This window comes from Streptomyces natalensis ATCC 27448, assembly GCF_000935125.1.
Lineage (GTDB): Bacteria > Actinomycetota > Actinomycetes > Streptomycetales > Streptomycetaceae > Streptomyces > Streptomyces natalensis.
This window is the reverse complement of record NZ_JRKI01000003.1, coordinates 398,871-513,940: the sequence shown is the minus strand read 5'-3', so window position 1 is coordinate 513,940 and position 115,070 is coordinate 398,871. Positions and strand designations below refer to the sequence as shown.

Below are 115,070 nucleotides of genomic sequence, written 5' to 3'. Positions count from 1 at the left end.
CCAGGTCGATGCCGACCGCACGTGCCATGTCAATTCCTCCAGCTGACTTGAGTGGAACAGGCTCAAGAGTGCAACACACAGAAAAACCTGTCAACAGAGCTGAGTCGGCCCCACTCAACTTTTATTCGGCCCTTATCCTCACCAGGGCGTTCATAAGGACGACGGGGCGGCGGGAACGGTTGCGCGGGCCCCCGGAGGGAGCATCTGAGGCATGCCTGCGCGATACAGATCACCGGCCGCGCGGCTTCATGAGGCCCGGGAGAATGGGTAACCTCAGCCGCAGACCAAAAAAGTTACTGCTTAGTAGTTCCGCTTGGAGCCCTGCTTGGCAGTCCCGCTCAGTTCTCCCAACTCTTCCGCTCGCGCAGGTCCGAGGAGCCCCCAATGCAACTCGCCGCGATCATCGTGTCGCTGGTCCTCATCGCGGTAGGCGTCGCGCTGTTCGGCCGCGCCATCTGGCAGATCTACCGCTTCATGCGGCTCGGCCAGTCCGTACCCGCCGGCACCCGGACCGACGACCCCGCCCGGCGCACGGTCACGGTGGCCAAGGAATTCGTCGGCCACACCCGGATGAACCGCTGGGGTGTCGTCGGCGTCGCGCACTGGTTCGTGGCGGTGGGCTTCCTCTCCCTGCTGCTGACGATCGTCAACGCCATCGGCCAGCTCTTCAAGGCCGACTGGCTGATCCCGTTCATCGGCGACTGGGTGCCGTGGGAGATGTGGGTCGAGGGCATGGGCACCCTCACGACCGTGGGCATCGTCGTCCTGATCGCCATCCGCCAGATGAGCCGTCCGGGCAAGGCGGGCCGCAAGTCCCGCTTCGCGGGCTCCAACACCGGCCAGGCGTACTTCGTCGAGGGCGTCATCCTCATCGTCGGCATCTGCATCGTCACGCTGCACGCCCTGGAAGGTGCCCAGCACGGCGTCGACCACTACGAGGCCGCCTACTTCGCCACGTACCCGCTCGTCGCCGCCTTCAAGGGCATGAGCGTCGCCACCCTCCAGAACCTCACCTACCTCTTCGCGGGGATCAAGATCGCGACGTCCTTCATCTGGATGATCACGGTCGCGCTGAAGACGGACATGGGTGTCGCCTGGCACCGCTTCCTGGCCTTCCCCAACATCTGGTTCAAGCGCGAGGCGGACGGCGATGTGGCGCTCGGCGCGCTCCAGCCGATGACCTCCGCCGGCAAGCCGATCGACTTCGAGGACCCGGGCGAGGACGACCAGTTCGGCGTCTCCCAGATCGAGCACTTCTCCTGGAAGGGCCTGCTCGACTTCTCCACCTGCACCGAGTGCGGCCGCTGCCAGTCGCAGTGCCCCGCCTGGAACACCGGCAAGCCGCTCTCCCCCAAGCTGCTGATCATGGCGCTGCGCGACCACGCGCACGCCAAGGCCCCGTACCTTCTGGCGGGCGGCGGCAAGGACGCCGAGGGCAATGAGACGGCCACCGAGGAGCAGTTGAAGGACGTCCCGGCGTCCGCCCTCGCCGAGGCCGAGCGCCCGCTGATCGGCACCCTCGAAGAGAACGGCGTCATCGACCCCGACGTCCTGTGGTCCTGCACCTCCTGCGGCGCCTGTGTCGAGCAGTGCCCGGTCGACATCGAGCACGTCGACCACATCGTCGACATGCGCCGCTACCAGGTCATGATCGAGTCCAGCTTCCCCAGCGAGGCGGGCACGATGCTCAAGAACCTGGAGAAGAAGGGCAACCCCTGGGGCCTGGCCAAGAAGCAGCGCCTCGCCTGGACCAAGGAGGTCGACTTCGAGGTCCCGGTCGTCGGCAAGGACGTCGAGGACCTCACCGAGGTCGACTACCTCTACTGGGTCGGCTGCGCCGGCGCCCTGGAGGACCGCGCCAAGAAGACCACCAAGGCCTTCGCGGAGCTGCTGCACATCGCCGGCGTCAAGTTCGCCATCATGGGCGGCGACGAGAAGTGCACCGGTGACTCGCCGCGCCGCCTGGGCAACGAGTTCCTCTTCCAGCAGCTGGGCACCGAGAACGTCGCTTCGCTCAACGCGGCATTCGGCGAGGACGACGAGGACGAGTCGACCAAGAAGCCGAAGTCGTCGAAGAAGATCGTCGCCACCTGCCCGCACTGCTTCAACACCATCGCGAACGAGTACCCGCAGCTCGGCGGCGAGTACGAGGTCATCCACCACACCCAGCTGCTCCAGCACCTGGTGGACGAGGGCAAGCTCATCCCCGTCACCCCGGTCGAGGGTCTGATCACCTACCACGACCCCTGCTACCTCGGCCGCCACAACAAGGTCTACACGCCCCCGCGCGAGATCATCGCCAAGGTGCCGGGCCTGCGGAACGAGGAGATGCACCGCCACAAGGAGCGCGGCTTCTGCTGCGGCGCCGGCGGCGCCCGGATGTGGATGGAAGAGCGCATCGGCAAGCGCATCAACAACGAGCGCGTCGACGAGGCCCTGTCCCTCAACCCCGACATCGTCTCGACGGCCTGCCCGTTCTGCCTGGTCATGCTGACGGACTCGGTCAACGGCAAGAAGAACGACGGCAAGGCCAAGGAGTCCATCCAGGTCGTCGACGTGGCCCAGCTGCTGCTGGACTCCGTCAAGACCCCGCTCGACCCGACGGACGACGCGGAGTCGGCGGACGCCCCCGAGCCGGAGCCGGCGAAGTAACGCCGCTTCCGTTTCCTGGCCTGCGGCCGGTCCCGTTCACCAAGGGGCCGGCCGTTGGCGTTTGTGACCGTTGGCGTTTCCGTCCGTAGACCGTTCCCGGCCGTCTCGGGCCACGGAACCCGTACGGCCCCCTTGCCCTCTAGCCGGGCGTCATGCTTACGCACCACACGCCGCGCCGCTCCCGTGCCGTCCTGGCCACGGCCTTCTCGCTCCTGGCCGCGCTCCTCTCCGGATGCGCCGACGCCGCCCCCGCCTCCCCGCCGAAGGCCGCCGCCGATGGCCTGCTGCCCTTCGTCGGCGTCCTCACCAGCGACAACGACCACTGGTGCACGGCGAGCGTCATCGACAGCCCGAGCCGCAATCTCCTCGCCACCGCCGCCCACTGCGTCTACTTCCAGAAGGAGGACAAGGCGGACGGCTACGAGCCCGGGCCGTTCAAGGGCGACCTCCGCTTCGCCCCCGGGTTCTCAGGGGCCGGCTCCGGCCGCTCCCCTTACGGGACGTGGAAGGTCACCGCCCTCCATGTCAACAGCCTGTGGACGAAGGACAACGACGACCAGGGCGACTACGCCTTCCTGACCGTCGCCCCCGACAAACACGGCCGCCGCATCCAGGACGTCGTCGGTGCCGCGGCCCCCGACTGGTCCTCGTCACCGCGCCGCCGCGTCACCGTCGTCGGCTACCCCAACGAGGACCACAACCCCCGCAACCGCCCCACCTCCTGCACCACCCGCACCCGCCGCGACCCCGACGAGCCGTACATGATCCGTATGGAATGCCCCGGCTTCTGGCCCGGCACCAGCGGCGGCCCCTGGCTCGCGAACCACCGCGACGCCTCCCGCCCCGGCCGTCTCATCGGCGTCCTGAGCGGCGGCAACACCGACCACGAGTCGGTGGCGGTGCTCTTCGACCACCGGGCGCGGACCCTGTACGAGCGAGCGGTACGGGGGCGGGGCGGCAGCCCGGTACGGGGCTGAGCAGCCCGGCACCAGGGCCGAGGAGCGCCTGCCGCCAGCCCCCTGGCCTCGCCTCAGCCGTCGTCCCCCTGCACCCGCCCGTGCTGATGCATGTCATGCCACCCGTCCCCGTGCAGATGCGCGCTGCGCCGCACGCCCTCCCCCGCGAAACCGGCCTTGGTGGCCACCCGGCAGGACGCCTCGTTACGGTCCGAGTGCACCAACTCCAGCCGGTGGAACCCGACCTCGTCCAGCGCCCAGTCGGCCAGCGTGGTGAGGGCGCGCGGGGCGACGCCCTTTCCCCGGGCGTGCGGCAGCACCCAGTACGCACACTCGGCGAGCCCCCGCTGAAGATCCATCCACCGCAACGCCACCCGCCCCAGGGCCTCGCCCCCGACGGCCGCCGTCACCACCCACTCGGCCGCCCGCTCCTCCCGCCAGCCCCGCCCAAAGGACGCGATCCGCTCCCGCGCCTCCTCCAGCGACGCCACGTGCCGCGAATGCCAACGGTGAATCTCCGGATCCGCATAGGCCCGCTGCACCATGGCGGCGTCGTCCCCGCCCCACGGCCGCAACACCAACTCACCGTCCGTCGAAGCCAACGAGGGCTGAACGGCGGCGGAGAGACTCCCCGCAGGTATGACGGGCGCAAACGTGAAACTCATGATCGGCATCCTCGCTGCCCCGCACCCTCGGCGCCAGACGAATTGCGGCCCCTACGCGGGCGGTTACGTCACCTTGCGCGTACCTGCCGACCCGCGCACCCGGCACGGTTTCGCCCGCCCACCCGCCACCTGACATCATCGCCCGCATGGCTGAACGCATGACCGCCGCATGTGACGGCGCCTCGAAGGGAAACCCCGGCCCCGCGGGCTGGGCCTGGGTCATCGGCGACGACGAGGGCACGGCGGCCCGCTGGGAGGCCGGCCCCCTGGGGACCGCGACCAACAACGTCGCGGAGCTCACCGCGCTGGAGCGTCTGCTGGCGGCCACCGATCCGGCCGTTCCGATGGAGATCCGGATGGACTCGCAGTACGCGATGAAGGCGGTCACCACCTGGCTGCCCGGCTGGAAGCGCAAGGGCTGGAAGACCGCGGCGGGCAAGCCGGTCGCCAACCAGGACCTGGTGATGCGTATCGACGAGCTGCTCGCGGGACGCTCGGTGGAATTCCGGTACGTACCCGCGCACCAGGTGGACGGCGACCCGCTCAACGACTTCGCCGACCGCGCCGCGAGCCGGGCCGCCACCGCCCAGGAGCCGGCCGGCAGCGACCTGGGCTCCCCGGAGCCGCCGGCCTCACCCACCGTCCCCAGGCCCGCAGGCACCGGCCGCCGCACCGGCGCTTCGCGCACCGGGTCCGCGTCGCCCGCGGCCGGACGGAGCACCTCGCGTACGTCCGCACGGACCCTGAAGGCCAAGTTCCCGGGACGCTGCCGGTGCGGCCGCTCATACGCGGCGGGCGAGCCCATCGCCAAGAACGCCGACGGCTGGGGGCATCCGGCGTGCCGGGGCGCGGCGGACACGGCGGGGGCAGCGGACGCCAAGTAGCCTGCACAGGCTTCCAAACTATCCAGTTGGTTTCTCCTCGGCTAGGCTCGACTCATGGCCGCCACCCCCAAAGCCCAAGAGACGCGCAACAAGCTCCTGGAAGCCGCGCACGCGGAGTTCTCCGAGCTCGGCCTGGCCGGTGCCCGCGTGGACCGGATCGCCGAACGCTCCGGAGTGAACAAGCAGCGGATCTACGCCTACTTCGGCAACAAGGAGGCGCTGTTCTCGGCCGTACTGGCCCGCGCCTACGCCCATCTCGCCGAGCGCGTCCCGCTGCCCACCACGGAGGACGGCCTGCGCGCCTACATCGGCGAGGTTTTCGACTACCACCGCACCTCCGGGGACCTCGTGCGACTGCTGGCCTGGGAGGGCCTGCACTACCGCGACCGCCCGATCCCCGACGAGAAGGACCGCGAGACCTATTACGCGGGCAAGGCCGCCGCGCTCAGCACCGCCCTCGGCATCGACGACCCCGCCGCGGCGGCCCGCGTCCTGATCTCCCTCATCGGGCTGGCGTCATGGCCGTTCATCGTGCCGCAGCAGCGCCGACTGATGCTCGGCCCGGAGGCCGACAGCGAAGCGGGCTGGGCGCTGCTGCGCACCAGCGTCGTGACGCATGGCGAGACCATCATCGACAGCGCGGTGGGCGGGACTGGTTGACGCCGCGAGTACGCGGCCACAGGGGCACAGAGGTCGCCGGGGTCCGGCGAAAAACCAACTAGATGGTTGCATGACGGTCCGGCTCCCGCTACCGTCGTCCCATCAGGCTGATCCCAGCCACCCTCACCTCATCGCGAAACCCCAACTCGCCTGCTCTCAGGGTGACTTGGCGCAGCCTCGACCGCTGCCGCGACGCCCCGAAGGAGCCCCCATGGCCCTGCTCACCCGCGCCCCGAAAACCGCCCCCGCCGCCGCTCCCCCGCAAGCCCCCGCCCCGCCCCGCGCCTCCCCCCATCTGGTCCTGGTCGCCGCCCTGTTGAGCTTCTTCGTGATCTCGCTCGACGGATCCGTGGTCAACGTCGCCCTGCCGGCCATCTCGCACAGCCTGCGCGGCGGGATGGCCGATCTGCAGTGGATCGTGGACGGGTACACCCTGATGTTCGCGGCCCTGATGCTCTCGGCCGGCACCCTCTCGGACCGGATCGGTGCCGCCCGCGCCTACGCCCTCGGCCTGGCCGGTTTCACCCTCGCCTCCGCCGCCTGCGGCCTCGCGCCCGAGCTCGGCACCCTGATCGTCTCCCGCATGGTGCAGGGGGGCGCCGCCGCGCTGATGGTCCCCGCCTCTCTGGCGCTGATCCGGCAGACGTACTCCGACCCCGGCAAACGGGCCCGCGCGATAGCCATCTGGACGGCGGCCGGTTCGGTCGCGGTGGCCGTCGGCCCGGTGGCCGGCGGGCTGCTCACCAGTGGACTGAGCTGGCGCGCCATCTTCTTCGTGAACCTTCCCATCGGCGCCGTGGGCCTCGCCCTGCTCAGCCGTCTCCCCCGTTCCCCGCGCCGTCAGGTGCCCCTCGACCTCCTCGGCCAGCTCTCCGTCGTCATCGCGCTGACCGCCCTCACGTACGCCGTCATCGAGGGCGGCCGCGACGGATTCGCCACCCCGGGCGTCCTGCTCACCCTGGCGGTCGCGGCGGTGTCCATGACGGTCTTCCTGGTCACCCAGTCCCGCCGCAGCGCGCCGATGGTGCCGCTGAGCCTTTTCACCTCCCGTACGGTGCTGGTCTGCCTGTCCGCGGGATTCGCCCTCAACGCGGTCTTCTACGGCGCGATCTTCATGCTCGGCATGTACTTCCAGCAGGCCCGCGGCGTCTCGGCGGTCGGCGCGGGCGCGATGTTCATCCCGATGTGCGCGCTGATCTCCGTGGTCAACATGGCGGGGGTCAGGCTCGCGGCCCGCACCGGCGCCCGGCTCCCGATGACACTGGGTCAGCTGATCATGGGCGCCGGCGCCCTGCTGATGCTCACGGTGAACGCCGGTACGTCCCTCCTGGTCCCGGTGCTGTTGCTCATCCCGATCGGCCTGGGCGGCGGGCTCGCCGTACCGTCGCTGACCGCCGCCCTCCTGGAGAGCGTCCCCGCCGAACGCGCCGGCACGGCGGCCGCCGTCCTCAACACCAGCCGCCAGGTGGGCAGTTGCCTCGCGGTGGCGACCTTCGGTGCGCTGATCGCGGACCGGTCCGCCTTCCAGAGCGGGATGACGACCAGTTTCCTCATCTGCGGCGGCATGATGCTGACGACGACGGTGGCAACGGCCCTGCTGCTGCCGCGCCGTACGGCAAGGTAGGCCCGGCGGCCCTCAACCCGCCCCCGGTCGCCCCACCGGCATCCGACAGCGACATCGGATCCCTTCGCCCCGGCACAATCCGGTTGCCCCCAACTCCCGCCGCCCCAACCATGACCGTATGGACACGGACACCCCCCACACCGCCGCGCCCCCGCCCCTCCGCATCCGCCCCGCCCGGCCCGCCGACGCCTCCGCGATAGCCGCCGTCCACGCGGAGTCCCGGCGCGCCACCATGCCCTACCTCCCGCCGCGGAAACGCACCCACGACGAGATCACCCGCTGGATCCGCGAGATCGTGCTGCCGCAGTCCCACACCCTGGTGGCGGCCCGCGGCCCGGAGATCCTCGGCTACGCGTGCGTACGGGGCGACCTCCTCGACCACCTCTACCTCAGCCCGGACTGCCGCCGTACCGGCATCGGCACCCGTCTCCTCACCGAAGCGCAGCGGCTGAGCCCCGACGGCCTGACCCTGCACGTCTTCCAACTCAACACCGACGCCCGCGCGTTCTACGCCCACCACGGCTTCACGGTCATCGCCACCGGCGACGGCAGCGACAACATGGAGAACCTCCCGGAACTCACCCTGCGCTGGACGCCGGCCGGGGGCGACGACGGCGACGACGGCAACTGACCCGGCGGAGGCGACCACCCCGTAGGGGACCCCCGCCCCTCCCTCAGGGTTTCCCCCGACCTCTTCCCCTAAGGGATGTCACAGCTCAGCAGCAAACCCCCGCCCACTCTCTGGCCCGGCCACCTAATCGTCACGGACCAGGTACTTTCGAAGACGTGGCTGGATTCAGGATGGGTCGAGGACGAGATCCCCGCACCGCGCAGGACGGACAGCAGGCGCACCAGGGGCAACAGGCTCCGTACGGACAGCAAGGACCGTACGGCCGCCCCACCGCGCCCCCGCACGGGCAGTGGCAGGCGTCACAGCCGTACGGGGCGGCGCAGCAGGGCGGGCAGGGCGAGCCGGAGTACTTCGGCGACGGCGGCTACGACCCCCGGCAGGCGGCCAATGCGCCGTACTCCCAGGACAACAGCCCCGGCGGCACCCGCCAGTTCAGCATCGGCGAGGCCCCGGACGCCTACGGCCGGTCCCAGGGCTCGTACGACGACGGTGCCGGCCCCGACGACCAGTACGGCGACGGCGGCACCTACCGCGCCGGCCAGGCCACCGCGCCGCCGGCCGGCCCGCGGCTGCACTGGAAGCAGCTGCTGCCCGGCATCGTGCTGCGCCCGACGCCCACCTTCTGGCAGATGCGCGACCACACGGTCTGGGGACCGGCGCTGACCGTCACCTTCCTCTACGGTCTGCTCGCCGTCTTCGGCTTCGACAAGGCCCGCGAGGATGTGCTCAACGCCACACTCGCCAACAGCATCCCCTGGGTCCTGATCACCGCCGCGATGTTCATCGTCGGCAGCCTGATCCTGGGCGCGGTGACCCACACCATGGCCCGGCAGCTCGGCGGCGACGGCGCCTGGGCGCCGACCATAGGCCTGTCGATGCTGATCATGACGATCCCGGACGCACCCCGCCTGCTGTTCGCGATGTTCCTCGGCGGCGACAGCCCCTTCGTCCAGGTCCTGGGCTGGCTGACCTGGCTCGCGACCGGTTTCCTGCTCACCTCGATGGTCAGCAAGTCGCACGACCTGCCGTGGCCCAAGGCGCTCGGCGCCTCCGCCATCCAGCTGGTCGCCGTGCTGGGCCTGGTGAAGCTCGGCACGCTGTAACCCGCGCCTGTCCGGCCTTCCCTTACGGCCTCTCGCGCGAAAGGCCGCACCCCGAGGGCCCGCTACGAAGCTCCGTAGCGGGCCCTCGGCCTACGCTGTGGCACGCCTGGCCCGGGGGCACACCTCGCCCGGACACACCCGGCCCCGGACCTACCCGTCCGCGTACCGACCGCGCACCTTCCGCCCCTCAGGCGAACCGCTGGCCCGCCGACCCCCCACACGCCCGCAGCCGCAGCGGCTCCTTCGCGCCGTCCAGGGTCAGGCACAGCGAGGGCGCCGCGGCCGGCCGGACCGTCCCGCCACCGTCCCGGACGAACTGCTGGTTGGCCGCGCCCGAGCAGTCCCACAGCACCAGCGCGGCCCCCGGGTCGTAGCGCCCGCCCGGCACATCCAGGCACCGGTCCTGGGTCAGCCCCACGTGCAGCGACTTCTGCCCGGCGGCCGGGTCGTACCACCAGCTCTGGTTGCGCTGCCCGTTGCAGTCCCAGCCGCCGACCGCCGTCCCGTTACGGCTCGATGCACCGGTCGCGTCCACACAGCTGCCCGTCCCGGCGTTCTTCAGCGGTTGGTAGGCGTCGTCCCAGGCCAGCGGATACAGCGTCGGCCGCCCGCTGCTCCCCGGGTCGGCGCAGGACGCCTCCCGCAGGCCCGTCGCCGAGGCGGCCGTGTACAGCTGGGTCAGACACGAGGCGAAGGCACCGTGCCCGCGCACATTCGGGTGGAAGGACTGCCGTACCGAATTCGCGTCCGGCGGGAAGGGATTGGAGATGTTGACCCATAGCCCGCGGGCCCAGGGATCCTCCATGCACACCTCGTGCCCGTGGAAAAGCCGCGAGGCATCGAGATAGACCGCCCCGCTGTCGTGCGCGGCCTTCCGCATCCCCTTCTCGAACGCGGGCACCGCGGCATTACGCCCCCACCCGGCATCCGACGTATATCCCGTGCACCCCCCGGGCAGCTTCCCCGGGAAATGCGGATTGTCCTCGACATCCGGCCCGATCGGGCTCGGATACGACATGACCACGAGCCGGTAGTCGCCGTCCGCATATCCCGCGTCCCGCATCACGGTCCGCAGATCGCTCACCGTCTGCTCGACCTTCGGCACCAGCCCGTCGACCCGCGCCTGCCAGCCAGGTTCGTATTTCGGCTCGCAGGTCCCCTGGAGCAGGAACCACCGCTCGACGCAGTCCGTCATCACCGGCCCGAACTGGAGATCGTCATTGGCCCCGGCGACCAGCAGCACCATCTTCAGCCGGGTATTACGTGCCTTGATCGCCAGCGCATCGCTCTGCACCAGCTCATCCGGATACTGTTTGGTGCCGCCGATCCGGATATTGCCGCTGTAGGCGCCGGAGCAGGCGACGTTGTACGTCACGTCCGCGGCGATTCCGGTCCGGTGAATCGCGGAATCCGGCGACCGGTGGCACCAGTTGTTCGGCCCGTCGGTTCCCGGTTCGTACGTGCCGACGCCCTCACCCGAAATCTCGCTGTCCCCCAGCGAGATCAACGAGGTCTTCCGCTCACCGACCGGCCGCTCCGCCGCGTCGCCGTACAGCGCGGTGGCCTCCGCGGCCCGGATCTTCTCCAGTTCGGGCGGCAGCGGCTTCCCGGCCACGGCCCGCGCCTGGGCCCCCGGCGCGGCAAGGACCGGCGTGGCCCCGCCGACCCCGGCCACGACCAGCGCACCTGCGGCGATCCCCACACCGAGCCGCCACCACCGCCGTAATCCCGCCGGCCGCGCGACTTCCGCCCGTCCCTGCTTGCCCGACCACCGCGGCCTGCGCTGCCGTCTCGACGTTCCCGCATGCACCATTGGGCCTCCCCTCCGGTCTGCTGTTACCGCCGGTTTTTACTCGGAGGTAGACACCGGTGGAACACCCGGAACGGAATTGGCCGGAAGATGCGCAGACGAACGCAGGGGCGGCCGCCCCACCTGTCAACTCACTGACAAACAACAAACCTCAGCGCGCGCCCGCGAGCGCCTTTCACGCGTCGAGAACCTGGTTTTCCCGGCGTACGACGGGCGGCTCGACGCTCCACGGGAAATTGATCCAGTCATCCGTGCGCTTCCACACGTATTCACACTTCACCAGCGACTGCGACTTCTCGTAGATCACGGCGCTACGGACCTCGGCCACGGTCCCCTGGCAGAAGTCGTGCACCAGCTTCAGCGTCTTACCGGTGTCCGCCACATCGTCGGCGATCAGGACCTTCTTCTCCGAGAAGTCGATCGCATTCGGCACCGGCGCGAGCATGACCGGCATCTCCAGCGTGGTGCCCACCCCGGTGTAGAACTCCACATTCACCAGGTGGATGTTCTTGCAGTCCAGCGCGTACGCCAGACCGCCCGCGACAAAGACACCGCCGCGAGCGATCGACAGCACGATGTCGGGCTCGTACCCGTCGTCCGCGATCGTCTGCGCCAGGTCGCGGATCGCCCCGCCGAACCGCTCGTAGGTCAGGTTCTCCCGTACACCGCTCACGTAAATCTCTCAGACCTTCTGTCGCCCGCGTCCACCGCCGGCGTCGCCATCCACTGCCGTCATCCGTACGTCTCGCCCGTACGTCTTGCCCGTACGGATCCCCCGTACGTCTCCGACCCTACGGATCTTCCGTCCGCCGAAGCTCAGATCTGCGAACGGTGAAAGTTCTTGAAGGACCGGGACGGCGTCGGACCGCGCTGCCCCTGGTAGCGGGAGCCGTACCGCTCACTGCCGTACGGGTGCTCGGCCGGCGAGGTCAGCCGGAACATGCACAGCTGCCCGATCTTCATGCCCGGCCACAGCTTGATCGGCAACGTGGCCACATTGCTCAGCTCAAGGGTCACATGCCCGCTGAAGCCGGGGTCGATGAAACCGGCCGTCGAATGCGTCAGCAGCCCCAGCCGCCCCAGGGAGCTCTTGCCTTCGAGCCTGGAGGCAATGTCGTCCGGCAGGCTGATGACCTCGTACGTCGAGGCCAGCACGAACTCGCCGGGGTGCAGGATGAACGCCTCCTCCCCCTCCGGAACGACCTCCCGGGTCAGATCGGGCTGCTCAACGGCGGGGTCGATATGCGGGTAGCGGTGATTCTCGAACACCCGGAAGTAGCGGTCGAGGCGCACATCGATACTGGACGGCTGCACCATCGACTCGTCATAGGGGTCGATGCACACCCGACCAGCTTTGATCTCGGCCCGGATGTCCTTGTCTGAGAGAAGCACGCACACGAGGATACGCGCCCGCATCACCCCCACCGCACGGCGAGGGCCCGGCCCCCTGGGGGACCGGGCCCGTTCCTCTCATCCAGCTCCTGCTACTTCTACAGCCACTCCCCCGGCTCTGCTCGTACCACTCGCCCGGCTCTTCCGGGCCTCTCCCGCTCTGCTCTGCCCTGCCTGCTCTGCTCGCTGCCGTCTGCTCCGCCGGCTACCGCTTGGCGTACCCGACGGGCACCGACTGCCGCAGCCGAGCACAGCGCGGGCACCGCAGAAGCCGTCCCGGACCGAGCCGCTCGGTGGTCTGCATGGGGAAAGAAGCGGTGCTGAACACGTGGCCCTCGGCACAACGTACGACGGTGCGCTCCATCAAGTCCCTCTCCCAACTGCGTGGACAACAAAAGCCACATTAGGGGATGAACTGGGCGCCACCACACGCGGCACTCCGAGCCCCAACCGTACGCCCCAACTCCCGCACCCCGCAGCCGCATCCCGCCCCGACGACCGTGTCCCACACCACTCCGCCACGCCCCTCCGAAGACCCTCCCCCGGGGCTCCCCTTGCGCGCTCCCCACGCCCCGGAAAGGCCAAATGCACCGACGGGGAGCGATGGGGTAGAGTGTGCGACGATGCTTCGCTCTGAATCCGAGCGAATCACGCGGGTGTAGTTTAATGGTAGAACATGAGCTTCCCAAGCTCAGAGCGCGGGTTCGATTCCCGTCACCCGCTCCATACGAAAGCCCCAGGTCAGTGGCCTGGGGCTTGTTTGTTGCCTGGACCGCTTCGGGGCCGCGTGCCGTTCGCGTGCCACAACGTACCGATCAGTGCACCGCGTTGACGGTGGCGGCCCCTTGCCCGTCGACCTGATCAACCGCCATCTCGAATCGCGAGACGTAACCCGGCCGACCATCGGCTGCGGCAAGACGGCACGAGAGGCGCAATAGAGTCGAACCCACGGCGAAACGCCTTGAATTCCTTCCGTGTTGTGGCATCGGGGTACGGCAGGAGGGCCGCCTGTGTGAGCCAGCCACGTGCCAGCGCACCGAAGCGGCACCGACCGGCGCGGCATAGCCTTGGCGGATGGGATGGGGATCACTGTTGAGCACGCTATTGGGGGCACTGATCGGCGTCCTGTCGACGCTGGCCGCCGACTGGTCGAGGGCGAATCGGACCCGCCGGGACAACGACCAGAGCGTCAGACGTCAGCTCTATGCCGACTACCTCGCCGCGCTCGCCCAGACCAGGAACCTCCTCCGGCTCGCGGCGCGCTCCCGCAGTGCCTCCCTTGAGGAGAGGGCCCGTAAAGCCGTGGAGGCGTTCCGGGACGGAAATGCCTACGAACTGCGATACCAGATCGCCCTCGTAGCCCCCACAGCCGTGGTCGAGGCATCCACCACGGCCTTTCGCGCTTTGCGGGACCTGCGCGACCTGATCGAAGAAGGCACCACCCATACAGAGCAGAACTACCTCGACCTCCGAGATCACTGGGAAGACCGTTTCGCGGAACTCCGCACCACAATGCGAAGTGACCTCAACGGGGCAGGAGATTAGGGAATGGCCCCGTTACTTGGGCGCGCAGACCGCTGCCGTGGCATCCACCGGTGAGCAGCTTCACCGACAAGACCAGGGCGTTGGTGTCCCAGGCGGCCTCGCGCACTGCAAGCAGAGCCGCACTGCCCCTAGGACCACCGGGTAGCCCGCTTCTCCCCTCCACCGGTCGAGCAGCACGCATGGACCGAGCCGTCCGGACACGGCCCGGTCGGCCAGTACACGGCGGCCGGATGGCGCGAGCGAACCGGAATGACGGTCCTCCCGGCCCCCGAGACGCACACCCCCACCCCTTGTGAGCAAAGACAGGCCCGGCCTGGCTGCACCTGCGCCGGGTTGTGTCGAGTTTCTTGGGCGAAAAAAGGCCGAGGCGGCCTCGTTCCGGATCCAGCCGCGCAGGACCTCGGGATGCACGCTCAGCTCGGCAGCCAGCTGCTTGATCACCGGCTTCGGCCCGGTGGTGCGGTACACCTCCCGCACCAGACGCTCCCGCGACTCCAGCGGATACGTTCTCGGGGCAGCCACGGTCAAAGGTCCGCTCATGAGTCCCGTCTGACCTGCTGACGCCTCGCGCCGCATCTCGGGGAATCTCAGGCCGCGTCAGCGGTGGGACAGCTGCGCCAGCACCCCGCGGAACAGCTCCGAGTTGGAGAGCAGCATGAAGCCGGCGATGCCAAACAGCCACGCAGTGTTCTCCTGCGCGTTCTCCCGAAGCCAGCGGTCGAGGCCCCGCAGGACCGGCAGCACGGCGTGTTCGGCGATCAAGCGGAGGAACGTCGCGAGGAGCGCCGGAGCGATCATCACCAGGCAGTACAGCGCGAGGAGGCCGACCCGCAGGCCCCAGGCACGGTCCCCGCGGCCGAGGATGTCGATGGCCGCGATGTAGGGGAACATCGTGGCGATTTCCAGGGCGACGGCGACGAGCGCGACGGCAACCACGCCCCGCATCGTTGCGGACTCGCCGACCGCGGACGCCCGCCAGCGGGTCAGTCGGCCCTCGCCGGAGGTGGGGCGCCGCAGGAAGCCGTACCAGACGGCCAGCAGGATGAGCGCCACCCCGGCCACCGCCATAGCGGTGTCGCCGACCGGCGAGTCCAGGGCCGAGCGTAGCGGGTCCCGCACCGCCGACAACGCGCCCATCAGCACGACGCCGCACAGCAGGTGCCCGGCACCGACGAGCACCAGATACCAGAAGACGTTCACGATCCGCAGCCCGCGCGGAGTCAGGAGGAACCAGATCGGGATCGCCAGTGTGGAGACGCTCATGGTGTCGAGCAGGGCTAAGGGCAGGATCCGGCCGAGTACGTCCACTTGGTACGTGCCTTCCGCTGTTGCATGAACGGTATACGGAACGACGAGCGCCCCACGGTCGAGTGAGCCGGGGCGGAGGGGGCCGACGGGTTATCAGCCACGATCAGCGGCTCGGGCGGGCGGCTTTGTCCCACCGGGGCCGGGAGTCAGGCGACCCCCGGAAGCCAGTCCGTTCTGCGGCGAGTCGCGAAGGCGACGCCGGTCAGGACTCCGGCGCTGCCCGTGCGCAGGTCGCACGAGAGCTTGAAGTTGCCCGAACCCGGATAGTGGAGCCCTCCACCGCGGGCCCGGATCTCGTGCAGGCCCAGCTGGCGTACATGCCGGTCGACAAGGGCAGTCGCCCGCTCGCCGTGGCCTGCCCCGGACAGCGAGGTGAGCCCGGCCAGGAACCCCGCGCGTCCCCGGAACAACCCGCTCTGCACCATGAGTTCGGGTCCCAGAGCCCGCATCAGGTCCGGTATCGATGCGTGTGACGGTTGCCAGGAGCCGTCCTGCGTGAGCTCGGCGAGGACGAGCGCGCTGCCGCACGATCCCACTTCGAGGTATCCGAGGGTCCGCCGTTCCGCCTCGTTGAACTGCAGGGACCCGTCCACGCAGCGGACGTACGCGGCGAACTCGAGCTCCAGCAGTTCCTGCGCGAGGCGCAGGGCCGAGCCGTCGCCGACGAGCCTGCCGTACCGGTGGACCGCGAGGGCCACGCCGGCAACACCGTGCATCAGCCCGTACTGCGACACATCACGGGATCCGGCCTTGCGCAGCCGGATGGCGAACCGGTCCGCCCGCTCCGCAAGTTCTGCACCCATCTCCTCGGCAAGCGAGACCGGTACCAAGGGGGGCCGAGGCACGTCCCGATCCGCAACACCCGGCGGCCTCGCCGCACCCGACATCTCCGCCACCGCCAGGTAGATGCCGGCGAGGCCGCTGAACAGGCTCAGCCCGCACGATGCGCGGTCCCGTGCGAGGGCGGCGTCCACCAGCCACTGGGCGTGTTCGGTTCGCCCAGCCCTCCAGAGCGTGTACCCGGCGCCCAATCCGCTGTCGTAGAGCCCGCATTCGAGCCGCCCTGCGGAGGCGCGGCCCTGCGTCACGATCCAGTTGGTGATCCGCTCGTTGAGGCCCTCCAGCTCCAGTGCGGTGACGAACTCGCGACAGTCCGCTCCGTCGGAGGACGGCTGTATGCCGAGGTCTTCGGTGCCCAGCAGAGCCCACAGCACACCTGCCGCCCCCGTGGCGAGTGACACGGGCGACAGGGCGAACCCGGTGTGGTCGCAGGGGAAGAGGCGGTCGGGCCGGTGATCGTCCATCACGGACTTCAGGCCGGCCACGATGCGGGCGGCCCACGCCTCGAACCCGAGGGCCTCCTCGACGTGGCTGGAGGAAGCGGAGCCGGCCGGGCGACCGTCGTGGGGATGCGCAGCGGCCGGTGTTGGGTCGATACCCGCGATCCGGTCTGCCCAGCTCCGAGACAGGCCGAACCTGCTGCGGGCGACCTCGGTGAGCTGGCGCAGCTTTGTGCCGTCCATGCGGGCGAGGTGGGTGAGCGGCAGGTAGCAGGAGAGCTCCAGCATGCCCAGCGCGTACTCGTCGGCGTCCCGGCCGCTCCTGGCCGGATCGCTGAACCCCGGTGCGCCGGGGAACGGACGTGCTTCCGTCTCGGGCAGACACGCCTCCAGGTCGAGGAGCCGGACGTCGAGCTCGGGCGTCACCATCACATTGCCGGGGTGGATGTCCCCGAAGATGTACCCCCGCTTCCACAGGGCTCCGAGTACCTTGCGCAGCCGTACCAGCATCACCTCGACCTTCTCCCGGTAGTCCTGGACCTCCTCCGGAGCGGGCGGGGCGAAGGGGTCGGAGCGCAGCAGGAAGGGCTGGTGGGCGGCGCACCACTCCTGGAGCGTGGCGCCCTGGACGTACTCCATCGCGGTGAACAGGTGGGACTGCCAGGTGAACTGGTCGTACGCCTCAGGCACCTCCGGCAGGTCGGCGAACCTGCGCATCGCCTCGTACTCGCGAACGGCCCGCCGGACGGCGTCGCCTCCCACGAGGTCGTAACCGGCGTGGGGGCGTGCCTCCTTCAGGACGACTTGTCGGTCGTCGTCCAGGTTGGTGGCCAGGTAGACGCCGCCGCTGTTGGAGAAGTGAAGTGTCTTGTCGACCCGGTACGGCGGCAGCGGCCCCTCGGCCGTCGGTCGGCGCGCCTTGAACGCGTCGGGTACGACGACGAACGGTGGTGCCGCGAACGGAACCGATCTCCGGTCGGGCACCAGGCGCCCGTCGGGGTCCTCCAGCGCGAAAGCAACCTTTCCGACGGCGTCACGGCAGTACCGGCGGGTGTAGGCGCCGTACCTGGCATGCACGACGGTGTCGTCGAGCTGCAGGTCGGACAGGATCCGCGGCCCTCTTGCATCCCGCAGTGACTCGGTCAGCTCGCGGGCCAGCGCGACCGACAGGTCCTCGTCGGCCGGGTAGAGGACGATGCCCTTCCCGCTGACGGGCCGGGGTGCGTACTTGGCGTTGACCAGCCACGCATACTCGTACCGGGCCAGGAATTTGAATCGGACCCGGCGCGAGAAACAGAAACCGGAGACCTTCTCGAGTAGAGCCGGGAATGACTCGGGCGTGACCGCGATGTGGAGCTTCCACCCCTGTTTGCCAAGGGGTTCCTGCCCAGGGCTGCAGACGGTCCAGATGCCGTGGCGCGTGTACTGCCAGCCATCGGCGTACGCGACGGATGCCGGCCCCCGTCGTATTCTGCGAAACCGTGGATCGTCGGGAGGGCACCGCCACCGGGCGATGTCCTCGTAGAAGTCGGGGTCGGCAAAGGTGTGGAAGAAGTGGTCCATGCCCGGTTCCCTCGTGTGGTCGGCCGCTGTGCGCGGTGGTCGGTTACTGTGCGCGCTCGCCCTGCCCGGAGAGTCGGTCACCGCTGTTCGGCGGGGACCGGGCCCACCGGCACAGCTTCGGCCGCCGCTTCGAACACGCCGATTGCGTCCCACAGCGGCGCCGTCACATCCGCCTCGGCATCGACGCTCCGGCTCTTGCCCTTGTGCGGAGCGACCAAGTGGAAATTGGGCACGCTCGCGATCCGCGCCAGTACGTCGGCAACGATCGGGTTGTCCGCCACGCCCGGCGGGAACGAGGGGGCGATGACGACGGGGGCCCGGGTCCCGAGTGCAGCCAAGAAGAATGGCGAGGTTCCCGAACCGGCCGCAAGCCCGGAAAGGAAGGCCACGGAGGCGGGGTAGACGACAATGCCGTCGTACCCGATGGCAATCTCGGTGTGGACCGGCCGCAGACCGTCCCCCGTGTCCCAGGAGTTGGGCACGACCGGTGTCTTGGTCAGCGCGGTGAGGGCGGGCGAACTAACGAACTGCTTGGCGCTGTCGGTGAGCCCGACCGTCACCGAGTAGTGCGGCCGGTTCGCTGACAGCCAATTGAGCCAGAAGGGCAGGTGCGCCGTGGAGAGCGTACCGGTGGAGATGACGAACAGGCCTGCCTTTCGCGATCTGGCCGTCTCACTCTTGTCGAACTGGGTCATCGGTTCACGATCCTTCCCCCTGGCTGCATTTCGGCTCACCGCACCGTTCGCCCCGGCCCGCTCACTGCCTTCGGTCGTCGTCCCGGCGTCGCGAGTTGATGCCGAGGTCGTCGCGGAGCTCGCCCACGATGCCCCGGGACTTCTTCCGATCGGCGGACCTGAAGGACTCGGCCAGGTCAATGACGCCGATGATCAACAGCAGAACACCGAGCGGCCCTCCTTTGAACCATTGATACTTAAGGTCCCAGAAGAAAATTGCCAGGATGGCTCCGGCGCAGATAAGGGCAATTCCAAGAATCCTTTTGAAGTTCACAATTCCCTCGATTTGATCTCTTATTTTCGACGGTCAGACCATCGTAGGCAGAGCCGCGACGAAAGGGGGGAACTTCCGGCTGCAACAGCACCGGAATGATCGATATCAAGCCAACTGCCGTCCGCCAAGGGCGAGGGCGAAAATCGCCCGGCTCAGCTGGCCGGAATCCTCGGTCACCAGGAAATGCCCGCCCGGCAGGAACGTGATCTCCACCCGCTCCCCGACTTCCGTCCACCGTTCGAGCTCATGAGCGGAAACCAGAGGGTCGCCGGCACCGCCGAACACATGAATTGGCACGGCGAGCCGGCTTTTCTGTGGGACATGACGGTACGAGCTGCACAATTCAGTGTCGTCACGCACCAGCCCCAGGAAGGGGGCCAGCCAGTCGGGGTGGTCCAGCAGCCACGCCGGGATCCCGCCGATGCCGTGCAGCCGCCGGATCAGCGCCTCGTCATCGCACTCCGCCGTCAAGTCGTGCCATGGCATATGTGGCGCCCTGAAGGCGGCCACCGCCAGTGCCCTGGGTCTCGGGCCGCCGTTCTCCTCGAAGTGCCGCGCGAGGAGATAAGCCAGCAGACCTCCCATGCTGTGCCCGAACAGCACGTAGTCGTCGGCCAGTTGCTCCTCCAACTCCGCCACGAGGGCCGGAATCAGCTGTTCGGTGCGGCGGTGGCGCCGTCGTCTGTCAGCGTTGCGGGCGCCCGGCAGGACGACCGGGAGCACGTCAACGCCCTCCGGGGCCTGCTCCACCCAGGGCCGGAACACGGAGGGGTTGCCACCGGCGTGGTGAAGGCACACCAACTGCGTCGTACGATTGGTCATCGGCCTCCTCCTTCGTGCACCAAGTCGCTGCGGACCGCGGCGGTGAGGTCACTCGTGACAGCCGGCTCGCGACCGAGCACGTCCAGCAGATGGCCGGTCAGCGACGCGACGGTCGGGTGGTCGAACACCAGCGTCTGCCGTAGTCCGCACTCCAGCGTCAGCTGCAGGTTTCGCCGCAGCTGGATCGCGGTGAGCGAGTCCAGTCCTCCGGCGAAGAAGTCCCCGTCGTCCGGGAGCCCTGGGCCCGTGCCCAGCACGCTCGCCACATGCTCTCGGACGCAGTCCCGCAGGAGCTCGCGCCGACGAGGTGCCGAAGCCGCATCGAACGTGGCACGGAACGACATCCGGGAGTCCCGCTCACCGCGCCGCGCACCACCCGGCATGTCCGCGAGGAAGCCCCTGGTCGCGGGCAGGTTCCGGTCCGCGAAGCGCTCCCAGTCGGCCGGCAGTACGGCGATCGTGCCGCCCGGATGGCGGTGTCGGGTCGTCAGCAGCTCGGCGAGCAGCGCCAGGCCGTCCCGCTTCGGGACGACGCCCTCACCCCGGCGCTCCAGTGCAACGTCCAGGCCCGCCCGGGCGCTCATGCCCACCTCGGCCCACGAGCCCCACTGGATGGCCAGGGCCGGCAGGCCCTGCTCCTGCCGGAACGCGGCAAGGCCGTCGAGGAATGCGTTCGCGGCCGCATAGTTCGCCTGGCCAGGGGTTCCCAGCAGGGACGAGACAGAGGAGAACAGGACGAAGAAGTCCAGCGGACACTCCGCCGTCGCGGTGTGCAGGTTCCACGCACCACGTGCCTTGGGCGCCATGACCCGCTCGAAGCGCTCCGGCGACTGCAGCAGCAGGACACCGTCGTCGAGCACCCCGGCAAGGTGCAGTACACCGGCCAGGGGCGGGAAGCGAGGATCGTCGGCGACCCGGCCGACCATCTGCGCAAGCCGTTCGGCGTCGGCCACATCGACCGCGTATACCTCCAGTGTCACTCCCTGGGCACGGAGTTCGGCGATCGTCCGTTCCGCGGCCGCGTCCGGCGGTGTCCGCCCCATCAGCACCGCATACCGGGCGCCCGCGCCGCAGAGCAGCCGTACGGTCTCCAGCCCGAGCCCGCCGAGCCCGCCGGTGATCAGGTATGTGGCGTCCCCACGCACCCCGACTGTGCTCTCGCCCGGCGCCGCGTGCACGGAGGCACGGCTCAGCCGTGCCGTGTACCGCTGAGTGCCCCGGTAACCGATCCGGTGGTCGTCGGCCGGTTCTCCCGCCGCGGCGAGCGCGGCCAGTTCGGCGTAGAGCACGGCCGCCTGCCCACCGGGCTCCGCGCCAGGGTCGAGATCGACCTGGGTGAACCGTAATTCTGGATGCTCGGCGGCCACCACCCTCCCCAGCCCGCACATTCCGGCCTGCGCAGGGCTGGTGACGCCCCGGCCCTCGATAGCCTGCGCGCCGCGCGTCGCCAGGCAGAGGCGGGGAGGACGCCGGTCCATGCCCCCGACGCGCTGGACGAGTCGCAGCAGGCGCTGTCCCAGAGCCAGGGCTGCGCGGCCGGCATCGCCTTCCCCGTTCCCGGTCGCCGGGATTGCCGCTGTCACGTCGTATCCGGCGTAGGGGTGCCTTCCGACTGGCACCGTCCCGCCCGACGCGTCATCGTCGTCGCGCACCTCGCAGGCCACTCCATTCGAGCGGGCCGACTCGGCCACCCGGCGCGCCAGGTCACGGGCGCCCTCGTCGCCGGCGAGCAGCAGCCACCGACCGCCGCCTGCCGACACGGCCGGCGTACCAGCCGCCGCCCAGCGCGTCTCGTACAGCCATTCCTGCCGTCCCTCCGGCCGCGGCGGGAGCATCGCCGCCCGATCCGCGCGCTTGAGCGCGACCCCGGTCATGGCCAGGATCAGGCCACCGTCCGGGGCGTACAGGTCCACGTCGGCGCGTAGCGTCTCCGGGTCCTCCCCCCTCGCGGGACGCAACCGTGCGTGGCACCATGCCTGCGCCGCCGCATGCCGCTCGACCCGGATGAACTCGACGCCGAGCGGCACGTAGGTCCTGCGCCCGAGCTTCTCCGGGTACGTGACGGTGAGCGCGAGGTAGCAGGCCTCCAGCAGGACCGGGTGCACGCGGTGGCCGGCGGCCTCGGCGCGCAGCCCGGGTCCGAGAGAGATCCGCGACAGCGCCGTCTCTCCGTCCTGCCACAGCCGCTCCGTAACCTGGAAGAGCGGTCCCAGGTCGATATCGCGTTCCCGTTCCCGCCGGTAGATCTCGTCCGGCTCCAGCTCGTCGCCGGCGAACGCCTCGCGCAGCGCTGACAGCGGCTCAGGGGCGAGCGGCGGCCGCACCGGTGCACCTGCCGGCGCCAGGCGTCCCGAGGCATGCAAGGTCCAGGAAGCGGGCACCGCCGGTCCGTCGGCAGCCGGATCGCCGGTCCCTTCGTCTTCCGGCAGCGGCCGGGAGTACACCTCGAAGTCGTACTCCGCGTCGTCCGGTCTCAGCACGACTTGCATCCGACGCAGACTCCGGTCGTCCGGGAAGGCCATCGCCCGCTGGATCGAGAAGTCGCGGAGCTCGGCCGGCACCGAGCCGTACGCCTCCCTCGCGGCGCTGAACGCGAGTTCCTGATAGGCGACTCCGGGCAGCACGACCGACTGGAACACGCGGTGGTCGCGCAGCCATGGAGTGGTGGGCACGCCCACCGTGGAGTCGAACCGGATGCCGTCGCCGCCGGCAAGGTCGAGCCGCCTGCCCAGCAGCGGGTGGCCGGCGGACCGGCCGGCCGGAACGGCAGCAGGCGGCGGCGCGTCGATCCAGTGGCGTTCGCGCTGCCACGGGGAGGCCGGCAAGGCCACGCGGCGGTGGCCGCCGCCGAAGAAAGCGGACCAGTCGAGCTGCGCCCCGGCCAGATACAGGGCACGGGCCGCTTCAAGCAACTGGTCCCGGGGGCGGTCCGGCCTCAGGCTCGGTACCAGCACCGGGCCGCTTCCCCCTTGCTCATCGCGTTCCTCGAGGAGCTGCAACAGGGTCGGTTTCGGCGAGATCTCCAGCAGGGCGCAGGGGCCCAGGGCCTCGAGCGCCGTGCTGGCGTCGTGGAACCGTACCGGCCGATTGATCTGGCCGACCCAGTAGCTCCAGTGCGCGATCTCCCGGCCAGCGGGTTCGCCCGTCACCGTCGACACGATGGGGATGCGCGGCGGGTGGTACTGGACCGAGCGCGCCACCGCCTGGAAATCCGCCAGCATCGGCTCCATCAGGGGGGAGTGCGAGGCGATCGAGATGTCCAGCACTCGGTGGCGGATACCCTGGGCGGCCAACTCGTCGCAGATCCGCCGTATGTGGCTCGTCCGGCCGGAGATGACCGTCGAGAACGGGCCGTTGACCGCCGCGATCGCGGTGTCCCCGGTCAGCAGCTTCGCGACCGTGGTCTCGCCGGCCGCCACCGCGACCATCGTCCCGGCCTCGGTGCGCTTCTGCATCAGCTCTCCGCGAGCGTGCACCAGCGTCAGGGCGTCCTCCAGCGACAGGACACCGGCCACACAGGCAGCGGCATACTCACCATGGCTGTGCCCCAGCAGGACGCCGGGTTCGACTCCCCACGACCGCCAGGTCTCGGCGAGGGCGTATTCGACGGCGAACAGCACCGGCTGGGCGTATCGCGTCTCACCGATGGGGGACGGCTCGGAGGGCCCAGGGAACAGCACGGACAGCAGCGGTCGTTCGAGCCGGCCGCGCAGCAGCTCATCGCACCGGTCCAGGGCGGCGCGGAAGGCCGGCACACGGTCGTAGAGCTCACGTCCCATGCCTGCGTACTGCGGCCCCTGTCCGGGGAAGAGAAACGCCACATTCCCCGGCCGCCGTGCGAAGGGCGACGGCTGCCGCGGGGAGGTGGCGACGGCAGCGCGCAACTGCTCGCGCGCCTCCTCCGCGGAGCCCGCGACGACGGCGCGCCGGTGCGCGAAGTGCCGACGCCCCGTCGCAGCGGTGAAGCAGATGTCGCTGAAGACGGGGCGGGACGGCGCTGCTAGGAGGTCCAGATAGCGGTCGGTCAGCTCGCCGAGGGCGGCATCGCTGCGGGCGCTCAAGAGAAGTACGGACCGGTGATCCACCCGCTCAGGCGCCGGCCGGTCACTGATCGCGCGGTCATGGCCGTCCGTCGGCACGCGGGAGGGCGCTGCGGCATCCGTGCCGTGACGGTTCTCCGTCGGACTGCCGCCGGATGCCGGGTGCGGCGGCTCCTGGAGGATCACGTGACAGTTCGTCCCGCCCACCCCCAGCGAGGTGACGCCGGCCGTCCTCGGGCCACCGGCGGAGTCCCACGGGACCGTCTTGGTGTTCACCCGGAACGGGGAGCCCGCAAAGTCGATCTCCTCGTTGGCTTCGCGGAAGTGCAGGCTCGGCACCAGGGTCCCGCGCTCGACGCAGAGCACCGCCTTGATCAGCCCGGCAATGCCCGCCGCCTCGTCCAAGTGCCCCGTGCTGGACTTCACGGAGCCCAGCGCGCAGTGTCCAGGCCCCGGTCGGCGTCGTGCGGTCGACGCGGTGGCGAAAGCCTCGGACAGCGCGGCCACTTCGATGGGGTCGCCCAGTGCGGTGCCCGACCCGTGCGCCTCGACGTAGCCGATGTCTGCCGGGTCGACGCCCGCAGCCTCCAGCGCGGCCCGTACGACATCGGCCTGCCCGCCGGCGCTCGGCGCGGTGAAGCTGACCTTCGCATTGCCGTCGTTATTGACCGCCGATCCCTTGATCACGGCAATGATCCGGTCGCGGTCCGCCACCGCATCCTCCAGACGCTTGAGAGCGACGACGCCACAGCCGTTGCCGAAGAGCGTGCCGGAGGCGTCCGCGTCGAAAGCGCGGGTGTGCCCATCGCGGGAGAGGATCATGCCTTCCTCATGGAGGTAGCCGGCTTCCTGGGGAACAACAATGTGCACACCGCCCGCCAGGGCCATGCCGCTCTCACCGTCGATCAGGCTCCGGCACGCCAGGTGCACGGCCACCAGCGACGTGGAACACGCCGACTGGACCGTTATGCCGGGCCCCCGCAGGTTCAGGGCGTGGGACACCCTGGTGGCCAGGTAGTTGCCGTCATTGCCGAGCTTGAGCTGGAACTGCTCCAGGTCGGACTCGGTCAGCGCCTTCCCGTGTCCGTAGCCGAAATGCGGTGCCAGGTTGTTGAGCAGGTACGTGCTCAACCCCGCCCCCGCGAAGACCCCCACGTCCGAGGCTCCGGTGCCGCCGGGGGCGTACCCGGCGTTCTCAAGAGCCTCCCATGCGCACTCCAGGAAGACCCGCTGCTGGGGATCCAGCAGGTCTGCCTCCTTAGGGCTGAGGCCGAAGAACGCGGCATCGAACCGGTCGATGTCCGGCAGCACGGCGCCCGCCGTCACGAAGTCGGGGTGCGCAGCCAAGCTGCTGTCGCGCTGTCCCCCAGCGCCGCCCGGCAGGGGCCGAACGGTCTCCACACCGTCGACGAGGTTCCGCCAGTACGTCTCGATATCAGGTGCCCCGGGGAACCTCCCGGCCATCCCGATGATCGCGACGTCTCCGCCGCCGCTCCGCCGCGGCGCGGCCAGACGCCCCGGGTCCGCCGGCGGCGGACCGGGGGAGGCGCCCGCCTCGCCGTGACCACCTGGCTCCGTCCCGGAGCGGTCCAGATATGCGGCGAAGTCCCTGATGGTCGGGTAACGCAGCAGGTCGACCATGGGGATGTCCCGGTCCAGACGCGTGGCGAGTTCCTGCCGGACCTGCACCAGCAGCAGGGAGGTGCCGCCAAGGTCGAAGAAGCGGTCTTCGATGGACAGTTCGTCCAGTCTCAGCGCCGACCGCCAGACGTCCACGAGCAGTTGCTCGGTCGCGGTCACCGCGGTCAGCACCGCCGTGGGTGCCAGCCGCTCGAAGGTGTCCGGTGGCTGCAGCCGTCCGCGGTCCGTCTTGCCGCTGGATGTGAGCGGCAGCGCGGGGAGCAGGCGGTACGCCTCCGGCAGCAGCAACGGTGGGAGACTCGCGGCCAGGAATTCATGGAGCACCCGTCCAGCAGTGCCCGTGTCCAGCTCCGCGCCGGGCACCACGTGGGCGACCAGGCGTCGCTGCCCGTCGATGTCATGCGCGACCACCGCCGCGTCTCCGACCGACGGGTGAGTGAGCAGCAGGGACTCGACCTCGCCGGTCTCGATCCGTACGCCGTGCACCTTCACCTGGGTGTCGATCCGGCCCAGCAGCTCCAGCGTCCCGTCGGTGCCGCGGCGGGCCAAATCCCCGGTGCGGTACATCCGGCCGCTGCCGTGAGGGTTGGGCACGAACCGCTCGGCCGTGAGTTCCGGCTGCGCCAGGTACCCCGGCGACACTCCGGCTCCCGCGACGCATAGCTCGCCCTCGGTGCCGTCGGGCACCTCGCGCAGCCGGTCGTCGACGATATGGACCTGTACGCCGTCGATCGGCCGGCCGATCGGTGCGACGGACGGCCAGTCCGCCGGGTCGCCGTCCAGCGTGCAGGACGTGGCGTCCTGGAACTCGGTCGCTCCGTAGTGGTTGTGCAGACGAGCCTGCGTACGGCGGAACAGGTCCCTGACCGGGGGGCTGATGCGCAGCAGCTCCCCGGTGGTGACGACCTCGCGCAGGCCCAGCTCGACCGGCTCCTGAGCGACCGCTCGGGCGAGGTGCTCCATGAGCGTGACCGGCAGAAAGACCCGCTCGATCCGCTCGTCCCGGAGGAAGGCGGCCAGCGCGAACGGGTTACGCCGCACCTCGTCGTCGGCAAGCACGAGGGTGCCGCCGAAGCAGAGGGTCGAGAAGATCTCGTGGAAGGAGAAGTCGAAACTGACCGCGCAGACCTGGGCGGTCCGCAGCCGGCAGCTGCCGGGCCGCACCCGGTCGTGCCAGGTCAGCAGGTTCACCAGGGCGGCATGGGTCATCACGGCGCCCTTGGGAACTCCGGTGGATCCGGAGGTGAAGATCGCGTAGGCCGCTGCGGCAGGGGTGACGGCCGCCATCAGGCCGGCGGCGCCGTCCTGGACCGGCTGCTCCGGTTCATCGGACGGCGCCGGACGGCACCCCTCGGTGAGCCGGAGCAGCCGGGCGGCCGTGACGGACGACTCTGAGAGCCCGTCCGTCACGACCACGTCGATGCCCGCCGTGCCGATCACGTGGCGGACCCGCTCCGCCGGGTCGGCGCGGTCTATCGGCACATAGGCCGCACCGGTCCGCAGCACGCCGAGTATCGTCGCCACGGCCTCCGGTGTGCGCGCCATACGGACGCCGACAAAAGCGCCCTCGCCCACACCGGCGCGGCGCAGCACGGCGGCGGCGCGTGCGGCCATGGCGTCCAAGGCGCGGTAGCTCACCCGGCGGGAGCCGTGGACCACGGCAACGGAGTCCGCCCGGTCACCGCGGCCGTGCCGCTCGACCATTTCGTGCACGGTGCCTGGGGTCCGCTCGGCGGATCGCGGGGCGTGAGCAGAGTGGTTCGGCATCGTTCCTCTTCAGACCAGCGGTTCATAGGTGATGGAGGGGAAGTAGTCCTCCCTGGTGCCGTCACGGCGGATGTCCCAGGTCGCGCAGTGCAGGGAGCCGCCGTACTCGAAGACGTTGCGGAACGGCACGGTGAGCACCTCGAACCCCTGGTCGGCCAGCAGATCCTGGAGCGACTTCTCCTGCTCCTCGCAGATCACCGTGCTCGGGGAGAGGCTGAGCACGTTCATCGACAGCCACTTCGAGGACTGGCAGTAAGGGGGCATCTCGTCGTTCGTCAGTACCGGCTCCGGTGCCTGGATCAGCTCCCAGCCGTTGTCCGTGAACATCGACAGCTCGTCCTGGCTGATCGGCCGGTCGGGATTGGCGAGGATCAGGCCCGGTCGCAGCGGTACGAAGGTGCAGTCGATGTGCGAGGGGAAGTAGTCCAGGGGGAAGTGCACGGGGTGGACCCGGAAGCCCTTGGGCTCCAGGGTGCGTTTCAGCCAGCGGATGCCCGCGCGGTTGGTGGTCATCGACTCCTGGACGAGGATGTCGCGGCCGAAACGGCTCATGTCGGCCGCGTCGAAGACAACTTCAGTCTGGCCGACGCAGAACTCCGAGGCGTGCATCCGCCGATGGCGCTCCTCTATCGGCCACTCCCAGAAGTCCTGCCGGTACATGGCGTCGGACATCGTCGGCTTGGGAGCAACCGTCCACCCGACTCTGGGGTCCGCCTCCCAGTACTCGTACACCAGGTGCCGGTAGGGCTCGTACTCGAAGTAGCGCGCGCGGCGCGACATCGTCGCCTCGACAATCTCATTGCCGAGTGTGATCAGGACGTCCCGGGGGCACACCGCGCAGTACTGGTTCTCCACATCGAAGTGGGGGGTGCGCAAGGGCCTGCTGAAGTCGTGCGGGCCCGGACGGCGGACGGTTACGGCGCGGGATTCGAGCAGCCTGGCCAGGCCGTTGAGCTCCTCGTTCGCCCGTGCTACGGCCTCGGCCGACTTCCGTCCGGTGGGGAACTGGGCTCCCTTGTGGCGCCTGACCTGGGGTCTGTTGCCCGGCTCAGTCGGTTCGAAGCAGGCGCCGTCCGCGGACCCGACGACTACTTCTCTCAGGGTGTCCCACTCGTTCCAGGCGTTCACCAGCGGTATGCCGGCGGTCGCAGTCATGGCAGCCCTCCTGTTGTTGTTCCGAGCGTCTGATGGTTCGGGGATGTGCGCGTGGTTCGCGGGCGTCAGCCCGGCAGCCGGAGGAACCGGTGCTCCGCCCTGTCCTGGAGCAGCCCGCGCATACAGGGCACATAGACCGACTTCGCCGGGGCGACCAGGTCCACGCCGCGCACCCCGTCGACACCGCACAGGCCCTCGACGAGTCGGGGCAGGCTCGCCGTGTCGAACCACTGCTCCAAGAGCATCCGCCGGAGCGCGTCCGGGGTGTTGTCCACCTGCTTGCCGGTGAGCGGGGAGACGACAGCTGCGTTCGGAGTGCAGAACTCCACGTCCCGCAGGATTCGGGCGAACTCCTGCGGCTCGGGGACCGCGTAGGGGCAGTGCTCGGCCCGGTCGACCGTTTCCATGACGGAGACCCCGAACTTGTGGAACAGCGGGCCGAGCACCTCCGGCTCAGTACTCCGCACACTCACCGCTCCCAGGCCGCCACCCAGGTCGACCGAGAGCCATGCGGACTTCTCGTACCTGCGGAGCGCCTCGATCAGCTGGTGTGCGTCTCCCCTCGACGACGCGAGGAACACAAGTGTGGATCCGCTGCGGTGCAGACGGTTCGCGGCGATCTGCCGGGAGTTGATCTCCCAGATCAGCCGGAAGCACGTCTCCTCTGTGATCGCACCCGCGGCCAGCAGCGCCGGCAGGCAGCCCGCGCTCAGGCCGCCGTATGCGGTCCAGCGGCCGGCCTCCTGCTCCAGCCGTCGGACCACCGCCACTGCAAGCAGCGCCTCGTGCACCGTGGAGGGCAGACCGGTGCTGCCTTCGTCCCGGTCTATGCCATCGGGATGGAACCGGCAGATCCGTGCGGCGAATTCGAGGTGGTCATCGCGCCGGTCGAGAACGGCGGCCAGTGCGGGCTCAGTCAGCGGCACCAGCCCAGGGAAGACGAGGGCCCGGTCAGACGCCATCAAGGACTCCACCGATCTGGGGCCGCAGACGGCAGAACGGGTCCAGCTTCATGGACTTCACCACGAAATCGGAGGGCTCCAGCACCACATAGGAGTCCAGTTCCAGTGCGTCAAGGTAGTCGAGCACGCCACGCCAGTCGAGGACGGTCGTGTACTGCTCCTTCGTCAGCTTCCAGACCTCCTCCCCACTGGTGTACGGCCGGCAGTCGTTGATGCTGACCAACGGGACGGTCGTGTTGCCGTAGGGATCCTTGAACGTCCACTCCTTGGTGAACGTCTCCTGCACGTCGCCCATCAGATCGCAGTGGCCCGGGAAACTGTAAGGAATCACCTTGAACAGGGCACCGGCGCGCATCAGTGCCGGCTTCATCGCGTCCATGTCCGACTTGCGGCAGGCGGCGATGAACTGGTTGCTCGACACCACGACCGACATGTGGAGCAGGGAGTCCAGGCCCTCGGCGCGCAAGGCATCGAACACCTTGACGTGATCGCCGTTGTAAAAGAAGACGCTGCGGTAGTCGGTGTGGTCGAAGGCTTCGATCTCGATCGCCGCCATGGTGTTGGACATGCGCACCATGTCCTCCAGGGACACCCAGCCCACCGCTCCGGCCGCGCTGAGGTACCCCAGGCTGATACCCGTGACACAGACGGGTTGCACGTCACGCCGACGTACCTCCTCCCGGTAACCGGCAACGCCCATGATGTTGATCAGCGGGCGTCGGAAGCGGGGGTCGTTCGCCTCTTCCTCCGTGCCGTCGCGCAGGATGGCGCGGAAGTCCATCGAGAGCGTGTCGCTGGCGAGGTCCAGCAGGATCCGCATCGCCTTCGACTCCAGACAACGCTTGCGCATCTCCGTGTCGAGGAAGACCTGGGACGGAAAGATATAGGCGCCGGTGTCGGTCACAGCGAGAACCCGTCGTCGACGACAACGACTTCGCCGTTCACCGCGGAGAAGTCAGGAGCTGTGAGCTGTCGGATGACCGAGGCCACCCGCCGAGGCTGCAGCAGCCGCTCCAGGTAGTCGGGGCCGCCCATGATCTCCTCGACCGCTTCCCGGGGGACGGTGTCCAGCAGCCCGGTGTCCCGGATCGGGCCGGGCGAGACGGTCGTGAACCGAAGCCCGAGCTTGCCCCACTCGCGGGCAAATCCTCGTGTCAGCGCCTCGATGGCCGCCTTGCTGGTGATGTATCCGATCGCCCCCACGATGTAGCGCTTGGTGAGGATCGACGACACATTCACCACAGTGCCGCCACCCGTCGCGGCCATCGCCTGCGCGCAGACCGCGTTGACCTGGTACGCACCGAAGACATTGGCGTCGATGACCGACTTGAACCGCTCCGCGTTGGAAACGGTGGCCACGGCGGCGTGATTGGTGACAGCGCAGTTCACGACCACGTCACACGGGGCGATGTTCCCGAGCAGCCGGCGCACACTCGTGGCCCGGGGGTTGGGATCCGGCAGGGTCAGCTGGTGGACGACCGGCGTCCCTCCGTGCTCGGTCACCGCGGCGGCCGTCTCCTCGGCCGCGTCACGCCGCCCGTGGTAGGTCAGATGCACCCGTTCCGCCAGCGGTGCGAACTCGCATGCCACCGCGCGCCCCAGACCACTCGTTCCGCCGACTACCAGAACGTTCCGGTATGCCGGCGATTCCGTTTCACTCATCGTCCTTCTCCGCTCACACGGTCCGCGATCTCGCGGATATCGATACGCCGCGCCATGGCCAAGGCGTGCTCTGCCAGCCGGCCGCTGTCCAGGCGCCGGCCGACGCGAGGCTGGTAGTGCGGATAGGGCCGCGCATACTCTTCCCTGGTGAGGCCCGACTTGACGGCCGGCACAGCGCCGCGTGACGTCTGGAAGTAGTCGCGACATACCGCTTCGAACGACAGGTTGTCGCTGAGCGCGAGACTCATCGTGGCGTCGTTGTGGATCCCCGAAGTGAACTCGACGCGCCGGCAGTTCATGACGTCGAAGAGGTAGTCGACCAGGAGCGCGGCCGCCTCGATACCGATCCCCGTTCCCCACAGCCGCTGTTCACCCGTCGCACCGCCGACCTCGTACACGCCCTCCCCGAGCCGCCACCAGTGCATGAGCCCCACTACTGTTCCCCGGGTGTCCGTGACCAGTGCGGCACGCCGCCCATCGGCTTCGACGGCGGCATACCGGTCGTGCCGGATCAGCGTGCTGGACGTACCTCGGAGCAGTTCCTCGCACTCCGTCCCACCCAGCCACTGAGCCACTGTTCCCAACTCGGCCTCGGAGAGCGGATGCAGTTCGCACAGCAGACCTTTCATGGGGTTCCGCTACGCGCCCTGCAGCTGCTCGTACAAGCCCTTGAGCGTACTGACGCCCTCGACCTCCAGGTCATAGACCTTGTCCCCGTAGAGCGGGAGCAACGCCGACACGAAGCGCAGGGTGTCCATCGACTCAAGGCCATACGCGCTCTCGCTGCCGAATACGACGGTGTCGCCATCCGGGTGGATATCGCCCACCCGGTCCTTGAACAACGAGACGAAAACCTCACACAGCTTTTCCATGGATCACTCCACACTGATGTCGTACGGCAGCTTGAAACACATCGAGCCCCACAGGAATCCGGCGCCGATGGCCCCGAGCACGATGAGGTCCCCTTGTCTGGCCCGGCCGTCGAGGGCCAGCTTGTGCAGGGCGGTGAGCGGCGAGGCGGCGCCGGTGTTGCCGAGGGTGTCGGCGGTGACGGCCACGCGGTCCAGGTCCGCGCCCACCGTGCGCGCTATGAGTCGCACCATCATGGCGCTGGCCTGGTGCAGCGCGAACCCACTGATGTCCGGCACCTCGGCTCCGGCGGCAGCCAGGGTCTCGGCAATGGACTTGGGAAGCCTGGTAGGGGCCTCCCGCAGCACGACCCGGCCGTCCATCTGCAGGTAGTGACTGTGCAGTTCACGTCCGATCACGGCGCGCTCGTGGCACAGCTGCGAAGGTGATGCCATGTGGACAGCGTCGGAAAAGGTGTTGCCGAGGTCGTAGCTGAGCAGCCCCGCAGACGGCTCGGTCTTGCTGAACACCGCGGCCGCAGCGGCATCACCGAAGAAGATGCGGGTGGTCCGGTCGTCCGGGCCGGTGACTCGGGAGATCCCCTCGGCGCAGACGACGAGGGCATTCTCCAACCCTGGCTCCTGCAGAAGGCACGAGGCGGTGTAGATCGCGTACACGGAGGACGCGCACGCATGCTGGGTGATGTCCACAATCCGCGGACTGGCGATACCCAACCGGTCCGCGATGATGACTCCGAGTGAGGGCATGAGCCAGTCGGGGGTCGTACTCGCCACGACGAGGACGTCCACGTCCCTGGCCTCGATCCCGGCGAGCGCAAGAGCCTTGCCGGCCGACTCGATCGCCAGGTCGGTGACGTTGTCGTTGTCGCCGAGAAACCGGCGCTCTCGGATACCGGTCTTCTCCTCGATCCACTCCGGTGTGGTGTCCAGCCCCTCGCACAGTTCGGCGTTCGTGACGACCCGGTCGGGCAGAGCCAAGCTGACACTCCGCGGGTGGACCGGGGTCAGTCCCCATCTGGGCACAGCGGCCCCCTCTCGAATCTGGTCACACATCGGTCCGGGCGGGCCGGCTGCTGTCGGCTTCCCGGCAGCAGCCGGCCCGCACCGTTGTCAGCAGCCGTCGCTGGACGTACTCGCGGGCAGCTCCACGCCGTCGGCGACGATCTCGGTGCCCTGCAGCTCCATCACGTTGGTGAGGTCCATGGTGTTTTCCTCCTTTCGGGCATCGTGGTGAGTGGAAACAACCGCCGTTGCCGGCGGTGGCTCAGGAGCGGGGTGCGATTCCCCGCGTCAAACCGCCCATGACGTGCCGTCATGGGCCGCCGTAAGGTCCTCAAGGGTCTTTTTCCGGACGCGGCGGAGCAGTTCCTGGCGTTCCGTTGCGCACCGCCGCTCCTCGACCGGGAAGGCGGCGAGGTCGGCGCGGCAGACGACCGCCGGCCAGTACCGGCCGTCGATGAAGAAGCGGTCGCGCAGGACGCCCTCCACCTCGAAGGCGGTGCACGTTGTGAGGTAGTCGAGCAGCACCTCGTTGTAGGTGGCGACCAGCAGTTCCACGCGCTTGGCCTCACTGGCACGCAGCAGGAGGGACATCGCCTGCCTGATCGAGAGCTCGACCAGCCGGGGTGTCCACGCTGCGTCGTCGCACGAGGTGACGCTCAGCTTGAAGAATCCGGGGGTCTGGCCTGGTGACCAGGTCACCGCGCCCACCACCCGGGACGAAACCCGGACCACGAGGTGCGACAAGCGCTCGTCCTGTACGAAGCGCCGCCGCTCTGCGGAGGTACGCCAGACCGGACCCTCCGTGGACACGTAGGAGAACGGCTGGGAAATGGCCCTGTCGAGCATCTCCTCATCCGTCACGGAAACCACGGGAATGAATTCTGCATCCGCTTTCACAGCATCATAGATTTCATTTCCAGGCATTCCGCCTCCACGTTTCTAATAAAGCACCCGACGGCGACCGGATGTTTTATCGGCTGAATTCGTGAATCAATCTACGAGCGGCCCCGAGAAGCGTCAACGTTTCTTCGTTCGCATCTCGAACGGTTCATTGTTCGATTGACGCCGACCGCCTGGCGCGGAATCCCGGGCCGTCACCCGACGCGGGACTCCCGCTCCGGGCCCGCCTCCCCGTCGAGAGCATCGGCCCGCCGCTCAAGGGCCTCGGCACACTCTGTCCAGGCCGCGGCGTTGTCACGGATCAACTGCGCCACCGCCCCGGCCCAGTGCGCCGGCACCCGGCTGACGGCCTGCCCCAGCTCGGTCCGCTCCGCGGGGTTCTGGTCCAGCCATCGGAGCAGGGCGCGCCCCGCCTCACTGAACCGCAGAGAGGGGTCGTTGCGCAGGTTGCGCAGGGTGACGGCACGGTCGACGCTCCGGGCCCGGTGCGTCCCGACACCCGTACGCACCGGCGCTACCACCCTCGAACGAGCCGGTGCGGCAGCCCGTTCCGCCTCCGCTGCGGCGGGCACCATCGCTGCGCGCTGTTTCGCCGGCAGCGGGTCCCGGCCCGACCGCAGCCGCTCACGGACGTCGTGCGCCGTCGACGAAGACACTCCGGCCGCCCGCGCGATCTCCCGGAGGGACAACTCCGGGTGCCCGACGAGCAGTTCACTTGCGAGTAAGCGGCCCGTCGCACTGTTCAGCGGGCGGGCCCGGCCGTCGCTCCCCACGCGGCTGTTCGACTGCTGGTTCTGATCAGTCGAACGGCTGCGGATGGCCCCACCGTCGTCCCGGACAGGCCGGTGACCTTGCCGATTCTGCGGTCCGACAACTGGGGACGTGCGGTCAGGATCCGGGCCGCAGCAGCCGTGCGGTCGGCGAGCGTCAGGGGCAGGCCGTGCGAGGCGTTCATCGTGACGGCCAGGACAAAGGCGTCGTCCTCATCACCGTCGTAGAAGCGAGCCGCGATCTCCGTGTGCCCAAGGAGCCGCGCTGCGCGCAGCCGGTGGGCGCCATCGATCACCCGCATAGTCCCACGGTGCACGGTGATCGGTGGCAACCCGGTCCCCAGCTCCGCCAGCGCGCGGGCGTGGTCCTCGTCCTCACCGTCGAGCCGCGGCGAATCACCGGTCCGCACCGCGTCGACCGATACCTTCACGACATCGCTGTTCACGCGTCCCCCTTGTGATCAATGCATATCTGGCACCGATCAAAACAGCGGGACGATCTCCCGGCGATACACATAGCGAGGGACCCTCGTCAACTTTTGGACTACAACCGCTCGTCCCTTTCTACGACTCCCGCCTCGATCGCGGCGCATTGCCCGCGAAAAGGGAACAATTTGGCGTCCGTCGACCGCTATTCCCACGTTCTCGCGAAGAATTTCTTCACCGGGGAGCGACATGACAAACGCCGAGCCGTACCTGAACAGCCGGCTCGCTGCGAGGAGCGCACGCATACATGCCATTGACGACCTGGGATACGGACGGCAGTTCACCACCGACCTGTCAGCCGGGGAGGAGGATCTGGTTGTCCTTGACGGCAAGCGCGGCCTCCACGCGGCTGCGCAGTCCCAGCTTGGCGAGCAGGCGACTGACGTGCGTCTTCACCGTGTTCTCGGACACCATGAGCTGCTGCGCGATACGCGCGTTGGGTAGCCCTTGGCTGATGCAGGCGAGTACCTGACGCTCACGGGGCGTCAGCAGGTCCGACAAGCGCTCCTCGGAAACCAGCGCCCTCGCCCCGGCTCGCCCGCCGACCGCTCGGGAGAGCGGGCGGATGATGGTCGGGTCGATGAAGCCTTTCCCGGCAGCGATGAGCCGCACCGCATGGTGCAGTTCCCCGGCCGTCGCGGTCGTCGGGAGAAGTCCGACGGCACCCGCCTCCAGGGCCCGCAGGAGCTTGGCGTCGAACCCCGGCGGAGTGAGCAATAGGACATCGGCCAGGGTGCGCGTCATTTCCCAGATGGTGATCGGATCCGCGAATTCGGCGCTGCCCCCGTCCATCACCACGACGTCGGGCCGACACAGCAGCCCGAGCCGCACCATCTGGTCGCGGGTGGCGGCCTGTGCCACTACGGTCATGTCGTCCGCGGCCTGCAGGATCTGTGCGATCCCTGTGCGCATGAGCCCTTCGGTATGCGCGACCAGCAGTGAGTTCTTCATCCCCCGCTACCCCCCCATCAGCCCCCATCGAACTTCCGCTCGATATCAGAACGACCCTAGCGGCAGCCGATTTTGTTAGCTTTTTACCTATCGCGGTGAGGGAAACAACTGTGAAATACCTCCGAAAGGGCGGCGAGGTAGCGTGGTCACACACGTCCGGCGAAAGCTCCCACGAGGAGGATGGGCAACGCAGCGGACACTCGGCTTCGAGGTGCCCTTGCCGGCAGATCTCCAGCGGCCCAGTGCGCGCCTGGTCGTTCCCGTGCCGGCCGCGTCCCCGGCCGCCCGGTTCGCCTGCAGCACGTACTCAACGGCGATCGTGACTCCTCCAGGTAGCCGCGCATCTCCAGGCGTCCCTGCCGTCAGCGCGTCCCGCAACGGCGGCACGTACCCGTACTCGCACCCGCGCAACCGCTCGTGGCGTCGTCGACCAGTCTGAGCCACACCCCGAACACCCGGTCCAGAGCTGCCTCGGAGTCCTCCTCTTGTGCCCTTTCCCAGGCGAAGAGCCGCGACAGTCCCTGAAAACAGAAGCGCGCCGGTGCGCCCGGAATGCTGGGGCAGACCTCCAGCAGCTGCGCGTCCACCAGCTGCTCCATCAGGTCCTCGGCATGGCCCAGGTCCACATCGAGCAGGGCCGCTCCCACCCAGACGTCGAAGTACGGCAACGTGAGCAGGCCCAGGCAGCGGTACATCTGGGCAGCCGCACGCGGCAGTTCCCGGTAGCTGAGCCAGAGCCCGGCGCGCACCCCGACGTGGCCCGAGCTCAGCAGATCCAGCCGACACCGGCGGTCCTCCAGGCGCGTCACCAGTTGGGAAAGCGAACGGTGCGGCTTGGCTGCGAGCCGGACCCCGGCGACCCTCAGGGCCAACGGCAACCGGTCGCACAACATGACGAGGCGCCGCGCCATCTCGGTCTCCGCGGCTATGCGTTCCGTACCGATGGTCGCCCCCAGCATCGTGACGGCCTCGTCCTGGCTCAGTGGCTTGAGGCCGACCTGCACCACGGCGTAGTCCCCAGCCAAATAGTCGAGGGGATTCCGGCTGGTGATCAGGACGCAGGACTCTCCCTGGCCCGGCAGCAACGGCAGGATTTGGGCGAGCGACCGCACGTTGTCCAGCACAATCAGCACACGTCTGCCGTCCAGCACCGTGCGGTACAGCGCTGCCCTCTCCTGCCGATCGGCGGGGATCTGAGAGCTGGGCACGCCGAGCACGCGCAGACACCGGTCCAGGGCGCTCATCGGGGAGACGGGCTCCTCGTGCTCGTGGAAGCCTCGCATGTCGACGAATAGCTGCCCGTCGGGGAAGTGCGCCGCAACGCGGTTGGCCCAGTGCACGGCGAGGGCGGTCTTGCCCACCCCGCCCACACCGAAGAGGGCCGCGATGGCCGGCGACTGCCTCATGGGTTGGTGCAGCAACCGGTCCAGGGCTGCGATCTCAGCCACCCGGCCGGTGAACGAGGCCGAAGACAGCGGCAGCTCGGCCGGCACCGCGGCCACCGGCACCGGCGCCGTACGCGCTGCGGGCGGCAGCTCGCCCTGCTCGGCCCCGCCCGACTCCTGCAGGATGCGATGGTGAAGCTCCTGCAGCGCGGCCCCTGGCTCGATCCCGAGCTCCTCCACCAACACCTTGCGGCCCTCGCGGTATGTTTCCAGCGCGTCGGCGCGTCTGCCCAGCCAACGCTGGCCCTCCATGAGCTGGAGGCGACTGTGCTCCCGCAGTGGGTACTTCTTGACGAGCTCGGTGAGCCGGGAGACCAAGGGCCGGTACCGGCCGAGCTGCAGCTGCAGCTCGGCACAATCCTCGTTCACGTCGAGCCACAGCTCCGTCAGTCCGGCGGCGAAATCCTTGATACGGCCGCCGGACAGACCGTCGAGGACCGTGCCGGACCACATGGCCAGGACCCGCTCGAACTCCCCTACCGCGTCCACGGTTCGCCCGTCGTCCACCAGCTCGCGGGCCCGCGCCAGCAGCGCCTCCACCTCGTGGAGATCGATCCGGTGCCCCCCGGGGTGCAGGGCGTAGCCGTTGTGCACGGTCTCGATGAGCGCCTCGGCGCCAGCAGCGTCCCGGAAGATGCGCCGCAGCGCGGTGATGCATATGGCGATCTGGTTACGGGCGGTGGCGGGTGGCGCCCCCTGCCACACCGCATCGGTCAGCGCCGCCACGGAGACCGGGTGGCCCGCCGAGAGCAACAGCATCGCGAGGACCGTACGCTGCCGCGTCCCGCCAATCCTGATCTGTTCCCCGTCCACCTCTGCCGTCAGCGGCCCCAGCACCTTGAAAGATACGGAATGTAACAGGAGTCCCCCTACTTCCGGGCGGGCGTCCCAGATCCCGCCACGCGCCTGCCACGTAACGGCCATAAGACTCTCTTGCCCCGCAAGTCACACGGTCACCAATTAGCCGAGTGGTCGGGATCGCTTTCACATGAACAGGCCACCCCTGACACCCATTCCCTGAGCCGCACAACCGCAGCGTAGAACGCTAATGATCACTTCGGACGCCTCATTCGGCACAAAGAGGCCGCAATTCAACACTTGCGGCCCACCGCCCGCGGCCGCCTTATGGAGAACTGCAGGTCAGGTGGGCTTCGACCAGGGCTTCTCGGCAACCCGACACCGGAGCCGACTCACTAACAACTTATCGCCATACGGCAGTAATTGGCTGGATACAGCTGTCCTGGGCTGATCCGGGACGCCGGCGGGTGGAATACCGGCCGCTATCGGTGGCCGGCGAACCGGCGGAGATTCCACGGCGGGCCGGAACCGTACGCTTCAGCGACTGAGACCAGCAGCGCTTCGCGCCACGCTTCCGCTCACCACGCACATACATGCAGGCAGTCCGCCCACGTCAGGCATGTCTGTTCTGTAGGTCGGGATCGCACCAAGCCTGCGAAAGCCCCCTGTTTCCCAAGCTCAGAGCGCGGGTTCGATTCCCGTCACGCGCTCCAAAGACGCAGGCCCGGCTCGGGGGAACAACCACCATGCTGCGCCTCTGTGTTGTCCAGTTCGCTCCCCGCCTCCTTCTGACGCTCACGATCTGAGTGTTGATAGATCAGCGCCGCCTTCGGGGTGGCCCCGAATCGCGTGGCCATCGTGTGGCCGGTGTGACGAAGGCCGTGGAAGCCGAAGTGGAGGAAGGCCGGCAGGACGACGTACCGCTTGCCCGCTTCCGATGTGGTGTCGCCCACTGGAGGCGAGCAAGCGCCCCGCGTCTCGGCGGGGCAGGCGAGGGCCTTCTATGCAGTGCGGCGTGCGGGTGGGTGCTCCAGGATGCGCAGACGGTCGAGGGGGACCTCACGGAGAACGATACGGCTGTTGACTTCGCGCACGCCGTGGTGCTCCTTGAGACGGTCGACGATTTCTTCGAGTTCGGCAGGTTCCCGGCAGCCGATGGTGAGTTCGTAGTCGTATTCGCCGGTGGTGTGGGCGGCTGCCATGACGTGAGGCAACCCCACGAGACCGTCTTCGAACTGGCGCCGGCTCATCCCTTCCCGCAGCTTGATGTTGGTCAGGGCACGCAATGTCTGGCCGAGGGTGTTGCGGTCGACATCGATCGTGTAGGCGCGGATGAGGCCGGAGCGCCGCAGGCGGCGGACACGTTCGGCGGCGGCATTGGCACTGAGGCGGACAGCATGCCCGAGTTCCTGGTAGGTGGCGCGGCTGTCGCAGGCCAGGAGGTGGAGCAGGGCCCGGTCGGTCGCATCCAAGGAGGTCGGCTGCGGTATCTGCGGTGTCATCCGGGTATCGCTTCTCTTTCCGCACGCGAAACGGGCATACGGCGGGAACATCCGTGCCAATCTCGGACTGTCGCGTGACAGGGTCATAGTCGTGATCATCATGCTTTTACGCGTCGCACTGGCCCCGCTACTCGTGTTGCTCACCACGGTGGTGCAACGGCGGTGGGGCCATGCAGTGGGTGGCCGCTTGACCGGTCTGCCCTTGACCTCGGGCCCCATCGTGGTGGTGATGCTGGCCGAGCACGGCAATGGCTTTGCCGCCCGGACCTCGGCGGGGATGCTGCTGGGTCTGGTGTCCGGGTGCGGATTCTGCCTGGCCTACGCGGCCACCGCCCGCCGCTGGGGTTGGGCGGTGTCGCTCATGACCGGTCTGGCCACCTTCGCGGCCTGCACCCTGCTGCTGTGGGTGGTTCGCCTCCCGGCCATCGCCGGTGGCCCACTGGTCCTACTCTGCCTGTCGGCCATGCTGCACTGGTGGCCGAAGGGCACCTCTCAACACACTGCCGTCGGCGCGTGGTGGGATGTCCCGCTGCGCATGGCCTGCGCCGGCATCGTCGTCCTGGCCATCACGGCCGCTTCCGATGTCCTGGGTCCCCGGTTGTCCGGGTTGCTCGCACCGCTCCAGGTGATCGCGGCCATCATGGCGGTCTTCACCCACCGCGCCGAAGGAGGAGTGGCCGCCGCGTACTTCCTGCGCGGAGTGGTGCAAGGCTCCTTCGCGTTCGCCGGCTTCTTCCTGGTCCTGGCGCTGGCACTGCCGGAATGGGGCGCCACTCCCGTCTTGCTGCTGGCGTGCAGCGTTGCCCTCCACATACAGGTGCTCGTTGCGAAGGCCGGTACTGGCGGTCGCCGACCGGTCGGCAAGGCCGGGGCCCCCGAGCGCGGCGATCCGCAGGCGGCCCCGGCATCATTGCCGGACGACTCCCTTCAAGAACCGTGCAGGGAACTTGAGTTGGCGGTGGCGAACCAGGGGCGCGTCTCGAAGGAAGCGGGCTGAAGGTGGTCGTACCAGGTGGCATGTTCGTCGAAGCGGGCGAAGAACGGTTTACCCACCCGCTCCGGATCGCGGGCCTGCAGGAATCGGCAGACGAAGACCTTCTCGTTTCCGACGGTGGCGGTGCCGTCGATGCAGACCTTGCCGGGAGCGGCCGACATCACCGGGCCTCGGGCGGTCCGCTCCAGGCCGGACACAGTGCGGACGGCTGTCTGGTAGACCTCCAGCGCCCGCGCCAGGGGGATCTCGAAGTACCCGCGTGCCCCGGTGTCGCGTTCGACGAACATGTAGTAGGGCACCACTCCCATGCCCACCATGGTGCGCCACATGTCCGACCACGCCTCGGGCCAGTCGTTGACGAAGCGGATGATGGGTGCCTGCGCCCGGATCACCGCTCCGGTCGACTGGATACGGGCGATGGCGTCGCGTACCGCGTCGGTGGCCAGTTCCTGGGCGTGGCTGAAGTGCGCCATGACGGCGACGTGCCGGCCGGCCTGGACGCAGCGTTCGAACAGCCGGAGAAGGTCGTCGCTGTCTTTGTCCGTAGTGAACCGGTAGGGCCAGTAGGACAGGGCTTTCGTCCCGAACCGGATGTTGCGTATGTGGTCCATGTCCGGGCTCAGCAGGGGGTCGATATAGGGCACCAGTCGGTCCGTCGACATGATCATCGAGTCACCGCCGGTGATGAGCACGTCAGATACCTCGCGGTGCGCCCCAAGATACTGAAGGGCCCTTTCCGGACCATCGACGGACTGTTTGAGCTCCGAGATTCCGACGAATTGAGCCCACCGGAAGCAGTACCCGCAGTATGAGTGGCACGTCTGCCCCTGGGCGGGGAAGACGAGGACAGTTTCGCGATATTTATGCTGAAGCCCATGGAATGGCTCGTCATCTTCTACGGGGATATTGTTCGAAAGCTGATCACCTGGGTGAGGGTTCAACTTCGTCCGCACTTCGTTTACCGCGGCAGCCATCTCTTCCCGGGATGCCTGGTTTTCCATGAGCTTCGCGATGAACTCGAAGTCGTCGCTCGGCAGCATGTCGCGATGCGGGAAAGTCATACGGAAGATGGGGTCATCAGGAATGTTTGACCAGTCAATTAACTCGTCAATGACATAGTTGTTCACCTTGAAGGGGAGGACCGCGCTGACCACTGCTATATCACGCTTCAAGGTCGCGTCGAGTCCTGCCAACTGCGGAAGCCTGGAAAGGCGCTGACCTGGCACGGCTCGCATCCTGGGGGCCTGGCCGGGACGTCGGCGATCGGGGCCCTCGCTCCGGTTTTCGGCGATGGTCTCCATGACTCTCCTCGTCATCGTTCCGAAATTCACTGTGCGGCATTGCAGAAAGTTTCGCATGCGCGTTTTGCGCTGCCTGCAAACGTAGGTGGCCGTGTTGCACGCAGCAAGGCATATAAGGAAATCAGCCAACCTGTTCCGTGCGGTAAGCAAGGCGACTGAACACCGGACGGGATTTGCACAAGCGCCGACTTCCCGCACACATGAGGTTCGGGCTTCACCCGCCGCGACATTCCCGAGCCCGGGAGTGGTGATCAACACATTTCTGCAGCCGGAGCGGTGGCGGAAAAGCGATTCCATACACCGACGCCTCTTGACATGCCCACACGACACAGCCCGCGTCGAATATGGGCATACGCACTATTCGCGGTTCTGATACGTGAAGAGTAATTGCTCGGACGTTTATCCGCTTTCGCCGCAGAGCCGGCTCAGCTGAGAGGAGCAGGTGGGCACCGCCGCCCCCACCGGGGACAATCCGCAAAACCAGGGACCGGTTCGCATTAAGGGCGCCCTCACCAGCCGACCGGCAGGCCGGTATCCATCCGAGAGACAGATCAGGAACGGTGGTGGGCGCCCACGACCGCCTCCACCGCGTCGCCGAGACGGGTGAGAGAAGCAGCGATCCACGGCAGGTTCTCGGGTTCTTCCACGGCGAGCGCCCGCTCGCATTCCCGCCGGGTCGTGCCGTACAGGAGGCTGGTGGCGAGCCGAAGAGTCAACGCGGTGTCGGGTTCGCCGAAGGCCCTGCCGGGCAGGGTGGCGACGCCGTACCGGTCGAGCAGGGTCGCGGCCAAGTCGGTGCCCGTGAGGATGCCCTGGCTGCGGAGAAATTCGCACCGACGGGCGAAGTCGGGGTAGAGGTAGAAGCCGGCCTGCGGGGGCCGACACAGCGCTCCGGCAGCGGTCAACCGCGCGTGCACGGCGGTGGCGACTCGAGCGTGCAGGCGGCGGGAGGCCGCGATGCGAGCGGTGATCTCCGGCGGATCGCCCAAGACGTGGTCGGCCACGGCCTGCATGGGAGCTGCCAGGCTGGACCAGATCTCGCTGGCCACCCCGATCAGTTCCTCGTGCACACGCCGGCCCCATCCGCCCAGGGGGGTGCGCGCGTAGCCGATCCGCCAACCGCCGAGGGCAAGGGACTTGCTGAGACCCGTGGTGACGACCGTTCGTTCGGGAAGGTAGCGGGCCGGACTGGGTGCGGCGCCGCGGTGGCACAGTTCGGAGTAGATCTCGTCGCTGATGACCGCCAGTCCGTGGCGGTCGGCGATCGCACAGACAGCCTCGACCTGCTCGGGCGGCGCGACAGTGCCGGTGGGGTTGTCCGGGACCGTGAGGATGAGCACACCGGGACGGGCACCGGACGACGAGGATCGCCGCAGGGCCTGCGTCAGGCGCTCGGGGTCGGGGACACCACCGGCCTCGGAAGACACCGGCACCCAGATCACGCGCCGGCCGAGCAAAGCGGATTGGGCCGCGTAGGAGACCCAGGCGGGGCACGGCAGCACCACGTCGCCCTCGACCGCGGCCAGCAAGGCGAACAACAGGGGCTTACTCCCAGGGGCGAACAGAATCTGCTCCGGCTCCGTGGCCAGTCCACGGCGGGTGAACCACCCCGCGGCGGCGGCGCGGGCCTGCGGCGCACCGGCCACCGGGCCATAGCCGTTGTGCCGACCGGCGTCGGCGAGCACCTCGATCAGCTCCGGGGCGACCGGCAACCCCGCCTCCCCGAAGCCGAGATGGAGAACATCTTCCCCCTCATTCAGACGGGCTCGTACCGCCTCATCCAGGGCCAGTGTCGCGGAATGCGCGGTCATGGCAGACACTCCCTTCACGGCCCAGCGTCAAGCTGGGACTCGGCAAACCTCCCGCCCCCTGGTGACCGGCACCGCCCAGGGCAGTACGCCTCCCAGGGTGCCCGAATGCGTAGCATCAGCGACAGCGCGAGATGGCGAAACTCAGCGTAAGGAGAACTGATGCTGGATCTGAGACGGCTGGAGATCCTGGAGAGGTTCGCCAACCGGGGCACCATCACAGCCACCGCGGCGGACTTGGGTTACTCCCCATCAGCGGTCTCCCAGCAACTGGCCACGCTGGAACGGGAGGTCGGCATCGCCTTGGTCGAGCGCACCGCCCAGCGCGCGAGCCTGACCGACGCGGGGCGTGAGCTGGCCGAACACGCAGCGCGCATCCTTGCCGCCACCGAGACCGCTCAGAGCCGTATGCGTGCACGCACCGGAGCCATCAGCGGCCGGGTGACCATCAGCTGTATCCCCGCCCTGGCCCCCTTCCTGGCACCTCGCCTGGCGACACTGCAACGCCAACACCCCGAGCTGACCGTCGTCGCCCACGAGACCGGTTCAACCACCGCCGCCAGCGGCGTCCTCGATCGCCGCTACGACCTCGCCGTCATCGACGACTGGTCCGCCGCCCCACCCCCGGCGGGCAACGGTCTGGCCGTACACCACCTGCGCCGCGAAGAGATCGTCCTGGCCGTCCCGGCAGACCACCCACTCGCCCGGAACCCGGTGCCCGTCACCGCCGCACGCCTCCGGGAGGCCGTCCACAGCCATACCTGGCTGTGTGCCCCCGTCGGCCGGCTCTCCCGTACCGCAGGAGACCAGCGCCTGGCCGCCGTCAACGCCACGCCCGGCCGACGCTGGGAGTTCGAAGGGCTGCATGTCCTGGCCGCGCTCGTCGCCACCGGTGCCGGGTCGGCCTTCCTGCCCACCGGCATCGTCCATGACCAGCCCGGCGTCACCGGTCTGCATCTTGCTCCGCGCATGCATCGCGACATCCTGGCGCTGAACCGCACCACCACCCGAGAAGACCCCGCGATCACCACCTGCCTCGGCGCGGCCCGCGAAGCCATCCGCAGAGCGCCGGCCGGCCGTGTCGACCCATCAGCTGAGCCTCGGCGTTGACTGCACCGACCAGTTCAGTGAACAGCGGTCAACCGCCGGAGCCACCCCTTGCAAGCGGGTCGTCCTGACCCTGGAGCCTCGGCCCGCGGCGGGGCGGCCCGCCCTCGACGATGGCGGCCATGCCGTCGAGCAGGGGTTCCAGGCCGAACGCGAACAGTTCGTCGAGGCGCAGGTCGTAGCCGTTCTTCTTGAAGGCCCCGACCACCTTGGTGAACACCGGATACCGGGCCGAGGTGACGATCGCGTGCATGGCAGGGGCCTGACGGTCCATCCACTGTTCCTCGGTCAGGCCGGTGGCGGCTTCCGCGTGGGCCTCCTGTTCGAGGTTGACGGCGAGGCCCTGAATGTAGCTGTAGAGGAGGATGTGCAGGTCGAGCGTGGTCTTCGGATCCAGGCAGTGACCGTCCAGGGCACTGAACGCCCATTCGGCGTGGACCATCAGATTGGGCAGCATCAAGGGGCGGGTGAGCGGGCTGAGCTGCGCCAGCCATGGGTGGCTGCGGAAGACCGCCCACAGGGTGTGCGCGCCGAGTTCCAGACGGGCCCGCCAGCCGGCGGGGGTCTTGGCGGGGTAGGCCCCCTCCCCGAAGGCGGCATCGGCCATCAGCAGCACCAGGTCGTCCTTGCCGGTGACGTACCGGTAGGGGGACATGGCCGCCACGCCCAGCCGGGCGGCGACACCGCGCATGGTCAGTGCGGCCAGCCCCTCGGCGTCCGCGATCTCGATGGCGGCCCGGACGATCCGGTCACGGGTCAGCTCGTGATCGGGGAGGGCGGTGCCGCGGGCGGCGGGGGCGCGTCGCTTCGGCGGTACGGGGGCGGGGGCCGCGGCCACGACGGTGCCGGCGCGGGGGCGGGCCTCCACGAGCCCCTCGCGGCCCAGGGTGGTCAGCGCCTTGGTCGCGGTGGCGAGGGCGACGCCCCATTCCCTGGAGATCTGACGGGTGGAGGGGACCCGGTCACCCGGGGCGAGTTCGCCCTCCGCGATCCGCCGCCGGATCTCGGCGGCGATGCGCAGGTAGGGCGGATCTGACGGATCTGGCGCATCTGTTTCCACGGCCATGGCCTGGTTCTGCCTCCATCCGTCCGTTCCCGGCGTTGTCCGCCCGGCTCTGGCTCTGACTCTTTTCCCGATGCTGCTTTTCTCGGGTTCTTCGCTGCTTCTCGGGGTTCTTCTCGGGATTTTCTCGGGGATTTCTCGGGGATTTCTCGGGGGTTCCTCCGGCCCCTCGGGCCTGCACGAGCTGTACTAGTGCAGAGGCTAGCAGCAGCAACACCACGGACGACACCCCTGAACTAGTACAGGCCGTACCACTAGGGCTAGTTGGGCAGCCAGCGACTTCAGTTGGCAGCACTGCGCGTACGTCGTACATTCAGTCGCGTACACCGTACGAAGGGGGCTTCCCATGCAGACCGTACTCATCTCCGGCGGCGGCATCGCCGGATCCGCGCTTGCCCATCTGCTGAGCCGTCGCGGCTTCGCGCCCACCGTCGTCGAGCGCGCGCCCGGCCTGCGTCGGGGCGGGCAGGCCGTGGACATCCGCGGTGTCGCGCTCGACGTCGTCGCCCGGATGGGGCTGCTGGAGCAGGCGCAGCAGGTCCGTACCCGGATGCGGGGGATGTCGCTGCTCGACGCCGACGGCAACGAGATCGAGCGGTCCACCGAGGCGACCTACAGCAGCGGGCGGCTGGACAGCGACGACATCGAGCTGCTGCGCGAGGACCTGGTGCAGCTGCTGTACGAGCGCACCCGCGACGATGCGGAGTATGTGTTCGGGGACGGCATCACGGCGCTCGAACAGGATGAGCGCGAGGCACGGGTGCACTTCGCGCACGAGGCCCCCCGCACCTTCGACCTGGTGGTGGGGGCCGACGGCCTGCATTCCGCCGTGCGGCGGTTGGCGTTCGGGCCGGAAGAGCCGGAAGAGGACGTCACCCATCACCTGGGCAGCTATCTGTCGGTCTTCAGCGCGGACAACTTCCTCGGACTGGACAACTGGCAGGTCTGGCTCAGGGACGGTGAAGCCGGCTTCGGCATCATGCCCGTACGCGACAACACCGAGCTGAGGATCGCCTTCGGCTTCCACTCGGAGCCGCTCGACGGCGACCACCGCGACACCGAGTGGCTGCGGCAGACCGTCGCCGAGCGGCTCGCGTCCCTGCGCTGGGAGGCGACGAGACTGACGAAGGCGGCAGGGGAGGCACCCGACTTCTTCTGCGAGGCGATGGCCCAGATCCGGATGGAACGCTGGTCGCACGGCCGGGCCGTGCTGCTCGGGGACGCCGGATACTGCGCGTCCCCGCTGTCCGGCCAGGGGACCAGCCTGGCCCTGGTCGGCGCCCACGTACTGGCCGACGCCCTCGGCCGGGGCGACGGCGACCACCGCGCGGCATTCGCCCAATACGAGGACCGCATGCGGCCCTTCGTCACCCTCAACCAGGCGCTGGCGACGGAGAACCCCGGCGGCCCGGCCTCCGAGGAATCCGTCACGCGGGCCAAGAACGCCCTCGCACTCGACGACTGATCCGGGAATCCGCGAACGCCCGCGGCACGCACCTCCGTTCGTCCTACGGACAGGCGGCGGCGAGGAGGGCTTCCGTCCCCCCCCCCGGCTCGGCCGGCAGACGAATCCGTGCGCGCCGAGTACGGCGGCACGGTCCGGCGGTCCCGGCGGGGGACCGCCGGACCGGACCCGCCGGACCGGACCTACCGCCCCCTCCCCTCCCCCCCTCCCCTCCCCCATACGGCGGAGGCGGATCGTCGGCGCGGCCGAGGCGGGCGGCGGGCGGTGCCGGAAGGCTCGTCACCATGACCTTTCGGACCAGCCCGACCCGCCATCACGCAACCGCCCCGACTCCCGCCCCGCGAGGGCGCATGGGCGCCACGCTCCGGACGATCACCCTCGCCGCCTGCGTCCCGTACCTCTCCCTCAAGATCGCCTGGCTCGCGGGCAGCCGCATCGGCATCCCCGAAGGCAGCGCGCTCCGCAAGGACGGCACCTTCCTGACGGCGATCAACGCGCTCACCCTGCTGATGGACGCCGCGGTGATCGTGCTGTCGTTCCTGCTCACCCGGCCCTGGGGGCGGAAGGTGCCGGCCTGGCTGCTGGCGGTGCCGATGTGGTGCGCATCGGGGCTGCTGGCGCCGATCGTCGTGGCGTTCCCCGTCCAGATGCTGGCCGCCGCCTCCCACGGCCACACTGCGGTGACCGACGACGGCTCCGATGCGCTCCTCGCTCCCTGGGTGTGGAGCGTCGTCTACGGCGGCTTCATCGTGCAGGCCCTGACGCTGGTCACCCTCTTCGTGCGGTACGCCAGGGAGCGCTGGGGGCATCTGTGGCGTGGCCGTACCGGGGAGCTGCCGCCCTCGCCGACCCGGTCCGCGCGCCGGTTGACCGCGGGTGCGGCGAGCGCGCTGATCCTGTTCGCGGGCGCGATGCATCTGGTGTGGGCGGCCGGCGGAACCTTCGGACTGACCCCCGCGCGGGTCGCCGCACAGGACTTCAACTCCCGTGTGAACGACGCCTCGTACGTCCTGTTCGCCGCGCTCGCCCTCACCGGAATCCTGCTCCTCGGCTACGGCCGCGGGCGCCGGCTCCCCATACGGCTACCGCTGGCCGCCGCCTGGACCGGCGCCGGCGCCCTGGCCGGCTGGGGCGGCTGGCTGACACTGGTCACGCTGGGCCTGGCCCCCGGCGACCCCAAGCTGCCCGCGCCGCTGATGAGCCTGACCTACTCTGTCCAGATGATCGCCGGATTGATGGTGGCCGTCGCCGGGGCCCACTTCTTCACCGAGCGCGAGTCCGAGGCGGGCGCAGCACCGGAGCGAGCGTGAGACGCCATGCCCCGGGACCCCCTGAGCTTTCTCACCGCCTGGTACACCGGCCAGTGCGACGGTGACTGGGAGCACGAGTACGGCATCCGCATCGAGACGCTGGACAATCCCGGCTGGTCGGTTGAGCTCGATCTCGAGGAGACCGGACTCCACGGAGCCACCCTCGACCGCACCGAGATCGCCGAGGGGGACTCCTGGATTCAGTCGTGGTCGGACGGCTCGGTCTTCCACCTCCGCTGCGGACCCGCCGACCTTGGCGCCGCGGTGGAGCGGTTCCGGGACTTCGCGGCCCTGCACGGCCAGGAGGGACGGACATCCTGACGGCCGCCGCGACGGCGTCGTGGCGGCCGGTCAGACGCAGGTCAGTTGCAGGCCAGTTGCCGGTTCAGATGTCGGTCAGACGCCGGTTCAGATGCCGCTCGAAGAACCGCAGCGAACTCTCCACTTCGAACGACGGCACATCCCCGTGCTTGCCGGGTTGGCGTGCAGCGTCTTCTCCGTCGAGGCCAAGGCGTCGAACAGCGCCAGGCCCTGGTCCCGCGGAACCAACTGGTCGTCCCACTGGACCAGGAACTGCACCGGCACGGTGATCCGCGCGGCGTCCTCGGCCAGCCCGTGCACACCGAGCAGGCCCAGCACCGCCGCGCGGATCCGGGGCTCTGCGGCGATGAGCGGGATGCCGAGCCCGCAGCCCATCGACATACCGCAGTACCCCACCGGTCCGACGCCGACCTGGTCGAGGCGCTGGACCGCGGTCAGGACGGTTTGCCAGTCCGCGACGGCCTGACCGGCCAGATAGCTGTGCATGCCGGCGACCAGCGCGCCCGGATTCTCACCGGCGGCCATACCGGCCCGCATCCCGGCCGCGATCCGGCCGAACTCCTCGTTCTGGGGCCGGTCGCCGTGATGAGGCGCATCGATCGCCACGACCGCGAACCCCTCGGCGGCGTAGCGGCGCGCGCGGGACACGGTGTGGGGGGCCGTCTTGTGCTGCCTGCCGCCGTGGCCCAGCAGAATCAGGGGACGCGTACCGACGGCGCCTTCCGGCGTCCACAGCACGCCGGGGATCTCGTCGAGGGTGAAGAACTGCTCGGTGACGCCATCCGATGACGTCCGGGAGGTGAAGCGCATCAGCGTTTCAAGCCTTTCGGGAATGCCTTGTTCGGGCGCTCCCTAGGCCATGCAAGGGAGGGAGCTCCGACCTGTCACGGTGCTGTTGATCGGTCTCACCTCCTCGAATACGCAGTGCTGCACGGCGGCGCCGAAGCTACCACGGAGATCATCACCCGCACTCCGTCGCCGCCCCGGAGAGCCACCACGCGCCGCTGGTCAGCCCATGCTCTTCGCACCGTCCAGGCTTTCGCGGATGATGTCGGCATGGCCGGAGTGCTGGGCGGTCTCGGAGATGATGTGCATCAGCACCCGGCGGGCCGACCACCGCTCGCCGGGCTCGAACCACGGCGCCTTCGGCAACGGCCGGGAGGCGTCGAGATCGGGCAGGGTGGCGACCAACTCGTCGGTCCGGCGTGCCACTTCGGCGTAGTTGTCCAGCACACCCGCCAACGTGTCACCGGGCAGCATGCGGAAGTCGTCGGCCCGACGAGCCCAGTCGGCCTCGGTCATGGTGGTGAAGTCGCCCATCGAGGCCGGGCCTTCCAGGATGAAGTCGACCCACTTCCGTTCCACCGTGGTGACGTGCTTGACCAGGCCGCCCAGGCACAGCTCACTGGCGGTGGTGCGCAGGCCCGCCTGCTCGTCGGTGAGGTCGCGGGTGGTGAAGCCCAGCATGTGGCGGTGCTTGGCCAGCATCGCCAACAGGTCCGCGCGCTCACCGGTGGCTGCCGACGCGAGGGCCGGATTGTGGGTGGTCGGCTCAGTGGAGGTCATGGTGTCGGCCTTTCTTGGTCCTGTTCCGCGATACGGACCAAGTTAGGGACCATGTAGGTCAGGTTCTGGCCTAAACGTCGGCGACTTCGCGTTCGATGCCGATGAGATCGCGCCTCTCTGCACCCCGCGAAGGGATGCCTTCGGCAGCTCGGCGGACTGGGAGACGCACTTTCTGCGAGGTACGCCCCCACCACCCCCCATTCCCGGTCTCCGTCAGGTCGTGATGCTCACCGCCCCACACGCCCCCACACTCACCTTCTCCTCCCACGCGATCCGATGGAAGTGGAGCGGCCGGAACATGTCCTCAGGGGTGGGGAAGGCCGGCACCGGGGCCTCGGTCTTGCCCGCTTTGACCTTGTTGACGGCCGCGGCGTTGTGGCCGATCGCCTCCACGCGCGGGCGGCGCAGGGCCTCGTAGGCGGCGAACGCCTCGGCCGGCGTGGGCAGATCGCGCAGGCAGCGGGCCAGTTCGACGGCGCTCTCCATGGCGAGCGAGGCGCCCTGCCCGGAGCTGGAGGACGGGGCGTGCACCGAGTCTCCGACCAGCACCATCCGGCCGCGGTACCAGTGCGGTACGGACGGCATGCGCTCCATCGGGCCGACCACCATCAGCTCGTCGGGGCCGGTGTGCCGCAGCAGCCGCTCGCCCGGGACATGGCCGGCGTACAGCTCACGCAGCCGGCTCAGCCATTCGGCGTTGGGTATGCGCGCCAGGTCGGCCGGGCTCGGCGGGGTGTCCGTGGGCAGTCCGGCGAACCAGATCATCCGCCCGTCCGGGCCCCGCCAGTAGCCCATGAAGGCGCGGCCGAACGCGAAGTACATCGTGCCCGGTTCGGCCCCGGCGTCGCTGCCCACCGTCGCGTGGCCGCCGAAGCTCAGTACGCCGCCGTACTCAGGGACGGGCGCATGCCGGTCGATCACGGTACGGACGGTGGAGCGGATGCCGTCGGCGCCGATGAGTATGTCGGCGGTCGCGGAGGTGTTGTCGGCGAAGTGGGCGGTCACTCCGTCCGGTGTCTCCTCGGCGGTGACCAGCCGTTTCCCGTACGCGAACCGGATGCCCGCGGCGACCGCATGATCGGTCAGCGCCCGGAACAGCCGGTCGCGCGGCAGCGTCAGCGTGGCGGGCAGTTCCGGGAAACCGCCGAAGCCGGTGAGACGGTTGCCGGCGCCGTCCGCCATCACCACGCCGGGCACCGGCTGCCCGATGGCCTGCACCGCCGCGTCGGCGCCGACCGTCGCCAGTGCCGCCTGACCGTTCGGCGCCAGGCCCAGCCAGGCCCCCACGCCGTCCGCCGCGGTGGGATACGCCTCGTAGACCGTCGCCTCGATGCCCGCCTTGCGCAGCGCGAGCGCCATCACCGGGCCGGCCACACCGCCCCCGATGACCAGTGCCGTCCGTACGCCGGAGCCGTGGCCGCGGTTGTCGTTCATAGCCCCTCCTGTCATAGCCCCTCCCGTGGGTCACACACATGCGGATGTGGATGCGTCTGGATGTGGAGGCGTCGTTGGGACGCCCCGGTAATAGTTGCAAAGAAACTAGTATCAGTGCAACTAGTTTGGGGCTGACTACGATGCCGCTATGAGCGCCGCCGCCTCCTCCGCCTCCTCCGCCGCTTCCGTAAAAAGCTCGCCGCTCGGCCTGACCGTGTTGACGTTGCTGCACCACCGGCCGCTGCATCCGTACGGCATCCAGCAACTGCTCAAGCAGTGGGGCAAGGAACAGGTCGTCAACGTCGGTCAGCGGGCCGGGCTGTACCGCACCATCGAGCGGCTGGAGGCCGGCGGGCTGATCGCCGTGCGGCAGACGGAGCGCGACCAGCAGTACCCCGAGAGGACCGTCTACGAGGTCACCGATGAGGGCCGGGAGGTCACCCGCGAGTGGCTGGAGCAGATGCTGGCGGTGCCGAAGGCGGAGTTCCCCGTGTTCCCGGCGGCGCTGTCGAACATGCTCATGCTCAGCCCGGACGAGGTGGCGCCGATCCTGGAACGGCGGGCGGCGCGACTCGCCGCCCAGCGCGCCAACCTGGAGCGCCAGTCCGCCGAAGCCCCGGCCGGACTGCCGCGCATCACGCTGATCGAGAACGAGTACCTGCTCACCGTCCTCGACGCCGAGGAGCGCTGGCTGCAAGGGGTGATCGGCGAACTGCGGGACGGCAGCCTGACCTGGTCCCCGGAGATGCTCGCGGCGTTCCAGGAGGGGGCGTCCGGGTCAGGTGGGGAAGAGACCTGACCTGATCCGGACGCCGTTCTGACGTGTCCCGCGTCCTGATTGCCGCGCTCAGAGCGATGGCGCGAAGACACTCCTCACCTACGGCCGCGATCCGGCCGTCGAAGTCACACTGAGAGCCCTGCGGTCGCCGCCCCCGACCCCGTACAGATCGGCCTCAGCCACGCCGTCGAGCCCATTCGTCAGACCCGCAGGTGCATCGCTTCCGGCTGAACGGATACCCGGGGTCCGGTCGGGGCCGGGGTCCGGTCGGGGCCAGGCATGAACGAAGCCGGGGCGGGGTCGGGACTCGCTGTCCACAGGGTGTGGATGGCGGTGGGCCAGGCCGCCGGGGTCCGGGTAACGGTGTTACAGCTGGTCGCCCCAGCCGCTCTGGATCATGGTCTGGAACGCCCAGGTACCGTCCCGCCGGATCAGGATGTCGGCGTAGCGAAGGTGCTGGGTGCGGCCCCCGGTCGTCATGGCCGAGTCGGTGAAGACCACCGCCATGGAGGGCGAGAGGAAGACGGGCGTGCGCGTGGACTCGAAGGCGATGTCCTCGCTGCCGTCTCCCATCACCTGCGTCATCGTCGCGATGAACTGCTCGCGGTCCCACTGCGCGGAGCGGCCGTTGCCGGCCGCGTCATCGCTCACGAGGTTGAGGGGGAACACCGCCATATCGGCCATGCGCGCGACGTTGCGCCGGGCGCTGTGGGCGTCGTAGGCGGCGAACCAGCGGTCCAGATCGGCGCGTTCCTCGGCGGTCGGGGTGTAGCCGGTGTCGGGCAGAGGGGGGAGGGTCACTCGGGCTCCTTGTGGTGGTGGGCCGTTGTTCGCGGGCTCCGGCGGTGCGGGAGGAGGAAGGTACAGCCCGTGGGGCGAGTCTAGTCAAACTTGAATAGTGCGCGGGACGGCACCAAGAGGCGGGCGCCCTTCGTCGTTGCCAGTGGTCCCCGAGCAGGCCCGCCTCCTGTGCGAGCAATGCGGCCTGGACGTGGTTCGCCGTCGTGGGGGTGACGGGGCGGCCCGCCCCCGCCCACCTCGCCGTCCGTGAGCAACGGCACACATACTGCCCGGTAACTTTCGGCCCCCGCGCGCCTAGAGTGTGGGCCGGATGGCCGCCGCGGACGCCCCCGCGGGCCGCACCCCTCGATCCGACCAGGGAGACTGCATGCGCTCTCCGAAGGACTTCTTCCGCCCCTTGGCCGTCGGTGCGCCGACGCCGGTGCGGGAAGTGCCGTTCCGACCCTCCCGGATGATCCACTTCTTCGACCCGGGCAACGCGAAGATGGCGGCCAAGGTGCCGTCCATCGCCCCCACCGTGGACGTGCTGCTCGGCAATCTGGAGGACGCCGTCGCCGCCGACCGCAAGGAGGCGGCCCGGGCGGGCCTGGTGGAGATCGCCAAGGCCACGGACTTCGGCGACACCCAGCTGTGGACGCGGATCAACAGCCTGGATTCGCCCTGGGCGCTGGACGATCTGCTGACGCTGGTCACCGAGATCGGCGACAAACTCGATGTGATCATGGTGCCGAAGGTGGAGGGCGCCGAGGACATCCACTACGTCGACCGGCTGCTCGCCCAGCTGGAGGCGAAGGCCGGTGTCCAGCGGCCGATCCTCGTCCACGCCATCCTGGAGACCGCCACCGGCGTCGCCAACGTCGAGGAGATCGCCGGGGCCAGCCCGCGGATGCAGGGCATCTCGCTCGGCCCGGCCGACCTCGCCGCCAGCCGCCGGATGAAGACCACCCGCGTCGGCGGCGGTCACCCCGGCTATCTCGTACGGGAGGACCCGCACGGCCCGGACGGCACCGCGCCGCGCGCCACCTTCCAGCAGGACCTGTGGCACTACACCCTGGCCCGGATGGTCGACGCCTGTGCGGCGCACGGCATCCTGCCGTACTACGGCCCCTTCGGGGACATCAAGGACACCACCGCCTGCGAGGACCAGTTCCGCAACGCCTTCCTGCTGGGCTGCGTCGGGGCCTGGAGCCTGCACCCGGTGCAGATCGGCATCGCCAAGAAGGTCTTCTCGCCGGAACCGGCCGAGGTCGCCTGGGCCCGTAAGGTCATCGACGCCATGGGCGACGGCACCGGCGCGGTGATGATCGACGGCAAGATGCAGGACGACGCCACGTACAAGCAGTGCCAGGTGGTCATCGGGCTCGCCGATGCGCTGGCCGCCCGCGACCCCGAGCTGCGCGACGCCTACGCGGCCGCCGAGCCCCGGTAGAACGAGGAGTAGGAACGCCATGTCCGACGCGACCCTGCGGCCGCGCCGCTCCGTCCTGTACATGCCGGGCGCCAACGAGCGCGCCCTGGAGAAGGCCAAGTCCCTTCCCGCCGATGCACTGATCCTCGATCTGGAGGACGCCGTCGCCCCCGACGCCAAGGCCGAGGCCCGCGAGCGGGTCGCGGCCGCCGCGGCCTCGAAGGAGTACGGCCACCGCGAGGTGACCATCCGGGTCAACGGGCCGGGCACCGCCTGGCACGCCGACGACCTGCGGGCCGCCGCCGAGGCCGGCCCGGACGCGGTCGTGGTGCCCAAGGTGGACTCCGCCGCGACCGTACGGGAGGTGGAACGGGCGCTGGAGGCGGCCGGCGCCCCGGACCACACGGCGATCTGGGCGATGGTCGAGACCCCGCGGGCCATGCTGGACGCCCGTGCGGTGGCCGCCGCCAGCGAACGGCTCACCGTCCTGGTGATGGGCACCAACGACCTGGCCAAGGAACTGCACGCCGAACACGTCCCGGGCCGGGCGCCGCTGCTGACCGGGCTGTCGCTGGCACTGCTGGGCGCCCGGGACGCCGGCAAGGCGATCCTGGACGGCGTCTACAACGACGTGAAGGACCTGGCGGGCTTCGAGGCCGAATGCGTTCAGGCGCGGCAGTTCGGCTTCGACGGCAAAACCCTGATCCACCCCGGGCAGGTCGCCCCGTGCAACGAGGTCTTCGCACCGTCGGACGCACAGATCGCGCACGCCCGGAAGGTCATCGACGCCTTCGAACTGGCCACCCGTGAGGGACGCGGGGTGGTCACCGTCGACGGCCGGATGATCGAGAACCTGCATGTCGAGGACGCCCGCCGGATCCTGGCGCTGGCGGAGGCCATCGCGGGCCGCTGAGGTCCCTGCCGGGACAACACACCTAGGACGCCGCGGGGCGGAGGGTGAACGCACCCTCCGCCCCCGCGTCGTCCGGGCCCCCTGCCGCGCCGCACGGCCGGAAGCCTTCGGCCATCTCGTCGAAGAGCGCCCGCAGCCACTGCCGGTCCGCGGACGAGGCGTGCCGCAGCCGCATCCGCCGGGCCTGGAGCGGGACGATCCGCAGCGCGTGGAGGCGGCCGGTGTCCGGGTCCAGCGTGGCGAGGTAGAGCGGGCGCAGATCGTCGCGGTAGCGCTCGAAGCCGGTGATGCCCTCGTAGTCGTCGATGAAATCGCCGCACCCGTGGAGGATCAGCTTGCCCCGGTAGAGCTCCAGCGGGCGGGGGTGGTGCGAGGAGTGCCCGTGGACGACGTCCACACCGCCGTTGACGAGCGCATGGGCGAAGGCGATCTGCTCCCGGGAGACCTCATAGCCCCAGTTGGACCCCCAGTGGACCGAGGCCACCGCCACATCGCCCGGCCACTTCGCCCGCCGCACCCGCTCGATCACCTCGGCCGCGGCGACGTCCGTCGGCCCGGCGGCGAAGGCCACCCCGCCGCGCCGTGCGGTCGCGGCCCAGGTCCGCGGGATCCCGCTCGACGGCATCCCGAACGAGAAGACCAGCACCCGGCGCCCGCCGTCGAGTGGCACGATCCCCGGCCGCGTCGCCGCCTCGGCGTCCCCGCCCGCCCCCGCCGTCCGCAGCCCCCCGCCCGCCAGGGTGGCGAGGGTCTCCGCCAGCCCGTCGGGTCCGAAGTCCAGGACGTGGTTGTTGGCCAGGACGCACACATCGGGACGGCCCGCGGCCAGAGCCGGGAGGTTCGCCGGATGCATCCGGTAGTGGATCCCCCGCCCCGGCGCGTAGGTGTCGTGCCGCGTGATGCTGGTCTCCAGATTGATCACCCACGCCCCGGGCGCGACCGCATCGAGCACCGCCCGCGCCTCGCCCCACGGCCAGGAGAAGCCGACGGGACGGGGAATGGGCCCGTTGGCCTCCTCCGCCAGCTCGACATACACCCGGGCGTCGCGGACGTACCCCTCCCGCAGCGCCGGATCCCCCGGATGCGGAAGGATCTGGTCGACGCCGCGCCCGAGCATCACATCGCCGCACAGGGACAACGTGACCGAACCGTCGTCCATTTCTCCAGGTTACGGCGCGTCCTTGGGATTACGGCGCGGTGGAACCGGTCGGCCGGGTACGGGCCTTGAGGACCTGGGCCCCCACCGCCAGGGTCACGCCGAGCAGCAGGACGTAGAAGACCCCGATCTTGCGCAGATCGTCGAGGAAGAACCAGACGGAGGTCAGGGCGGTGAACCAGAACGCCACCAGCGCGAAGCCGCCCGTGCGGTCGTCCCGCCAGCCGGCGGCGAGGCACAGGGCGGCGACGAGGGCCAGGACCAGGGCGACCACGACGTAGTGGGTGTCCCAGCCGACATAGCCGCGGGAGAGTTCGGACCAGGCCGCGACGGCCTCGGCGACCGGGCCCCAGGCCACGGCGCAGGCGAGCCGGGCGGACCACAGCAGCGCCAGCGCCCCGGCCACGGCGGCGAGCAGGGCGACCTGGTGGAAGCGGCCGACCTCGATCATGTCCGTACGGGAGATCGCCAGGGAGAGGACGCAGCCGAGGACGGCGACGCCTCCTTCGGCGGTGGGGCGCAGGACGACCTTGGCCAGGCGGCGGGAGGGAGGGGGCGCGGGCGGGGAGACCGGGGAGGGCGCCGCCGGCGAGGGGGACGCGGGTTCGACGGTGGTCGGCGTCCGTACCGGGGCGGGAGCGGCCGCCTCGGTTGCGCCCCCGGTGGCGGCCTCGTCCAGGGCCGCCCTCATGGCGGACGCATCCGCGAACCGGTCCTCGCGCGACTTGTGCAGCGCCGTGCCGATCAGCGCGTCCAGGGCGGGCGGCAGCTCCGGGCGCAGGCGGGAGGGCGGCAGCGGTTCGGCGGCCAGATGCTGGTGCATGACGACGAAGGGCGAGTCACCGGTGTACGGGGGCCGGCCGGTCAGCAGCTCGTAGAGCAGGCAGCCCACCGCGTACAGATCCGTGCGGTGGTCGGTCTCCTGGCCGTTGATCTGCTCGGGGGCGAGGTAGGCGGGGGTGCCGACGGCCACGCCGGTCCCGGTCAGCCGGGTGGCCATCTCGCTCAGCGCCTTGGCGATGCCGAAGTCGACGACCTTGACCGCGCCCGTGGCGGTCAGCATCACATTGCCGGGCTTGATGTCGCGGTGCACGATGGCGTGCTTGTGGCTGTGCTCCAGGGCCTCCAGCACCTGCCCGGCGATCTCGACGGCCTGCGCCACGGGCATCGCCCCGTCGCGCAGCACCTGGCTCAGGGTGCGGCCCTCGACGTACTCCATCACCAGATACGGCTCGACGGCGCCGTCGGCGCGGTCCTCGCCCACATCGTGCACGGTGGCCACACCGGGGTGGTTGAGCGCGGCCGCGGCGTGCGCCTCGCGCTGGAAGCGGGAGCGGAACTCCGGTTGCAGCGCCAGCTCGGCGGAGAGGGTCTTCACGGCGACGGTGCGGCGCAGCCGGTGGTCGACCGCCCGGTGGACCGTGCCCATTCCCCCCTGCCCGAGCTGCTCCACCAGCTCGTAGCGCTCCCCCAATATGCGGTGCTCCACCCGATGCCTCCACGGCCGTCTACGCCAACTGGACGGAAGACGTTCGGGACGGAGAACGGGTTCCTGTGAAAAATCTCCGCGCAGCGCGCATCCATCGCCCCGCCCCAAGCGTCTCATCAGCATGCGGCACCCTCATGTGTCCGCACTGCATGTGACCGCACTGCATGTGACCTCGCTGCAGGGGTATTTGGAGTAATCGATTGAAAATCGGCATTAAGGGCATTCGTCGCGCGACCGCGGTGGCCGTCGCCGCGTCCGCCGTCCTCTCGGCCGGGGCCTTCGCCGCTCCGGCGCAGGCCACCACGGCCGCGGCGCCCACGATCACCGCCGCGGGCGGGTTCGTGATGAACAACGGCACGGGCAAGAGCCTTTACACCAAGGCTGCGGACACCCGGCGCTCGACCGGCTCCACCACCAAGATCATGACTGCGCGGGTGGTGCTCGCGCAGAAGAACCTCGACCTGGATTCCAAGGTCACGGTCCAGAAGGCGTACAGCGACTACATCGTCGACAACGACTGGGCCTCGTCGGCGAAGCTGATCGTCGGCGACAAGGTGACCGTCCGTCAGCTGCTGTACGGGCTGATGCTCCCGTCCGGCTGCGACGCGGCCTATGCGCTGGCCGACAAGTTCGGCACCGGCAGCACGCGTGACGCCCGGGTGAAGTCGTTCATCGGCCAGATGAACTCCACCGCCAAGAGCCTGGGCCTGACGAACACCCACTTCGACTCGTTCGACGGCATAGGGAAGGGTGCGAACTACTCGACGCCGCGCGACCTGACGAAGCTGGCCGGCAGCGCGATGAAGTACTCCACCTTCCGTACGGTCGTGAAGACGAAGTCGACCACGCAGAAGGTCACCACCAGCAACGGTGGCTACCGCAACATGGAGTGGACCAACACCAACGGTCTGCTCGGCAGCTACTCCGGCACCATCGGCGTCAAGACCGGCTCCGGTCCCGAGGCCAAGTACTGCCTGGTCTTCGCCGCCACCCGCAACGGCAAGACCGTCATCGGCACGGTCCTCGCCGACTCCTCGGTGGCCGCCCGCACGGCGTCCGCCAAGAAGCTGATGGACTACGGCTTCAAGGCGTAGCCCCCGGCGCAACTGCAACGACGGGGCCCGCTCGCGACCAGTGGTCGCGGGCGGGCCCCGCTGCGTGCCCCGGCCCGCGCCGCCGCACTCACTCCCCGATCTCGACCAGCGCCAGCGTGATGTTGTCCGGGCCGCCCGCCTCGATGGCCGCCTTCCACAGTTCGAAGGCGGCTTTGCCGTTGTTGCCGCCGTGGGCCTGGAGCAGTTCGTCGAGCGCTTCCTCCGGTACCGGGTCGGTCAGGCCGTCGGTGCAGGCCAGGTAGCGGTCGGTCAGGGACAGGGGGGTGGGGGTGATGTGCGGGGTGACGGGGGTGAAGGTGGTGGCGCCGCCCAGGGACTGGGTGATCAGGGAGGTGGTGCGGCGGCCGGGGGCGAGCGGCGGGCTGTCGTCCACGCTCAGTTGGTGCAGGCCGGTGGGGGTGGCGCTGAGGACCTTGCTGTCGCCCACGTTGAAGGCGAGGACGGTCTCGGGCAGGACGAGGACCCCGGCGACGGTGGTGCCCATGGTGGTGAGGGCCGGGTTGCGCTCGGCGGCCGCATAGACCGCCTCGTTGCAGACGTGCAGGGCATGGCGCAGCGCGTCCTCGGAGTTCAGCGTGGCGCCCAGGACCGAGAGTTGACGCACCGTCAGCTCGCTGGCCACCTCGCCGCCGGGCTGGCCGCCCATCCCGTCGGCGACCGCGATGACCAGCGGGTGGACGAGGGGGAAGACCAGGGTCTGGGGGTTCTCGGTGACCGTGCCGCACAGCGTCCAGGGGCCGGCGACCAGGCTGTCCTCGTTGTGGTCGCGGATCAGTCCGGTGTGGCTGAGGGCGGTCACCGTCACATAGCGCATCGCCGCATCGCCGCCCCTCACCCTTCCGCACCCCGCGCCCCGCCGCCGAGGCTGTGCCGCTGCATCATCCGGGAGACGTCCTTGCCGGTGACGATGCCGACCAGATGCCCCGCGTCGACGACGAGGATCCGCATCCCGGTGCGCAGGCTGACCCGGTCGAGGGCCTCGGCCAGTTGGTCGTCCGGTGCGGCGACGGCGCACTGGGAGAGCGGGACCGCCACCTCGCGCACGCGCAGGGAGGCGCGGGCGTCCGCCGGGACCCCGGCCAGCCGGCGGATCTGCACGATGCCGCTGGGGCGCCCCTCGAAGTCGATCAGCGGCACCGCGGAGTGGCGGGAGTGCACGGCCACCTCGTCGATGAACTGCTGGATGGTGAGCCAGTCGGCGCCGGTCGCCACGGGGGCGGTCATCGCCTCGCCGACCTGTATGCCGCGCAGCGCGGAGTGGAGGCCGGCCTGCCGGCGTTCGGCGCCGGCGACGACCGCGACGAACAGGCCGAGGAAGACGATCCACAGGCCGACCGGCGCCCCGCGCAGCAGGAGCACCCAGCCGGCGCCCGCCATCAGCACCCCGGTGACCTGGCCGCCCCGGGAGGCGGTCAGATCGGCGCGGTCCCGGTCCTTCATGCGCCACCACAGCAGCGCCTGGAGCACCCGGCCGCCGTCGAGCGGTACGGCCGGCAGGAGGTTGAACAGGCCGAGGAAGAGATTGGCCCAGCCGAGCCAGAGCAGGACGACGGCGGGGATCTCGGCCCAGCCGCCCAGGACGTGCAGTCCGATGCCCGCGCCCAGGGCGGCGCCGCCGAGGACGAGGCTGGTGAGCGGCCCGACGATGGCCACGAGGAAGGCCGCCGCGGCGGTCTTGGGCCGCCCCATCCGGGTCATCCCGCCCAGCGCCCACAGCGTCACGTCCTCGACCGAGATCTGCTGGCGCCGGGCGGTGGCGGCGTGTGCCGTCTCGTGCAGCACCAGGCTGCCCATGAGCAGGGCGGCGCCCGCGACACCGGCCACCGCGTAGACGACGGCCGGGCGCCCGGGGGTCCACACGGGCAGGGTGCGGCGGCCGAGCCCGTACGCGAAGAGGACCACCAGCAGCGGCACGCTCCAGTGCATCCGCAGCGGCACCCCGACCACCTGTCCGAGCCGGATCGAGCCGCCCAGCGACCCGCCCGACGGGCCGCCCGCGGAACCGCCCGCGGCACCGCCGGTCCGGCCGTCCGCCGAGCCCTTCGCCGAGCCGTTCATCGCCGCCTCCCGCACACCCTTTCAGTGCAATTGTCCTCCTTGGGAGGAGGTGGGGACACGGGGCCGACGGGGCGGCCTTTTCGCTGGTCACGGACGGTGGGGCCGCCCACCACGGGTTTCCTTTATGCCCGTTTTACCCTGGATGTACGTGCGTGCCCGCGCGGAGGTGCGGCGCTACCGGATACGGGAGGTGCGTGATGAGCCGGAGCCATCACTTCCACATGGATCAGCTGGGCCATTCGATCACCGTGAACGTCGGGCCCTGCCGGGACGGCGAGATAGAACTGCTGGTCAACGGCAAGGTGGTCGCCTACCGCAAGGAACACAGCCGGGGGATGAACGTCCTTTGCGGCGAACTGCCCGGCGAGCCGAGCCACCCGTTCCGGGTGCTGGTGCGCGAACCGCATCTGGTGCCGTCGACCCCCCGGTGCACGCTGGAGCTGGACGGGATCGAGCAGCCGATGCCGGAGCGGCTGGTGATCTGAACCGGGACGCCCCCGGGCGGCGCGGCGCGGCGTTAGCCAGGTGTTAGCGGATCAACAGCCCAGGCCGCCAGCCTTGTGGACACGGAAGCGGGACACCGGACCGCACGTCTGACGCCATCAGGGGGACGCCATGTCGCACCACACCACGCTGCACCGCGGACGCAAGACCGCCGCCGCCACGCTGATCGCCGTCGTCGCCGCGGCCGCGCTCACCGCCTGCGACGCGAAGGACGGCAAGGACAGCAAGGCCGGTGCCGCCGCCGCACCGTCCGCCGCCGCCTCCCCGGCCGACGCCTCGTCCTCCCAGGAGTCGGCCGGGCAGGGCCAGGGCGCCCCGGCCGGTCCCGCGAAGACCGCGCGGACCGCGGCGGCGAAGCACACCTCCCCCGCGGGCTCCCCCGCCGGTCCGGCCTCCGGCGCCCGCTGCACCACCGACGTCCTGAAGACCGGCTGGGGCGCCGACGGCGGCGGCCGCCCGGACATGAACTCCGACCAGCAGCAGACCGCCACCGTCTGGCTGAAGAACATCGGCGGCCGCACCTGCACCCTCGGCGGCTTCCCTGGCGTCCGGATCACCGGCACCGACGGCACCGCCTGGGACCTGCCCCGCTCCGCCAAGAAGCCGGTCGCCGTACGGCTGAAGCCGGGCGCGCACACCTCGTTCACCCTCACGCTGCTCCCCTCGACCAGCGCCGGCGACAGGAAGATCGCGCCGAGCGTGGTGACCGTCACGCCGCCCGACGAGAAGAAGCACTTCCAGCTCAAGTGGCCCTACGGCGGCGCCCTCCTGGACCAGAGCGGCGCCACCCACCCGGGCACCTACGTCAATCCGGTCAACGCGGGCTGAGCACCGGCCGCGTTCCTCGCCGTGTGACGTCCCCGTACGCAGAGAGCCGTACGCAGGAAGCCGCACACAGAAGGCCGTACGAGGGACGAGGAACGAGGAAAGGCATGGCGATCGGCGTTTTCCCGGCGATCGTCGGCGTGATTCTCTGGCTGGCCACCCGGCAGGTGGAGACGCCGGTCGTCGCACTGCACAAGTGAGGTCCGGGCACACACAGGCCCGGCGGTGTACCGCACCAGGTGCGGTACACCGCCGGGCCGCCCGCTGTTCCGGCCGCCTCTCCTCGGCCGTACGGCGTCAAGCGGGGCAGGCGGAGTACTCCCGTCTTCGGGCCGCCGGGATGGCGGCGGGGATCTCGTGCTGGACGACGTTGGTGTGCAGCACGGCCCCGGCGGGGACGATCGGCAGCGGCTCGGCGCTGGTGGCGAGCCGGCTGCGGGAGGTGGGCGAGGCTCCGTGGGCCTCGGCGCGGAGGCGCTGCTTGATGGTCGGGGGCAGCTGGCGGCTGCGCAACGTCCGCTGTGCGTAGCCGAGTTGCCCGTAAAGGGGCACCCGGGCCGGTGCGGAGGCGGGCCGCTCGGTGCGCGGCCGGGCGAGGGTGAGGGGCACGGGGCGCGCGGCACGCTCGTCCAGCGTGGCCTCCCGGCGGGCCGCCGAGGCGTGGGCGGAAACGCCCAACGACGCGAGCAGCTTGCCGAGTACGGCAAGGCATGCCGCCCAGAACTTCATGACCTTGGCCTTCGCCGCCATGGCCCCTCACTTTCGGTCGGATCCCGGCGGGGGAGGCGTGCGGGCGCACGGCCGCCGGGATCGGTGGTGCATCGGAACGCTCCAGACCGGTGGAGATCTGTTGCGTTTTCTTATGATGAGTACGCAATGCGAGGATCGGAGGACCGACGCCCCCGAATCGGCGTTCTTCCGATGAACACCATCCGGTTGGCCCAACGGAAGCGCCCGGCCTGCAAACACGGCCTGGAATCGCTGCGTATCAGCCCGGCTCCGCCCCCGGCGTCCCCTCCTGCATCACCCGGGCCATGGCCTCCACCGCCTCCGCCTCGGGTGTGTCCGGCGCGATGATCAGCAGGTCCCAGCGGCCGTGGCCGGCCGCGACCAGGCAGACGGTGTCCGGGCCCGGCCGGGGGATCCTGGTGCGGCGCAGGCGGACGACATGGTCCGCGACGAGGATGCGGCTGGGCAAGGCGGACCAGATGGCGCCGTTGACGGTGGCGTGGGTGATACGGGGCCAGTCGAAGGGCAACGCCTGGAGCAATTCGGGAAGTTCGGTCAGCAGATCGGTGGAGTGCGGCCACCAGGTGCCGTCGATACGCCGCACGACGGGACCGGGCGGGGCGATCGCCAGCCGGGCCACGGGCGGGGGTTCGGGGTGCGGCGGGGCCGCGGGTTCGGGAGGTGCGGGGGATTCGGGGGCTTCGTAGAGGGAGTGCCCGAGGGGGGCGGTGGTCATGGTGTGCTCCTGCCGGTGCACAGGGGGGTGGAGGGATGTGGTCCTGGTCGTACCCGTATCTCAACCCGCCTCGATACGGCGGGCGGCGAGGCGGGCGGGATCCGGCCAGCGCACGTTCCACACCCAGCCGGCGCGTTCGAAGAGCCGGATGAGGGCCGCGGACACATCGAGCTGACCGCGGTCGACGCCGTGCCGGGCGCAGGTCGGATCGGCGTGGTGCAGGTTGTGCCAACTCTCGCCGAAGGAGAGCAGGGCCAGCGGCCACAGATTCGTCGCCCGGTCGTGGCGGCGGGTGCGGAACGGCCGCTCGCCGATGACATGGCACAGGGAATTCACGCTCCAGGTGACGTGGTGCAGGAGCGCGATCCGGATGAAGCCCGCCCACAGGAGGGCGGTCAGGCCCGTGACCCAGGAGCCGCCGATCGCCCAGCCCAGCGCGAAGGGGAGGGCCAGGGTGAGCACGCACAGGGCGGGGAAGGCGCGGTCGACGGCGCGGATGCCGGGGTCGGCGAGGAGGTCGGGGGCGTAGCGCTGGTGCGAGGTGGGGTCGTCGCCGAACAGCCAGCCGATATGGGAGTGGACCAGTCCGCGCAGCTGGCCGCGCAGGCCGGTGCCGTAGCGGTAGGGGGAGTGCGGGTCCCCGGGCCGGTCGGTGAAGGCGTGGTGGCGGCGGTGGGTGGCGACCCAGTCGATGACGTCGCCCTGGAAGCTGAGCGATCCGGCGACGGCGAGCGCGATGCGCAGCGCGGGGGTGGCGGTGTAGCTGCCGTGGGTGAGGCCGCGGTGGAAGCCGACGGTGACGCCGAGGCCCGAGACGGCGTAGAAGACGACCAGGAGGACGAGGTCGAGGGGGCGGACCACGCTGCCCCACAGAAGGGGGATGGCGAGGGCGAGACCGACGAACGGTGCGACGACGATGATGCCGGTGATCGTGACGTAGATCCGGCGGCCGGGGGTCGGCGGAACGCCGGCATCGGCGGTGGGGAAGGGCGAGGTCCCGTCGTACTCGGACGGCGAGGGGGCGGGGGGACGGGTTGCGGAGGTCACCGGGTGTCGCTCCTCCAGGGTGGCTCTCCGCGGGTGGACGGCGGGGGCTCCGGCGGTTCGGCGAGGGGCGCGTCCTGGGGGCGTCTCGGCGTCCGGTGCAGGAACGGCGGGTGCAGGTCGGCGTGGTGGTGGGCGGCCATCCGTCCCGCCTGCTGGGCATTGAGCCGCGAGATGAAGGCCGCGCCCAGCGCGATCAGCGCCAGCAGGACGATCACGGTCAAGACGATCTGCATGGTGTTCACCTCGGTATCCCATGCCACATCTCATGTCACATCTGATGCCACTGTCCGTCGGTGATTCCACCGTACCCGCACCAACCACCTAAATCGCCCGATAGAGGTTGATTCTCCCCGCAGTCGGTCCGTAGTTGTTGATTGACGTCGATTGCCGTCGTAGGGGGCGAGGGCGCCCGCACCACACCTTCTACAACGATGTAGATTTTACTTCCGCATGACCATTCGCTTGACCACCGCATGACCAAAGGGCATGCACGAGCCGCATGACCGAAGGAGAGACCCATGGCCCTGTGGGACCGCATCAAGGACTCCGCCCAGACGATGCAGCACCAGCTGATCGCCAAGAAGAACGACCTCAAGAGCGGCGCCTTCCGCGATGCGAGCATGGCGATCTGCGCCCTGGTGGCGGCCGCGGACGGCACCATCGATCCGAGCGAGCGGCGACGCGTGGCGCAGCTGATCGCCACCAACGAGGTGCTCCAGAACTTCGCCGCCGACGATCTCCAGCGCCGCTTCGACGGCTATCTGGACAAGCTCACCGCCGACTTCGACTTCGGCAAGGTCGCCGTGCTGCAAGAGATAGGCAAGGTGCAGAAGAAGCCGGCCGAGGCGCGGGCGGTGATCCAGATCGGCATCGTCATCGGCGGCGCGGACGGGGACTTCGACAAGACCGAGCAGGCCGTGGTGCGCGAGGCGTGCTTTGCCCTGGACATCGCGCCGGACGAATTCGACCTCTGAGGGATCTGAGGGATCTGAGGGATCTGAGGGAGGGGAGGGCCGGGAGGGCCGGGAGCGTGGCGGCGGGACGGAGCCCCCGCCCCCCGCCCTCGCCCCGGCCTCCGCCGTCACCCGGTCCGGTCGCCGCCCTCAGCCGCCCCGATCTCCGCCCCGCGGTACGGCCGTCCGCCCCGCCCGTCTCAGTAAGATGCCCCGATGTCACGATGCCCGGCGCACCCGGCCGGCGGGACGTCCGGCGCGACGGGAGGCGACGGCATGGCAGGCAAGCCCTTCGGGAACGCCCGTCGGCGCGGGCAGGGGCAGTTGGAGGCCCAGGTGCTGGCCGCGCTGCACCACGCGCCCGGCCCCCCCACCGCCGCCTGGGTCCAGGAGCGGCTCGGCGGCGACCTCGCGTACACCACCGTGATGACGATCCTGTCCCGGCTGCACACCAAGGGCGCCGTCACCCGCGAACGGGCCGGCCGCTCCTACGTATGGACCCCCGCGGCCGACGAGGCGGGGCTCGCCGCGCTGCGGATGCGCCGCCTCCTGGACGGCGAGACGGACCGCGACGCCGTCCTGACCAGCTTCGTCTCCGCGCTCTCCGCCCATGACGAGCAGCTGCTGCGCACCCTCCTGGACCGTGCGAGCGCCGAGGACCCGGTCCCCGGCGCGGACCCGGAAGCGCGCGGAGGCTGACGGTGGGCGTGTTCGTGTTCCTGCCGCTGGTGCTGCCGCTCACCGCACTGCCGATCGCCAAGCTCGCCGAGCAGCATCTGCACCCCCGCGGCAGCACCCGCCTGCTGACCCTGCTCGCCGCCGTCCTGGGTCTGTGCAGCACGCTGTGCCTGGGGCTGCTGATGGTCGTCGGCACGGCCCAGCTGCCCGGCAATCCGCTGCCCGACGGCTGGTCGGACCCGGCGGTGCGGGCCGCGGTGCCCGGTGCGGAGATCGCCGGTTCCGCCGCGATCCCCCTGCTGGCCGCCGCCCTGACCGCCTGCGCCGCAGCGCTGCGCCGGCATCTGCGCGTTCTCGCCCGGACGCACCGGGCGCTGGCCGGGCTGCCGGGCGGCTCGGGCACCGCGGTGCTGCCGGATGACGAGGCATACGCCTACGCCGTGCCCGGTATCCCCGGGCGGCCGGGCCGTCCGGGACGGATCGCGGTCTCCCGGGGCATGCTGCGCAGCCTGGACGACGACGAGCGGCGCGCCCTGTTCGCCCACGAACGGGCCCATCTGCGCTGCCGTCACCACCGCTACCTCCTCGCCGTACGCCTGGCGAGCTGCGTCAACCCCCTGCTCCTTCCGCTGCGTTCGGCGGTCGCCTTCAGCACCGAGCGCTGGGCGGACGAGGAGGCGGCCCGGGCGGTGGGCGACCGGCGGCTGACCGCCCGCGCGGTGGGCAGGGCGGCGCTGATCGCCCGTCCCGCCCCGCATCCGGGGCTGGCGCACTTCGCGGCGCCCGAACCGGGGCCGGTGCCGCGCCGGGTGGCCGCGCTGCTGGCGCCCGTACCGCCGGCCCGCAGCTGGCCGCCCGCGCTGACCCCGGCGGGCCTGGCCGCACTGGTCGCCGCCGCGGGCACCGCCGCCTCCGCGCTGTCCGCGCTGAACGCGGCGGTAGCCCTCTTCGTCGTTCTCAAGGCGGCAACGCCGCTGTGAGTGCACACTTGGCCCCAGTGCTCCCCGTACGTCCGGACCACTCGCCCCACGCGGCGCCCGGTGCTGTGATCCCTCGCACACCGGTCGTCGGCTTCCCGATCAACTTCTACAGGACTGTAGAAACGGCCGGTAGGCTGACCACCCACACATGCGCAACAGGCGCGGCCGGAGGGGGAGATGGCGACGACGTGCGGACTCCTGACCTGGGACAGCCCGCCTCCGGACGGGGAGGTGCAATGGGTCTATCAGCCCGTGGAGGTCCAATACCCCGACGGCAGTTGGGAGTTGGGGCGGATCAGTGGCTGGTGGACGGACGAGAAGGGCGAGGTGTGGTGCCGACTGCGCACCGTTCCCGGCGGCGCACCGCCGCGATGGCAGCACTACGACCCGGAGTCCGTACGGCTGCTGCCGAGCACCGGGATCTGACGGGACACGGCCCGCTGCGCCCGGCCCCGTCCGCCCGCGCCGTGTCCGCCTCCCGTTCGGAACGACTGAAGGACCAGAAGGGCCACCGGCGTGGATGACAGGCAGACCCAACAACTGAGGGGGGTCCGACGGCCCGACGGCGGATCCCGGAGGTCCGGGCGCTCCGGCGCGGCCGGGCCCGAGGACGAGGGCGCGGCCCCGTCCCGCCGCTCGGGCGGCGGATCCCGTCGGCGCGGCGAGGGCACCGCGGACGCGCGGTCGCGGCGCGGCGGCAAGGTCCGGATGACCCGCCGCGGCCGGATCCTCGCCTGGACCGGCGGGGTGCTCGGCGTGGCGCTGCTCGCCACGGCCGGCGTCGGCGTCTGGGCGTACTTCGACCTGAACGGCAACATCCACGGCGCGGACATCGCGATCGACGGTGACCGGCCGGCCAACCTCAGCCCCGGTTCCAAGAACATCCTGCTGGTCGGCTCCGACAGCCGCGCGGGCGCCAACGCCAAGTACGGCAAGGACCTGACCACCATGCAGTCGGACACGCTGCTGGTGCTGCACATCGCCGCCGACCACAAGTGGGCGACGGCGCTGTCCTTCCCCCGCGACTCGTATGTGCCGATCCCCGCCTGCACGCGCAGCGACGGTACGAAGTCCACCCCGCACAGCTTCAAGATCAACGAGGCGTTCTCCATCGGCGGTGACGGCGGCAGCGTCAGCAAGGCCGCCTCCTGCACCATCAAGACCGTCGAGCAGAACACCGGACTACGGATCGACAACTTCGCCTCGATCGACTTCCAGGGCTTCAAGGGCATGGTCAACGCCCTGGACGGCATCGAGGTGTGCCCCAAGCACGCCATTCATGACAAGAAGGCCCATCTCGACCTGGAGGCGGGCTGCCAGACCGTACGGGACGAGAAGGCGCTCGGGTACGTACGCACCCGCTACAGCGTCGGCGACGGCTCCGACCTGGGACGCATCGGCCGCCAGCAGGAGTTCATGAAGGCGCTGGGCAAGAAGGCCCAGGACAAGCTCGCCAGCCCCGGCGCGCTCTACGACTTCCTGACCGCGGTGACCAAATCCCTCACCACCGACCAGGACCTGAAGAGCGTGTCGGCCCTCACCAGCCTCGCCTCCACGGTCAAGGACATCCCCAGTGACCGGCTGACCTTCGTCACCGTCCCGAACTACTACCGCGAGGCCGACGTCCCCACCGACCACGCCAATGTGGTCTGGCAGTACCCGGAAGCCACCCAGCTGTTCAGCGATATCGCCCATGACCGCGAAATCGGCGCCGCCGGGAAGAAGAAGCTCGCCGAGGCCGCCAACAACCCGGTGACCGCGCACTCCGTCCGCGTCCGGGTCCTGAACGGCACCGGCACCCCCGGCCAGGCCGCCACCGCCGCCGAGCAGCTGCGCAAGATCGGCTTCACGGTCACCACCACCGGCAACGCCCCGGCCACCGACAAGACCACGATCACCTACCCCACCGGCCTCGCGACCCAGGCCGAGGTCCTCTCCGGCCACCTGCGCGACACCAAGGCGACGGCGTCGGCCCAGGCGACACCGGGCGAGGTGACACTGACGGTGGGACCGGACTTCGCCAAGGTCATCGGCGGTATCGGCAGCTAGCACCGAGGGGCGGTACCGACCACGACGTGCGGTACCGCCCACTCGTACCGACATCTGCGTACCGACATTCTGCGTATCGACACCTGCGTACTGACGTCCCGTACCCACCTCTCGTACCGACGTCTAGTACGGGGGTCGGACACCACCGGTCGGCCGGGGCGCGCGGCGCCACCGGCCGGCCGGCCACCCCGCCAGGGCGCCGAGGGCGAGGCCCGCCGTGTTGTTCGCCCAGTCGACGGGCTGGCAGGACCGTACGGGATCGAGCGTCTGCAACAGCTCGACCAGCGCCCACGCCCCCGAGCCCGCTAGCGTCACGGCGAGCGGCCGCCGCGAGGCCAGCGTGCCCAGCAGCCCGAGCGGCACCCACAGCACCACGTTGACCGCGTTGTGCGCGAAGCCGCCGGTGAGCGTACGGACCGACGCGCCGGCCACACACGCCCCGAGCCGCTCCACCGTCCCGGCGACCATCTGATCCGGCAGCGTGATCCCCAGACACACCGCCACCGCCAGCAGCACCCCCCTCGTGACGCGCGCGGACCAGCCCGTTCTCCGCGCGAGCGGCCGGTACGTCAGGACCGCGACCACCACAAGGACCAGCGTGAGCGCCGCCATCACGGCGCCGTGCGTCGAGGAGGGCCTACAGGCCAACCTACGTCCGCCGTGGCACGTCATGCCATGGCGTCACATGATGCCTGGCAGGAAAACCTCCTGCACCGCCGAACCGCCCGCCGACCTCACGGATGCAGCCGCTCCACCGGCTTGGCGGTATGGACCTCGATGTCATGCGCGGCCCGCTGCAACAGCTGATGGCTCAGGTCCGACAGCGCCCGCGCCGCCGCCAGTTCGTCCCCGATCGCCGGGACGTTCTCGTCCGCCGGATTCCGCCGCGCCGTCCCCTGGCCGACCATCTGCCCGCCTTCCTTGCCGCGCAACCTGGCCTCGGCCCTGGCCTCGTCGCCGGATTCGGTGATGCTGATCTCCGCGTCCCACATCTTCTTGTCGATCACCGGAAGCCTCCTCGTACGCCCCCGAGCACCGCCTCTGCTCACCCTGTCATCAGCACTCCCCCACAAAAATCGTCGCACCCCCGCGCACCCACCGCACTCGGTGCCCGCCAGCGGCCCTCACCGGCCCTGACTGGCGCCTTCACTGTTCATAACACCGATCTCCGGCGAGGGGTTGCATCCACCACCGCGACCACCGTGGTGACCGCCGCCGCGACCACCGTCGGCACCTACGGCCCCACGTCCCCGCGGCCCCCCACTGCCTGGTCGCAAACCTGCCAGACCCCGGCCAACGCCCCTGCTGGACTGGTGAGCACCGCTTCCCCCGTCACCCCGCTCACCAGGACACCCCCATGCCGCATGCCTCCACCACCGTCACCCGGCTCGCCCCCGTCACCCCCACACGCCCCCGCTCCCCACAGTCCGCATCACCCGCCTCGGCGTGCTGCGGGCCATGCTCCACGGCGTCCACACCCTCCCCCAAGCTCTGAAGGAGCAGGGGGGACCCCCATCACACTGCTGCTGACGTTCCTGATCGTCCTGGCCCACTTCGGCCCCTACACGTATGTGACGCCCTTCCTCCAGCACGTCACCCATGCCGGCCCGGGCCTCATCACCGGCTTTCTCCTCGCCTACGGAGTCGCCGGCATCCTCGGCAACTTCCTCGGCGGGGCCGCCCTCACCCGCCATCCGCACGCCGCGTTCGCCGCCGCGGCCTGCGTGCTCTCCGCGGCGACCCTGCTGCTCCCCGTATTCGGCCACGGCACGAGCGGCGCGCTCGCCCTGCTCCTCCTCTGGGGCATCGCCTACGGCGCCGTTCCCGTCTGCTCCCAGACCTGGTTCACCCGGTCCGCCCCCCACTCCCCGGAGGCCGCCTCGGTGCTCTTCACCGCGTCGTTCCAGGCCACCATCGCCCTCGGCGCGCTGGCCGGTGGCGTGGTGGTGGACCGTACGTCCCCCTCGGCGGTGATGACCCTGGGCGGAACGGCCGCCGCCCTGACGGCGGCGGCCGTGTGGCTCCACTTCGCGCGGCGCCCGCAGTGGCCCGCCGGTTCGTGACCAGGGGCGGCACGCGGGGCCGTACGACGGTGCCTCAGCCCTCCCCGTCCTCCGCGTCGCCCTCCAGCTCGCCCTCCGTCTCCAGGAAGACGTCCCGCAGCCCCGCCAGCGTCTCCGCGTCCGGCTTCTCCCACATGCCGCGGGATTCGGCCTCCAGGAGGCGTTCGGCGATGCCGTGCAGGGCCCAGGGGTTGGCATCCTGGAGGAAGGCGCGGTTGTCGGGGTCGAGGACGTAGGTCTGGGCGAGCTTGTCGTACATCCAGTCGGCGACGACGCCGGTGGTGGCGTCGTAGCCGAAGAGGTAGTCGACGGTGGCGGCCAGTTCGAAGGCGCCCTTGTAGCCGTGGCGGCGCATCGCCTCGATCCAGCGCGGGTTGACGACCCGGGCGCGGAAGACGCGGGAGGTCTCCTCGACGAGGGAGCGGGTGCGGACGGTCTCGGGGCGGGTGGAGTCGCCGATGTACGCCTCGGGGGCCTTGCCCTTGAGCGCCTTGACCGTGGCCACCATGCCGCCGTGGTACTGGAAGTAGTCGTCCGAGTCGGCGATGTCGTGTTCGCGGGTGTCGGTGTTCTTCGCGGCGACCGCGATGCGCTTGTAGGCGGTTTCCATCTCGTCGCGCGCCGGGCGGCCCTCCAGGCCGCGGCCGTACGCGTAGCCGCCCCAGACGGTGTAGACCTCGGCGAGGTCGGCGTCGGTGCGCCAGTCGCGGGAGTCGATCAGCTGGAGCAGACCCGCGCCGTACGTCCCCGGGCGGGAGCCGAAGATCCGGGTGGTGGCCCGGCGTTCGTCACCGTGGGCGGCGAGGTCGGCCTGGGCGTGCGCGCGGACGAAATTGTCGGCGGCGGGTTCGTCCAGCTGCGCGGCGAGCCGTACGGCGTCGTCCAGCAGGCCGATGACATGCGGGAAGGCGTCGCGGAAGAAGCCGGAGATGCGCAGGGTGACGTCGATGCGGGGGCGGCCCAGTTCGGCGAGCGGGAGGGGCTCCAGGCCGGTGACGCGGCGGGAGGCGTCGTCCCAGACGGGGCGGATGCCGAGCAGCGCGAGGGCCTCGGCGACGTCGTCGCCGCTGGTGCGCATGGCGCTGGTGCCCCACAGGGACAGGCCCACCGACTGCGGCCAGTCGCCGTTGTCGCTGCGGTAGCGCTCCAGGAGGGAGTCGGCCAGCGCCTGGCCGGTCTCCCACGCGAGGCGGGAGGGGACGGCCTTGGGGTCGACGGAGTAGAAGTTGCGGCCGGTCGGCAGGACGTTGACCAGTCCGCGCAGCGGCGAGCCGGAGGGGCCGGCCGGGACGAAGCCGCCGTTCAGGGCGTGGACGGCGTGGTCGAGTTCGTCCGTGGTCGAGGAGAGACGGGGGACGACCTGCCGGGCGGCGAAGTCGAGGACGGCCTGGACCTGATCGCCGTATCCGGCGGCCACCGAGGCCACCGCCGCCGGGTCCCAGTCGGCGTCCTCCATCGCCTGGACGAGGGAACGCGCCGTCTCCTCCGCCGCATCGGCCGTCGTACGGGTCGCCGCGGACTCGTCCAGCCCGAGCGCCTCGCGCAGACCGGGCAGGGACGAGGTGCCGCCCCAGATCTGACGGGCGCGCAGGATGGCGAGGACGAGGTTGACGCGGGCCTCGCCGGTCGGGGCGCCGCCCAGGACGTGCAGTCCGTCGCGGATCTGGGCGTCCTTGACCTCGCACAGCCAGCCGTCGACGTGCAGCAGGAAGTCGTCGAAACCGTCGTCGTCGGGGCGGTCTTCCAGGCCCAGGTCGTGGTCGAGCTTGGCGGCCTGGATCAGGGTCCAGATCTGGGCGCGGATGGCGGGGAGTTTGGCCGGGTCCATGGAGGAGATCGCGGCGTATTCGTCGAGCAGCTGTTCCAGGCGCGCGATATCGCCGTAGGACTCGGCGCGGGCCATCGGCGGGACGAGGTGGTCGACGAGCGTGGCGTGCACGCGGCGCTTGGCCTGAGTGCCCTCGCCGGGGTCGTTGACCAGGAACGGGTAGATGAGGGGGAGGTCGCCGAGCGCGGCGTCCGGGCCGCAGGCGGCGGACAGTCCGGCGTTCTTGCCCGGCAGCCATTCCAGGTTGCCGTGCTTGCCCAGGTGGACCATGGCGTCCGCGCCGAAACCGCCGTCCTCGGCGGTCGCGGCGATCCAGCGGTAGGCCGCCAAGTAGTGGTGCGAGGGCGGCAGATCGGGGTCGTGGTAGATCGCGATCGGGTTCTCGCCGAAGCCGCGCGGCGGCTGGATGAGGATGAGCAGATTGCCGCGGCGCAGCGCGGCCAGCACGATGTCGCCCTCGGGGTTGCGGCTGCGGTCGACGAACATCTCGCCCGGCGGCGGGCCCCAGTGCGCCTCGACCGCATCGCGCAGTTCCTGCGGAAGGGTGGCGTACCAGCGCGTGTAGTCGGCGGCGGGGATCCGGACCGGATTGCGGGCCAGTTGCTCCTCGGTGAGCCACTCCTGGTCGTGGCCGCCGGCCTCGATGAGCGCGTAGATCAGCTCGTCGCCGTCGCCGGACGCGAGGCCGGGGACCTCTTCCGTACCGAAGTCGTAGCCCTCGGCACGAAGACGGCGCAGGAGGGCGACGGCGCTGGCCGGGGTGTCCAGGCCGACCGCGTTGCCGATCCGGGAGTGCTTCGTCGGGTACGCGGACAGCACGAGGGCCAGGCGCTTGTCGGCGTTGGGGATGTGGCGCAGCCGGGCGTGCCGTACGGCGATCCCGGCGACCCGGGCGGCGCGCTCGGGGTCGGCGACGTACACCGGCAGACCGTCCTCGTCGACCTCCTTGAAGGAGAACGGGACGGTGATCAGCCGGCCGTCGAACTCGGGGACGGCGATCTGCGAGGCGGCGTCCAGCGGCGACAGGCCCTCGTCGTTCTCCTCCCAGGCGGCGCGCGAACCGGTCAGGCACAGCGCCTGGAGGATGGGCACGTCCAGAGCGGCGAGCGCACCCGCGTCCCAGGACTCGTCGTCGCCGCCCGCGGACGCCTCGGCGGGCTTGGTGCCGCCCGCGGCGAGGACGGTGGTGACGATGGCGTCGGCGGCGCGCAGGGCCTCGATCAGCTCCGGCTCGGGGGCGCGCAGCGAGGCGACGAAGAGCGGCAGCGGGCGGCCGCCGGCCTCCTCGATCTGCGTGCAGAGCGCGTCCACGAAGGCGGTGTTGCCGCTCATGTGGTGGGCGCGGTAGTAGAGCACGGCGACGGTCGGGCCGGTCACGTCGCCGCGGGCCGCGCGCTCCAGGGGGCCCCAGGCGGGCGCGGCGGCCGGCGGCTCGAAGCCGTGGCCGGTCAGCAGGACGGTGTCGGACAGGAAGCGGGCGAGCTGGCCGAGGTTGGCGGGGCCGCCGTGTGCCAGGTAGGCGTGCGCCTCGGCCGCAATGCCCACCGGGACCGTGGACTGCTCCATGAGCTGGGCGTCGGGCGCCTGTTCACCGGTCAGGACGACCACCGGCCGGTGCTGGTCCGCGGCGAGCAGCAGGTCCAGGCCCTCCTGCCAGGCGCGGATGCCGCCCAGGAGACGCACGACGACCAGGTCGGTGCCCTCCATGAGCGTGGGCAGGTCGCCGAGGTCGAGGCGGGAGGGGTTGGCGAGGGTGTACGCCACGGGCCCGGTGGCGGCACGGGCACTGAGCAGATCGGTGTCGGAGGTCGACAGCAGCAGGATGCGGGGCTGCGGGGAGGTCTCCCCGGACGAATGCAGCATGCGAGCGCAGGCCTTCCTCGGGGTGTCCGCGCCCCGGGTGGTCGTAAGGACGGCGGGAGTTCCTGACTCACCCGGCACGCGCCGGGTTCACAGTGGCGGGACCGCGCCGGATTCTCACCGGGCTTCCTCCCTCGGGCCTGGGGCCCGGCGCCGTCGCTGGCGTCCGGCGGGTCAGCCGACTCGCCGACCTGCATAGTAAGGGCTCCGCCCCGGGCGGGGGAGGGCGCCTCCCGGACCGCTCCCGTGCGCCCCCGGCAGTCCCGGATCCGGGGTGCGCCGTCGTGGGTATGCTCGCCGCCATGCCGCCCTCCCCCGCACCGCGCCCTGCTGGGCCACAGCCGCCCGTACGGGACCGCGGTGACGCCTGCCCGGGAGCGCTGCGGCTGCACTCCGCGGCCGACGGCGGGCTGGCCCGTGTGCGGCTGCCCGCCGGGGATTTGACGTCACATCAGGCGACCGCGCTGGCCGATGCCGCAGAGCGGTTCGGCGACGGGCGGCTCTCCCTGACGTCCCGGGGGAACGTCGAACTGCGCGGCCTTGCGGACGGCTGCGGCGCCGCGCTCGGCGGCCTGCTGCGGGATGCCGGTCTGCTGCCCTCCGTGCGCCATGAGCGCATCCGCAACATCCTCGCCTCCCCGCTCGCCGGACTCGACCCTCACACCCCGTCTGACGTGCGATTGTGGGCCCGTGACCTGGATGCGCTGCTGTGCGCGAGCGCCTCGGCAACCGAGCTTTCGGGCCGTTTTCTCTTCGTCCTGGACGGCGGAACGGGGGATGTGGCCGGGCTGGGCGGCGATGTGACCTTGATCGCAGAGCGGGACGCGGACCGCGCGGACCGGGGCGGCGCGCTGCTGCGGGTCGGAGACGATCCGGCGGCGGTACGGATCACCGGCGCCGAGGCGCCGCGGGCCGCGCTGGCCGCCGCGGAGGCGTTCCTCGCGGCGGCGCGGGCGAGCGGCAGCGGCGCCTGGAGGGTGCGCGAACTCCCGGACGGGCAGCCGCTGACGGCGCATGCGGTGGCGAAGTCGCTGGAGGCGGCCGGGGTCGAGGTCTACGGGGTGGAGCCGTACGAGAACCTGGCGGATGTTTCACGTGAAACAGGGCCGCATGTTTCACGTGAAACATGCGCTCCCGGCATCGTCGAAGGTCCCGACGGCCGCCACAGCCTCTCCGTCCTGGCTCCGCTCGGCCGCCTCACCGTCGCCCAGTGGCGCCTGCTGACCGCCGTCGCCGCCGAGGACGGTTCCGGCGAGCTGCGCCTCACGCCGTGGCGCGGTGTGGTCCTGCCGGGGCTCCCGGCCGCGACCGCCACCGACCGCCTGGGCGCATTGGCAGCGGCGGGCCTGATCACCGACCCAGGCTCCCCCTGGTACCGGATCACGGCCTGCACCGGGCTGCCCGGCTGCGCCAAGTCCCGTACCGATGTGCGGGCCGACGCCGCGCAGGCCATCGCCACCGGCACCACCCCCGTTCCCGCAGGCGCCGCCGCTCTCCCCGTCCACTGGTCGGGCTGCGAACGCCGCTGCGGCCATCCGCAGGGCGGCGCCTGGGTCGACGTCCTGGCCGGGCCCGGCGCCCAGGACGAGTACCGCACTTCCGTCGTACGCCCCCGCACACCTGTCCCCGCCCCCGTCCCCACCACCCCGAAGGCACAGTGACCGTGACCGTGTTCGACTACGAGAAGGACGGCGCCGCGATCTACCGCCAGTCCTTTGCCACCATCCGCGCCGAGGCGGACCTCGGCGGCCTGCCCGCCGACGTCAGCCAGGTCGCGGTCCGGATGATCCACGCCTGCGGCATGGTCGACCTGGTACGCGATCTCGCCTACACGCCGGGCGTGGTGGCGAGCGCCCGCGCCGCGCTGCGTGCCGGGGCGCCGATCCTGTGCGACGCCAACATGGTGGCCAGCGGCGTGACCCGTAAGCGGCTGCCCGCGGACAACGACGTGGTGTGCACCCTCGCCGACCCGTCCGTCCCGGACCTCGCCGCCCGGATGGGTACCACCCGCAGCGCCGCCGCCATGGAACTGTGGCGCGACCGCCTGGAGGGCTCGGTGGTGGCGATCGGCAACGCCCCCACCTCCCTCTTCCGCCTCCTGGAGATGATCGAGGAAGGCGCGCCCCGCCCGGCAGCCGTCATCGGGATACCCGTCGGCTTCATCGGCGCGGCCGAGTCCAAGGACGCGCTGATCGCCCACCCGTCGCGGCTGGAGCACATCGTGGTGCGCGGACGGCGCGGCGGCAGCGCCATGACCGCGGCCGCCGTCAACGCCATCGCGAGCGAGGAAGAGTGAGCATGCCCGAGCAGCAGGCCAGCGCCCGTGTCACCGGCCGTCTGTACGGCGTGGGGCTGGGTCCCGGCGACCCGTCGCTGATGACCGTACGAGCGGTGCAGGTCATCGACCGGGCCGATGTGGTGGCGTATCACAGCGCCCGGCACGGACGGTCCATCGCGCGGTCCATCGCCGCCGAGCACATCCGCCCCGACCACATCGAAGAGGCGCTGATCTACCCGGTCACCACCGAGTCGACCGATCATCCGGGCGGCTACCGCGGCGCGCTCGACGAGTTCTACGAGGCCGCCGCGGCCCGTCTCGCCGCCCATCTCGACGCCGGCCGCACCGTCGCCGTCATCTCCGAGGGCGATCCGCTCTTCTACGGCTCCTACCAGCACATGCACAAGCGGCTGGCCGACCGCTACGAGACCGAGGTCATCCCCGGCGTCACCTCCATCAGCGCCGCCGCGGCCCGCCTGGGCACCCCCCTCGCCGAGGCCGACGAGGTCCTGACGATCCTCCCCGGCACGCTCCCCGAGGAGGAACTGACGGCCCGTCTGGCCGCCACCGACGCCGCCGTCGTCATGAAGCTGGGCCGCACCTTCCCCACCGTGCGCCGCGCCATGGAACGCTCCGGCCGCCTGCCCGAGGCGCGCTACGTCGAACGCGCCACGATGTCCGGCGAACGCACCGACGCCCTCGCCGACATCTCCTCCGACAGCGTCCCCTACTTCTCCGTCGCCGTCGTCCCCAGCCGCATCGCCAATCCGCCGGCACCGGCCGACGCTGCGACGGGTGAAGCGACGGGTGAGGTCGTGGTGGTCGGCACCGGCCCGGCCGGCCCGCTCTGGCTCACCCCGGAGTCCCGCGGCGCCCTCGCCTCCGCCGACGACCTGGTCGGCTACACCACCTACCTCGACCGCGTCCCGGTACGCCCCGGCCAGCGCCGCCACGGCTCCGACAACAAGGTCGAGTCCGAACGCGCCGAACTCGCCCTCGACCTGGCCCGCCGCGGCCGCCGGGTGGCCGTGGTCTCCGGCGGCGACCCCGGCATCTTCGCCATGGCGACGGCGGTCCTGGAGGTGGCCTCCAAGGACCCGTACCGCTCCGTGCCGGTACGCGTCCTGCCCGGCGTCACCGCCGCCAACGCCGCCGCGGCCCGCGCCGGCGCCCCCCTCGGCCACGACTACGCGGTCATCTCCCTCTCCGACCGCCTCAAGCCGTGGGAAGTCATCGCTGACCGCCTGCGCGCCGCCGCCGGCGCCGACCTGGCCCTGGCCCTCTACAACCCCGGCTCACGCTCCCGCACCTGGCAGGTCGCCAAGGCCCGCGAACTCCTCCTGGAACACCGCGCCCCCGACACCCCGGTCATCCTGGCCCGCGACGTGGGCGGCCCCGAGGAGTCCATCCGCACCGTCCGCCTGTCCGACCTGGACCCCGCCCAGGTCGACATGCGCACCCTCCTCCTGGTCGGCTCGTCGCAGACGCAGGTGGTACGTCGGGATGACGGAACGGATGCGGATGTGGTGTGGACGCCTCGGAGGTATCCGGAGGCGTAGGAGGGGCGCGCGACCCCAGGTCGGGCTGGTCAGGTCGAATACCCAGCCCGGCCTCTCAGGCCGACCTCACAGGTGGGCTACAGCACTTGGTCCCGCAACCAGCCGACCGCCCCCGCCGGATCGCTCACCTCCGGCACCCCTTCCGGCACCGCCGGACGGCTGACGACCACCACCGGAATGCCCGCCTCCCGGGCCGCCGTCAGCTTGGGGGCGGTGGCCGCGGCGCCGCTGTCCTTGGTCACCAGGACATCGATGCGGTGCTCGCGGAGGAGGGCCCGTTCGCCGTCCAGGGTGAAGGGGCCGCGGTCCAGGAGGGTGTGCATGCGGGGCGGGCAGGGTGCCTCGGGAGCGTCCACGGAGCGGACGAGGAACCACAGGTCCGTGAGGTGGGCGAAGTGGGCAAGACCCATGCGGCCGGTGGTGAGGAAGATGCGGGTGCCGGGGAAGGTGGGGAGGGTGGCGGCCGCGGCCTTGAGGGAAGAGACCGGGTGCCAGTCGTCGCCCGGCCCCGGGACCCAGCCGGGACGGCGCAGCGCCAGCAGGGGAACATGGGCGGTGGCGGCCGCCGCGGCCGCGTTGTGACTGATCGTGCCGGCGAAAGGATGGGTGGCGTCGATGAGCGCGTCCACCGCATGCTCGCGCAGCCAGCGGGCGAGGCCGTCGGGGCCGCCGAACCCGCCGATGCGGACCTCCCCGGCGGGCAGGCGGGGCGCGGCCACCCGGCCCGCCAGCGAGGTCGTCACACACAGGTCCGGCTCGGCGGCCAGGACGGCGGCGAGGCGGCGGGCCTCCGTCGTCCCGCCGAGGATCAGCACATGGCGCAGCGGGCGGCCGGTGTCGTTCATGGGATGTGGGTTCCTCCGTGGCTGAAGCGCAACCGCAGGGTACGGGCAAGCCCGCGGGAGGGCGTAGCGCCCAGCTCGCGCACACCGGGCTGCGGCACGGCTGGACGACCGGCGCGTGTGCGACGGCGGCGAGTACGGCGGCGTACACGGCGCTGCTGACCGGCGAGTTCCCGGATCCGGTGACGATCACGCTGCCCAAGGGGCAGACACCGTCCTTCGCGCTCGCGGTGGAGGAGCTGGCGCCGCGGCGGGAGAGCGCCATGGCGGGCGTGGTGAAGGATGCGGGCGACGATCCGGATGTGACGCATGGTGCGCTGGTACGGGCACGGGTGCGGGCGCTGCCGGCCGGATCGGGGGTGCGCTTCGCGGCCGGGCCGGGCGTCGGGACCGTCACCCGGCCCGGACTGCCGCTGGACGTCGGCGAACCGGCCATCAATCCCGTACCGCGGCAGATGATGCGGGAGCATCTGGCACGCGTCGCCGAACGGTACGGCGGCAGCGGGGACGTCGAGGTGGAGGTCTCGGTCGACCACGGGGAGGAGATCGCCCGCAGTACGTGGAACCCCCGGCTGGGGATCCTGGGCGGGCTGTCCATCCTCGGGACCACCGGAATCGTCGTCCCGTACTCCTGCTCCGCCTGGATCGACTCCATCCGGCGCGGGGTGGATGTGGCGCGTGCGGCGGGGCGGCGGCATGTGGCGGGATGTACGGGATCGACCTCCGAGAAGGTCGCCGTCGCCCTCCACCACCTTCCCGAGGACGCGCTGCTGGACATGGGGGATTTCGCCGGGGCGGTGCTGAAGTACATCCGGCGGCATCCGGTCGACCGGCTCACCATCTGCGGCGGTTTCGCCAAACTGTCCAAACTGGCGGCCGGGCATCTGGACCTGCATTCCGCGCGGTCGCAGGTGGACAAGGGCTTTCTGGCGGAGCTGGCGCGGGCGGTCGGTGCGGAAGAGGAACTGGCCGCCGCCGTCGCCACGGCCAACACCGGGCTCGCCGCGCTCCGGCTGTGCGAGGCGGCGGACGTCCCCCTGGGCGATCTGGTGGCGGCCACCGCCCGCGACGAGGCACTGACGGTGCTGCGCGGCGCCCCGGTCTCCGTCGACGTCATCTGCATCGACCGGGCGGGGATGGTGGTGGGACGGGCGGCACCGCGGGGTCCGGACGGGTCCGGCTGAGCCGCAAGGGTCGCGGCCGGAGGAGCCGGAGGGCCGATCGCAGACCCCCGTAGGCCCCCGCAGCGCCTCAGGGCCTCAGATCCCGTCCACCGCCGCGATGGTGAACGGCGTCTGCGGCGTGCCCGGCCCCATCGGGCCGCCCTTGTCGAACTGCGAGCGGACCACGAGCAGACGCCCGCCCTGGCGGACCAGCGTCGTGGGGATCTGGAGCGACGCATCGGTGATCCGGCGCTCCTGGCGCGCCCGGGTGCCGTCGCCGGACAGTCGCCAACGGCTGAGCGCATTGCGCTTGTTGTGCGCCGCCCAGAGCGTGCCGTGCCGCAGTTCGAGGCCGTCGGCCATCCGCATGCTGCCCCCGCTCAGGGCGACCCGCCGGATCCCCCCGGAAGCGAGGTCGAGGCGGTAGAGGTCACCGCCGGTCATGTCGGGCGCGAGCAGATAGCGGCCCGACGGGTCGGCGACGATGCCGTTGAGCGTGTACGCGTCCGGAGCGTGCGGCGCCAGCACGCCGGCCAGATCGAAGCGGGGTGTGAGCGTGCCGCGCCCACCCAACGCCGCGGCCTCCGCCAGCTGTTGCGGGGTGACGCGGTAGACCACGGCGCGTGCGCTGTCGGTGAGGTAGGCGGAGCCGTCCGGCGCCAGGGCCAGGTCATTGACGAAGGACCGTGCTCCGCCGGAGACGTCGAAGCGGGCCAGCAGTCGGCGGTCACGGATGTCGTACACGGCGACGCCCGCGGTGGAATCGATGACCCACAGCCGCCCGGCGCGGTCCACCTTCAGGCCGTTGGCGGTGTTCCGCCCGTCCGTACCGGCGGGCAGGAAGACCCGCGCGGCGCGCCGGCCCGGCGTGATCCGGTAGACCGCCCCGGTCCGGTACGAACCCACGTACAGGTCGCCGGTCCGCGGGTCCTCGGCGATGCCTTCCGGGTAGGCCCGGTCGTCCGGGAGGTCGTAGACGGCGTGGATCCGGACCTGCGCGGCGCTCGCGGCCGGTGCGGTGCGCGCGGTCTGTTCGTGCGGAGCGGTGAGTGCCTGTGCCGTGGCGGCCGACGGCAGGACGGCGGCCAGGGACAGGGCGGCCGCGGCCAGGCGGTGGCGGTAGCGGTGGCGGCGAAGAGATCGGGACATGGTGCCTCTCTGCTGCTTCCGGTGGATGTGCTGCTTCCGGTGTGTGCGGTGCGTGCGGTGCGTGCGGTGCGTGCGAGCACGGCTGCTTCCGCACACGGTTAATTGAACTCGCATGGGCATTAGAACTCGAACTCTAAGTTAGGGCTCTAATATCCGTCAATGCTCTCCGGTACGGCCGGTCGTTACGATGCGCGGATGACCTCCATGCCCGCCGCCGAGCGGCTCGGCTCGCATCTCAAGCGTGCCGAGCAGGCCCTCAACGCGACCAAGCACGCCGTGCTCAAGCCGGTCGGCCTGACCGTCCCGCAATACGCGGCGCTGCTGTTCCTCTCGGAGCGGCCCGGCATCTCGGCGGCCGGGCTGGCGAGGGCATGCGGGGTCACACCGCCGACGATGAACACGGTGCTGAAGAACCTTCAGGAGCGCGGGCTGATCGAGCGCACCGCGCACGAGTGGCACAAGAACGTGCGGGAGATCCGCCTGACGGAGAAGGGCACGGCGGTGACGGCCGACGCGGACGCCCGGGCCGTCCGCGTCGAGCGCGCCCTGGCGGCCGAGTTCACCGAGGAGGAGCACGCCACGATCGTCGCCCTCCTGGGGCGGTGCGTGGACCTGCTCGAATCGGTGCGGCCGGAGTAGGGCCCTAAGGACCGTCCGTCGGTGCCGGCGCGTCGCACGGTGCATGCGGCCGTTCCCGCGTCGCCGAATACAGGTGGCTGTCGCGGAACTGCTCGGCACCCAGCGTCCGGCCGACCATGATCACCGCCGTACGGACCACGCCCGCGGCCTTCACCTGGTCGGCGATATCGGCGAGGGTGCCGCGCAGGACCAGCTCGTCGGGACGCGAGGCCATCGCGACGACGGCGGCGGGGCAGTCCGCACCGTAGTGCGGGAGGAGTTCGGCCACGACCCGGTCGACGTACATGACAGCCAGGTGGAGGACGAGCAGGGCACCGCTGCGGCCGAGGGTAGCCAGGTCCTCGCCCTCGGGCATGGGGGTGGCGCGCTGGGCGACGCGGGTGAGGATGACGGTCTGGCCGACGGTGGGGACGGTCAGTTCGCGCTTGAGGGCGGCGGCCGCGGCGGCGAAGGCCGGGACACCCGGCACGACCTCGTACGGCACACCGGCCGCATCCAGACGGCGCATCTGCTCGGCGACGGCGCTGAAGACGGACGGGTCGCCGGAGTGCAGCCGGGCGACGTCATGCCCCTCCTCATGGGCGCGGACCAGCTCGGCCGTGATGGCGTCGAGGTCCAGCTGCGCGGTGTCGATGAGCCGGGCCCCGGGCGGGCACTCGGCCAGCAGTTCACGCGGCACCAGGCTGCCCGCGTACAGACAAACCCCGCAGGAGGCGAGGGTGCGGGCGCCGCGCAGGGTGATCAGGTCTGCGGCGCCGGGACCCGCGCCGATGAAGTAGACGGTCATCGCTCCTCGTTCTCCAGATGCTCGGCAAGTGCTGTGGGGCGTGGCGGCGTCGGGCGACATCCGGGGTGCTGTTCCACGCGATGTCCAGGGCGTGTCGCCATGTGGCGTCCGGGGCGATGTTTCACGCGACGTCCGGGGCGATGTTTCACGTGAAACGTCCCGCCTCGGGCCCGGCCGGCTTCACGGCCGCCCACTGGGTGACCGGCATCGCCTGCCGCCAGCCCGTGAAGCCGCCGACCGGGACGGCATGCGCGACGGCGAGCCGGACGAGGTCGCCGCCGTGGCGCCGGTAGCGGTCGGCGAGCAGCGCCTCGGACTCCAGCGTCACGGTGTTGGCGACGATCCGGCCGCCCGGCGGCAGCGCCTCCCAGCACGCGTCCAGCAGCCCGGGGGCGGTCAGCCCGCCGCCGATGAACACCGCGTCCGGCGTCGGCAGCCCCTCCAGCGCGGCGGGCGCGGGCCCGGTGACGACGCGCAGCCCGGGTACGCCCAGCGAGCGCGCGTTACGGCCGATCCGCTCGGCCCGTACGGCATCGCGCTCGACGCTGACGGCACGACAGCTGCGGTGCGCGCGCAGCCACTCGATGGCGATGGAGCCGGAGCCGCCGCCGACGTCCCACAGGAGTTCGCCGGGGGCGGGGGCGAGCGCGGCGAGGGTGGCGGCGCGGACATGCCGTTTGGTCAGCTGACCGTCGTGCTCGTAGGCGTCGTCGGGGAGTCCGGGGACGAGCGAGAGCGGGCGGGCGTCGGGGTCGCGGACGCAGTCCAGCGCGATGACGTTGAGGGGGTCGGCCTGGGGCATTCGGTCCCAGGCGGCGGCCGTGCCCTCGGTCACCCGCTCGCGGTCGCCGCCGAGCTGTTCGAGGATCCGCATCCAGGTCTTCCCGAAGCCATGGGCACACAGCAGCGCGGCGACCTCCGCAGGGGTGCCGGACCCGGCGGACAGCACCAGCAGCCGCCGCCCGTCGTAGAGCGCTCCGGCCAGATTCTCCGCGGGCCGTCCGACCAGCGTGACGACCTCGGTCTCCTCCACCGGCCAGTCCAGCCGCGCGCAGGCGTAGGAGACGGAGGAGGGGTGCGGCAGTACCCGCAGGGGAGTCCCGGCGACCTCGGTCAGCGTCCGTCCGATCCCGTAGAACATCGGGTCGCCGCTGGCCAGTACGGCGATCCGGCGCCCGGCGTGCGCGGCGAGCAGCCCGGGAACGGCGGGACGCAACGGCGACGGCCACACCACCCGCTCCCCGGCACAGTCTCCGGGCAGCAGTCCCAACTGCCGTGCCCCGCCGATCAGCACCTCGGCCTCCCGCAGCGCCTGCTGCGAGCGGGCCGGAAGGCCGTCCCAGCCGTCGGCCCCGATGCCGACCACGGAGAGGGGGGATGCGGGGCTCACTGCCGGTACCTCGGGGTTCGTTCGGGCGGGATGGGGCCGGGAGGCGAACTCTACTGACCGGCGGGTAGGGACCGCCCGCGGGGGCGAGCGACCGGCACCATCGGCCCCTATTGCGCCCCCATCAACCCTTATTGCATATAGTTTGCAATTACTGCCAGGGGACGAACTCCGGAGGGAAAGGGGGAAGCGCCCGTGAGCTCGCCAGTGGTGCTGGGCATCGAATCGTCCTGCGACGAAACGGGCGCGGGCCTGGTGCGCGACGGCCGGCTGCTGGGCTCCGCCCTCGCGTCGAGCATGGACGAGCACGCCCGGTTCGGCGGTGTCGTCCCGGAGGTTGCGGCGCGTGCCCATGTCCATGCGCTGATGCCGGTCGTGCGGCGGGCGCTGGACGAAGCCGGGCTGCGGGCGCGGGACATCGGGGCGGTCGCGGTGACGACCGGACCGGGACTTTCCGGGGCGTTGCAGGTGGGACTGGCGGGTGCCAAGGGGCTGGCGTATGCGCTGGGGGTGCCGTTGTACGGGGTGCACCATCTTGCGGGGCATGTTGCGGCCGACACCCTCGTGCACGGTCCGCTCCCCGACCCCTGCGTGGTCCTGATCGTCTCCGGCGGCCATACCTCCCTGCTCCTCGTACGGGACCTGGCGCGCGACCCGATCGTGCACCTCGGCGACACTCTGGACGATGCCGCCGGCGAGTGCTTCGACAAGGTCGCCCGGGTCTTCGGGCTGCCGTACCCCGGCGGCCCGGCCATGGACCGGACAGCGCGCGAGGGGGATCCGCGCGCTGTCCCCTTTCCCCGCCCGCTGGCGACGGGCCCGTCCGGGCACCGCTTCGCCTTCTCCTTCTCGGGCCTGAAGACGGCGGCGGCCCGATGGGCGGAGCACCACCGCGCCGCGGGGCCGGCGCTGCCGCTCGCCGACGGTGCGGCCTCGTTCCAGGAGGCGGTGGCCGACGTCCTCACCCGCAAGGCGGTGGCCGCCTGCACCGAGCACGGCGTCTCGACGCTCGTCGTGGTGGGCGGAGTTGCCGCCAATTCCCGGGTGCGGTCGCTGGCGGAGGAGCGGTGCGCGGCGGCCGGAATCGCCCTGCGGGTGCCGCCGTTGCGGCTGTGCACGGACAACGGCGCGATGATCGCGGCGGTCGGCGACCTCCTGGTGCGCGCGGGCGCCGCGCCCGCCCCGCTGGAGGTGTCGGTGGACCCGTCGGCGCCTTTGGAGCGCGCGGAGCTGCATCCGGCGGGGGCGGCGCGGGCCCGGATCGCATAAGCGACAGAGGGTCTCAACGGCGTTGCCCGAACACCTCGACCGGCACACGCACCCATCACGGCGGATACCGCCAAAGCCGGGATGAGCTGCACAAACGGCGAGTCAACGGCAGAGGCCGATAGGGGAGTTGCCGGATTCCGGCGACCGGCTAAAGTGCCTGGACGATCTTCGACCGTCCCTTCGCCGTACACAGAGTCCCTCAGGGGTTTCGCCCGCCCCGATCGGCCCGACACAATGCACGACCCTGTACCGCCCGCAGCCGCCATCGCTCACGAGGACCTGTTTGATGTCAGCACGGATACCCTCCCGCCGTCAGGCAGAGCGCCCGCCGCTCGGAGCGGCGCTGCGCACCCTGACGGCCTCTCTGGTGGTGACCGGGGGATTGTGCGGATGGGCGGTGATGCTCGCGCCGCCGTCGGTACGGGTGTTGCTCGCCTGGGGCGGCGGGGGCGGGGCGGTGGCGTTCAGCGCCGCGCTGGCCACCGCGGTCTTCCAGCGGCGGCTGGCACTCCACTACCGGTCGCGCATCGGGGACCTGAAGGCCGAGGCCGAGCGGCTGGCCGATGAGACCTTGCCCGCGCTGGTCGTCCAGCTGCGGGACGGGGCCTCGGTCGACACCGCGCTCAGCCGCGCGGCCGGCCCCGTGGCCGGGGCGCATCGGCGGATTCTGCGGACGCTGGCCGAGGAGGTCGGGCGCGGTGAGCGGATGCGGGCCGCGGCGATGTCCGCCTGCGCCAACGCCGCAGGCCGGGTGCAGGCGCTCGCCACCGGAATGCTCGCGGATCTGCGCGAGATGGAGGACCGGCACGGCGAGGAAGTGCTCGGCGATCTGATGAAGCTGGACCACACGACGGCGCAGGCGGGACGGCTGGCCGACAGTATCGCCGTGCTGACCGGGGCCCGGTCCGGGCGGCGGTGGAACAAGCCGATCGCGATGGAGAGCATTCTGCGCGGCGCGATGGGCCGGATCAGCGCCTACCGCCGTATCCGGCTGCACAACAGCAGCCAGGTCGCCATCGCCGGGCATGCGGCCGAGGGCATCATGCATGCGCTGGCCGAGATCATGGACAACGCCACCTCGTTCTCCCCGCCACTGTCGCCGGTGCATGTGTACGTGGAGGAGGCACAGGCCGGTGTCGTGGTCAGCGTCGAGGACAGCGGACTGGTGATGAGCGAGGCCGCGCTTCAGCGTGCCCAGCAGTCGGTGTCCGCGGCCACGCTGGATCTGATGTCACTGTCGGGGACGCGGCTGGGGCTCGCGGTCGTGGGCTGCCTGGCGCGCAAGCACGGGCTCAATGTGTCCTTCCGGCCGTCGGCGCGCGGCGGCACGGGCGTGGTGGTGCTGATTCCACAGCAGCTGGTGACGGAGGCACGGACGCCGGCCCAGCGGGCGGAGCCGCAGCCGCCGGTCGCCGACACGGCAGTGACGGCACCACGGGCTACGGTCCCGGCCCCCCGGCGCGCGCCCGAGGCCGAGGCGGAGCGTGCGACCGCGACGGAGCCTCCGGCGGAGACCCCGGCGAGCGACCGGGCCCCGGCGCGGTCCGACGCCCCGGCCCCGCTCCCCCGGCGCACCCCGCAGCCCGGCGCCGCCAGGCCGGATGCCAAGCCGGAGGCAGTGCCCGAGGCGCTGTCTGAGGCGGTGCCCGAGGCGGCGGCCGTCCGTCGGCCCGACGCCGAGGCCGCGCCCCAGGACCCGCCCGCGCCCGCCGCGCCGATCGAATACGGCGAGAGCGGTCTGCCCAAACGCCGCCGCGGTCAGACCCTGGCCTCCGCCCCCATGGGTACGGGCCCCGCACACGGCCGGGCGCCCGCCGCCGACCGGTCCGCCGCGCGGCCCGCCCGCTCCCGTGAGGAGTCGGCGGCCCGGTTCCGCGCCTTCCGCAAGGCCGTTCAGGGCACGCCCGGCCGGGACGCCGCCGACGGCCCCCGTACCGACGCCGCCCCGGGCCTCCCTGCCGGCGGCTCGCCCGCGTCACCCCCCGCACCCTCTCCAGCACGTCCGGAGGACGAGACCCGATGAACACCACCGACCACAGCCTCGACTGGATGCTGGAGAACCTGCTCCAGAAGACCCCGGGTGCCCGGCATGCGCTGGTGCTGTCCCGGGACGGGCTCAAGCTGTGCCACTCCAAGGAACTGACCGTCGATCAGGCCGACCAGCTGGCCGCCATCGCCTCCGGGATCCAGAGCCTCTCGCACGGTGCGTCCATCGAGTTCGGGGACGGTACGGGCGGCGTACGGCAGGCGATGACGGAGTTCCACGGCGGCCTGCTGTTCATCGTGGAGGCCGGGAACGGCGCCCATCTGGCGCTGATCGCCGTCGAGGACGCCGACGTCGGCCTGATCGGCTTCAACATGAATGAGCTGGTGGAGCAGATCGGCGAGTATCTCCGGGCCGCCCCGCGCGGCGAGGGCGGGCACGGCGCATGAAACGGCTCGGTCCTGATGACGATCCGGACCGGCTCTACACCGTGACCGGCGGCCGCAGCCGGTCCGCCGACGACCGGACGCTCGACCTGGTGACCCTCATCGTCAGCGAATGCGATCCGACACCGGGCATGCAGTCCGAGCATGCCCGGATCCTGGCCATGTGCCGTCGTCCGATGGCCGTCGTGGAGGTCTCGGCGGAGCTGCGGATGCCGGTCAGCGTGGTCCGGATCCTGCTGTGCGACCTGCTCGACCTCGGCCAGGTCACCGCACGCCATCCGCGCACCCCCGACACCGCCCAACTCCCCGCCGCCGACCTGCTGAAGGAGGTGCTCGATGCACTCCACCGCCTCTGAGCACGCGGACACGGCCGTAGCGGCCGGCACCGACGCCGACCGCATTCCGCTGAGTGCCACCGCCGACAACGGCCTGAAGATCGTCATCGTCGGCGGGTTCGGCGTCGGAAAGACCACCATGGTCCGCTCGGTGAGCGAGATCCGGCCGCTGAACACCGAAGAGACCATGACGCGGGCGGGCCTCGGCGTCGACGACCCCACCGGTGTCGAGGGCAAGACCACCACCACCGTCGCCTTCGACTTCGGCCGGATCAGCATCAACGACAGCGCGGTGCTGTATCTGTTCGGCGCGCCCGGCCAGGAACGCTTCTGGTTCCTGTGGGACCGCCTGTTCTCCGGAACGCTGGGCGCCGTGGTCCTGGTCGACACCCGGCGGCTGGACGACTCCTGGTACGCCATCGACCGGCTCGAGGCACACGGGATGCCGTTCATCGTCGCGCACAACGACTTCGGCGGCGAACGGCACACCCTGGAACAGATCCGCGAGGCGCTCGATCTCTCCCCGGACGTGCCGTTGATCTCCTGCGATGCGCGCGACCGGGAGTCCAGCAAGGCGGTGCTGATCGCCCTGGTCGACCATCTCTACGCCCTGTCCGTGCAGGCGTCGTCGTCCGGCCGGCAGTCCGTGCCCGGGCAGGAGTCCGTATCCGTCCCGGAGACCGCGGAGCGCGCATCGTGACCGAGCAGCAGCACCCCCGGACCGGCGGCTGCCCCATCGGGGCCGGCCACTCGGGCAAGGACGCGACGGACGCCGTACGGCTCTACGGCGCCGGCCTCAGCGACGACCCGGCCCGGCTCTACCGCGAGATGCGGGCGCAGCACGGGCCCGTCGCGCCGATCCTGCTGGACGGGGACGTCCCCGGCTGGTTCGTCCTGGGCTACCGCGAACTGCACCAGGTCACCAGCAATCCCGAGCTGTTCGCGCGGGATTCGCGGCGCTGGCACGCCTGGGCCAACATCCCCGAGGGCTGGCCGCTGATGCCGTTCGTCGGGCATCAGCCGTCGGTGATGTTCGCCGAGGGTCAAGAGCACCGCCGCCGGGCGGGGGCGATCAGCGAGGCGCTCACCGCCATCGACCAGTTCGAGCTGCGGCAGATCTGCGAGCGGCTGGCGGACGGCCTGATCGATGAGTTCGCCGGATCCGGCGAGGCGGACCTGATGGTCCATTACGCGGCCCGGCTGCCGCTGCTGGTCATCGCCGAACTGTTCGGCTTCCCGCACACCGAGGTACCGGAACTCTCCGCCGATATCGCCGCCTCGCTCAACGAGGACGAGGGCGCGATCGCGGCGCACCAGCGAGTGGCGGCGCGGTTGCAGCGGCTGGTCAAGGCCAAGCGGGCGCGGCCCGGCGCCGATGTGCCCTCCCGGTTGCTGGCCCATCGGGCGGGCCTGGCCCAGGAGGAGGTCGTCATGGACCTGCTGGTGCTGATGGCCGCCGCCCAGCAGCCGACCGCCAACTGGATCGGCAACACGCTGCGGCTGATGCTCACCGACGACCGCTTCGCGGTCAGCCTCTCGGGCGGACGGCGCAGCGTCGGCCAGGCCCTCAACGAGGTGCTCTGGCACGACACCCCCACGCAGAACTTCATCGGCCGCTGGGCGGTGCGCGACACCCAGCTCGGCGGCCGCCGGATCCGTACGGGAGATCTGCTGATCCTGGGGCTGGCCGCCGCGAACACCGACCCCCAGGTCCAGCCGGACTTCGAGGAGGCGGGCTCCGACGGCAACCAGGCCCATATGTCCTTCAGCCACGGCGAACACGCCTGCCCCTACCCCGCCCCGGAAATCGCCGAGGTGATCGCCAAAGCGGCGGTGGAGGTGCTGCTCGACCGGCTGCCGGATGTGGTGCTGGCAGTCCCGGCCGGGGAGCTGGCGTGGCATCCGTCGGTGTGGATGCGCGGTCTGGTCGGCCTGCCGGTCGAGTTCACCCCCGCGTACACGCCGATTCCGGCGATGGGCGCGCCGGGTTCGGTATACGGCTGATCCGCGCGGGGCGATGTTTCACGTGAAACATCGCCCAACTCCCCTACTCCTCCCGATGTTTCACGTGAAACATCGGGCCCGCCCGCTGCTACCCGGCCGGGGTGAACTCGACCGGCAGCGCATCCAGCCCCCGCGTGAACATCCCCCGCTCCCGAGGCTCCGCCCCCGGCGCCAGCGCCATGTCCGGCATCGCCTCCAGCAGCTGGGCCACGCCGACCTCGACCTCCGCCTTCGCCAGCAGCGCGCCGACGCAGAAATGCCGGCCGAGAGCGAACGAGAGATGGTCGGCGGCCGCCGAGAAGGCCGTATCGGCCGACAGATCGCTGCGGCGGATGTCGAAGGTGTCCGGTTCGGCATAACGCCGCTCGTCCCGCCCGGCCGCACCGATCAGACAGGTCACCGTCGATCCCGCGGGCACCTTGCCGCCGCCGATGACGACGTCCTCCGCGGCCTGCCGCATGATCATGTGCACCGGCGGGGTGTAGCGCAGCGTCTCCGCGAACGCGGGCGCGATCAGCGAGTGGTCCGCGCGCACCGCGGCCAGCTGTTCGGGATGCCGCAGCAGGTTGTGCACCAGGCTGGATATCGCCTTGTCGGTGGTCTCCCCGCCGGCCGTCAGCAGCAGGCTGCAGAACGCCTTGATGTCCTCATCGCTCATCCGCGTCCCATCGATCTCCGCGGCACAGAGCGTGGAGAGCAGATCGTCGCCGAGGTTGTCCCGGCGTTCCCGGATGACCGGGAGCAGATACGCGGCGAACTCCTCGCGCGTTCGCAGTCCCGCCGCGGCCACGTCCGGGTCCTGGGCGAGGTTGCCGAGGAAGCCGATGATCGCCGTGTACCAGCGGTGAAAGCGCTCGTGATCGGCCCGGTCCAGACCCAGCATGTCGACGATGACGTCGACGGGGAAGCGCGTCGCGAACTGCGCCACCAGATCCGCGCCGCCCGATGCGCGGAACCCGTCGATCAGCTGCCGGGCGTTGCGCTCGATGACCGGCAGGAACTGCTGCTCAAAAGTGCTGCCGCGGAACGCCGGTGCGACCAGCGCCCGGCGCACGGCGTGCTCGCGCCCACTCATCTGGAGAATGGTGCGGCCGTGCACCGGCTCCAGCTGCCAGTCGTAGTTGTCCGTGGTGAACACCGGGTCCTTGAAGGCCCGTTCGACGTCCTCGTACCGGGAGAGGACATAGCTCTGGGTGGCCTCGTGGTGCAGCAGCGGGAAGTCGTCCCGCAGCACGCGATAGGCGGCATACGGATCCGCGGCGAATTCCGGCGACAGGATGTCCGGCGCTTCTCGGTTCACGGGCACGGCTCTCCTCGGTAGGCGTACGGGACCCGGCCCGCGGCATCGCGGGCCCTCCGTACGTCCAAGATCGTCTCTGTGCTGTGCCGTTATCAAGAGGCGCGGCCCCGCAAGATCACGCGGCATCGGACGGAACCCGGGCCCGCCCCGGCCCGTTGACCCACATCCGGCCCGCCCCGCGCCCCTTCCTGCCCGCACCGCTCTGACCAGGCACGATACGCCGTTTGACGGTAATGACAACGGTCACCGGTGCAGGCTTTGGATCTCCCGCCGAAGTGCGGTTTGCTTCGCTGCGACGCCCCAGGAAGGAGCGCGCCCATGACCGAGCACGCCCACCGCCACGGGAGTGGCCACCAGCACGCCGGCGGCCACTCCCACGGCCACTCGCACGGTGTCTCCCCGGACGCCGACCGCCGCTGGCTGCGCGCCGCGCTGGTGCTGCTCACCGCGTACATGGCGGTCGAGGTCGCCATCGGCGTACTGGCCCAGTCGCTGGCCCTGATCTCCGACGCCGCCCATATGCTCACCGACGCGGTGTCCATCATCCTGGCCCTGATCGCCATGCGGCTGGCCGCCCGCCCCGCCCGCGGCGGCTACACCTACGGCCTCAAGCGCGCGGAAATCCTCTCCGCCCAGGCCAACGGCATCACCCTGCTGCTCCTTTCGGTCTGGCTCGGCTACGAGGCCGTCCAGCGGCTGATCGCGCCGCCCGAGGTGACCGGCGGGCTCGTGTTCGTCACGGCCCTCTCCGGCATCGTCGTCAACCTCGTCTGCACCTGGCTCCTGTCCCGGGCCAACCGCTCCAGCCTCAATGTCGAGGGCGCCTACCAGCACATCCTCACCGACCTGTTCGGCTTCGTCGCGACCGCCGTCTCCGGTCTGATCGTCCTGACCACCGGCTTCCAGCGAGCCGACGCCATCGCCTCCCTCGTCGTCGTCGCGCTGATGCTGAAGGCCGGTACGGGCCTGGTCCGCGAGTCCGGCCGGATCTTCATGGAGGCCGCCCCCGCCGGCGTCGACCCGGACGCGCTGGGCGACCATCTGGTGGCCGAGGACCAGGTCGTCGAGATCCACGATCTGCACATCTGGCAGATCACCTCCGGCCAGCCGGCCCTCTCCGCCCACATCCTGGTGGCCGCCGGCGGAGACTGCCACAAGGTCCGCCGCCGCCTCCAGGAACTGCTCAGCACCCAGTACGGCATCACCCACGCCACCCTCCAGGTCGACCATCTGGGCGAGGAGTCCACCGCCCCGGACGTCCTCACCCTCGGCCCGCGCCCCGCCGCCGAGTCCCCCACGGCCGACCACTGTGAGGACACCCACGGCCCGGTCCACCGGCCGGGGCCGCACCGGCACTGACCCCGCGTACGCCGCTCGGCGTCCCGCTGTGCCGACGGGGCCGCTGTCCGCTCCGCCTACGGCGTACCCGCTCACCCATTGGCACCGCCTCGGCTCGCGTCCGCCGTTGGTCCGGTTTTCGCTGAACACCCGACCATCTGGCCACCCCTCCCTCCGGAAGGAGCGGACGCGATGTCAGCGAGCGCACCCGTACGCCTCCGCGGCCGGGTGACGGAGGCGGCGCGGCTGCCCGAACCGCCCCGTCGGCGGCCCGGCCGTGCGCTGGGTGCCTGTGCGCTGCTGCTCATCGGAACGCTGCTGCTGCCGCTGAGTCTGGCCACCGTCTGGGCGCGCAGCGAGCTGACCGACACCGACCGGTACGTGGCCACCGTCGCACCGCTCGCCGCGAACCGTGCGGTCCAGGACGCCATCGTCCACGACGTCACCAACGGGGTGATGACCCATATCCGCCTCGACGGACTGCTGCGGGCCATCCCACGCGCCGAACGGGCCGCGCTGCTCAAGCGCTTCACCCGCGGTCTGCGGGAGTTCGTCGGCAAACAGGTCCGACAGGTCGTCACCGGCCGGTCCTTCCCCGCCGTCTGGACCGGCGTCCACCGCACCGCCCACCAGGCCCTGGACGACAGCCTCACCGCCTCCGGCGACGCCCCGGTCACGCTCGACCTCACCCCGATCGTCGACCGCGTCCGCCATCAGCTCGCCGGCAACGGCCTGGGCATCGACATCGCCCACCACATCCCCCGCATGGGCGCCGAGGTCGTCCTGCTGCGCTCCCCCGACGTCCCCCGCGCCCGCCTCGCCTACCGGGCCGTCCGCACCGCCGCGCCCCTGCTCCCGTCGGCCGCGGCCCTCTGCCTGCTGGCCGGACTTCTGCTGGCGCGCCGCCGCCGACGGGCCCTGATCTGCGCGGGGACGGGCTGCGCCGCCACGGCCGCGCTGCTTGCGGTGGCGCTCGCGCTGGTGCGTACGCGGGCCCTGGAGGGCCTGCCCTCGGTGATTCCGCGCGCCGCCGCGTCGGCGTACGCGGACACGCTCACCGGTTCGTTGCGGCAGGGGGTGTGGCTGGTGATCGGCGCGGCGCTGGTGACCACGGTGACGGCCGCGGCGGGGCCGCCCGCGGTGCGGGTGGCACGCCGGCTGTCCGCGGCATTCGGGACGCGGCCGAGGTCTACGTAGCGGCACGCGGCCGGACCACGGCGACCGCCACGGCGGTCTAGGCTGCTGGCAACGAGATCGCGAGGCAGGTAGGGGGACCGTCCCGGTGAACGAGCGTGACCGCACGACCTGCCAGTGGTGCCAGGGCACCGGCTACGTGACCCGGGCGCTGGCCTACTGCTCCGGCGTGGATCCGTTCCACGGCGCTGCCGAGACCGTGCACCGCGCGGGGGAGTGCAAGCACTGCCGCGGGACCGGGGCGTACGACGCCCGGCGGGACCCCATGCTGGAGCACTGGCGCGAGGAGGAGCCGGGGGACGAGGCGTAGGCGTGGTGCGGTGCGGCCGCGGAGGTCTCAGATCGCCAGCACCGTCTTGCCCTGGGCCCGCCCCGTACGGCTTGCCGCGAGCGCCTCGGGGGCTTCCTCCAGGGAGACCTCGCGGCCCACGAGGACGGTGAGGCGGCCCGCGTCGACCTGGCCGGCGAGGATTTCCAGGAGCTGGGGGGAGGGGCGGTTGACGAAGTTGAAGCCGCGCAGGTTGTGTTCGGTCAACACGTCCGCGTCGGCGGAGCCGATGAGGGAGACGGCCGTACCGCCATCGCGGACGGTCCGGGTCAGTTCGACGAATTCAGCGGGGCCGCTGACCATGTCGATCAGGACGTCGACGCCGTCCGGGTAGGCGGCCAGGACCTGGTCGGCGATCGGTCCCGCGGTGTGGTCGAAGGTCTCCGAGGCGCCCAGGTTCCGCATCAGCTCGGCCATCGCGGGGCGGGCGGTGGCGAGCACCTCCGCGCCGCGGCCGGCCGCAATTTGGGTGACGAAGGTGCCGACCCCGCCGGTGGCGCCGGTGATCAGCACCCGTCGGCCCTCGCTGATCCGGGTCTCCTCCACCAGGTTGTACGCCGTCATCCCGGCCGTCGGTACGGCGGCGGAGGTCGCATAGGTGACGCTGCGGGCGGCCTGCGCGAGCGACTGTTCGTCGGTGACCGCCAGTTCGCAGTACGAGCCGCCGCCCCGCTCCGGCCGCTGGAACTGGCCGAAGACCGCGTCCCCGACGGTGAACCGCCGCACCCCGGTCCCCACCGCGAGCACTTCACCCGCCCCGTCCGAGCCCAGAACCAGCGGGAAGGCGACGGGGACGGAGCTGCCGAACGTGCCGTCGGCGAGCTTCCAGTCGATCGGGTTGAGTCCGGCGGCGGCCAGCCGCACCAGGACCTCGCCGGGCCCTGGCTCGGGCTGCGGCAGTTCCATGAGCTGAGGCTGTTCACCGAATGCGCTGACTGCTACGGCTCTCATGCGGCGTTCCCTTCCACCCTTCCCCGACCGGAGGCCACCGTGCTCCGACGGAGGTCACCGTTCCCCGGCCGGGGGATCACCCTGCCCCCACCGGAGGGCCGGAGTGGATCGTAAGCACGCCGGTGAGCCGGACGCGGCAGGACGAGAGGCGGTGTTCCCGAAGCAACTCGTATGGACCGGATCCGGCGCCCGTTCGACGGTGTCGGGGCGAAGCCGCCGCCGACCGCCCACAGCGGCACCACCCACGGGAGCCCGCCCGAGACCGCGAAGGCATGGGTGACGCCCAGGGAAAGACAACGGCAGGTGCTTACACCGGCGAAAGGCGTCCCTCGGGTACACATGACCCCATGCGCGTGCTGGTGGTGGAGGACGAGGAATTCCTCGCGGAAATGATCGCCGAGGGCCTGCGCCGCGACGCGATCGCGGTCGATGTCGCCCACGGCGGGCGAATGGCCCTGGAAAAGCTGCGGTTCGGCGCCTACGACGTGCTCGTCCTGGACCGCGATCTGCCCGGCCTGCACGGCGACGACGTGTGCCGCCGGGTGGTGGCGCAGGGACTGCTGACCCGGGTGCTGATGCTGACGGCGTCGGGCACCGTACGGGACCGGGTGGACGGCCTGGGACCGGGCGCCGACGACTACCTCACCAAGCCGTTCGCGTACGAGGAGCTGCTCGCCCGGGTCCTGGCGCTCGGCCGGCGGACGCGTCCCGCGCCGCCGCCGGTCATCGAACGCGGCGGGGTCAGCGTCGACACCGTCCGCCGCCTCGCCCTCCGCGACGGCCGCCCGCTCCCCCTCTCCCGCACGGAGTTCGCGGTGCTGGAGGTGCTGCTACGTGCCGAGGGCGCGGTGGTCAGCGGCGACGACCTGATCGAGGAGGTGTGGGAGGAGCAGACCAGCTACCGCACCAACGCCGTCCGGGTCACCCTCAGCAAACTGCGCGCCAAGCTGGGCGATCCGCCGGTGATCGAGACCGTGCCGGGGGCCGGGTACCGAATGGGCGGCGGGTGAGGCATTTCCCGCGCGGTTGCCGGAATGACGCGCGGGCGATGTTTCACGTGAAACACGCACGGCCGACGGTTTCACGTGAAACATCGCCCGCGCGTCACTTCGGCAACAGCCCCTTCCGCACCAGGTAGTTGTGCGCCACATCCGCCGGCAGTCGCCGCCAGCTGTCCACCTGCGCGTTCAGCTGGGCCAGGTCGGCGGTGGTCAGCACCGTGTTGAGCCGATTGAGGGCGGCCGCCGCCCGCGCGCTGCCCGCGCGGGAGCGGTTGACGAGAGGGATGACGTTGTCGGCGTTCTGGAGCTTCTTGTCGTCGGTGAGCAGCACCAGACCGAACTGGTCGAGGGTGGCGTCCGTGCTGGTGGTGAGAACCATCTGGTCCTGGCCGTTCTGGACGGCCTGCTTGGCGGGGGTGGTGCCGACGCCCTTCGGATCGACGGCGGTGACGGTGATGCCGTAGACCCTGCGCAGCCCCGGAGCGCAGAACGGACGCTGAACGCATTCATCCCCCGCCGCCAGCCGCACCGGCAGCTTGGCACGGCCCAGGTCGCTGAGGGTGGCAAGGCGGTGCCGGGCGGCGTAGGAGGCGCTCACCGCGAAGGCGTTCTGGTCGACGGCCCGGCCCGCGGGCAGCGCCGTCAGGCCGCGGGGCCCGGTCAGCTTCCGCAGCGCGGCCATCGTCACGCCGATATCCGGCGAGGCAACCGGTGCGGCGTGCGGCCCGTGTGTCTTGGCGTTGAGCCAGTCGGCGAGGGTGGCGGCGTACTCGGGGACGACATCGATCTGGCCGCTCTCCAGCGCGGGTTCGTACAGCTCGCGGTTGCCGACGGTGAGGAGGTCGGTGCGATACCCCGCATGTCCGAGCAGCGCCGCATACATCTGGGCCAGCAGCTCGCTCTCGGTGAACCCGGCCGAGCCGATGGACAGATGCCGGCTGTCCCCCGGCGAGGCGGTGATCGCGCCCCGCTTCTCCAGAGAGGGCCCGCCCGAGCAGCCGGCCAGGGCGGCGGAGCCCGCGAGGACGGCAAGGAGCGCGAGGACGGCCGGCATCGGGGCGGCGGTGCGGACCCTTGTCACCTGCCCCTCCTCACCGGATCCGCCGACGTGCCCACGGCGGGGCGCACCAACGCTGTCCCAGCTCGAACGCGGCCTCCATCAGCAGCGCGAACACCGCGACGATCACCGCCCCGGCGACCACCTGCGGGGTGCTGGCGAGATGGAACCCCGCGGTGATGATCCGGCCCAGCCCGCCGCCGCCCACCAGCGCGGCGAGCGTGGCGGTGGCCACCAGCTGGACGGCGGCGATCCGGACCCCGGTCAGGATCAGCGGGGAGGCCAGCGGCACCTCGACCCGCCACACCAGCTGCGTCCCGGTCATCCCCATCCCCCGGGCGGCCCGCACCACGTCCTGGTCCACCTCCCGCATCCCCACATACGCATTGGTCAGCAGCGGCGGAATGGCGAACAGCACGAGGGCGATGACGGTGGGCCACTGCCCGTAGCGTCCGAGGGGGGTCAGCAGAAGCAGCACCAGTACGGCGAAGGTGGGCACCGCGCGGCCGATGTTGGCAAGGTTGACGGCCAGCGCACCGCCGCGCCCGAGGTGGCCGAGAGCGAGCGCAACGGGCAGGGCGATGAGGGCGCTGAGGGCCAGGCAGGCGAACGTCAGGAACAGATGCTGTGCGAGCCGGTGCCAGACGCCGTTCTCACCGGACCAGTTGGCGGCCGTGGTCAGCCAGGACCAGACGGAGGAGAGGGTGTTCATCCCCGCCGCCCGGATGCCGTGAGCGGCCGTCGGCCGACCGCACCACCGGCCGTACGGACCCGCGGGCGAGCCGTTCGGCCGGCCCGCCGCCAGGGGGTGAGGAGCCGTTCCACGCCGAGCAGCAGCAGGTCGAAGACGACCGCGATGAGCACGCACAGCACGGACGCGGTGAGCACCTGCGCCTTGAAGAACGAGTTCATCCCGGCGTAGATGAGGTTGCCCAGCCCGCCGTAGCCGACGATGGCCCCGACGGTGGTGAGGGCGACCGCCGAGACGGTGGCGATCCGCAGCCCGGCCATCGCGGCGGGCAGCGCCAACGGCAGCTCCACGGCCAGCAGTTGCCGCATCGGCCCGTAGCCCATCCCGCGTGCCGCCTCCTTGGTCTCCACCGGGACGCCGTCCAACCCGGCGAGGAGGTTGCGGACGAGCAGGGTGAGCGAATAGAGGGCGAGGCCGATCACGACGAGGGTGGCGGAGAGGCCGTAGACCGGCAGCAGCAGGGAGAACATCGCCAGCGACGGAATCGTGTAGATCACCGTGGTGATGCCGAGCACCGGCCCCAGCGTCCAGCGCCACCGCCTGGCCAGCAGCGCCAGCGGCACGGCGATCGCCAGCCCGAGCGCCACGGAGACCACCGTCAGCTGGATGTGCTGGGCAACCGCGTCGAGCAGGATCTGCCGACGGGTGGTCAGGTACTCGCCGCAGATCCAGTCGTTATGGGCCAGGCAGTCGTCGGGCGGCGGTGCGGTCACGGTACGAGTCCATCCCGGCGAGGCCGGGGGTGTCGCGCGGACCGCGTCCGATCGGGGAGCGGGGCGGGCCCGTCGGTGCGTCCGCGGCCTTCCGCCGGCCGCAGCGCTCGCGGTACACACGCTGAGTGCACACGCCGGGTACCCGTGCCGCTACGCATGCCGGTATACACGCCATGAATACAGCAGCTGCGCAAGCTACGACGTCATCGCACCGGCCGACGCCCGCGCCGACGCCCAGGCCGCAGACGGCAAGAACGCTGAGGGCGTCAAGAAGGCCGCCTCCGGCGTCGACTGCGCCAAGGCCAAGTGCGTGGCGCTCACCTTCGACGCCGGCCCCAGCGAGAACACCAACCGGCTGCTCGACATCCTCAAGAAGGAGAAGGTGCACGCGACCTTCTTCATGGAAGAAGATCACCGGCAAGACGCCGACGCTGATGCGCCCGCCGCAGGGCCGTACCAATGAGGACGTCTCCCAGGTCAGCAAGGAGCTGGGGCTGGCGCAGGTGCTGTGGAGCGTGACGGCCAAGGACTACCAGACCACCGACTCCAAGCTGATCACCAAGCGCGTGCTGGACCAGACCGAGCGCGACGGGATCATCCTGCTGCACGACATCTACAAGGGCACCGTCCCGGCCGTCCCCGGCATCATCAAGCAGCTGAAGCAGCGCGGCTACACGATCGTGACCGTCTCCCAGCTGCTGTCCCCGGCCAAGCCGCAGCCGGGGATGGTCTACCGCCCGTAGGCGCATACGGCGAACGGCACACGGCGTGCGGCACGCGGCACACGGCGTGCGGCACGCGGCATACGGCGTGCAGCACGCAGCAACACGGCATACGAAAGGGGCGCCGGTATCGACCGGCGCCCCTTCGTCTCACTGCGGCCTCAGCCCTGCGGCTTCTCCGCCTCCACCCGCTTGCGCTCGGCCGCCCCGGGCGTCGAGACCGGCGCGTTCGACGGCGCCGCTCCCTTCCCCTGGGCCTGTCCCTTGCCCGGGGCCTGCCCGTTCGGCGGTACGGTCCCCGGCTTGTGCGGCGGCTTCGGGGCCTCGGTGTCCTGCGGGAACGTCAGCTGCTGGCTCTGCCACTCCAGGGCCGACACCACCTCGCGCCGCCAGGTCGCGAACTGGTGGCTGCCGTGCGGCAGGATGATCGAGTCGACCGTCATCGGCGGCTTGGCGGCGTGAATGAACTTCATCGTCTCGCCGTAGTCCTGCTCGCCCTTACGGCTGCTGGCCACCAGCGCGGAGATCTGCGGCGCGGGCATGTGCTTGAGCCGCCACAGCAGATCGTGCTCCCGCTGCCGCTTCGCGCCCTCGATGCCGGCACCGAAGAGGCTGCCGGTGGTGAGGTCGTCCTTGATGGAGTAGTCGCCGGAGAGCGAGACCGCCGAGGTGTAGACCTTCGGGTTGCGCATCGCCAGCTGGAGCGAGCACGAACCACCGGACGAGTACCCGAATGCACCCCATGCGCTGGGGTCGTGGCCGACCCGGTAGGCCGACTTCAACGCGTCCGGCAGATCCTTGGTGAAGAACGTCTCGGCCTTCGGCCCGCCCGGCACATCGACGCACTCGGTGTCGCGCGGCGGCGCGATCGTCGGCCGCACCATCACGATCACGGTCGGCTGCATCCGGCCCTGCGCGATCAGCTGTCCGGCGTGCTGCGGCACCTGGAGGTGCTGCGCGAGGTTCATGATGCCGCCCGGATAGCCGCTGATCACGACCATGACGGGGAACCGCTGGCGGTGGAACTGCTGCTGGAAGTACTGCGGCGGCAGATAGACGAAGCCCGGGTTGATGGCCCGGGTGCGGCGGCCGATGATCCGTACGGACTCGACCTTGCCCACCTTGCTGGCGGGGCCCTTGGGCAGTCCGGTCACCCGGTCGAGGCCCTGCGGACCGGCCGGCTGGATCAGACCGCCCTTGATGTTGCCGACCGACGCATACGTGCCGCCGTTCTGGCTCACCGAGGCCGGCGCCTCCTCGTTGTTGCCCAGCAGCTCATCCCAGCTGCCGTAGAACTCAAAGCTCGAATTCACCGCGAGGGCGAGCGCGCACACGATCGACAGCTGAGTAGCCACGATGGCGCCGAGCCGGCCCAGCACGGGCCGCACCCCATCCCGTGCCAGCCGGGGCCAGGCCCACACCGTGGCAGCCACACAGGCCAAAGCCAGCACGATCACTGTGATTTCGAGCGACTGACTGGTCAGCCCCATGCGCCCACATCTCCCGTCACCCTCGCAAGGGTTCTTGCCTACGTACCGGCCGCCTAGAGGCACAACGGGCGGCTCGGGACAATGGTCACCGGAGAAGACGGGCACACCTGCGCATCGGATACCTGAGCGACTCAGTTCTTACCTACCTCTTGCTCAACCGTTTCCGGGGCGTGATGTGTTGGCGTGGTAGAGGACGGGTCGGACCGGCGCACGGTGGGCCGACTCCGGGGGACGCTGCTGGCGGGCGCCTCCCCGCGCGGACGGAAATCGGCATGCTGTTTCGGACCGGTGGCCTGAAATCGGCGCTACTCGGAAATCGGCCGAAGTAGCCGTCCGTATACACCGATTGATCGCCGGCCACGGATCACCGCTCGCGAAGCGTTGATCACGCGCCACCGATCGCGCATGACACATCACGCATGATCAGGTGGCGCATGACGGATTGCGCATCACAGATCGGGCATGACGGTTCACGCATGACGGTTCACGCATCACTAACGGCAGACCGCGGTCCCCACACTGCGGGTCAATAACGCCGAATACCGAACAACGGCGAACGAGGTGACAACACCTTCGATTTCCCACGCCGGATGAGTCCTGTCTGCCCGACGGAACCGGAATCACGACTTCCGTCGAATGCCCGGCCGATACGATTCCGCGTAACACCGTTCGAACGGTCCAACCCTTCCGTACGCAGGGGCAATGGCCGGCCGCCTCTCCAGACCCCCAGATCGCCCGCCACACAAGGCCCGGGGTCCCACGATGAGGCCGGTGCGGGCCGCTACCCTTACGTATCCGTCCTGGTCAGGGACATGTCTGCCTTTCACGGACATGCGCCGCACCCACCACACGCAAGAGAGGTTCGCCGATGGGCATTCGGAGTCTGCTGCGCAACGCTTTCGGTCGCTCCAAGGCGGCCCGCGAAGAATCCGCCGCGGCACGGCACGGAGCCGATACGACGCCGGAATCGGCAACAATCCCGGAGGCCCGCGAGGAATCCTCCCCGTCCCCCACCGCCGAACCCGAAGTCCCCGCCGCCCGTACGGCCCCGAGCGAGACACCTGTCACGGCCACTCTTCCCGCACAGGGAAACCCTGTGGACCGGAATGTGGGGGCCACGGACGCAACGGCTTCTTCGGTGCGGGAAGAAATCGCGCCGGCCGAGGAGGCGGCAGTGGAGGCCCCTGCGGCACCGGCCCCGACGGCAGAGCCGGCAGCGAGCGCGGAGCCTTCCGTGACGGAGCCCGAGGAGCCCAAGCAGGCCGAGGAGCCCAAGCAGGCCGAGCCGACGGAGGCGCTCGCATCGGCCGAGTCCACCGACTCCACGGACACGGCGGCGGAGTCCCCCGAGGACATCTCCGCCCTGGTCAGCCGTGCTTTCGACAGCGCGCCGGCAGAGCCGGAGGCGACCGTTGAGACGACCACGGAGCCGGCCACGGAACCGACCCCGGAGACCGCCTCGGCGCCGACCGCTGAGGCGACGGCAGACACCACGGCCGACGCGACGGCAGACACCACGGCCGACCCGGAGCCCAAGCCCGCAGCCGCAGCCGAGCCCGCGGCAGAGCCCGAGCCCGTAGCGGACACCGAGCCCGCGGCCGCCCCGGAGCCGGAGCCGGAGGCCGAAGCCGCGGCCGAGCCGCAGACCACTCCCGAAGCCGAAACCGAAACCGAAGCCGCCCCCGCCACCCTCTCCCTCACGAAGGTGGAAACCACCGCCCCCGCCCTCGTCCCCCTCTACAAGGCCGCCTCCGCCACCCTGGCGAAGCACCACCTCAGCACCCAGCGCGCCGCCGTCTACCTGGTCCTCGACCGCTCCGGCTCGATGCGCAACTACTACAAGGACGGCACGGTCCAGAACCTCGCCGAACGAGCCCTCGGTCTCTCGGCCAACCTGGACGACGACGGCATCGTCCCCGTCGTCTTCTTCTCCACCGACGTCGACGGCACCGCCGACCTCGATCTGAGCAACTATGAAGGCCGCATCGAGGAGTTGCACTCCGGTCTCGGCCACATGGGGCGTACGAACTACCACTGGGCCATCAACGCCGTGGTCGAGCACTACAAGAAGTCCGGCACCACCGCCCCCGCCTTTGTCATCTTCCAGACCGACGGCGCCCCGACCTCCAAGCCGGCCGCCGAAAAGGCGCTCTGCGAGGCCGCAACGCTTCCCATTTTCTGGCAGTTCGTCGGATTCGGTGACCCGGACGCCAAGGGTTTCGACTTCCTGCGCAAGCTGGACGATCTGGCCGTTCCGGAAAAGCGCGTCATCGACAACGCCGGCTTCTTCCACGCCGGGCGCGACCCCCGCACCCTGTCCGCCGACGAGCTCTACCAGCAGCTGATGGTCGAATTCCCCGAGTGGCTCACCGAGGCCCGTACGGCCGGCGTCCTCAAGGACAACTGACCGATATCCCTCGCCCTTACGGGCCCACGTGCCGCGGCCGGATCCCCTCTCACCGGGATCCGGCCGCGGCCGTTTTCCCGGCATACGGCCGAAATCCCGCCGCCCTTGCCCACGCCGTATGGCAAGATCTCCCGGGTTCTTTCGGCCCGCCTTCCCAAAGCGCTGACGGGCGTCAAGGGCCGGAGAACATCGGCATCGCGGCACAGGACAGCGCAGCACGCGCAGCACAGCACGCGCAGCACGGAAAACGGGGGATATTCGCATGAGCATGCACCAGCCGCCGCCACCCGGCTTCGGAAACGCACCGGGCTACGGCGCACCGCCCGGAACACCCCCCGGCGCACCGCATGGAATGCCGCCCCAACCACAGGCACCCGCCCCGTACCACCCCCAGGCTTTCGGGACGCCGCAGCAGGGCCCGTACGGCTGGGGCGGTCCGGGAATGCCCCCGCCCCCGCCGAAGCGGAATGCCGGAAAAGTGTGGGGAATCATCGGGGGCATTGCCGCGGTGCTGCTGGTGGGCAGCGTGGCGTCCGTGGCCCTTTCCGCGGGCGGCGGCTCACACGGCGGCTCCGACGGGCCGAAGTACAAGGTCACGGTGCCGCAGGCGCTCGTCGGCGGCGAGTACAAACTCGCCAAGGACATATCCCAGCAGGCCGATGCCCAGGTGCCGCACGACGGAGCGGGCGCCCATGACATCAAGACGGTCGGCGGGCAGTACACAAGCGGTACGAAGGTGCTGGTCATGCTCGGCCTCTACGGCAGCATCGACGATCCCGACGTCGCGGTGGAGCACACCATTCGGGGCATGAAGAACAGCGGTTCGACGGAAGTCGCCGTTGCGGAGAAGGAGTTCACACCGAAGGGTGGCGGGGGACCGGTGACCTGCGGGGTGGACGTCCGCCGGACAAGCGGGCAGAAGATCACCATGCCTTTCTGTGTGTGGGCCGATTCCAGCACCAGTGTCAACGTCGTCGAAACCGACGCCGCGGATCTGGCGAAGGACCCGCACTCCGTCGACCTCCAGGAATTTGCCGACAAGGCGGCCACGGTCCGCACCGAGGTGAAGAAGCCCCTCGGCTGACACGACGGCTGAACGCCCTCCGCGGCCGCCACCAGGCGCTTTCGCCCCCGCCTGCCTACGCTGTTTTGAGGAAAGTGCTCCGGCCGACGACCGGCGGAGGCGGATAGCGATGAGCCAGGCGGAAAACCCTCGCCCTCTTCCGAGCTGGGCGGCGCCGCCCGATCCCCGCCGCTGGTGGGCTCTCGTCGTCATCGCGATCGCCCAGCTCATGGTCGTCCTGGACGCCACGATCGTGAATATCGCGCTTCCCTCGGCTCAGCACGATCTGGGGATATCCGATGCGAACCGGCAGTGGGTGATCACCGCTTACACGCTCGCCTTCGGCGGGCTCCTGCTGCTGGGCGGGCGCATTGCCGATCTGGTGGGGCGGAAAAGGACTTTCATGGTCGGGCTGGTCGGATTCGCCGCGGCGTCGGGACTCGGCGGCGCGGCGACCTCTGCCGGCTTGTTGTTCGGGGCGCGGGCCTTGCAGGGCGCTTTCGGGGCATTGCTGGCGCCGTCCGCGTTGTCCCTTCTGACCACGACTTTCACCAAGGGCCGGGAACGGAGCAAGGCGTTCGGCATTTACGGGGCCATTGCGGGCGGCGGCGCTGCCATCGGGCTGATCGCAGGGGGCGTTCTGACGGAGTACCTGACGTGGCGATGGTGTTTGTACGTCAACGTTCCGGTCGCCGTGATCGCCCTCGCGGGCGCCACGGTCTTTCTGCGGGACAAGCGCGAGAAGGACGGGGCCCGGCTGGATGTGGTGGGCGTACTGCTCGGTTGCGGCGGGCTCGTCGCCATTGTCTACGCGTGCAATGAGGCGGAACCGCACGGCTGGGGTGACGACCGGGTGGTCGGGCTGCTGGCGGGCGGGGTGGCGCTGCTCGCCCTTTTCGCCTGGTGGCAGACGCGGGCCCGATATCCGCTGCTGCCCCTGCACATCGTCCGCGACCGGAATCGCGGCGGGGCCTTTCTGACCATGGCGCTGACGACGATCGCCATGTTCGGAATGTTTCTGTTCATGACGTATTACCTGCAGACCGTGCTCGACTATTCGCCGGTGAAGACGGGGCTCGCCTATCTGCCGATGACGGCGGCGATCGTCATCGGCTCGACGCAGATCTCCGCCCGGCTGCTGCACCGCCTCGCACCCCGGTGGCTGATGGTCCCCGGCGCGCTGCTCGTCGCCGGCGGGCTGCACTCGCTGACGTATCTGACCGCCCGCTCCGCGTACGCCTCGCATGTCCTGCCCGCCGAACTGCTGGTCGGGCTGGGGATGGGCCTGATCTTCATGCCGGTGATGGCGACGGCCACGTTCGGGGTCGCACCGCAGGACTCCGGGGTCACCTCCGCCACGGTCAACACCTCGCAGCAGGTGGGGGGTTCGATCGGTACGGCGCTGCTCAACACGATCGCCGCCTCGACCAGTGCGACGTACCTCGCGGTCCATCTGTCACAGGCGGCGCAGCGGACCGCCGGCCGGCCCCTTCCTCCCGCAGCGCGGGGCGCGCTGGTGAAGGACGGGGTGGTGCACGGGTTCACGGTGGCGATCGGGGCGGGCTCGGCGATCATGCTGCTGGCCGCGCTGGTGGCGGGGCTGATGGTCACCGGCCGGGCCGCCAGGCCGCCCGTCTCGGCGCCGGCGCCCAGCGCCTCGGACGCCCGCCGGTGAGCGCGAGCGCCTGCCCGCACCGGATCCGCCGGAAAATGCCCGCGCGGCCCCCCACCCCAAGTCCAGTACGATATTGACGTTTGGTAAAGCAAACCCTCACTCACCGTAGCGACTTGGGAGCAGCCGGCAATGGCTCGACACCTCATCACCAGCGCCCTTCCGTATATCAACGGGATCAAGCACCTGGGCAACATGGTGGGGTCCATGCTCCCGGCCGATGTCTATTCCCGCTATCTGCGGCAGCGCGGGCACGAGGTGCTCTACATCTGCGCCACGGACGAGCACGGCACCCCGGCCGAGCTGGCCGCGAAGGAAGCCGGGCAGTCGGTCGCCGCGTTCTGCGCGGAGCAGCACGACAAGCAGAAGGCGATCTACGAGGGCTTCGGGCTGCGGTTCGACTACTTCGGGCGGAGCTCGTCGCGGGAGAACGTCGAGCTGACCCAGCGCTTCGCGCGCAAGCTGCACGAGAACGGCTTCATCGAGGAGCGGGCCATCCGGCAGGTCTACTCGATCGCCGATGAGCGCTTCCTGCCCGACCGCTACATCGTCGGTACGTGCCCGCACTGCGGCTACGACAAGGCGCGCGGCGACCAGTGCGAGAACTGCACCCGGGTGCTCGACCCGACCGATCTGATCGAGGCGCGGTCGGCGATCAGCGGCAGCGGCGAGCTGGAGGTGCGCGAGACCAAGCACCTCTTCCTGCTCCAGTCGAAGCTCCAGCACGAGGTCGAGCGGTGGATCGACGAGAGCAGCGCGGAGTGGCCGACGCTGGCCTCGTCCATCGCCCGCAAGTGGCTGACCGAGGGACTCCAGGACCGCGCCATCACCCGCGACCTGGACTGGGGCGTCCCGGTGCCGGCCGATGTGTGGCCCGAGCTGGCGGCCGACGGCAAGGTCTTCTACGTCTGGTTCGACGCCCCGATCGAGTACATCGGCGCGACGAAGGAGTGGTCGGACCAGGCGCCGGACGAGCGGGACTACACCTCGTGGTGGTACGAGGCCGATGACGTCCGGTACACGGAATTCATGGCCAAGGACAATGTGCCGTTCCACAGCGTGATGTTCCCGGCGACGCAGATCGGCACCCGGGAGCCGTGGAAGAAGGTCGACTTCCTCAAGGCCTTCAACTGGCTGAACTACTACGGCGGGAAGTTCTCCACCTCCCAGCGGCGCGGCATCTTCACCGACGCGGCGCTGGAGCTGCTGCCGGCCGACTACTGGCGCTACTTCCTGATCGCCAACGCCCCCGAGTCGGACGACACGTCCTTCACCTGGGAGCTGTTCTCCTCGTCGGTGAACAAGGACCTCGCCGACACGCTCGGGAACTTCGTCAACCGCGTCCTGTCCTTCTCCCGCAAGCGGTTCGGGGACGACGTCCCGGCGGGCGCGGAGGCCGGGGCGGCGGAGCAGAAGCTGGGCGAGGAGATCGCCGGACTGCTGGCCGAGTACGAGGGCCACATGGAGGCGCTTCAGTTCCGCAAGGCGGCCGCCTCGCTGCGCGCCCTGTGGAGCGCGGGCAACTCCTACCTTGAGGAGAAGGCCCCGTGGCTGGAGATCAAGACCGACAAGGACGCGGCGGCGCTGACGCTGCGGACGGCGATGAACCTGATCCACCTCTACTCGGTGGTCTCCGAGCCCTTCATCCCGGCCTCGGCGCAGGTGATGCGCGGGGCGTTCTCCCTGGAGAACGACACCGCGCAGTGGGTCTCCCCGGAGGAGGCGAAGGCGCTGGCCTCGGTGCCGGCCGGGACGCCCTTCACCGTGCCGCCGGTGCTCTTCGCGAAGATCAGCGAGGACGATCTGGAGTCCTACCGCGAGCGGTTCGGCGGGGACGACGAGGCGTAACAGCCGCCTCACCGACGTGAGCGACGCCCCCGGGCCGGGTTCGGTCCGGGGGCGTTCGCGTGCGCCGTGCGGGACGGCCGCCGCACGGAACGTGCCTGTTCAGGAGCTCATTTCCGTACGAGAAAGGGCCCGGAACCGTCAACCGGTCCCGGGCCCTTCCCCTTAGGTCACTTGGTCGGCTTGTACGGCGTCGGCTTCGCCGGGCCCGTACGGATGCTCAGGTGCAGCTCCTTGAGCCGGGCCTCGTCGACCTCGCTCGGGGCGCCCATCAGCAGGTCCTGGGCGTTGCCATTGAGCGGGAACGCGATGGTCTCGCGGATGTTGGGCTCGTCGGCCAGCAGCATGACGATGCGGTCGACGCCGGGGGCGATACCACCGTGCGGCGGGGCGCCGAACTTGAAGGCACGGAGCATGCCGCCGAACTCGGCCTCGACGGTCTCCTTGTCGTAGCCGGCGATCCCGAACGCCTTGTACATGACCTCGGGCTCGTGGTTACGGATCGCGCCGGAGGACAGCTCGGTGCCGTTGCAGACGATGTCGTACTGCCAGGCCAGGATGTCCAGCGGGTCCTTGGTCTCCAGCGCCTCCAGGCCGCCCTGCGGCATGGAGAACGGGTTGTGCGAGAACTCGATCGCGCCGGTGTCCGCGTTCTTCTCGAACATCGGGAAGTCGACGATCCAGCAGAAGCGGAACTCGTCGTCGACGAAGTGACCGGCGCGCTTGGCGGCCTCGACGCGGACCGCGCCCATGATCTTGGAGACCTCGTCGAAGTCGCCGGCGCCGAAGAAGACGGCGTGGCCGGGCTTGAGGTCCAGCGCGTCGACCAGCGACTTGATGTCGTCCTCGGTGAGGAACTTGGCGATCGGGCCGGTCAGCGCGCTGTCGTCGCCGACACGGACCCAGGCCAGGCCCTTGGCGCCCTGCTGGACGGCGAAGTCACCCAGCTGGTCGAAGAACTTCCGCGGCTGGCCGGCGGTGTCCGGCACGGCCAGGGCACGGACGTGCTTGCCCGCGAACGCCTTGAAGCCGGAGCCCGCGAAGACCTCGGAGACGTCCACCAGCTCCAGCTCGGCGCGCAGGTCCGGCTTGTCGGAGCCGTACTTGAGCATCGCCTCGCGGAACGGGATGCGCGGGAAGGGCGAGGTGACCTTGCGGCCGTTGCCGAACTCGGTGAACAGCTCGGTCATGAGCTGCTCGACGGGCCGGAACACGTCTTCCTGCTCGACGAAGCTCATCTCGACGTCGAGCTGGTAGAACTCGCCGGGCGAACGGTCGGCGCGGGCGTCCTCGTCGCGGAAGCAGGGCGCGATCTGGAAGTAGCGGTCGAATCCGGCGATCATCAGCAGCTGCTTGAACTGCTGGGGGGCCTGCGGCAGCGCGTAGAACTTGCCGGCGTGCAGGCGGGAGGGGACCAGGAAGTCGCGGGCGCCCTCGGGGGAGGTCGCCGACAGGATCGGCGTGGCCATCTCGTTGAAGCCGAGCGCGACCATCTTGTGGCGGATGGCGGAGATCACCGCGGTGCGCAGCATGATGTTGCGGTGCATCCGCTCGCGGCGCAGGTCGAGGAAGCGGTACTCGAGGCGCTTCTCCTCGTTGACGCCGTCGTCCGCGTTGATCGTGAAGGGGATCTGCTCGGCGGCGCCGAGGATCTCGACCTCCGTGACCTCGATCTCGACCTCGCCGGTGGGCAGCTCCGGGTTCACGTTGTCGGCGCCGCGCGAGACGACCTTGCCGTCCACGCGGACGACCGTCTCCTTCGTCAGCTTGTCCAGCGCCTCGGCGGCCGGGGTGCCGGGGCGGGCGACGAGCTGCGTGATGCCGTGGTGGTCGCGCAGATCGATGAAGAGGATGCCGCCCAGGTCACGTCGATTGTGCAGCCAGCCGCTGAGGCGGACGTCCGTGTCGACGTCCGCGGCCCGGAGCTCGCCGCAGTTATGGGACCGGTACCGATGCATCGCTCATCCAAGTCGTCGCGATCGAGGTGGGGAGTTTGTGGGAGGGCCGACCACAGGGCGCATGCAGATGCCCGGTCGCCCGCCCCGTGGATCACCCGAAAGGCCACCCCAGGATTGACATAACCGCTCCAGGTTACCGTCCCTGCCCGCCCCGCTTCATTGACATGGGCGGAACGCCGTTCTCAGGGGCGAGGCACACCGCCGCTGAGGTGAGGCGGACCGCCGCGGCTGGGACGATGGCCGGGTCCGGCTCACCGGCCGTGTCCCGCCGGGGCTCGCTGGTCGGGCTCCGCCGAACCCGCCTAAAGTGAGGCAATGCGCACCAAGGAGCTCTTGGCCGCCATCGCGACCGGCCTGTGGCGCTGGGACAACGCCTCGGGACGGGTGACGCTCGACGGCGAAGCCGCCCGGCTGCTGGGGCTGCCCGCGAAGCCCGTGGAGCTCAGTGAGGCCGCCGTACGCTCCCGTTTTCATCCCGTCGACTTCGCGGAGATCAACGGGGTGGTGCAGCTGGCGGTCTCCGAGGAGACGGTCGCCGAGGCGCGGCTGCGCATCGTGGACGAGCGGGGCCGGGTGCTGCGGATCGTGCGCACCCGCTCCCGGCCGCGGCTGGTGAACGGCGATTTCGAGCTGGTCGGCACGCTCCAGGAGGTCCCCGAGGCGCACCCCGGCTCCTCCGCCGCGCACACCCCCGTCACCGGCGACTGGCGGCGTTCGCGCGAGGCGTTCCTGCTGGACGCGGGGCGGGCACTGGCCGAGGCGCGGTCGACCGCCGAGGTGCTGCGGGTGGCGGCCGGGCTGTCCATGCCCGGCTTCATGCCGGACGGCCTGGCGGTCTTCGGCATCGAGGGTGACCGGATCTCGGTCATCGGGCATCACGGCCACGAGCCGGGCGACGAGCGGCCGTTCATGGACATGCCGCTGGCCACCGAATATCCGGCCGCCGAGGTCATCCGCACCGGCCGGGCGATCTATCTGCCCACGCCGGAGGACTACCGCCGCCGCTATCCCCGCACCTGGCCGCTGGCCGCCCCCTTCGGGCGGACCTCCTGGGCGTTTCTGCCGCTGGTGAATGCCGGGCGGACGATCGGGGCCTGGATGGCGGGGTTCGCGCAGCCGGTCACCTTCTCGCCGGACGAGCGCTCGGTGCTCACCACCGTGGCCCGGATGCTGGCGCAGGCGCTGGCCAGGGCCGGGGTGCAGGAGTCGCAGCAGGAGCTGTCGGTCGGGCTGCAACGCAGCATGATGCCGACGGTGCAGCCGGACATCCCGGGGATGTCGGTGGCGGCGCGGTATGTGCCGACCGGCGGCGGGCTGGAGGTGGGCGGCGACTGGTACGACATGATCCCGCTGCCGTCCGGGCGGACCGCGCTGGTCATCGGGGACGTCCAGGGTCATGACGTACGGGCCGCGGGGCTGATGGGACAGCTGCGGATCGCCCTGCGCGCGTACGCCTCCGAAGGACACCACCCCGATGCGGTGCTCTCCCGCGCCTCCCGCTTCCTGGCCGGGATCAACGAGACCGGGGCCCGCGGTCAGGGCGATCCGCGCTTTGCGACCTGCCTGTACATCGAGGTGGACCCGGCGACCGGGCTGCTGGACGTCGCGCGGGCCGGTCATCCCGATCCGGCGGTGCGGCTGGGCGACGGCACGCTGCTGGTGCGCCCGACCGCGGGCGGGCTGCCGCTGGGCATCGATCCGGACACCGACTACCCCACGACCAGGTTCGTGCTGGAGCCCGGCGAGACGATGCTGGTGTGCACGGACGGGCTGATCGAGACCGGCGGCCACGATCTGGAGACCGGCTGGGCGCGGCTGCGCGCGATCATCGAGGCGTACGACGGCGGGGCGGATCCCGAGGGCCTTGAGAAGATGGCCGATGCCCTGGTCCAGGCCGTCCACGGGCCGTCGTCGCACTACACCACCGGGCCGCTGGTGGACCGCCGTGAGGACGACATCGCGGTGCTGCTGCTGTATCGCGAGGGCGGCAGCTGCGGGGTGGGGGCCGGCGGCCGGATCGTGCAGCCCGTGCGGCGCGCCGTGCTGTCCGTCGCGCAGGCCGAGCCGGAGCGGATAGCGCAGGCCCGCGCCCAGATCCGGGACGTGCTGCACGACTGGGCCGATCCGGACCAGGTGGACTCGGCGGTGCTGATGGTCTCCGAGATGGTCACCAACGTCCTGATGCACACCGACGGCGATGCCCTGCTGGTCGCCGAGATCTCCGGCGAGCGGGGCGCCCGCCGCATACGGGTCGATGTTGCCGACGGCAGCGATGAGCTTCCGCACCGCCGCAGCCCCGGCGAACTGGCGTCGTCGGGGCGCGGTCTGATGCTGCTGGAGCTGCTGGCCGGGGCGTGGGGCGTGGATCCGCGTGGGGACGGCAAGTCGACGTGGTTCGAGCTCTACGAGGACGCGGGGGACGGCGGGGACGGCGGCCCGCCGCCGCTGGATCCGGGCGCGCCGGATGCCTCCGGTCCGTCCGTGCCGGAGCCCGCCGCGTAGTGCCCGCGCAGCTCGTGGAGCACACCGCAGACGGCGGCGGTCAGCGGTACGGACAGCAGCATGCCGAGGACGCCGGCGACGCTGGCACCCGCGGTGATCGCCAGCATCACGATCGCGGGGTGCATCTGGACCGTACGGCTCTGGATCATCGGTTGCAGGACATGGCCCTCCAAGACCTGCACCGCCAGGACGACGCCGAGCGTCCAGAGCGCGATCACGAAGCCCCGGTCGGCCAGTGCGACCAGGATCGCCACCGCGCCCGAGATGAAGGCGCCGAGGTAGGGGATGTAGGCGCCGACGAAGACCAGCGCGCCCAGCCCGACGGCTCCGGGCACCTGAAGGATCAGCAGTCCGATGGTGATGGCGAGGGCGTCGATCAGCGCGATGAAGGTGGTGCCGCGCATGAAGCCCTCGATGGCCTGGAAACCCCGGCGGGCCATCCGCTCCAGCTGTGGTGCGGAGCGGCCGGGCGCCCAGTCGTGCAGCGCGCCCACGGCCTTGTCCGAGTCGCGCAGGAAGAAGAACGTCAGCAGCAGGGCGAGGACGCCCGCGGCGATGGCCTGGCCGACGACGCTGAAGCCGGCCAGCAGGCCGGAGGCCGCGGTGCTGCCGAACTTGCTGACCAGGTCCTTGGCGTTGGTGGCGAGGTCGTTGAGCGAGGTCCCCGCCGTACCGAAGTAGGTGGAGAGGTCCTTGGCGGCCTGCTTGAGCGACGCGATGATCTGGTCACCGCTGTCGATCAGC

General features: G+C 70.5%; 97 protein-coding genes, 1 tRNA gene, 4 pseudogenes and 1 riboswitch (2 of these 103 cut by a window edge). Of the genes and pseudogenes, 47 read left to right on the top strand and 55 right to left on the bottom strand.

The window, feature by feature from the left end; genetic code table 11:
• Positions 1-28, bottom strand: the 5' end (the start) of a protein-coding gene (gene dnaK, locus SNA_RS03280; protein WP_044362968.1) for a molecular chaperone DnaK. The gene continues 1,844 nt to the left of window position 1, outside the view; the window shows 28 of its 1,872 coding nt (coding positions 1-28); the start codon lies at positions 26-28; its stop codon lies off the left edge, out of view.
• Between the two features lie 356 nt (positions 29-384).
• On the opposite strand from dnaK, the gene SNA_RS03275 reads away from it, so the two are divergent.
• Both SNA_RS03275 and SNA_RS03270 read left to right on the top strand, forming a co-directional pair.
• Entirely contained in the window at positions 385-2,652 is a 2,268-nt protein-coding gene (locus SNA_RS03275; RefSeq protein ID WP_030066260.1) for a (Fe-S)-binding protein, read from the top strand.
• A 152-nt stretch (positions 2,653-2,804) separates the two neighbouring features.
• A complete protein-coding gene (locus SNA_RS03270; protein WP_030066261.1) occupies positions 2,805-3,629 on the top strand; it encodes a trypsin-like serine peptidase in 825 nt (274 codons plus the stop codon).
• Between the two features lie 53 nt (positions 3,630-3,682).
• Here the strand turns inward: SNA_RS03270 and SNA_RS03265 are convergent, their stop codons facing one another.
• Positions 3,683-4,273 (bottom strand): GNAT family N-acetyltransferase, encoded by a 591-nt coding sequence (locus SNA_RS03265; protein WP_030066262.1) that lies wholly within the window; start codon positions 4,271-4,273, stop codon positions 3,683-3,685.
• A 134-nt stretch (positions 4,274-4,407) separates the two neighbouring features.
• Between SNA_RS03265 and SNA_RS03260 the strand changes: the two genes are divergently transcribed.
• The 5 genes from SNA_RS03260 (at position 4,408) to SNA_RS03240 (ending at position 9,175) form a co-directional block, all read left to right on the top strand.
• Positions 4,408-5,157, top strand: a complete 750-nt coding sequence (locus SNA_RS03260; RefSeq protein ID WP_030066263.1) for a ribonuclease H family protein — start codon at positions 4,408-4,410, stop codon at positions 5,155-5,157.
• 54 nt (positions 5,158-5,211) lie between these two features.
• The gene (locus SNA_RS03255) at positions 5,212-5,817 is read left to right on the top strand and encodes a TetR/AcrR family transcriptional regulator (protein ID WP_044362965.1); all 606 of its coding nucleotides are present in this window, start codon (positions 5,212-5,214) and stop codon (positions 5,815-5,817) included.
• Between the two features lie 211 nt (positions 5,818-6,028).
• Entirely contained in the window at positions 6,029-7,441 is a 1,413-nt protein-coding gene (locus SNA_RS03250; protein ID WP_052808867.1) for an MFS transporter, read from the top strand.
• A gap of 118 nt (positions 7,442-7,559) precedes the next feature.
• Positions 7,560-8,072: a GNAT family N-acetyltransferase gene (locus SNA_RS03245; protein ID WP_044362962.1), complete on the top strand. Its 513-nt coding sequence runs from the start codon at positions 7,560-7,562 to the stop codon at positions 8,070-8,072.
• A gap of 170 nt (positions 8,073-8,242) precedes the next feature.
• Entirely contained in the window at positions 8,243-9,175 is a 933-nt protein-coding gene (locus SNA_RS03240) for a Yip1 family protein (RefSeq protein WP_044362961.1), read from the top strand.
• Between the two features lie 187 nt (positions 9,176-9,362).
• On the opposite strand, the gene SNA_RS03235 is transcribed toward SNA_RS03240, so the two are convergent.
• From SNA_RS03235 to dcd, 3 genes are all read right to left on the bottom strand, one after another.
• On the bottom strand, positions 9,363-10,988 hold the full coding sequence (locus SNA_RS03235) for a ricin-type beta-trefoil lectin domain protein (protein WP_078969635.1): 1,626 nt from the start codon (positions 10,986-10,988) through the stop codon (positions 9,363-9,365).
• Positions 10,989-11,160: 172 nt separating this feature from the next.
• A complete protein-coding gene (locus SNA_RS03230) occupies positions 11,161-11,658 on the bottom strand; it encodes a phosphoribosyltransferase (protein WP_044362959.1) in 498 nt (165 codons plus the stop codon).
• Positions 11,659-11,801: 143 nt separating this feature from the next.
• Positions 11,802-12,377 carry a dCTP deaminase gene (gene dcd / locus SNA_RS03225; protein ID WP_030066272.1) on the bottom strand — a complete coding sequence of 192 codons (576 nt, stop codon included), beginning with the start codon at positions 12,375-12,377 and terminating at the stop codon, positions 11,802-11,804.
• A 652-nt stretch (positions 12,378-13,029) separates the two neighbouring features.
• Between dcd and SNA_RS03220 the strand changes: the two genes are divergently transcribed.
• Positions 13,030-13,103: transfer RNA gene (locus SNA_RS03220), tRNA-Gly, on the top strand.
• A 366-nt stretch (positions 13,104-13,469) separates the two neighbouring features.
• A complete protein-coding gene (locus SNA_RS03215) occupies positions 13,470-13,922 on the top strand; it encodes a hypothetical protein (RefSeq protein WP_078969634.1) in 453 nt (150 codons plus the stop codon).
• 597 nt (positions 13,923-14,519) lie between these two features.
• Here the strand turns inward: SNA_RS03215 and SNA_RS03210 are convergent.
• The 20 genes and pseudogenes from SNA_RS03210 to SNA_RS03125 form a co-directional block, all read right to left on the bottom strand.
• A complete protein-coding gene (locus SNA_RS03210; RefSeq protein ID WP_030066274.1) occupies positions 14,520-15,230 on the bottom strand; it encodes a GAP family protein in 711 nt (236 codons plus the stop codon).
• A gap of 146 nt (positions 15,231-15,376) precedes the next feature.
• Positions 15,377-18,073 (bottom strand): class III lanthionine synthetase LanKC, encoded by a 2,697-nt coding sequence (gene lanKC / locus SNA_RS03205; RefSeq protein WP_030066275.1) that lies wholly within the window; start codon positions 18,071-18,073, stop codon positions 15,377-15,379.
• Positions 18,074-18,150: 77 nt separating this feature from the next.
• The gene (locus SNA_RS03200; RefSeq protein WP_044362958.1) at positions 18,151-18,768 is read right to left on the bottom strand and encodes a flavoprotein; all 618 of its coding nucleotides are present in this window, start codon (positions 18,766-18,768) and stop codon (positions 18,151-18,153) included.
• Positions 18,769-18,829: 61 nt separating this feature from the next.
• A complete protein-coding gene (locus SNA_RS03195) occupies positions 18,830-19,081 on the bottom strand; it encodes a hypothetical protein (protein WP_030066277.1) in 252 nt (83 codons plus the stop codon).
• Between the two features lie 105 nt (positions 19,082-19,186).
• A complete protein-coding gene (locus tag SNA_RS03190) occupies positions 19,187-19,903 on the bottom strand; it encodes a thioesterase II family protein (RefSeq protein ID WP_030066278.1) in 717 nt (238 codons plus the stop codon).
• Entirely contained in the window at positions 19,900-27,288 is a 7,389-nt protein-coding gene (locus SNA_RS03185; protein ID WP_044362956.1) for a type I polyketide synthase, read from the bottom strand. Before SNA_RS03185 ends, SNA_RS03190 begins: the two co-directional genes overlap by 4 nt.
• 72 nt (positions 27,289-27,360) lie before the next feature.
• Entirely contained in the window at positions 27,361-28,506 is a 1,146-nt protein-coding gene (locus tag SNA_RS03180; protein ID WP_030066281.1) for an arginine deiminase family protein, read from the bottom strand.
• Between the two features lie 65 nt (positions 28,507-28,571).
• The gene (locus SNA_RS03175) at positions 28,572-29,468 is read right to left on the bottom strand and encodes a hypothetical protein (protein WP_030066282.1); all 897 of its coding nucleotides are present in this window, start codon (positions 29,466-29,468) and stop codon (positions 28,572-28,574) included.
• Entirely contained in the window at positions 29,458-30,372 is a 915-nt protein-coding gene (locus SNA_RS03170; protein WP_030066283.1) for an ACP S-malonyltransferase, read from the bottom strand. Before SNA_RS03170 ends, SNA_RS03175 begins: the two co-directional genes overlap by 11 nt.
• Positions 30,369-31,130 (bottom strand): SDR family oxidoreductase, encoded by a 762-nt coding sequence (locus SNA_RS03165; protein ID WP_157879854.1) that lies wholly within the window; start codon positions 31,128-31,130, stop codon positions 30,369-30,371. The genes SNA_RS03170 and SNA_RS03165 overlap by 4 nt, the downstream gene beginning before the upstream one ends.
• Complete coding sequence (locus SNA_RS38155; RefSeq protein ID WP_030066285.1) at positions 31,127-31,759, bottom strand: GNAT family N-acetyltransferase; 633 nt, start codon at positions 31,757-31,759, stop codon at positions 31,127-31,129. The genes SNA_RS03165 and SNA_RS38155 overlap by 4 nt, the downstream gene beginning before the upstream one ends.
• A 9-nt stretch (positions 31,760-31,768) precedes the next feature.
• A complete protein-coding gene (locus SNA_RS03155) occupies positions 31,769-32,002 on the bottom strand; it encodes a hypothetical protein (RefSeq protein WP_030066286.1) in 234 nt (77 codons plus the stop codon).
• 3 nt (positions 32,003-32,005) lie between these two features.
• Positions 32,006-32,977 carry a 3-oxoacyl-ACP synthase III family protein gene (locus tag SNA_RS03150; RefSeq protein ID WP_052808866.1) on the bottom strand — a complete coding sequence of 324 codons (972 nt, stop codon included), beginning with the start codon at positions 32,975-32,977 and terminating at the stop codon, positions 32,006-32,008.
• A gap of 312 nt (positions 32,978-33,289) precedes the next feature.
• Positions 33,290-33,862, bottom strand: a complete 573-nt coding sequence (locus tag SNA_RS03145) for a hypothetical protein (RefSeq protein ID WP_157879853.1) — start codon at positions 33,860-33,862, stop codon at positions 33,290-33,292.
• 233 nt (positions 33,863-34,095) lie between these two features.
• Positions 34,096-34,410 (bottom strand): hypothetical protein, encoded by a 315-nt coding sequence (locus SNA_RS43605; protein ID WP_030066289.1) that lies wholly within the window; start codon positions 34,408-34,410, stop codon positions 34,096-34,098.
• Positions 34,411-34,643: 233 nt separating this feature from the next.
• Complete coding sequence (locus tag SNA_RS43600) at positions 34,644-35,117, bottom strand: ParB/RepB/Spo0J family partition protein (RefSeq protein ID WP_241779521.1); 474 nt, start codon at positions 35,115-35,117, stop codon at positions 34,644-34,646.
• A 334-nt stretch (positions 35,118-35,451) separates the two neighbouring features.
• Positions 35,452-36,108, bottom strand: a complete 657-nt coding sequence (locus SNA_RS03135; RefSeq protein ID WP_030066291.1) for a LuxR C-terminal-related transcriptional regulator — start codon at positions 36,106-36,108, stop codon at positions 35,452-35,454.
• A gap of 362 nt (positions 36,109-36,470) precedes the next feature.
• On the bottom strand, positions 36,471-38,477 hold the full coding sequence (locus tag SNA_RS03130) for an AfsR/SARP family transcriptional regulator (protein WP_052808865.1): 2,007 nt from the start codon (positions 38,475-38,477) through the stop codon (positions 36,471-36,473).
• A gap of 575 nt (positions 38,478-39,052) precedes the next feature.
• Positions 39,053-39,346, bottom strand: a pseudogene (locus tag SNA_RS39105) (hypothetical protein); the annotation flags it as partial.
• A gap of 6 nt (positions 39,347-39,352) precedes the next feature.
• Complete coding sequence (locus tag SNA_RS03125; RefSeq protein ID WP_051877309.1) at positions 39,353-39,853, bottom strand: Lrp/AsnC family transcriptional regulator; 501 nt, start codon at positions 39,851-39,853, stop codon at positions 39,353-39,355.
• Positions 39,854-40,040: 187 nt separating this feature from the next.
• Between SNA_RS03125 and SNA_RS03120 the strand changes: the two genes are divergently transcribed.
• The gene (locus tag SNA_RS03120) at positions 40,041-40,850 is read left to right on the top strand and encodes a hypothetical protein (protein WP_198534967.1); all 810 of its coding nucleotides are present in this window, start codon (positions 40,041-40,043) and stop codon (positions 40,848-40,850) included.
• On the opposite strand, the gene SNA_RS03115 is transcribed toward SNA_RS03120, so the two are convergent.
• Both SNA_RS03115 and SNA_RS03110 read right to left on the bottom strand, forming a co-directional pair.
• Entirely contained in the window at positions 40,781-42,148 is a 1,368-nt protein-coding gene (locus SNA_RS03115) for a KamA family radical SAM protein (protein WP_051877311.1), read from the bottom strand. The genes SNA_RS03120 and SNA_RS03115 overlap by 70 nt on opposite strands.
• Before the next feature lie 551 nt (positions 42,149-42,699).
• Entirely contained in the window at positions 42,700-43,959 is a 1,260-nt protein-coding gene (locus SNA_RS03110; RefSeq protein ID WP_030066300.1) for a pyridoxal phosphate-dependent aminotransferase, read from the bottom strand.
• 159 nt (positions 43,960-44,118) lie between these two features.
• Between SNA_RS03110 and SNA_RS03105 the strand changes: the two genes are divergently transcribed.
• Positions 44,119-45,066: a LysR family transcriptional regulator gene (locus SNA_RS03105; RefSeq protein ID WP_044362949.1), complete on the top strand. Its 948-nt coding sequence runs from the start codon at positions 44,119-44,121 to the stop codon at positions 45,064-45,066.
• A gap of 28 nt (positions 45,067-45,094) precedes the next feature.
• On the opposite strand, the gene SNA_RS03100 is transcribed toward SNA_RS03105, so the two are convergent.
• The gene (locus SNA_RS03100; RefSeq protein ID WP_063752619.1) at positions 45,095-46,129 is read right to left on the bottom strand and encodes a TetR/AcrR family transcriptional regulator C-terminal domain-containing protein; all 1,035 of its coding nucleotides are present in this window, start codon (positions 46,127-46,129) and stop codon (positions 45,095-45,097) included.
• A gap of 343 nt (positions 46,130-46,472) precedes the next feature.
• Here SNA_RS03100 and SNA_RS03095 point away from each other — a divergent pair, with 343 nt between their 5' ends.
• The 3 genes from SNA_RS03095 to SNA_RS03085 all read left to right on the top strand — a co-directional run bounded on the left by SNA_RS03095 (position 46,473) and on the right by SNA_RS03085 (position 49,222).
• On the top strand, positions 46,473-47,591 hold the full coding sequence (locus SNA_RS03095) for an FAD-dependent monooxygenase (protein ID WP_044362948.1): 1,119 nt from the start codon (positions 46,473-46,475) through the stop codon (positions 47,589-47,591).
• Between the two features lie 350 nt (positions 47,592-47,941).
• Entirely contained in the window at positions 47,942-48,901 is a 960-nt protein-coding gene (locus SNA_RS03090) for a hypothetical protein (protein ID WP_030066305.1), read from the top strand.
• 6 nt (positions 48,902-48,907) lie between these two features.
• Positions 48,908-49,222, top strand: coding sequence for an Imm53 family immunity protein (locus SNA_RS03085; RefSeq protein WP_030066306.1), 315 nt, complete (start codon positions 48,908-48,910; stop codon positions 49,220-49,222).
• Positions 49,223-49,286: 64 nt separating this feature from the next.
• Here the strand turns inward: SNA_RS03085 and SNA_RS03080 are convergent.
• The 3 genes and pseudogenes from SNA_RS03080 to SNA_RS03070 form a co-directional block, all read right to left on the bottom strand.
• Positions 49,287-50,032 (bottom strand): annotated as a pseudogene (locus SNA_RS03080) (dienelactone hydrolase family protein).
• A gap of 198 nt (positions 50,033-50,230) precedes the next feature.
• On the bottom strand, positions 50,231-50,788 hold the full coding sequence (locus tag SNA_RS03075) for a DinB family protein (protein ID WP_030066307.1): 558 nt from the start codon (positions 50,786-50,788) through the stop codon (positions 50,231-50,233).
• A gap of 213 nt (positions 50,789-51,001) precedes the next feature.
• Entirely contained in the window at positions 51,002-52,222 is a 1,221-nt protein-coding gene (locus SNA_RS03070) for an FAD-dependent monooxygenase (RefSeq protein ID WP_044362945.1), read from the bottom strand.
• Between the two features lie 148 nt (positions 52,223-52,370).
• Between SNA_RS03070 and SNA_RS03065 the strand changes: the two genes are divergently transcribed.
• Positions 52,371-53,021: a PadR family transcriptional regulator gene (locus tag SNA_RS03065; protein ID WP_030066309.1), complete on the top strand. Its 651-nt coding sequence runs from the start codon at positions 52,371-52,373 to the stop codon at positions 53,019-53,021.
• Positions 53,022-53,366: 345 nt separating this feature from the next.
• Here SNA_RS03065 and SNA_RS03060 read toward each other — a convergent pair whose 3' ends face one another.
• Positions 53,367-53,801: a nuclear transport factor 2 family protein gene (locus SNA_RS03060; RefSeq protein WP_030066310.1), complete on the bottom strand. Its 435-nt coding sequence runs from the start codon at positions 53,799-53,801 to the stop codon at positions 53,367-53,369.
• Positions 53,802-54,168: 367 nt separating this feature from the next.
• Here SNA_RS03060 and SNA_RS03055 point away from each other — a divergent pair, with 367 nt between their 5' ends.
• Both SNA_RS03055 and SNA_RS03050 read left to right on the top strand, forming a co-directional pair.
• Positions 54,169-55,230, top strand: coding sequence for an HpcH/HpaI aldolase/citrate lyase family protein (locus SNA_RS03055; protein WP_030066311.1), 1,062 nt, complete (start codon positions 54,169-54,171; stop codon positions 55,228-55,230).
• Positions 55,231-55,249: 19 nt separating this feature from the next.
• On the top strand, positions 55,250-56,122 hold the full coding sequence (locus SNA_RS03050) for an HpcH/HpaI aldolase/citrate lyase family protein (RefSeq protein ID WP_030066312.1): 873 nt from the start codon (positions 55,250-55,252) through the stop codon (positions 56,120-56,122).
• Positions 56,123-56,144: 22 nt separating this feature from the next.
• On the opposite strand, the gene SNA_RS03045 is transcribed toward SNA_RS03050, so the two are convergent.
• Positions 56,145-57,281 carry a CapA family protein gene (locus tag SNA_RS03045; protein WP_030066313.1) on the bottom strand — a complete coding sequence of 379 codons (1,137 nt, stop codon included), beginning with the start codon at positions 57,279-57,281 and terminating at the stop codon, positions 56,145-56,147.
• Between the two features lie 28 nt (positions 57,282-57,309).
• Entirely contained in the window at positions 57,310-58,767 is a 1,458-nt protein-coding gene (locus SNA_RS44625) for a protein kinase domain-containing protein (RefSeq protein WP_052808864.1), read from the bottom strand.
• A 200-nt stretch (positions 58,768-58,967) separates the two neighbouring features.
• Here SNA_RS44625 and SNA_RS03035 point away from each other — a divergent pair, with 200 nt between their 5' ends.
• Positions 58,968-59,861: a D-alanyl-D-alanine carboxypeptidase family protein gene (locus SNA_RS03035; RefSeq protein WP_078969627.1), complete on the top strand. Its 894-nt coding sequence runs from the start codon at positions 58,968-58,970 to the stop codon at positions 59,859-59,861.
• Between the two features lie 88 nt (positions 59,862-59,949).
• Here the strand turns inward: SNA_RS03035 and SNA_RS03030 are convergent, their stop codons facing one another.
• Positions 59,950-60,696 (bottom strand): PP2C family protein-serine/threonine phosphatase, encoded by a 747-nt coding sequence (locus tag SNA_RS03030; protein ID WP_030066317.1) that lies wholly within the window; start codon positions 60,694-60,696, stop codon positions 59,950-59,952.
• A gap of 17 nt (positions 60,697-60,713) precedes the next feature.
• On the bottom strand, positions 60,714-61,856 hold the full coding sequence (locus tag SNA_RS03025) for a site-2 protease family protein (RefSeq protein WP_030066318.1): 1,143 nt from the start codon (positions 61,854-61,856) through the stop codon (positions 60,714-60,716).
• Between the two features lie 281 nt (positions 61,857-62,137).
• Between SNA_RS03025 and SNA_RS03020 the strand changes: the two genes are divergently transcribed.
• Positions 62,138-62,425 (top strand): hypothetical protein, encoded by a 288-nt coding sequence (locus tag SNA_RS03020; RefSeq protein ID WP_044362941.1) that lies wholly within the window; start codon positions 62,138-62,140, stop codon positions 62,423-62,425.
• A 130-nt stretch (positions 62,426-62,555) separates the two neighbouring features.
• The gene (locus SNA_RS03015) at positions 62,556-63,272 is read left to right on the top strand and encodes a DUF4232 domain-containing protein (RefSeq protein WP_030066320.1); all 717 of its coding nucleotides are present in this window, start codon (positions 62,556-62,558) and stop codon (positions 63,270-63,272) included.
• 294 nt (positions 63,273-63,566) lie between these two features.
• Here the strand turns inward: SNA_RS03015 and SNA_RS03010 are convergent, their stop codons facing one another.
• The 4 genes from SNA_RS03010 to SNA_RS02995 form a co-directional block, all read right to left on the bottom strand.
• Entirely contained in the window at positions 63,567-64,019 is a 453-nt protein-coding gene (locus SNA_RS03010) for a DUF6344 domain-containing protein (RefSeq protein WP_030066321.1), read from the bottom strand.
• Between the two features lie 238 nt (positions 64,020-64,257).
• The gene (locus SNA_RS03005) at positions 64,258-64,734 is read right to left on the bottom strand and encodes a DUF5994 family protein (protein WP_051877312.1); all 477 of its coding nucleotides are present in this window, start codon (positions 64,732-64,734) and stop codon (positions 64,258-64,260) included.
• A gap of 60 nt (positions 64,735-64,794) precedes the next feature.
• The gene (locus tag SNA_RS03000; RefSeq protein WP_030066323.1) at positions 64,795-65,781 is read right to left on the bottom strand and encodes an acyl-CoA desaturase; all 987 of its coding nucleotides are present in this window, start codon (positions 65,779-65,781) and stop codon (positions 64,795-64,797) included.
• Positions 65,778-66,014, bottom strand: a complete 237-nt coding sequence (locus SNA_RS02995) for a hypothetical protein (protein ID WP_044363146.1) — start codon at positions 66,012-66,014, stop codon at positions 65,778-65,780. The genes SNA_RS03000 and SNA_RS02995 overlap by 4 nt, the downstream gene beginning before the upstream one ends.
• 285 nt (positions 66,015-66,299) lie before the next feature.
• Here SNA_RS02995 and SNA_RS02990 point away from each other — a divergent pair, with 285 nt between their 5' ends.
• The 5 genes from SNA_RS02990 (at position 66,300) to SNA_RS02970 (ending at position 70,441) form a co-directional block, all read left to right on the top strand.
• Positions 66,300-66,755 carry a tellurite resistance TerB family protein gene (locus SNA_RS02990; RefSeq protein ID WP_030066325.1) on the top strand — a complete coding sequence of 152 codons (456 nt, stop codon included), beginning with the start codon at positions 66,300-66,302 and terminating at the stop codon, positions 66,753-66,755.
• A 255-nt stretch (positions 66,756-67,010) separates the two neighbouring features.
• Entirely contained in the window at positions 67,011-67,433 is a 423-nt protein-coding gene (locus SNA_RS02985; protein ID WP_037790143.1) for a BlaI/MecI/CopY family transcriptional regulator, read from the top strand.
• Between the two features lie 2 nt (positions 67,434-67,435).
• Complete coding sequence (locus SNA_RS02980; RefSeq protein ID WP_030066327.1) at positions 67,436-68,392, top strand: M56 family metallopeptidase; 957 nt, start codon at positions 67,436-67,438, stop codon at positions 68,390-68,392.
• Between the two features lie 177 nt (positions 68,393-68,569).
• Entirely contained in the window at positions 68,570-68,818 is a 249-nt protein-coding gene (locus tag SNA_RS02975) for a hypothetical protein (protein ID WP_241779519.1), read from the top strand.
• Positions 68,819-69,100: 282 nt separating this feature from the next.
• Complete coding sequence (locus tag SNA_RS02970; RefSeq protein ID WP_037790216.1) at positions 69,101-70,441, top strand: LCP family protein; 1,341 nt, start codon at positions 69,101-69,103, stop codon at positions 70,439-70,441.
• A gap of 123 nt (positions 70,442-70,564) precedes the next feature.
• Here the strand turns inward: SNA_RS02970 and SNA_RS02965 are convergent, their stop codons facing one another.
• Entirely contained in the window at positions 70,565-71,053 is a 489-nt protein-coding gene (locus tag SNA_RS02965) for a VanZ family protein (RefSeq protein ID WP_030066330.1), read from the bottom strand.
• A 122-nt stretch (positions 71,054-71,175) separates the two neighbouring features.
• Positions 71,176-71,433 (bottom strand): DUF1876 domain-containing protein, encoded by a 258-nt coding sequence (locus SNA_RS02960; protein WP_044363143.1) that lies wholly within the window; start codon positions 71,431-71,433, stop codon positions 71,176-71,178.
• 418 nt (positions 71,434-71,851) lie between these two features.
• Between SNA_RS02960 and SNA_RS02955 the strand changes: the two are divergent.
• Positions 71,852-72,504 (top strand): annotated as a pseudogene (locus SNA_RS02955) (MFS transporter); the annotation flags it as partial.
• Between the two features lie 34 nt (positions 72,505-72,538).
• On the opposite strand, the gene cobN reads toward SNA_RS02955, so the two are convergent.
• Positions 72,539-76,195, bottom strand: coding sequence for a cobaltochelatase subunit CobN (gene cobN / locus SNA_RS02950; protein ID WP_044362937.1), 3,657 nt, complete (start codon positions 76,193-76,195; stop codon positions 72,539-72,541).
• A 56-nt stretch (positions 76,196-76,251) separates the two neighbouring features.
• Positions 76,252-76,324: riboswitch (cobalamin riboswitch) on the bottom strand.
• Positions 76,325-76,494: 170 nt separating this feature from the next.
• Between cobN and cobG the strand changes: the two genes are divergently transcribed.
• Genes cobG through SNA_RS02935 form a run of 3 tightly spaced genes read left to right on the top strand, consistent with a single transcriptional unit; the run spans position 76,495 to position 80,029 of the window.
• Positions 76,495-77,853, top strand: a complete 1,359-nt coding sequence (gene cobG, locus SNA_RS02945) for a precorrin-3B synthase (protein ID WP_241779518.1) — start codon at positions 76,495-76,497, stop codon at positions 77,851-77,853.
• 2 nt (positions 77,854-77,855) lie between these two features.
• Positions 77,856-78,488 carry a precorrin-8X methylmutase gene (locus SNA_RS02940; RefSeq protein ID WP_044363141.1) on the top strand — a complete coding sequence of 211 codons (633 nt, stop codon included), beginning with the start codon at positions 77,856-77,858 and terminating at the stop codon, positions 78,486-78,488.
• Between the two features lie 2 nt (positions 78,489-78,490).
• Positions 78,491-80,029: a precorrin-2 C(20)-methyltransferase gene (locus tag SNA_RS02935; RefSeq protein ID WP_030066337.1), complete on the top strand. Its 1,539-nt coding sequence runs from the start codon at positions 78,491-78,493 to the stop codon at positions 80,027-80,029.
• Between the two features lie 77 nt (positions 80,030-80,106).
• On the opposite strand, the gene SNA_RS02930 is transcribed toward SNA_RS02935, so the two are convergent.
• Positions 80,107-80,874: a cobalt-precorrin-6A reductase gene (locus tag SNA_RS02930; RefSeq protein ID WP_030066338.1), complete on the bottom strand. Its 768-nt coding sequence runs from the start codon at positions 80,872-80,874 to the stop codon at positions 80,107-80,109.
• Between the two features lie 17 nt (positions 80,875-80,891).
• Between SNA_RS02930 and SNA_RS02925 the strand changes: the two genes are divergently transcribed.
• A complete protein-coding gene (locus SNA_RS02925) occupies positions 80,892-82,055 on the top strand; it encodes a cobalt-precorrin-5B (C(1))-methyltransferase (protein ID WP_030066339.1) in 1,164 nt (387 codons plus the stop codon).
• Positions 82,056-82,130: 75 nt separating this feature from the next.
• On the opposite strand, the gene SNA_RS02920 is transcribed toward SNA_RS02925, so the two are convergent.
• Positions 82,131-83,183 carry an SMP-30/gluconolactonase/LRE family protein gene (locus SNA_RS02920; RefSeq protein WP_030066340.1) on the bottom strand — a complete coding sequence of 351 codons (1,053 nt, stop codon included), beginning with the start codon at positions 83,181-83,183 and terminating at the stop codon, positions 82,131-82,133.
• Positions 83,184-83,378: 195 nt separating this feature from the next.
• Here SNA_RS02920 and SNA_RS02915 point away from each other — a divergent pair, with 195 nt between their 5' ends.
• Complete coding sequence (locus tag SNA_RS02915) at positions 83,379-83,822, top strand: MarR family winged helix-turn-helix transcriptional regulator (RefSeq protein WP_237289423.1); 444 nt, start codon at positions 83,379-83,381, stop codon at positions 83,820-83,822.
• A gap of 4 nt (positions 83,823-83,826) precedes the next feature.
• Here SNA_RS02915 and cobM read toward each other — a convergent pair whose 3' ends face one another.
• Together cobM and SNA_RS02905 are read right to left on the bottom strand one after the other, a co-directional pair.
• Positions 83,827-84,609: a precorrin-4 C(11)-methyltransferase gene (gene cobM / locus SNA_RS02910; RefSeq protein ID WP_030066342.1), complete on the bottom strand. Its 783-nt coding sequence runs from the start codon at positions 84,607-84,609 to the stop codon at positions 83,827-83,829.
• A gap of 145 nt (positions 84,610-84,754) precedes the next feature.
• Positions 84,755-85,999 (bottom strand): bifunctional cobalt-precorrin-7 (C(5))-methyltransferase/cobalt-precorrin-6B (C(15))-methyltransferase, encoded by a 1,245-nt coding sequence (locus SNA_RS02905; protein ID WP_030066343.1) that lies wholly within the window; start codon positions 85,997-85,999, stop codon positions 84,755-84,757.
• A gap of 192 nt (positions 86,000-86,191) precedes the next feature.
• On the opposite strand from SNA_RS02905, the gene tsaD reads away from it, so the two are divergent.
• From tsaD to SNA_RS02875, 6 genes are all read left to right on the top strand, one after another.
• On the top strand, positions 86,192-87,265 hold the full coding sequence (gene tsaD, locus SNA_RS02900) for a tRNA (adenosine(37)-N6)-threonylcarbamoyltransferase complex transferase subunit TsaD (RefSeq protein WP_044362933.1): 1,074 nt from the start codon (positions 86,192-86,194) through the stop codon (positions 87,263-87,265).
• A gap of 286 nt (positions 87,266-87,551) precedes the next feature.
• On the top strand, positions 87,552-89,288 hold the full coding sequence (locus SNA_RS02895) for an ATP-binding protein (RefSeq protein ID WP_044362931.1): 1,737 nt from the start codon (positions 87,552-87,554) through the stop codon (positions 89,286-89,288).
• Positions 89,285-89,698, top strand: a complete 414-nt coding sequence (locus tag SNA_RS02890; protein WP_030066346.1) for a roadblock/LC7 domain-containing protein — start codon at positions 89,285-89,287, stop codon at positions 89,696-89,698. Before SNA_RS02895 ends, SNA_RS02890 begins: the two co-directional genes overlap by 4 nt.
• Complete coding sequence (locus tag SNA_RS02885) at positions 89,695-90,051, top strand: DUF742 domain-containing protein (protein ID WP_030066347.1); 357 nt, start codon at positions 89,695-89,697, stop codon at positions 90,049-90,051. The genes SNA_RS02890 and SNA_RS02885 overlap by 4 nt, the downstream gene beginning before the upstream one ends.
• Positions 90,032-90,730, top strand: a complete 699-nt coding sequence (locus tag SNA_RS02880; RefSeq protein WP_030066348.1) for a GTP-binding protein — start codon at positions 90,032-90,034, stop codon at positions 90,728-90,730. Before SNA_RS02885 ends, SNA_RS02880 begins: the two co-directional genes overlap by 20 nt.
• On the top strand, positions 90,727-92,034 hold the full coding sequence (locus SNA_RS02875) for a cytochrome P450 (protein ID WP_078969626.1): 1,308 nt from the start codon (positions 90,727-90,729) through the stop codon (positions 92,032-92,034). Before SNA_RS02880 ends, SNA_RS02875 begins: the two co-directional genes overlap by 4 nt.
• An 88-nt stretch (positions 92,035-92,122) precedes the next feature.
• On the opposite strand, the gene SNA_RS02870 is transcribed toward SNA_RS02875, so the two are convergent.
• Entirely contained in the window at positions 92,123-93,334 is a 1,212-nt protein-coding gene (locus SNA_RS02870) for a cytochrome P450 (protein ID WP_420823452.1), read from the bottom strand.
• Positions 93,335-93,652: 318 nt separating this feature from the next.
• On the opposite strand from SNA_RS02870, the gene SNA_RS02865 reads away from it, so the two are divergent.
• From SNA_RS02865 to SNA_RS02855, 3 genes are all read left to right on the top strand, one after another.
• Complete coding sequence (locus SNA_RS02865; protein WP_044362926.1) at positions 93,653-94,693, top strand: cation diffusion facilitator family transporter; 1,041 nt, start codon at positions 93,653-93,655, stop codon at positions 94,691-94,693.
• Positions 94,694-94,864: 171 nt separating this feature from the next.
• A complete protein-coding gene (locus SNA_RS02860; protein ID WP_030066353.1) occupies positions 94,865-95,869 on the top strand; it encodes a hypothetical protein in 1,005 nt (334 codons plus the stop codon).
• An 85-nt stretch (positions 95,870-95,954) separates the two neighbouring features.
• Positions 95,955-96,176 (top strand): hypothetical protein, encoded by a 222-nt coding sequence (locus tag SNA_RS02855; RefSeq protein ID WP_030066354.1) that lies wholly within the window; start codon positions 95,955-95,957, stop codon positions 96,174-96,176.
• A gap of 27 nt (positions 96,177-96,203) precedes the next feature.
• Here SNA_RS02855 and SNA_RS02850 read toward each other — a convergent pair whose 3' ends face one another.
• Entirely contained in the window at positions 96,204-97,145 is a 942-nt protein-coding gene (locus SNA_RS02850) for an NADP-dependent oxidoreductase (RefSeq protein WP_044362923.1), read from the bottom strand.
• A gap of 347 nt (positions 97,146-97,492) precedes the next feature.
• On the opposite strand from SNA_RS02850, the gene SNA_RS02845 reads away from it, so the two are divergent.
• A complete protein-coding gene (locus SNA_RS02845; protein WP_044362921.1) occupies positions 97,493-98,155 on the top strand; it encodes a response regulator transcription factor in 663 nt (220 codons plus the stop codon).
• Positions 98,156-98,249: 94 nt separating this feature from the next.
• On the opposite strand, the gene SNA_RS02840 is transcribed toward SNA_RS02845, so the two are convergent.
• From SNA_RS02840 to SNA_RS02830, 3 genes are read right to left on the bottom strand one after another with little or no spacing between them, the layout of a single operon-like run.
• Positions 98,250-99,200: an ABC transporter substrate-binding protein gene (locus SNA_RS02840; protein ID WP_030066358.1), complete on the bottom strand. Its 951-nt coding sequence runs from the start codon at positions 99,198-99,200 to the stop codon at positions 98,250-98,252.
• Positions 99,201-99,237: 37 nt separating this feature from the next.
• Positions 99,238-99,915 carry an ABC transporter permease gene (locus SNA_RS02835; RefSeq protein ID WP_044362918.1) on the bottom strand — a complete coding sequence of 226 codons (678 nt, stop codon included), beginning with the start codon at positions 99,913-99,915 and terminating at the stop codon, positions 99,238-99,240.
• Positions 99,912-100,667 (bottom strand): ABC transporter permease, encoded by a 756-nt coding sequence (locus SNA_RS02830; protein WP_044362916.1) that lies wholly within the window; start codon positions 100,665-100,667, stop codon positions 99,912-99,914. Before SNA_RS02830 ends, SNA_RS02835 begins: the two co-directional genes overlap by 4 nt.
• A 121-nt stretch (positions 100,668-100,788) precedes the next feature.
• Between SNA_RS02830 and SNA_RS39095 the strand changes: the two are divergent.
• A pseudogene (locus tag SNA_RS39095) lies at positions 100,789-101,410 on the top strand (polysaccharide deacetylase family protein).
• A gap of 140 nt (positions 101,411-101,550) precedes the next feature.
• Here SNA_RS39095 and SNA_RS02820 read toward each other — a convergent pair.
• Positions 101,551-102,879, bottom strand: a complete 1,329-nt coding sequence (locus SNA_RS02820; RefSeq protein ID WP_030066359.1) for an alpha/beta hydrolase — start codon at positions 102,877-102,879, stop codon at positions 101,551-101,553.
• A 1,234-nt stretch (positions 102,880-104,113) separates the two neighbouring features.
• Here SNA_RS02820 and SNA_RS44620 point away from each other — a divergent pair.
• The 4 genes from SNA_RS44620 to metG all read left to right on the top strand — a co-directional run bounded on the left by SNA_RS44620 (position 104,114) and on the right by metG (position 109,869).
• Positions 104,114-105,286 (top strand): vWA domain-containing protein, encoded by a 1,173-nt coding sequence (locus tag SNA_RS44620; protein ID WP_275041978.1) that lies wholly within the window; start codon positions 104,114-104,116, stop codon positions 105,284-105,286.
• A 478-nt stretch (positions 105,287-105,764) separates the two neighbouring features.
• The gene (locus tag SNA_RS02810) at positions 105,765-106,370 is read left to right on the top strand and encodes a hypothetical protein (RefSeq protein WP_030066362.1); all 606 of its coding nucleotides are present in this window, start codon (positions 105,765-105,767) and stop codon (positions 106,368-106,370) included.
• Positions 106,371-106,479: 109 nt separating this feature from the next.
• Entirely contained in the window at positions 106,480-108,024 is a 1,545-nt protein-coding gene (locus tag SNA_RS02805; protein ID WP_078969621.1) for an MFS transporter, read from the top strand.
• A gap of 129 nt (positions 108,025-108,153) precedes the next feature.
• Positions 108,154-109,869 carry a methionine--tRNA ligase gene (gene metG / locus SNA_RS02800; RefSeq protein WP_030066365.1) on the top strand — a complete coding sequence of 572 codons (1,716 nt, stop codon included), beginning with the start codon at positions 108,154-108,156 and terminating at the stop codon, positions 109,867-109,869.
• 167 nt (positions 109,870-110,036) lie between these two features.
• Here the strand turns inward: metG and aspS are convergent, their stop codons facing one another.
• Positions 110,037-111,824 (bottom strand): aspartate--tRNA ligase, encoded by a 1,788-nt coding sequence (gene aspS / locus SNA_RS02795; protein ID WP_030066366.1) that lies wholly within the window; start codon positions 111,822-111,824, stop codon positions 110,037-110,039.
• Between the two features lie 315 nt (positions 111,825-112,139).
• On the opposite strand from aspS, the gene SNA_RS02790 reads away from it, so the two are divergent.
• Positions 112,140-114,326, top strand: a complete 2,187-nt coding sequence (locus SNA_RS02790) for an ATP-binding SpoIIE family protein phosphatase (RefSeq protein WP_037790150.1) — start codon at positions 112,140-112,142, stop codon at positions 114,324-114,326.
• Here SNA_RS02790 and SNA_RS02785 read toward each other — a convergent pair.
• Positions 114,227-115,070: the 3' portion of an AI-2E family transporter gene (locus SNA_RS02785; RefSeq protein ID WP_030066368.1), read on the bottom strand. The gene runs 296 nt beyond the window's last position; 844 of the gene's 1,140 nt are visible here — the last part of the coding sequence; its start codon lies off the right edge, out of view; it ends in the stop codon at positions 114,227-114,229. The two genes, SNA_RS02790 and SNA_RS02785, sit on opposite strands and share 100 nt — an antisense overlap.

Excerpts from the sequence above, each read along its gene's own strand:
- SNA_RS03275 (WP_030066260.1), top strand. The coding sequence starts at position 385 with ATGCAACTCGCCGCGATCATCGTGTCGCTGGTCCTCATCGCGGTAGGC.
- SNA_RS03270 (WP_030066261.1), top strand. The coding sequence starts at position 2,805 with ATGCTTACGCACCACACGCCGCGCCGCTCCCGTGCCGTCCTGGCCACG.
- SNA_RS03265 (WP_030066262.1), bottom strand. The coding sequence starts at position 4,273 with ATGAGTTTCACGTTTGCGCCCGTCATACCTGCGGGGAGTCTCTCCGCC.
- SNA_RS03255 (WP_044362965.1), top strand. The coding sequence starts at position 5,212 with ATGGCCGCCACCCCCAAAGCCCAAGAGACGCGCAACAAGCTCCTGGAA.
- SNA_RS03250 (WP_052808867.1), top strand. The coding sequence starts at position 6,029 with ATGGCCCTGCTCACCCGCGCCCCGAAAACCGCCCCCGCCGCCGCTCCC.
- SNA_RS03245 (WP_044362962.1), top strand. The coding sequence starts at position 7,560 with ATGGACACGGACACCCCCCACACCGCCGCGCCCCCGCCCCTCCGCATC.
- SNA_RS03240 (WP_044362961.1), top strand. The coding sequence starts at position 8,243 with ATGGGTCGAGGACGAGATCCCCGCACCGCGCAGGACGGACAGCAGGCG.
- SNA_RS03235 (WP_078969635.1), bottom strand. The coding sequence starts at position 10,988 with ATGGTGCATGCGGGAACGTCGAGACGGCAGCGCAGGCCGCGGTGGTCG.
- lanKC (WP_030066275.1), bottom strand. The coding sequence starts at position 18,073 with ATGGACCACTTCTTCCACACCTTTGCCGACCCCGACTTCTACGAGGAC.
- SNA_RS03200 (WP_044362958.1), bottom strand. The coding sequence starts at position 18,768 with ATGACCCAGTTCGACAAGAGTGAGACGGCCAGATCGCGAAAGGCAGGC.
- SNA_RS03190 (WP_030066278.1), bottom strand. The coding sequence starts at position 19,903 with ATGACCAATCGTACGACGCAGTTGGTGTGCCTTCACCACGCCGGTGGC.
- SNA_RS03185 (WP_044362956.1), bottom strand. The coding sequence starts at position 27,288 with ATGGTCGAGCGGCACGGCCGCGGTGACCGGGCGGACTCCGTTGCCGTG.
- SNA_RS03180 (WP_030066281.1), bottom strand. The coding sequence starts at position 28,506 with ATGACTGCGACCGCCGGCATACCGCTGGTGAACGCCTGGAACGAGTGG.
- SNA_RS03175 (WP_030066282.1), bottom strand. The coding sequence starts at position 29,468 with ATGGCGTCTGACCGGGCCCTCGTCTTCCCTGGGCTGGTGCCGCTGACT.
- SNA_RS03165 (WP_157879854.1), bottom strand. The coding sequence starts at position 31,130 with ATGAGTGAAACGGAATCGCCGGCATACCGGAACGTTCTGGTAGTCGGC.
- SNA_RS38155 (WP_030066285.1), bottom strand. The coding sequence starts at position 31,759 with ATGAAAGGTCTGCTGTGCGAACTGCATCCGCTCTCCGAGGCCGAGTTG.
- SNA_RS03155 (WP_030066286.1), bottom strand. The coding sequence starts at position 32,002 with ATGGAAAAGCTGTGTGAGGTTTTCGTCTCGTTGTTCAAGGACCGGGTG.
- SNA_RS03135 (WP_030066291.1), bottom strand. The coding sequence starts at position 36,108 with ATGAAGAACTCACTGCTGGTCGCGCATACCGAAGGGCTCATGCGCACA.
- SNA_RS03130 (WP_052808865.1), bottom strand. The coding sequence starts at position 38,477 with ATGGCCGTTACGTGGCAGGCGCGTGGCGGGATCTGGGACGCCCGCCCG.
- SNA_RS03125 (WP_051877309.1), bottom strand. The coding sequence starts at position 39,853 with ATGACACCGCAGATACCGCAGCCGACCTCCTTGGATGCGACCGACCGG.
- SNA_RS03115 (WP_051877311.1), bottom strand. The coding sequence starts at position 42,148 with ATGGAGACCATCGCCGAAAACCGGAGCGAGGGCCCCGATCGCCGACGT.
- SNA_RS03110 (WP_030066300.1), bottom strand. The coding sequence starts at position 43,959 with ATGACCGCGCATTCCGCGACACTGGCCCTGGATGAGGCGGTACGAGCC.
- SNA_RS03105 (WP_044362949.1), top strand. The coding sequence starts at position 44,119 with ATGCTGGATCTGAGACGGCTGGAGATCCTGGAGAGGTTCGCCAACCGG.
- SNA_RS03100 (WP_063752619.1), bottom strand. The coding sequence starts at position 46,129 with ATGGCCGTGGAAACAGATGCGCCAGATCCGTCAGATCCGCCCTACCTG.
- SNA_RS03095 (WP_044362948.1), top strand. The coding sequence starts at position 46,473 with ATGCAGACCGTACTCATCTCCGGCGGCGGCATCGCCGGATCCGCGCTT.
- SNA_RS03090 (WP_030066305.1), top strand. The coding sequence starts at position 47,942 with ATGGGCGCCACGCTCCGGACGATCACCCTCGCCGCCTGCGTCCCGTAC.
- SNA_RS03085 (WP_030066306.1), top strand. The coding sequence starts at position 48,908 with ATGCCCCGGGACCCCCTGAGCTTTCTCACCGCCTGGTACACCGGCCAG.
- SNA_RS03075 (WP_030066307.1), bottom strand. The coding sequence starts at position 50,788 with ATGACCTCCACTGAGCCGACCACCCACAATCCGGCCCTCGCGTCGGCA.
- SNA_RS03070 (WP_044362945.1), bottom strand. The coding sequence starts at position 52,222 with ATGAACGACAACCGCGGCCACGGCTCCGGCGTACGGACGGCACTGGTC.
- SNA_RS03065 (WP_030066309.1), top strand. The coding sequence starts at position 52,371 with ATGAGCGCCGCCGCCTCCTCCGCCTCCTCCGCCGCTTCCGTAAAAAGC.
- SNA_RS03055 (WP_030066311.1), top strand. The coding sequence starts at position 54,169 with ATGCGCTCTCCGAAGGACTTCTTCCGCCCCTTGGCCGTCGGTGCGCCG.
- SNA_RS03050 (WP_030066312.1), top strand. The coding sequence starts at position 55,250 with ATGTCCGACGCGACCCTGCGGCCGCGCCGCTCCGTCCTGTACATGCCG.
- SNA_RS03045 (WP_030066313.1), bottom strand. The coding sequence starts at position 57,281 with ATGGACGACGGTTCGGTCACGTTGTCCCTGTGCGGCGATGTGATGCTC.
- SNA_RS03030 (WP_030066317.1), bottom strand. The coding sequence starts at position 60,696 with ATGCGCTATGTGACGGTGACCGCCCTCAGCCACACCGGACTGATCCGC.
- SNA_RS03020 (WP_044362941.1), top strand. The coding sequence starts at position 62,138 with ATGAGCCGGAGCCATCACTTCCACATGGATCAGCTGGGCCATTCGATC.
- SNA_RS03015 (WP_030066320.1), top strand. The coding sequence starts at position 62,556 with ATGTCGCACCACACCACGCTGCACCGCGGACGCAAGACCGCCGCCGCC.
- SNA_RS03010 (WP_030066321.1), bottom strand. The coding sequence starts at position 64,019 with ATGGCGGCGAAGGCCAAGGTCATGAAGTTCTGGGCGGCATGCCTTGCC.
- SNA_RS03005 (WP_051877312.1), bottom strand. The coding sequence starts at position 64,734 with ATGACCACCGCCCCCCTCGGGCACTCCCTCTACGAAGCCCCCGAATCC.
- SNA_RS02995 (WP_044363146.1), bottom strand. The coding sequence starts at position 66,014 with ATGCAGATCGTCTTGACCGTGATCGTCCTGCTGGCGCTGATCGCGCTG.
- SNA_RS02990 (WP_030066325.1), top strand. The coding sequence starts at position 66,300 with ATGGCCCTGTGGGACCGCATCAAGGACTCCGCCCAGACGATGCAGCAC.
- SNA_RS02985 (WP_037790143.1), top strand. The coding sequence starts at position 67,011 with ATGGCAGGCAAGCCCTTCGGGAACGCCCGTCGGCGCGGGCAGGGGCAG.
- SNA_RS02975 (WP_241779519.1), top strand. The coding sequence starts at position 68,570 with ATGGCGACGACGTGCGGACTCCTGACCTGGGACAGCCCGCCTCCGGAC.
- SNA_RS02970 (WP_037790216.1), top strand. The coding sequence starts at position 69,101 with ATGACCCGCCGCGGCCGGATCCTCGCCTGGACCGGCGGGGTGCTCGGC.
- SNA_RS02965 (WP_030066330.1), bottom strand. The coding sequence starts at position 71,053 with ATGGCGGCGCTCACGCTGGTCCTTGTGGTGGTCGCGGTCCTGACGTAC.
- SNA_RS02960 (WP_044363143.1), bottom strand. The coding sequence starts at position 71,433 with ATGTGGGACGCGGAGATCAGCATCACCGAATCCGGCGACGAGGCCAGG.
- cobN (WP_044362937.1), bottom strand. The coding sequence starts at position 76,195 with ATGCTGCATTCGTCCGGGGAGACCTCCCCGCAGCCCCGCATCCTGCTG.
- cobG (WP_241779518.1), top strand. The coding sequence starts at position 76,495 with ATGCCGCCCTCCCCCGCACCGCGCCCTGCTGGGCCACAGCCGCCCGTA.
- SNA_RS02935 (WP_030066337.1), top strand. The coding sequence starts at position 78,491 with ATGCCCGAGCAGCAGGCCAGCGCCCGTGTCACCGGCCGTCTGTACGGC.
- SNA_RS02930 (WP_030066338.1), bottom strand. The coding sequence starts at position 80,874 with ATGAACGACACCGGCCGCCCGCTGCGCCATGTGCTGATCCTCGGCGGG.
- SNA_RS02920 (WP_030066340.1), bottom strand. The coding sequence starts at position 83,183 with ATGTCCCGATCTCTTCGCCGCCACCGCTACCGCCACCGCCTGGCCGCG.
- SNA_RS02915 (WP_237289423.1), top strand. The coding sequence starts at position 83,379 with ATGACCTCCATGCCCGCCGCCGAGCGGCTCGGCTCGCATCTCAAGCGT.
- cobM (WP_030066342.1), bottom strand. The coding sequence starts at position 84,609 with ATGACCGTCTACTTCATCGGCGCGGGTCCCGGCGCCGCAGACCTGATC.
- SNA_RS02895 (WP_044362931.1), top strand. The coding sequence starts at position 87,552 with ATGTCAGCACGGATACCCTCCCGCCGTCAGGCAGAGCGCCCGCCGCTC.
- SNA_RS02890 (WP_030066346.1), top strand. The coding sequence starts at position 89,285 with ATGAACACCACCGACCACAGCCTCGACTGGATGCTGGAGAACCTGCTC.
- SNA_RS02885 (WP_030066347.1), top strand. The coding sequence starts at position 89,695 with ATGAAACGGCTCGGTCCTGATGACGATCCGGACCGGCTCTACACCGTG.
- SNA_RS02880 (WP_030066348.1), top strand. The coding sequence starts at position 90,032 with ATGCACTCCACCGCCTCTGAGCACGCGGACACGGCCGTAGCGGCCGGC.
- SNA_RS02865 (WP_044362926.1), top strand. The coding sequence starts at position 93,653 with ATGACCGAGCACGCCCACCGCCACGGGAGTGGCCACCAGCACGCCGGC.
- SNA_RS02860 (WP_030066353.1), top strand. The coding sequence starts at position 94,865 with ATGTCAGCGAGCGCACCCGTACGCCTCCGCGGCCGGGTGACGGAGGCG.
- SNA_RS02850 (WP_044362923.1), bottom strand. The coding sequence starts at position 97,145 with ATGAGAGCCGTAGCAGTCAGCGCATTCGGTGAACAGCCTCAGCTCATG.
- SNA_RS02845 (WP_044362921.1), top strand. The coding sequence starts at position 97,493 with ATGCGCGTGCTGGTGGTGGAGGACGAGGAATTCCTCGCGGAAATGATC.
- SNA_RS02840 (WP_030066358.1), bottom strand. The coding sequence starts at position 99,200 with ATGCCGGCCGTCCTCGCGCTCCTTGCCGTCCTCGCGGGCTCCGCCGCC.
- SNA_RS02835 (WP_044362918.1), bottom strand. The coding sequence starts at position 99,915 with ATGAACACCCTCTCCTCCGTCTGGTCCTGGCTGACCACGGCCGCCAAC.
- SNA_RS02820 (WP_030066359.1), bottom strand. The coding sequence starts at position 102,879 with ATGGGGCTGACCAGTCAGTCGCTCGAAATCACAGTGATCGTGCTGGCT.
- SNA_RS02805 (WP_078969621.1), top strand. The coding sequence starts at position 106,480 with ATGAGCCAGGCGGAAAACCCTCGCCCTCTTCCGAGCTGGGCGGCGCCG.
- metG (WP_030066365.1), top strand. The coding sequence starts at position 108,154 with ATGGCTCGACACCTCATCACCAGCGCCCTTCCGTATATCAACGGGATC.
- aspS (WP_030066366.1), bottom strand. The coding sequence starts at position 111,824 with ATGCATCGGTACCGGTCCCATAACTGCGGCGAGCTCCGGGCCGCGGAC.
- SNA_RS02790 (WP_037790150.1), top strand. The coding sequence starts at position 112,140 with ATGCGCACCAAGGAGCTCTTGGCCGCCATCGCGACCGGCCTGTGGCGC.